This is a genomic window from Blautia ammoniilytica (assembly GCF_025566965.1).
Classification (GTDB): domain Bacteria; phylum Bacillota; class Clostridia; order Lachnospirales; family Lachnospiraceae; genus Blautia_A; species Blautia_A ammoniilytica.
On sequence record NZ_JAOQJL010000004.1, the window covers coordinates 1 to 115,343 of the forward strand.

General features: G+C 44.0%; 117 protein-coding genes, 1 tRNA gene and 1 pseudogene (1 of these 119 running past the window's edge). 104 read left to right on the forward strand and 15 right to left on the reverse strand.

The window, feature by feature from the left end; all coding sequences use genetic code 11:
- Positions 1 to 181 precede the first annotated feature (181 nt).
- The 34 genes from OCV61_RS02610 (at position 182) to OCV61_RS02775 (ending at position 24,190) form a co-directional block, all read left to right on the forward strand.
- Positions 182 to 343 carry a hypothetical protein gene (locus OCV61_RS02610; protein WP_262582626.1) on the forward strand — a complete coding sequence of 54 codons (162 nt, stop codon included), beginning with the start codon at positions 182 to 184 and terminating at the stop codon, positions 341 to 343.
- Complete coding sequence (locus tag OCV61_RS02615) at positions 343 to 498, forward strand: hypothetical protein (protein ID WP_262582627.1); 156 nt, start codon at positions 343 to 345, stop codon at positions 496 to 498. The genes OCV61_RS02610 and OCV61_RS02615 overlap by 1 nt, the downstream gene beginning before the upstream one ends.
- A 43-nt stretch (positions 499 to 541) precedes the next feature.
- Positions 542 to 961, forward strand: a complete 420-nt coding sequence (locus OCV61_RS02620; RefSeq protein ID WP_158420540.1) for a hypothetical protein — start codon at positions 542 to 544, stop codon at positions 959 to 961.
- Complete coding sequence (locus OCV61_RS02625; protein WP_262582628.1) at positions 948 to 1,121, forward strand: hypothetical protein; 174 nt, start codon at positions 948 to 950, stop codon at positions 1,119 to 1,121. Before OCV61_RS02620 ends, OCV61_RS02625 begins: the two co-directional genes overlap by 14 nt.
- A 10-nt stretch (positions 1,122 to 1,131) precedes the next feature.
- A complete protein-coding gene (locus OCV61_RS02630; RefSeq protein WP_262582629.1) occupies positions 1,132 to 1,299 on the forward strand; it encodes a hypothetical protein in 168 nt (55 codons plus the stop codon).
- A gap of 100 nt (positions 1,300 to 1,399) precedes the next feature.
- Positions 1,400 to 1,891, forward strand: coding sequence for a hypothetical protein (locus OCV61_RS02635; RefSeq protein ID WP_158420541.1), 492 nt, complete (start codon positions 1,400 to 1,402; stop codon positions 1,889 to 1,891).
- Positions 1,881 to 2,516, forward strand: coding sequence for an ASCH domain-containing protein (locus OCV61_RS02640; protein ID WP_158420542.1), 636 nt, complete (start codon positions 1,881 to 1,883; stop codon positions 2,514 to 2,516). Before OCV61_RS02635 ends, OCV61_RS02640 begins: the two co-directional genes overlap by 11 nt.
- A 1-nt stretch (position 2,517) precedes the next feature.
- Positions 2,518 to 2,925, forward strand: coding sequence for a YopX family protein (locus tag OCV61_RS02645; RefSeq protein WP_158420543.1), 408 nt, complete (start codon positions 2,518 to 2,520; stop codon positions 2,923 to 2,925).
- The gene (locus OCV61_RS02650; RefSeq protein WP_158420544.1) at positions 2,922 to 3,119 is read left to right on the forward strand and encodes a hypothetical protein; all 198 of its coding nucleotides are present in this window, start codon (positions 2,922 to 2,924) and stop codon (positions 3,117 to 3,119) included. Before OCV61_RS02645 ends, OCV61_RS02650 begins: the two co-directional genes overlap by 4 nt.
- Entirely contained in the window at positions 3,116 to 3,484 is a 369-nt protein-coding gene (locus OCV61_RS02655; protein WP_158420545.1) for a DUF551 domain-containing protein, read from the forward strand. The genes OCV61_RS02650 and OCV61_RS02655 overlap by 4 nt, the downstream gene beginning before the upstream one ends.
- Positions 3,481 to 3,837 carry a hypothetical protein gene (locus OCV61_RS02660; protein ID WP_158420546.1) on the forward strand — a complete coding sequence of 119 codons (357 nt, stop codon included), beginning with the start codon at positions 3,481 to 3,483 and terminating at the stop codon, positions 3,835 to 3,837. Before OCV61_RS02655 ends, OCV61_RS02660 begins: the two co-directional genes overlap by 4 nt.
- Positions 3,767 to 4,180, forward strand: a complete 414-nt coding sequence (locus OCV61_RS02665) for a hypothetical protein (protein ID WP_158420547.1) — start codon at positions 3,767 to 3,769, stop codon at positions 4,178 to 4,180. Before OCV61_RS02660 ends, OCV61_RS02665 begins: the two co-directional genes overlap by 71 nt.
- Positions 4,181 to 4,306: 126 nt before the next feature.
- Positions 4,307 to 4,378 (forward strand) — tRNA-Ile (locus OCV61_RS02670).
- 111 nt (positions 4,379 to 4,489) lie between these two features.
- The gene (locus OCV61_RS02675; RefSeq protein WP_158420548.1) at positions 4,490 to 4,897 is read left to right on the forward strand and encodes a DUF6680 family protein; all 408 of its coding nucleotides are present in this window, start codon (positions 4,490 to 4,492) and stop codon (positions 4,895 to 4,897) included.
- 86 nt (positions 4,898 to 4,983) lie between these two features.
- Positions 4,984 to 5,838, forward strand: coding sequence for a terminase small subunit (locus tag OCV61_RS02680; RefSeq protein WP_158420549.1), 855 nt, complete (start codon positions 4,984 to 4,986; stop codon positions 5,836 to 5,838).
- Entirely contained in the window at positions 5,822 to 7,201 is a 1,380-nt protein-coding gene (locus OCV61_RS02685; RefSeq protein WP_158420550.1) for a PBSX family phage terminase large subunit, read from the forward strand. The genes OCV61_RS02680 and OCV61_RS02685 overlap by 17 nt, the downstream gene beginning before the upstream one ends.
- 5 nt (positions 7,202 to 7,206) lie before the next feature.
- Complete coding sequence (locus tag OCV61_RS02690; RefSeq protein WP_158420551.1) at positions 7,207 to 8,571, forward strand: phage portal protein; 1,365 nt, start codon at positions 7,207 to 7,209, stop codon at positions 8,569 to 8,571.
- Positions 8,568 to 10,118 carry a phage minor capsid protein gene (locus OCV61_RS02695; protein ID WP_158420552.1) on the forward strand — a complete coding sequence of 517 codons (1,551 nt, stop codon included), beginning with the start codon at positions 8,568 to 8,570 and terminating at the stop codon, positions 10,116 to 10,118. The genes OCV61_RS02690 and OCV61_RS02695 overlap by 4 nt, the downstream gene beginning before the upstream one ends.
- On the forward strand, positions 10,099 to 10,278 hold the full coding sequence (locus OCV61_RS02700; RefSeq protein WP_158420553.1) for a hypothetical protein: 180 nt from the start codon (positions 10,099 to 10,101) through the stop codon (positions 10,276 to 10,278). The genes OCV61_RS02695 and OCV61_RS02700 overlap by 20 nt, the downstream gene beginning before the upstream one ends.
- A gap of 66 nt (positions 10,279 to 10,344) precedes the next feature.
- Positions 10,345 to 10,644, forward strand: coding sequence for a DUF4406 domain-containing protein (locus tag OCV61_RS02705; RefSeq protein WP_158420554.1), 300 nt, complete (start codon positions 10,345 to 10,347; stop codon positions 10,642 to 10,644).
- Positions 10,645 to 10,675: 31 nt separating this feature from the next.
- Complete coding sequence (locus OCV61_RS02710) at positions 10,676 to 10,954, forward strand: hypothetical protein (RefSeq protein WP_158420555.1); 279 nt, start codon at positions 10,676 to 10,678, stop codon at positions 10,952 to 10,954.
- Between the two features lie 167 nt (positions 10,955 to 11,121).
- Positions 11,122 to 11,658 (forward strand): phage scaffolding protein, encoded by a 537-nt coding sequence (locus OCV61_RS02715; RefSeq protein ID WP_158420556.1) that lies wholly within the window; start codon positions 11,122 to 11,124, stop codon positions 11,656 to 11,658.
- 3 nt (positions 11,659 to 11,661) lie between these two features.
- The gene (locus tag OCV61_RS02720) at positions 11,662 to 12,858 is read left to right on the forward strand and encodes a phage major capsid protein (protein WP_158420557.1); all 1,197 of its coding nucleotides are present in this window, start codon (positions 11,662 to 11,664) and stop codon (positions 12,856 to 12,858) included.
- 17 nt (positions 12,859 to 12,875) lie between these two features.
- Positions 12,876 to 13,265: a head-tail connector protein gene (locus tag OCV61_RS02725; RefSeq protein WP_158420558.1), complete on the forward strand. Its 390-nt coding sequence runs from the start codon at positions 12,876 to 12,878 to the stop codon at positions 13,263 to 13,265.
- 2 nt (positions 13,266 to 13,267) lie between these two features.
- Positions 13,268 to 13,684 (forward strand): DUF6751 family protein, encoded by a 417-nt coding sequence (locus OCV61_RS02730; protein ID WP_158420559.1) that lies wholly within the window; start codon positions 13,268 to 13,270, stop codon positions 13,682 to 13,684.
- A 9-nt stretch (positions 13,685 to 13,693) separates the two neighbouring features.
- Positions 13,694 to 14,134 carry a minor capsid protein gene (locus OCV61_RS02735; RefSeq protein ID WP_262582658.1) on the forward strand — a complete coding sequence of 147 codons (441 nt, stop codon included), beginning with the start codon at positions 13,694 to 13,696 and terminating at the stop codon, positions 14,132 to 14,134.
- Positions 14,121 to 14,564, forward strand: a complete 444-nt coding sequence (locus OCV61_RS02740) for a hypothetical protein (RefSeq protein ID WP_158420561.1) — start codon at positions 14,121 to 14,123, stop codon at positions 14,562 to 14,564. The genes OCV61_RS02735 and OCV61_RS02740 overlap by 14 nt, the downstream gene beginning before the upstream one ends.
- A gap of 29 nt (positions 14,565 to 14,593) precedes the next feature.
- On the forward strand, positions 14,594 to 15,091 hold the full coding sequence (locus OCV61_RS02745) for a hypothetical protein (protein ID WP_158420562.1): 498 nt from the start codon (positions 14,594 to 14,596) through the stop codon (positions 15,089 to 15,091).
- Between the two features lie 20 nt (positions 15,092 to 15,111).
- Positions 15,112 to 15,522 carry a hypothetical protein gene (locus tag OCV61_RS02750; protein WP_158420563.1) on the forward strand — a complete coding sequence of 137 codons (411 nt, stop codon included), beginning with the start codon at positions 15,112 to 15,114 and terminating at the stop codon, positions 15,520 to 15,522.
- A complete protein-coding gene (locus OCV61_RS02755) occupies positions 15,522 to 16,106 on the forward strand; it encodes a Gp15 family bacteriophage protein (RefSeq protein ID WP_158420564.1) in 585 nt (194 codons plus the stop codon). Before OCV61_RS02750 ends, OCV61_RS02755 begins: the two co-directional genes overlap by 1 nt.
- Before the next feature lie 16 nt (positions 16,107 to 16,122).
- Positions 16,123 to 20,112, forward strand: a complete 3,990-nt coding sequence (locus OCV61_RS02760; RefSeq protein WP_158420565.1) for a coiled-coil domain-containing protein — start codon at positions 16,123 to 16,125, stop codon at positions 20,110 to 20,112.
- A 13-nt stretch (positions 20,113 to 20,125) separates the two neighbouring features.
- Positions 20,126 to 20,506 carry a hypothetical protein gene (locus OCV61_RS02765; RefSeq protein WP_158420566.1) on the forward strand — a complete coding sequence of 127 codons (381 nt, stop codon included), beginning with the start codon at positions 20,126 to 20,128 and terminating at the stop codon, positions 20,504 to 20,506.
- Positions 20,503 to 23,685, forward strand: a complete 3,183-nt coding sequence (locus OCV61_RS02770; protein WP_158420567.1) for a tail fiber domain-containing protein — start codon at positions 20,503 to 20,505, stop codon at positions 23,683 to 23,685. Before OCV61_RS02765 ends, OCV61_RS02770 begins: the two co-directional genes overlap by 4 nt.
- Positions 23,669 to 24,190 carry a hypothetical protein gene (locus OCV61_RS02775; RefSeq protein WP_158420568.1) on the forward strand — a complete coding sequence of 174 codons (522 nt, stop codon included), beginning with the start codon at positions 23,669 to 23,671 and terminating at the stop codon, positions 24,188 to 24,190. Before OCV61_RS02770 ends, OCV61_RS02775 begins: the two co-directional genes overlap by 17 nt.
- Positions 24,191 to 24,602: 412 nt before the next feature.
- On the opposite strand, the gene OCV61_RS02780 is transcribed toward OCV61_RS02775, so the two are convergent.
- Positions 24,603 to 25,601, reverse strand: coding sequence for a tyrosine-type recombinase/integrase (locus OCV61_RS02780; protein WP_158420569.1), 999 nt, complete (start codon positions 25,599 to 25,601; stop codon positions 24,603 to 24,605).
- 804 nt (positions 25,602 to 26,405) lie between these two features.
- Here OCV61_RS02780 and OCV61_RS02785 point away from each other — a divergent pair.
- Positions 26,406 to 26,864 (forward strand): phage holin family protein, encoded by a 459-nt coding sequence (locus tag OCV61_RS02785; protein ID WP_158420570.1) that lies wholly within the window; start codon positions 26,406 to 26,408, stop codon positions 26,862 to 26,864.
- Positions 26,865 to 26,896: 32 nt separating this feature from the next.
- The gene (locus OCV61_RS02790) at positions 26,897 to 27,856 is read left to right on the forward strand and encodes an N-acetylmuramoyl-L-alanine amidase (protein ID WP_158420571.1); all 960 of its coding nucleotides are present in this window, start codon (positions 26,897 to 26,899) and stop codon (positions 27,854 to 27,856) included.
- Positions 27,857 to 27,939: 83 nt separating this feature from the next.
- On the opposite strand, the pseudogene OCV61_RS18745 reads toward OCV61_RS02790, so the two are convergent.
- The 5 genes and pseudogenes from OCV61_RS18745 to OCV61_RS02815 all read right to left on the reverse strand — a co-directional run.
- Positions 27,940 to 28,038, reverse strand: a pseudogene (locus OCV61_RS18745) (manganese catalase family protein); the annotation flags it as partial.
- A 6-nt stretch (positions 28,039 to 28,044) separates the two neighbouring features.
- Positions 28,045 to 28,320, reverse strand: a complete 276-nt coding sequence (locus tag OCV61_RS02800; RefSeq protein ID WP_158420572.1) for a spore coat protein CotJB — start codon at positions 28,318 to 28,320, stop codon at positions 28,045 to 28,047.
- On the reverse strand, positions 28,317 to 28,649 hold the full coding sequence (locus tag OCV61_RS18520; RefSeq protein WP_317258452.1) for a spore coat associated protein CotJA: 333 nt from the start codon (positions 28,647 to 28,649) through the stop codon (positions 28,317 to 28,319). The genes OCV61_RS02800 and OCV61_RS18520 overlap by 4 nt, the downstream gene beginning before the upstream one ends.
- Before the next feature lie 202 nt (positions 28,650 to 28,851).
- Positions 28,852 to 29,601: a nitroreductase family protein gene (locus OCV61_RS02810; RefSeq protein ID WP_158420573.1), complete on the reverse strand. Its 750-nt coding sequence runs from the start codon at positions 29,599 to 29,601 to the stop codon at positions 28,852 to 28,854.
- Positions 29,598 to 30,224, reverse strand: coding sequence for a TetR/AcrR family transcriptional regulator (locus OCV61_RS02815; RefSeq protein WP_158420574.1), 627 nt, complete (start codon positions 30,222 to 30,224; stop codon positions 29,598 to 29,600). Before OCV61_RS02815 ends, OCV61_RS02810 begins: the two co-directional genes overlap by 4 nt.
- Positions 30,225 to 30,552: 328 nt before the next feature.
- Between OCV61_RS02815 and OCV61_RS02820 the strand changes: the two genes are divergently transcribed.
- The 33 genes from OCV61_RS02820 (at position 30,553) to xerD (ending at position 64,419) form a co-directional block, all read left to right on the forward strand.
- Positions 30,553 to 33,594: a methyl-accepting chemotaxis protein gene (locus OCV61_RS02820; protein ID WP_158420575.1), complete on the forward strand. Its 3,042-nt coding sequence runs from the start codon at positions 30,553 to 30,555 to the stop codon at positions 33,592 to 33,594.
- 122 nt (positions 33,595 to 33,716) lie between these two features.
- Positions 33,717 to 34,919, forward strand: coding sequence for an FtsW/RodA/SpoVE family cell cycle protein (locus OCV61_RS02825; RefSeq protein WP_158420576.1), 1,203 nt, complete (start codon positions 33,717 to 33,719; stop codon positions 34,917 to 34,919).
- A gap of 73 nt (positions 34,920 to 34,992) precedes the next feature.
- Positions 34,993 to 35,226: an acyl carrier protein gene (acpP, locus tag OCV61_RS02830; protein ID WP_158420577.1), complete on the forward strand. Its 234-nt coding sequence runs from the start codon at positions 34,993 to 34,995 to the stop codon at positions 35,224 to 35,226.
- A 229-nt stretch (positions 35,227 to 35,455) separates the two neighbouring features.
- Positions 35,456 to 36,199, forward strand: a complete 744-nt coding sequence (locus OCV61_RS02835) for an SIR2 family NAD-dependent protein deacylase (protein ID WP_158420578.1) — start codon at positions 35,456 to 35,458, stop codon at positions 36,197 to 36,199.
- A 109-nt stretch (positions 36,200 to 36,308) separates the two neighbouring features.
- The gene (gene gltX / locus OCV61_RS02840; RefSeq protein ID WP_158420579.1) at positions 36,309 to 37,775 is read left to right on the forward strand and encodes a glutamate--tRNA ligase; all 1,467 of its coding nucleotides are present in this window, start codon (positions 36,309 to 36,311) and stop codon (positions 37,773 to 37,775) included.
- Between the two features lie 15 nt (positions 37,776 to 37,790).
- Positions 37,791 to 39,638, forward strand: coding sequence for an ATP-dependent helicase (locus OCV61_RS02845; protein WP_158420580.1), 1,848 nt, complete (start codon positions 37,791 to 37,793; stop codon positions 39,636 to 39,638).
- Positions 39,639 to 39,685: 47 nt separating this feature from the next.
- The gene (spoIIIAA, locus tag OCV61_RS02850) at positions 39,686 to 40,606 is read left to right on the forward strand and encodes a stage III sporulation protein AA (RefSeq protein ID WP_158420581.1); all 921 of its coding nucleotides are present in this window, start codon (positions 39,686 to 39,688) and stop codon (positions 40,604 to 40,606) included.
- Positions 40,600 to 41,118: a stage III sporulation protein AB gene (locus OCV61_RS02855; protein WP_158420582.1), complete on the forward strand. Its 519-nt coding sequence runs from the start codon at positions 40,600 to 40,602 to the stop codon at positions 41,116 to 41,118. Before spoIIIAA ends, OCV61_RS02855 begins: the two co-directional genes overlap by 7 nt.
- A 21-nt stretch (positions 41,119 to 41,139) precedes the next feature.
- The gene (spoIIIAC, locus tag OCV61_RS02860; RefSeq protein ID WP_158420583.1) at positions 41,140 to 41,334 is read left to right on the forward strand and encodes a stage III sporulation protein AC; all 195 of its coding nucleotides are present in this window, start codon (positions 41,140 to 41,142) and stop codon (positions 41,332 to 41,334) included.
- Positions 41,335 to 41,409: 75 nt separating this feature from the next.
- Positions 41,410 to 41,796 (forward strand): SpoIIIAC/SpoIIIAD family protein, encoded by a 387-nt coding sequence (locus OCV61_RS02865; protein WP_158420584.1) that lies wholly within the window; start codon positions 41,410 to 41,412, stop codon positions 41,794 to 41,796.
- Positions 41,793 to 42,947, forward strand: a complete 1,155-nt coding sequence (locus OCV61_RS02870; protein WP_158420585.1) for a stage III sporulation protein AE — start codon at positions 41,793 to 41,795, stop codon at positions 42,945 to 42,947. Before OCV61_RS02865 ends, OCV61_RS02870 begins: the two co-directional genes overlap by 4 nt.
- Positions 42,944 to 43,504: a stage III sporulation protein AF gene (locus OCV61_RS02875; protein WP_158420586.1), complete on the forward strand. Its 561-nt coding sequence runs from the start codon at positions 42,944 to 42,946 to the stop codon at positions 43,502 to 43,504. The genes OCV61_RS02870 and OCV61_RS02875 overlap by 4 nt, the downstream gene beginning before the upstream one ends.
- Positions 43,485 to 43,826 (forward strand): hypothetical protein, encoded by a 342-nt coding sequence (locus tag OCV61_RS02880; protein ID WP_173726410.1) that lies wholly within the window; start codon positions 43,485 to 43,487, stop codon positions 43,824 to 43,826. The genes OCV61_RS02875 and OCV61_RS02880 overlap by 20 nt, the downstream gene beginning before the upstream one ends.
- 11 nt (positions 43,827 to 43,837) lie before the next feature.
- On the forward strand, positions 43,838 to 44,560 hold the full coding sequence (locus OCV61_RS02885; protein WP_158420588.1) for a SpoIIIAH-like family protein: 723 nt from the start codon (positions 43,838 to 43,840) through the stop codon (positions 44,558 to 44,560).
- A 120-nt stretch (positions 44,561 to 44,680) separates the two neighbouring features.
- Positions 44,681 to 46,270 (forward strand): peptide chain release factor 3, encoded by a 1,590-nt coding sequence (locus OCV61_RS02890; RefSeq protein WP_158420589.1) that lies wholly within the window; start codon positions 44,681 to 44,683, stop codon positions 46,268 to 46,270.
- 71 nt (positions 46,271 to 46,341) lie between these two features.
- Positions 46,342 to 46,728 (forward strand): Asp23/Gls24 family envelope stress response protein, encoded by a 387-nt coding sequence (locus OCV61_RS02895; RefSeq protein WP_158420590.1) that lies wholly within the window; start codon positions 46,342 to 46,344, stop codon positions 46,726 to 46,728.
- Between the two features lie 32 nt (positions 46,729 to 46,760).
- Entirely contained in the window at positions 46,761 to 47,162 is a 402-nt protein-coding gene (gene nusB / locus OCV61_RS02900) for a transcription antitermination factor NusB (protein ID WP_158420591.1), read from the forward strand.
- Positions 47,155 to 48,369, forward strand: coding sequence for an exodeoxyribonuclease VII large subunit (gene xseA, locus OCV61_RS02905; RefSeq protein ID WP_158420592.1), 1,215 nt, complete (start codon positions 47,155 to 47,157; stop codon positions 48,367 to 48,369). Before nusB ends, xseA begins: the two co-directional genes overlap by 8 nt.
- Complete coding sequence (xseB, locus tag OCV61_RS02910) at positions 48,357 to 48,587, forward strand: exodeoxyribonuclease VII small subunit (protein WP_158420593.1); 231 nt, start codon at positions 48,357 to 48,359, stop codon at positions 48,585 to 48,587. The genes xseA and xseB overlap by 13 nt, the downstream gene beginning before the upstream one ends.
- Positions 48,571 to 49,458: a polyprenyl synthetase family protein gene (locus tag OCV61_RS02915; protein WP_158420688.1), complete on the forward strand. Its 888-nt coding sequence runs from the start codon at positions 48,571 to 48,573 to the stop codon at positions 49,456 to 49,458. The genes xseB and OCV61_RS02915 overlap by 17 nt, the downstream gene beginning before the upstream one ends.
- A 13-nt stretch (positions 49,459 to 49,471) precedes the next feature.
- On the forward strand, positions 49,472 to 51,331 hold the full coding sequence (gene dxs / locus OCV61_RS02920; protein WP_158420594.1) for a 1-deoxy-D-xylulose-5-phosphate synthase: 1,860 nt from the start codon (positions 49,472 to 49,474) through the stop codon (positions 51,329 to 51,331).
- A gap of 1 nt (position 51,332) precedes the next feature.
- Positions 51,333 to 52,148 carry a TlyA family RNA methyltransferase gene (locus OCV61_RS02925; RefSeq protein WP_158420595.1) on the forward strand — a complete coding sequence of 272 codons (816 nt, stop codon included), beginning with the start codon at positions 51,333 to 51,335 and terminating at the stop codon, positions 52,146 to 52,148.
- Between the two features lie 9 nt (positions 52,149 to 52,157).
- Positions 52,158 to 53,018: an NAD(+)/NADH kinase gene (locus tag OCV61_RS02930; protein WP_158420596.1), complete on the forward strand. Its 861-nt coding sequence runs from the start codon at positions 52,158 to 52,160 to the stop codon at positions 53,016 to 53,018.
- A 97-nt stretch (positions 53,019 to 53,115) separates the two neighbouring features.
- Positions 53,116 to 53,568, forward strand: coding sequence for an arginine repressor (gene argR, locus OCV61_RS02935; RefSeq protein WP_158420597.1), 453 nt, complete (start codon positions 53,116 to 53,118; stop codon positions 53,566 to 53,568).
- Between the two features lie 35 nt (positions 53,569 to 53,603).
- The gene (gene recN / locus OCV61_RS02940; RefSeq protein ID WP_158420598.1) at positions 53,604 to 55,292 is read left to right on the forward strand and encodes a DNA repair protein RecN; all 1,689 of its coding nucleotides are present in this window, start codon (positions 53,604 to 53,606) and stop codon (positions 55,290 to 55,292) included.
- Positions 55,293 to 55,396: 104 nt separating this feature from the next.
- On the forward strand, positions 55,397 to 56,605 hold the full coding sequence (gene spoIVB / locus OCV61_RS02945; RefSeq protein ID WP_158420689.1) for a SpoIVB peptidase: 1,209 nt from the start codon (positions 55,397 to 55,399) through the stop codon (positions 56,603 to 56,605).
- Positions 56,606 to 56,760: 155 nt separating this feature from the next.
- A complete protein-coding gene (spo0A, locus tag OCV61_RS02950) occupies positions 56,761 to 57,567 on the forward strand; it encodes a sporulation transcription factor Spo0A (protein ID WP_158420599.1) in 807 nt (268 codons plus the stop codon).
- A 91-nt stretch (positions 57,568 to 57,658) separates the two neighbouring features.
- Entirely contained in the window at positions 57,659 to 59,101 is a 1,443-nt protein-coding gene (gene glgA, locus OCV61_RS02955) for a glycogen synthase GlgA (protein ID WP_158420600.1), read from the forward strand.
- 145 nt (positions 59,102 to 59,246) lie between these two features.
- Entirely contained in the window at positions 59,247 to 60,317 is a 1,071-nt protein-coding gene (gene recA, locus OCV61_RS02960) for a recombinase RecA (protein ID WP_158420601.1), read from the forward strand.
- 3 nt (positions 60,318 to 60,320) lie between these two features.
- Positions 60,321 to 60,821, forward strand: coding sequence for a regulatory protein RecX (locus OCV61_RS02965; RefSeq protein ID WP_158420602.1), 501 nt, complete (start codon positions 60,321 to 60,323; stop codon positions 60,819 to 60,821).
- Between the two features lie 160 nt (positions 60,822 to 60,981).
- Positions 60,982 to 62,508 carry a ribonuclease Y gene (gene rny, locus OCV61_RS02970; protein ID WP_416796970.1) on the forward strand — a complete coding sequence of 509 codons (1,527 nt, stop codon included), beginning with the start codon at positions 60,982 to 60,984 and terminating at the stop codon, positions 62,506 to 62,508.
- Positions 62,509 to 62,725: 217 nt separating this feature from the next.
- Positions 62,726 to 63,328, forward strand: a complete 603-nt coding sequence (locus tag OCV61_RS02975; protein ID WP_262582634.1) for a stage II sporulation protein M — start codon at positions 62,726 to 62,728, stop codon at positions 63,326 to 63,328.
- A 206-nt stretch (positions 63,329 to 63,534) separates the two neighbouring features.
- A complete protein-coding gene (gene xerD / locus OCV61_RS02980) occupies positions 63,535 to 64,419 on the forward strand; it encodes a site-specific tyrosine recombinase XerD (protein WP_158420605.1) in 885 nt (294 codons plus the stop codon).
- A 25-nt stretch (positions 64,420 to 64,444) separates the two neighbouring features.
- Here the strand turns inward: xerD and OCV61_RS02985 are convergent, their stop codons facing one another.
- Together OCV61_RS02985 and OCV61_RS02990 are read right to left on the reverse strand one after the other, a co-directional pair.
- Positions 64,445 to 65,479 (reverse strand): 3-deoxy-7-phosphoheptulonate synthase, encoded by a 1,035-nt coding sequence (locus tag OCV61_RS02985; protein WP_158420606.1) that lies wholly within the window; start codon positions 65,477 to 65,479, stop codon positions 64,445 to 64,447.
- 94 nt (positions 65,480 to 65,573) lie between these two features.
- Positions 65,574 to 66,920 (reverse strand): oligosaccharide flippase family protein, encoded by a 1,347-nt coding sequence (locus OCV61_RS02990; protein WP_158420607.1) that lies wholly within the window; start codon positions 66,918 to 66,920, stop codon positions 65,574 to 65,576.
- Positions 66,921 to 67,047: 127 nt separating this feature from the next.
- Between OCV61_RS02990 and OCV61_RS02995 the strand changes: the two genes are divergently transcribed.
- From OCV61_RS02995 to OCV61_RS03010, 4 genes are all read left to right on the forward strand, one after another.
- Positions 67,048 to 67,539, forward strand: coding sequence for an RrF2 family transcriptional regulator (locus OCV61_RS02995; RefSeq protein ID WP_158420608.1), 492 nt, complete (start codon positions 67,048 to 67,050; stop codon positions 67,537 to 67,539).
- An 82-nt stretch (positions 67,540 to 67,621) separates the two neighbouring features.
- Positions 67,622 to 68,809, forward strand: coding sequence for a cysteine desulfurase NifS (gene nifS / locus OCV61_RS03000; RefSeq protein ID WP_158420609.1), 1,188 nt, complete (start codon positions 67,622 to 67,624; stop codon positions 68,807 to 68,809).
- 51 nt (positions 68,810 to 68,860) lie between these two features.
- Positions 68,861 to 69,307 carry a Fe-S cluster assembly scaffold protein NifU gene (gene nifU / locus OCV61_RS03005; protein ID WP_158420610.1) on the forward strand — a complete coding sequence of 149 codons (447 nt, stop codon included), beginning with the start codon at positions 68,861 to 68,863 and terminating at the stop codon, positions 69,305 to 69,307.
- 252 nt (positions 69,308 to 69,559) lie between these two features.
- Positions 69,560 to 72,118: an HAD-IC family P-type ATPase gene (locus OCV61_RS03010; RefSeq protein ID WP_158420611.1), complete on the forward strand. Its 2,559-nt coding sequence runs from the start codon at positions 69,560 to 69,562 to the stop codon at positions 72,116 to 72,118.
- Positions 72,119 to 72,135: 17 nt separating this feature from the next.
- Here OCV61_RS03010 and OCV61_RS03015 read toward each other — a convergent pair whose 3' ends face one another.
- A complete protein-coding gene (locus tag OCV61_RS03015) occupies positions 72,136 to 72,954 on the reverse strand; it encodes a histidinol-phosphatase HisJ family protein (protein WP_262582635.1) in 819 nt (272 codons plus the stop codon).
- Positions 72,955 to 73,150: 196 nt separating this feature from the next.
- Here OCV61_RS03015 and gap point away from each other — a divergent pair, with 196 nt between their 5' ends.
- From gap to tpiA, 3 genes are all read left to right on the forward strand, one after another.
- Positions 73,151 to 74,170, forward strand: coding sequence for a type I glyceraldehyde-3-phosphate dehydrogenase (gap, locus tag OCV61_RS03020; protein ID WP_158420612.1), 1,020 nt, complete (start codon positions 73,151 to 73,153; stop codon positions 74,168 to 74,170).
- A 117-nt stretch (positions 74,171 to 74,287) separates the two neighbouring features.
- Positions 74,288 to 75,481, forward strand: coding sequence for a phosphoglycerate kinase (locus OCV61_RS03025; RefSeq protein ID WP_158420613.1), 1,194 nt, complete (start codon positions 74,288 to 74,290; stop codon positions 75,479 to 75,481).
- 164 nt (positions 75,482 to 75,645) lie between these two features.
- On the forward strand, positions 75,646 to 76,398 hold the full coding sequence (tpiA, locus tag OCV61_RS03030; RefSeq protein WP_158420614.1) for a triose-phosphate isomerase: 753 nt from the start codon (positions 75,646 to 75,648) through the stop codon (positions 76,396 to 76,398).
- Between the two features lie 150 nt (positions 76,399 to 76,548).
- On the opposite strand, the gene sdaAA is transcribed toward tpiA, so the two are convergent.
- The 3 genes from sdaAA to OCV61_RS03045 form a co-directional block, all read right to left on the reverse strand.
- Entirely contained in the window at positions 76,549 to 77,430 is an 882-nt protein-coding gene (sdaAA, locus tag OCV61_RS03035) for an L-serine ammonia-lyase, iron-sulfur-dependent, subunit alpha (RefSeq protein ID WP_158420615.1), read from the reverse strand.
- A 74-nt stretch (positions 77,431 to 77,504) separates the two neighbouring features.
- On the reverse strand, positions 77,505 to 78,164 hold the full coding sequence (gene sdaAB, locus OCV61_RS03040) for an L-serine ammonia-lyase, iron-sulfur-dependent subunit beta (protein WP_158420616.1): 660 nt from the start codon (positions 78,162 to 78,164) through the stop codon (positions 77,505 to 77,507).
- A gap of 341 nt (positions 78,165 to 78,505) precedes the next feature.
- Positions 78,506 to 78,724, reverse strand: coding sequence for a helix-turn-helix domain-containing protein (locus OCV61_RS03045; RefSeq protein ID WP_158420617.1), 219 nt, complete (start codon positions 78,722 to 78,724; stop codon positions 78,506 to 78,508).
- Positions 78,725 to 78,835: 111 nt separating this feature from the next.
- Here OCV61_RS03045 and OCV61_RS03050 point away from each other — a divergent pair, with 111 nt between their 5' ends.
- The 7 genes from OCV61_RS03050 (at position 78,836) to OCV61_RS03080 (ending at position 86,924) form a co-directional block, all read left to right on the forward strand.
- Entirely contained in the window at positions 78,836 to 79,066 is a 231-nt protein-coding gene (locus tag OCV61_RS03050; RefSeq protein WP_158420618.1) for a hypothetical protein, read from the forward strand.
- A gap of 158 nt (positions 79,067 to 79,224) precedes the next feature.
- Positions 79,225 to 80,520: a homoserine dehydrogenase gene (locus tag OCV61_RS03055; protein WP_158420619.1), complete on the forward strand. Its 1,296-nt coding sequence runs from the start codon at positions 79,225 to 79,227 to the stop codon at positions 80,518 to 80,520.
- Positions 80,521 to 80,538: 18 nt separating this feature from the next.
- Complete coding sequence (gene gpmI / locus OCV61_RS03060) at positions 80,539 to 82,080, forward strand: 2,3-bisphosphoglycerate-independent phosphoglycerate mutase (RefSeq protein ID WP_158420620.1); 1,542 nt, start codon at positions 80,539 to 80,541, stop codon at positions 82,078 to 82,080.
- A gap of 172 nt (positions 82,081 to 82,252) precedes the next feature.
- Positions 82,253 to 83,605, forward strand: a complete 1,353-nt coding sequence (locus tag OCV61_RS03065) for an MATE family efflux transporter (RefSeq protein WP_158420621.1) — start codon at positions 82,253 to 82,255, stop codon at positions 83,603 to 83,605.
- Complete coding sequence (locus OCV61_RS03070; protein WP_158420622.1) at positions 83,598 to 84,551, forward strand: dipeptidase; 954 nt, start codon at positions 83,598 to 83,600, stop codon at positions 84,549 to 84,551. Before OCV61_RS03065 ends, OCV61_RS03070 begins: the two co-directional genes overlap by 8 nt.
- A gap of 161 nt (positions 84,552 to 84,712) precedes the next feature.
- On the forward strand, positions 84,713 to 86,590 hold the full coding sequence (locus tag OCV61_RS03075; protein ID WP_262582636.1) for a L,D-transpeptidase family protein: 1,878 nt from the start codon (positions 84,713 to 84,715) through the stop codon (positions 86,588 to 86,590).
- Between the two features lie 40 nt (positions 86,591 to 86,630).
- Positions 86,631 to 86,924, forward strand: a complete 294-nt coding sequence (locus tag OCV61_RS03080; protein ID WP_158420623.1) for a DUF3784 domain-containing protein — start codon at positions 86,631 to 86,633, stop codon at positions 86,922 to 86,924.
- Positions 86,925 to 86,942: 18 nt separating this feature from the next.
- Here OCV61_RS03080 and OCV61_RS03085 read toward each other — a convergent pair whose 3' ends face one another.
- The gene (locus tag OCV61_RS03085; protein ID WP_158420624.1) at positions 86,943 to 87,563 is read right to left on the reverse strand and encodes an HAD family hydrolase; all 621 of its coding nucleotides are present in this window, start codon (positions 87,561 to 87,563) and stop codon (positions 86,943 to 86,945) included.
- A gap of 332 nt (positions 87,564 to 87,895) precedes the next feature.
- Here OCV61_RS03085 and sfsA point away from each other — a divergent pair, with 332 nt between their 5' ends.
- From sfsA to OCV61_RS03100, 3 genes are all read left to right on the forward strand, one after another.
- Complete coding sequence (sfsA, locus tag OCV61_RS03090; RefSeq protein WP_158420625.1) at positions 87,896 to 88,591, forward strand: DNA/RNA nuclease SfsA; 696 nt, start codon at positions 87,896 to 87,898, stop codon at positions 88,589 to 88,591.
- Complete coding sequence (mutY, locus tag OCV61_RS03095; RefSeq protein ID WP_262582637.1) at positions 88,584 to 89,648, forward strand: A/G-specific adenine glycosylase; 1,065 nt, start codon at positions 88,584 to 88,586, stop codon at positions 89,646 to 89,648. Before sfsA ends, mutY begins: the two co-directional genes overlap by 8 nt.
- A gap of 88 nt (positions 89,649 to 89,736) precedes the next feature.
- Complete coding sequence (locus OCV61_RS03100) at positions 89,737 to 90,753, forward strand: glycosyltransferase family 2 protein (RefSeq protein ID WP_158420626.1); 1,017 nt, start codon at positions 89,737 to 89,739, stop codon at positions 90,751 to 90,753.
- A 134-nt stretch (positions 90,754 to 90,887) separates the two neighbouring features.
- Here OCV61_RS03100 and OCV61_RS03105 read toward each other — a convergent pair whose 3' ends face one another.
- Together OCV61_RS03105 and OCV61_RS03110 are read right to left on the reverse strand one after the other, a co-directional pair.
- On the reverse strand, positions 90,888 to 91,583 hold the full coding sequence (locus tag OCV61_RS03105) for a phosphatase PAP2 family protein (RefSeq protein ID WP_158420627.1): 696 nt from the start codon (positions 91,581 to 91,583) through the stop codon (positions 90,888 to 90,890).
- Between the two features lie 32 nt (positions 91,584 to 91,615).
- Entirely contained in the window at positions 91,616 to 92,548 is a 933-nt protein-coding gene (locus tag OCV61_RS03110; RefSeq protein WP_158420628.1) for a diacylglycerol/lipid kinase family protein, read from the reverse strand.
- Positions 92,549 to 92,837: 289 nt separating this feature from the next.
- Between OCV61_RS03110 and OCV61_RS03115 the strand changes: the two genes are divergently transcribed.
- The 18 genes from OCV61_RS03115 to ispF form a co-directional block, all read left to right on the forward strand.
- Positions 92,838 to 95,030: a DNA topoisomerase III gene (locus OCV61_RS03115; RefSeq protein ID WP_158420629.1), complete on the forward strand. Its 2,193-nt coding sequence runs from the start codon at positions 92,838 to 92,840 to the stop codon at positions 95,028 to 95,030.
- Positions 95,031 to 95,051: 21 nt separating this feature from the next.
- Entirely contained in the window at positions 95,052 to 95,726 is a 675-nt protein-coding gene (locus tag OCV61_RS03120; protein ID WP_158420630.1) for a YkgJ family cysteine cluster protein, read from the forward strand.
- Positions 95,727 to 95,766: 40 nt separating this feature from the next.
- Entirely contained in the window at positions 95,767 to 96,762 is a 996-nt protein-coding gene (locus tag OCV61_RS03125; RefSeq protein ID WP_262582638.1) for a Gfo/Idh/MocA family protein, read from the forward strand.
- A gap of 73 nt (positions 96,763 to 96,835) precedes the next feature.
- Positions 96,836 to 97,438 (forward strand): glycerol-3-phosphate acyltransferase, encoded by a 603-nt coding sequence (locus OCV61_RS03130; protein WP_262582639.1) that lies wholly within the window; start codon positions 96,836 to 96,838, stop codon positions 97,436 to 97,438.
- A gap of 22 nt (positions 97,439 to 97,460) precedes the next feature.
- A complete protein-coding gene (locus OCV61_RS03135; RefSeq protein WP_158420632.1) occupies positions 97,461 to 98,588 on the forward strand; it encodes an MGDG synthase family glycosyltransferase in 1,128 nt (375 codons plus the stop codon).
- Positions 98,589 to 98,720: 132 nt separating this feature from the next.
- Positions 98,721 to 100,508: a leucine-rich repeat domain-containing protein gene (locus tag OCV61_RS03140; RefSeq protein WP_158420633.1), complete on the forward strand. Its 1,788-nt coding sequence runs from the start codon at positions 98,721 to 98,723 to the stop codon at positions 100,506 to 100,508.
- Positions 100,509 to 100,697: 189 nt separating this feature from the next.
- A complete protein-coding gene (locus tag OCV61_RS03145) occupies positions 100,698 to 101,549 on the forward strand; it encodes a purine-nucleoside phosphorylase (protein ID WP_158420634.1) in 852 nt (283 codons plus the stop codon).
- Between the two features lie 58 nt (positions 101,550 to 101,607).
- Complete coding sequence (gene mtnA / locus OCV61_RS03150) at positions 101,608 to 102,693, forward strand: S-methyl-5-thioribose-1-phosphate isomerase (RefSeq protein WP_262582640.1); 1,086 nt, start codon at positions 101,608 to 101,610, stop codon at positions 102,691 to 102,693.
- A complete protein-coding gene (locus tag OCV61_RS03155) occupies positions 102,693 to 103,970 on the forward strand; it encodes an amidohydrolase (protein ID WP_158420635.1) in 1,278 nt (425 codons plus the stop codon). The genes mtnA and OCV61_RS03155 overlap by 1 nt, the downstream gene beginning before the upstream one ends.
- Positions 103,967 to 104,662: a tRNA (N6-threonylcarbamoyladenosine(37)-N6)-methyltransferase TrmO gene (tsaA, locus tag OCV61_RS03160; protein WP_158420636.1), complete on the forward strand. Its 696-nt coding sequence runs from the start codon at positions 103,967 to 103,969 to the stop codon at positions 104,660 to 104,662. The genes OCV61_RS03155 and tsaA overlap by 4 nt, the downstream gene beginning before the upstream one ends.
- A 134-nt stretch (positions 104,663 to 104,796) precedes the next feature.
- Positions 104,797 to 106,116, forward strand: coding sequence for an aspartate kinase (locus OCV61_RS03165; protein ID WP_158420637.1), 1,320 nt, complete (start codon positions 104,797 to 104,799; stop codon positions 106,114 to 106,116).
- A gap of 150 nt (positions 106,117 to 106,266) precedes the next feature.
- Positions 106,267 to 107,577 carry a putative DNA modification/repair radical SAM protein gene (locus tag OCV61_RS03170; RefSeq protein ID WP_158420638.1) on the forward strand — a complete coding sequence of 437 codons (1,311 nt, stop codon included), beginning with the start codon at positions 106,267 to 106,269 and terminating at the stop codon, positions 107,575 to 107,577.
- Complete coding sequence (locus tag OCV61_RS03175; RefSeq protein ID WP_158420639.1) at positions 107,574 to 108,341, forward strand: TIGR03915 family putative DNA repair protein; 768 nt, start codon at positions 107,574 to 107,576, stop codon at positions 108,339 to 108,341. The genes OCV61_RS03170 and OCV61_RS03175 overlap by 4 nt, the downstream gene beginning before the upstream one ends.
- Before the next feature lie 83 nt (positions 108,342 to 108,424).
- A complete protein-coding gene (locus tag OCV61_RS03180; protein ID WP_262582642.1) occupies positions 108,425 to 110,791 on the forward strand; it encodes an ATP-dependent DNA helicase in 2,367 nt (788 codons plus the stop codon).
- Between the two features lie 100 nt (positions 110,792 to 110,891).
- Positions 110,892 to 112,718, forward strand: coding sequence for a glutamine--fructose-6-phosphate transaminase (isomerizing) (gene glmS / locus OCV61_RS03185; protein WP_158420641.1), 1,827 nt, complete (start codon positions 110,892 to 110,894; stop codon positions 112,716 to 112,718).
- Between the two features lie 159 nt (positions 112,719 to 112,877).
- Complete coding sequence (locus OCV61_RS03190; protein WP_158420642.1) at positions 112,878 to 114,323, forward strand: serine hydrolase; 1,446 nt, start codon at positions 112,878 to 112,880, stop codon at positions 114,321 to 114,323.
- Positions 114,324 to 114,465: 142 nt separating this feature from the next.
- Complete coding sequence (locus OCV61_RS03195; protein ID WP_158420643.1) at positions 114,466 to 114,843, forward strand: RidA family protein; 378 nt, start codon at positions 114,466 to 114,468, stop codon at positions 114,841 to 114,843.
- A 148-nt stretch (positions 114,844 to 114,991) separates the two neighbouring features.
- Positions 114,992 to 115,343, forward strand: partial view of a 2-C-methyl-D-erythritol 2,4-cyclodiphosphate synthase gene (gene ispF, locus OCV61_RS03200; protein ID WP_158420644.1) — the 5' portion only. Its footprint extends 140 nt past the window's final position; only the first 352 of its 492 coding nucleotides appear in the window; the start codon lies at positions 114,992 to 114,994; its stop codon lies beyond the right edge, outside the window.

Below are 115,343 nucleotides of genomic sequence, written 5' to 3' on the forward strand. Positions count from 1 at the left end.
AAGACGGAGTTAAAGGATTTAAAACTGGCATTTATCAACTGTGAATGCGGCAGCTGGCTAAGATATTTTACGAATGAGACTGCGGATCTGATCGAACTGAACTGTATAAACTGCGGTATGCCTGTTGCACTGAAATACAACGCCAAGAAGAAACTGTATGAAACGATAAGGAGCTGAGGCTATGGAGGAAAAATATAAAACCTGTAAACACAGTACAGGAGAATATGGACAGACAGCAGTATATGTACATCCAAGCTGTCCAAGGCTGTCAATGATCAAAGGAAAACTGGTGAGCAGCAAAAGAAGGTGTAATGAGTGTAAGAACTGGGAGGAGAAGGATTAATGGCATGCGCAAAGAAATGTGACAGATGTGAAAAACTGTACGAGGAGTACAATTTTGAGGATGACGAAAAGAATCCTAATGGGATTATGGTATTAAATTTGGACTATCAAAGACATTTTTATTCACATACCGCTATGGATTTATGCCCCGATTGATTGTATGAAAGAATTTCAGGATTGGATGAAAGAGGTGAAGTAGATGATTGATCTGGCAAATAAATGCGTATTAGTCAGAACACATGAAGAGTATAAAAATATTCTGAAAGTAGCAAAGGAACAAGGATATAGATGGTACGGCGGAAAAGAAGTGTATCCATATCTCTTTGAAAAACAGCAGATCCCGGATATATTAAAGTTCTATAGCAATAAAGAACTAACAAGAAATGCCAGCCTTACACCGGGATATGAATTAGTAGAAGCATCAGACGTAACTGAAGATGAGAAGAAACTCAAAGATGCTATAAGACTTGTTAGAACATTTGCTAAAAACCTAAGCAGAACAGCATTGACGGACTCATTTATTAAGTCCTTGAATTTACTTGCAGATACTGTAGAAAGTTTTCTCACCCACGAGGAAGCTGAGAAGAAGTTGGAGGAAATGAAGAATGACAAAAGGTGAAAAAGAGTATATCTATGATGAAATAGACAATGTTACTGTATTACCATCCAGACCTATGAACTTGGAAGAACTAGAGGCATATGTCGAGGGCTATAAAGATGCAAGAAATGCGTTTCTTGATAAGTTTGAGGAATGCTATTTTAACGTAAAAACAGACTGAGAGGCGACTTATGGAAGCAAACAAAACCTGTAAGACCTGCAAAGATAATGACAACGGTTTATGCGACCGCACAGGACAGCTGATTGACGATGATGATCATTGTGATAGCTGGCACAGTGACTGGCGGGATGCGATGATGAGGACGTTCCTGGGACGGCCAGGAGGGAGCGCAAAATGAGAGAAATTCTTTTTAAAGCAAAGCAGATTGATAATGGCGATTGGTATACAGCCCAATGTCTGAATGAAGCAGTTGATATCGTAAAAGGTGGTGGAGTTGAATGTTAGTGCCTGCAATATTATGTAAAGAACAAATCGAAAAGAAATTTCAGAAATTATATTATACAAAAGATATGTTTTATTATACTGGCTGTTTGGCACAATGGTATCCTAATATTAAGGATATTCCTGGCGATGGTGATTTTGATTATGCGATCGTAAATAATGCTGGTGAACTCATTGGTTATCTTTCGTATAAAGCAGATTATTATTGCTCAAAAGTCTATAATTTTGGATTAGTTTCTTTTGATAGAGGAAATCCAATTATAGGTAATGACTTATATAAAAAGTTAGAAGAACTTATTCCACGTTTTCGCCGTATTGAATGGAGAATGGTTGGTGGAAATCCTGTTGAAAAACATTATGATAAGTTTTGCAAATTGCATAATGGTAAAAAGCATATATTAAAAGACTCAATAAGAGATAAAAACGGAAATTATCACGATGATATTATTTATGAAATCGTGAAAGGTGGTGGAGTAGATGGCAATTAAACCTATTTTATTCAATACCGAGATGGTTCGGGCAATCATGGACGGAAGAAAGATCTGTACCAGAAGGATTGTTAAAGATGACATTCCGGATGATGCGATGTGGGGATATACAGCATTTACTTCTAAAGGATATATATCTTGTAGAGGGGTGTATGCCGATGGATACGGCGAAGGATTTTACAAATTGCCGTATCAGCCAGGTGACCTCCTGTATGTTCGAGAAACATGGCAGTATCTATATGAATTGGATGGAAATGAACAGGTCATTGAGGATACGGGGAAATATTATTATGCAGCAACAGATACAATCCCGTTCGATACATATGTTGATGAAAATGGAGTGAAACACGATCATGCGCCGTGGCGACCATCCATCCACATGCCGAAAGAAGCGGCGAGAATCTGGCTGAAGGTTACGGATGTACGGGTGGAGCGGTTGCAGGATATCACAGACGATGATGCAGAAGCAGAGGGATGTTTCGATTATACATCAACAGCACTTGGTTTTCCCGATGTATGGGATTCCACCATCAAGAAATCCGACCTTGACCGCTACGGATGGGATACGAACCCGTGGGTCTGGGTGATTGAGTTTGAGCGGTGTGAAAAACCGAAGGAGGTGTGATATGAGAGAAATTCTTTTTAAAGCAAAACGGATTGATAATGGCGAATGGGTTGAGGGATATGTAGTTCGCAAACATGGATTATACTTTATTTATAGTATTGTAAATTCAGAATCATGCAGACAAAACAATTATGAAATTGTTCCAGAAACGCTCTGCCAGTTCACGGGACTTTGCGACAAAAACGGCAATAAAATCTGGGAAAATGATATTTGTGATCGCAAAGAGATATATCCGGAAGTTGTGAAAATGAACACAGGAGATTGGACTTTAGATTATAGTTACGTGTTCGGAAAAGAATATGGAACCGATTTCTGCAATCTTGGATTCTATGTTGTGAGAAGAAAATGCGTTGAGGTGATTGGTAACATTTTTGACAATCCAGAATTATTACAGGAGGATACAGAATGATTGAGATCATCAGTACAGAGCAGCAGAAGATCACGGATCAGGAAGTAACAGAAGCCCTGCAAACACTAAAACAGTATTGCAAGGAACATGAAGATACAGGCCCTGAATGCCAGGGATGCTGTGCACATGTAGTATGTGGCAATTTAGCCCCGATGGATTGGGACTTGCCAGGAGATAAGGAGGCAGAAGCATGAGCGATAAACGTAAAATATACGATTACATAAAAAGGACAATAAATCCTTATGGAAGACCTTTCGATGGAACAGCTTATGAACTTGGAGTTAAAATCATAGATTTCATCGAAAATATAGATGGCGAGAAAGAAAATGGTTGGATTCCGGTCACAGAAAGACTTCCAGAGGAAGACGGAAGGTATCTGGTGACGTTTAAGAATGGAATAAAAGTTTGTATGGTAGGATATGGCTCTTGCAAGAGAACTGTACTAGGATATCCAATTGGACATGGCTGGTATAGCTTGGAAGAAGCGCAATATTATGCGAAGGACAGTATTATTGCCTGGATGCACTTGCCGGAACCATACAAGGAGGACGAAACATGAAAGCCTACAAAGACCCCACAGCTGATCAGGCAATCTCTGAAGTGGACAAGTGGAAACGAAAGCAGCGTGATCTGGAAGAGCAGCACAAGATCCACAGAGGGGACATCATTACAATCCGGATAGCCAAAAGAGAGGGTGTAGACGGGGCACTGGTGATCCGAGATGTGAAGACCGTTGTCAAAGCATTGTATCCTCATGTGGTGGAGTTAAGACTTCCCGGAGGAATAACCAGATCGCCAACATATTGGGAACTTGCAAAAATGCGCGTGGGAGGTGGCATCAGTGGAAGTCAGGATAACCAGGGAGCTCCTGGACAACTACCGAAAAATAAAAAGGGAGATCCCCATTCTTGAGTATGAGTTGAATGAGCTGTGGCTGACAGACAAAGGCATGGGGAACAGTGTGATCCTGAATGGGAAAAACGGATCCAAGAAGCCGGAGACGGTAGTTGGGTTCGATCAGGAGAAATACAACCGCCGGAAGAGGACGCTGAATCTGAAAAAGGTGCAGGCCGAAGCTGTGGAGAAATGGATTGACGATATCCCAGATGGCCAGACCAGATGTGTGTTCAAGATGTTTTACCGGGATGGGATGACTTGGCCGAAAATAGCGCACAAAATAGGAATGCCACAGAATGAGGACTATCCAAGAGTGTGTATAAGGGATGCGTATTTAAAAAAGATGGACATAAAATAATTTTTTTTTCGGTAATTTCGGTTTTTTCGGTTTATAATAACAATGAAGCCGAAGGCTCATAAGGCCGGAAGCACACTCTTCACGTAAAGACGGCCGCCGGGTGCTACAGCCTGGCGGTTGATTTGCCGGAACATAGCTCAATGGTAGAGCAGCTGGCTTATATCCAGCGTGGTGGTAGTTCGATTCTATCTGTTCCGATTGGCTTCAAGAGAAGCTATCCCAACTACATACATTTTTTGCTAACGCCCTGTAGAAATACGGGGCGTCTTGTAGTATGATGGAAGAAAATGTATGTGGGAGGACTTTTTTATGCCAGAAGAACAAATTGCAATAACATTGGTTGGAGCGATTATTTCAGGGGTATTGGCGACTATCATAACTCTTGTTATAAATGCAAAAGCCGAGAAAAAGAGACGAAAACAACAGCTTGTAGATGATATATTTGGCTATAAGTATCAAATGACGGGCTCTACATTAAATGCATTAGATATTAATTGTCAAGGACTTACAAGGGCTTTAAACAGAGTTATTATAGTTTTTCATGATGACCCAGAGGTTATGAAAGCTCTTGACAATTTATGGTTGGCTATAAATGGTAAAAATACAAAAATAACTGATGATTTGCTAATTACTTTGTTAAGGACAATGAGTAAAAGTGCAGGCATAAAATGTAACGATTGGAATGATAGTAGATTCACACGAGTTTTTAAAGTTTGAGTCATTAAAATAATAACACAACACAGGCAGCTCTTCGGGGCTGCTTTTGTTATACCGACAAAACGACAAACACGAGGTGATGAGACATGGCCAGGGCGCCGGACAAGAGAATAGAGCAGGCAAAAGAAATGTACCTGCAGGGGCAGAAATTGGTTGAGATTGCAAGTCAACTGAATCTGCCAGAGGGCACTGTCCGGAGATGGAAGTGTACTCATAAGTGGGAAAACGAACGTTCGGATAAGAAAAGCGAACGTTCGGAAAAGAAAAAAGTAAAAAAGAAGAAAGCTGCTGAGAGTGAAGTTGAGCGGGTAATTGAAAATTCTGATCTGACTGACAAACAGCGGCTTTTTTGTATTTGTTATATTCGGAGTTTTAACGCTACAAAAGCATATCAGAAAGCATATGAAGTTGATTACTTAACGGCAGCGGCGAATGGTTCGAGGATGCTAGGAAATGCTAGAGTAAAAAAAGAAATCTTACGTTTGAAGAAGGAGCGCTTAAATCGAGAATTTTTTTCTGAATCAGATATCTTCCAGAAGTATATGGACATAGCTTTTGCCGATATTACAGATTATCTTAAGTTTGGAACTGAGGAAGTTCCTGTAATGGCTATATATGGCCCCGTTAAAATAAAGGATCCGGAAACAGGAGAAGAAAAACAGTTAACCAAAACGGTAAATACTGTTCATTTTAAGGAATCTTCTGGAGTCGATGGAACCATTCTTGCGGAAGTACGACGAGGAAAGGACGGAGCCAGCATTAAACTTTCAGATCGGATGAAAGCCCTTCAATGGCTGTCAGATCATATGGATATGGGAACTGAAGAACAGAAAGCTAAAATCGCTCAGATGAAAGCTCAAACAGAAAAGATTACTGGTAATAACCAGGAGATTGAGGACCTGGATGAGATAGAGGGGGAGATCTATGGCGGTGATAAGTAACTTTGTCAGGAAGAAGACAATCCCTTATCGGTTCTCTGAAAAGCATAAGGATTATATCCGAAGATGCAAGAAGTGCTCTTATAACGTGGCAGAAGGTGCTGTACGTGCCGGCAAGACTGTTGATAACGTGTTTGCTTTTGCACATGAGCTGAAGACCACACCGGACAGGATCCATCTGGCAACAGGGTCTACTATGGCAAACGCCAAAATGAACATAGGGGACTGCAATGGGATGGGACTTGAATGGATCTTCCGCGGCCAGAGCCACTGGGGAAAGTACAAGGACAATGAAGCACTGTTCGTCAAGGGGCCGGCAACGCATTACAAACAGAAGATCGTGATCTTTGCAGGCGGTGCCAAAGAAGACAGTTACAAGAAAATCCGTGGTAACTCCTACGGAATGTGGATCGCAACAGAAATCAACCTGCATCACGATAATACGATTAAAGAGGCTTTCAACCGTCAGCTTGCAGCGAAACGCCTGAAAGTGTTCTGGGACCTGAACCCGGATAACCCAAGGGCTGCCATTTATTCAGAGTACATTGACAGATACCAGAAGCAGGAGGAAGAGGGCAACTTCCCAGGCGGTTATAATTACATGCACTGCACCATCTATGACAACATCAATATCACAGAAGAACGTCTTCATGAGATTGAGAGCCGGTATGATGTAAATTCTATCTGGTACATGCGTGATATCAAGGGGATGCGTGTGGTTGCCAACGGTCTGATCTTCCGCAGGTTTGCGGATGATATCAGCACGAAGAAGTTCAGCTTTGCCATAAAGGATAAGCCGAAGGATATCATGGAGATCAATCTTGGCATTGACTTTGGTGGATCCGGTTCCGGTCATTCCTTTACAGCCACAGCGATCACAAGAGGCTTCCAGATGGTAATCCCATTAGCTTCTGAGCGGATCAGCTGCAAGGATGAAAGCGGTAATGCCATAGAGATTGATCCGGACATGCTTGGCAGGATGTTCTGCAATTTTGTGCAGAGGATTCTGAGCCGTTACGGATATGTAACAGTGGTCTATGCAGACAGCGCAGAACAGACCTTGATCGCCGGGATCCGCAGCAGCCTTAGGAAGAATGGCCTTGGCTGGGTCAGAGTTGAGAACGCATTGAAAACAGAGATCAATGACCGTATCAATGCAACATCTATCCTGATGGCGCAGGGACGCTTCGCATACATGGATGGGGAGTGTGACAGCCTTGTAAATGCCCTGTGCACTGCAGTGTGGGATCCCAAGGAGCTGACAAGGAATGTAAGACTTGATGACGGAACCAGTGACATTGACTCATTAGACAGTTTTGAATATACGATCGAGCGGCAGATCAGCCAGCTCATCAGGTACGGGTGATGAATATGAATTATACAAATATGTATCAGGCATTGCGGAAGATCCTGGATAAGGATGAGCAGATTGATTATGCAATGAGCGGCAGGACTGCAGCACACATAGAACTGTGGTCAAAGATGTATGAAGGCAGACCTCCGTGGGTCAACGAAACAACGCAGAGCGCAGGGATTGCGGCTGCTGTATCAGGAGAGCTCGCCAGACTGACGGTCCTGGAAGTAAAAAGTGAAGTATCTGGAAGCGCAAAGGCTTCATACATGGACGAGGTTTACCAGAAAGTCATAGAGAAGCTGCGGATCCAGGTGGAATATGCAGATGCAAAAGGCGGACTGGTCTTTAAGCCGTATGTAAATGCAGACGGCATATCTATCCAGTACATCCAGGCAGACAACTTTTTCCCTCTGGAATTTGATACGGAAAAAATTACAAAGTGTGCATTCCTGGACCAGTTCCGGAAAAACAATGAGATATACAGCAGGATAGAGGTACATACCCTAAAAGAAGGTACCTTGAATATCCGGAACCGGGCATTTGTTTCCAAGACAGAGGGTATGCTTGGAACAGAGGTGCCTGTGGAATCCGTTGCCCGCTGGTCAGACCTGGCGCAGGAGATCACGATTGCAGGAACTGATAAGTTGCCTTTTGGTTATTTTAGGGTTCCGCTTGGAAACAATCAGGATTCTGAAAGCCCGCTAGGTGCAGCTGTGTTTTCGAGAGCCGTAGAACATCTGCAGGAGGCAGACCGGCGGTATTCGCAGATCAACTGGGAGTACGAAAGTAAGGAGACGGCCGTACACATTGCACAGAGCCTGTTGAAGTACAGGAAGGACACGGACAGCTTTGAGTATCCTGCAGGCAAGAAAAGGCTGTACCGGGCAGTGGAGTATAATACCGGCGCAACAGATAAACCGTTTATGGATACCTTCTCGCCGGATATCCGGGATACATCTTACTTCAATGGTTGGAATCATCTTATGAGGATGATCGAATTTGACTGCAATCTGGCATATGGGACGATTTCAGACCCGAACAATACGGACAAGACTGCAGAGGAGATAAAAGCCAGTAAACAGCGGTCGTATTCTTTCGTGCAGAGCTGCCAGACGGCACTGCAGCACGCCCTGGAAGATCTGGTGGATGCAATTGCTTTCTGGTGTGATCTGTATCATCTGTGCCCTTCCGGGACATACCAGACTTCTTTTGACTGGGACGATTCCATCGTAACGGATGTGGAGTCAGAACGGCAGTCTGACAGGCTGGACGTTTCCATGGGAGCAATGTCCCTGTGGGAGTACCGTGCTAAGTGGTACGGGGAAACAAAAGAACAGGCAAAGGCAGCCATACAGCTGCCAGAGGATACGGTGGTTGAATGACACAGGGGGAGATCGAAAAGCTGGCGGTGAAGACTGGCAATATATTTTCAAGCCTGGAAATTCGGATCATGATGGACATTGTGCGCCGGATCCGTGAAGCAGGCTTTGCAACAGCTTCTGCCTACTGGCAGATCAGCAGACTGCAGAGGCTTGGGCTGGCTGAGAAAGATATCCGTGAATGGATCCAAGAGGCACTGAAAGCATCCAATGAGGAAATGGAAAAGGTTTTTTCAGATGAAGTGTATGAGCAGTATTATAGTCACGAGAGGGCATATAAGCTGGCAGGCATGCAGCAGATCCCATTTGATGAGAATGTGCCTTTGCAACAGATGGTAAAGGCTGTAAAAGCGCAATTGCAGGGGGAATACAAGAATATTTCTGGCTCTATGGGCTTTGCAATCCGTGATCCAGCATCAGGGAAGCTCCAGTATTCACCGTTGATGGACTATTACAGATCCACAATGGATCAGGCTGTGATTGACATCCGGTCAGGGGCATTTGACTATAACACGGTGCTAAAACGAACAGTGGGCCAGATGACCGCTTCAGGCATCCGGTATATAGATTATGATTCCGGACACCATGACAGGGTGGATGTGGCAGCCAGAAGGGCGATCCTGACGGGCTTTAGGCAGGTACAGGCGAAGATCAATGAGCAGGTAGCTTCACAGCTTGGTACAGATATGTACGAGGTAAGTTATCACAGGGGCGCAAGACCTACCCATCAGCCATGGCAGGGGCGGGTGTACACAAAGCAACAGCTGACTGATATCTGTGGTCTTGGTACCGGTCCAGGTCTTCTTGGGTGGAACTGCTACCATGATTACCGGCCATTTATCCCCGGGGTTTCTGTACGGCGCTATACAGATGAACAGCTGGATCGGATGAACCGGGAAGAAAACACACCAAAGACATATAACGGAAAGCAGTACACCGTGTATGAAGCTCTCCAACAGCAGAGGAAGATGGAGCGCGTCATGCGTGCACAGCGCCAGAAGATAAAGCTGTTGGAAGAAGGCGGGGCTGATGAACAGGAAATCATTGCCGCAAAGGCCAGGTATCAGGGGCAGATGCAGACTTACAAGGATTTTTCTGAAAAGATGGATCTTCCGGGACAGAAAAAGAGGATCATGCAGGACGGTCTGAGTGGGAAGTTCATGCCAACGAAGGTGGAACAGAAAATTCTTGAAGAATCTGAAATAAATGATAAAATAAAGACAGAGTTATCAGAAGCGAAGATAAAAGGTGTACCGAAGATAAACCCAGAGAAAGTGGATGTTTCAGAATTTACATTTGATACAGCTCACATTAATACAGAAAGAGAACACGGAGTTACCAGAGTTGAGGCAGAGAAGTTCATTAAAGAAGCAGACATTTCTCTGACACGTTGGAACGGCAGATTCATAAACTATTATGGACCTAACGGTGCAACATACGTGGATATGGAAAATAATAATATCCGAACAGCCTTTAAGAAAGAACAATTTGACGAACCGACGTTGAAGATTAGGGAGGTGGCAGAAAAATATGGAACCAATAAAGGTTAATTGTCCATTAATGGGGATGGAAATCGAAGATGGAATATGTTTTGATATTCACATGAATGTCGAAGGTTTGGCACCTGACTGGACCATTCCAGATAAAGTGTTGAAGAAGAGTGATTATAAGCAAGTTTGTTTAAAGTGCCCGAATCATAGAGAGGATTAATGCCACCAGTCAGAAATGGCCGGTGGTATTTTTATACCCATTTTTAAGAAAGAGAGGATATGAGAGATGAAAAAATTATTTATCAGTCAGCCAATGAAAGGAAAGACAGATGAGGAAATTCTTGCAGAACGTAGGAAAGCGGTCAGAAGCGCAGAAAGAGTGTTAGGAGAAACCGTAGAGGTTATTGATTCTTTCTTCCAGTCAGCGCCAGTGGATGCAAAACCGCTTTGGTATCTGGGTGAATCTTTGAAGCTATTAGCTACAGCAGACGTTGCATATTTTGTAACAGGTTGGAGTAAGGCTAGAGGGTGTAAGATTGAACATACTTGTGCTGTAGAATATAATATTGACCGACTGGAGGAATAATTGCGCCGGCGCAAGTGAGGAGGTGAGAACGATGAAATACCGAAAGAAACCTGTAGTCGTGGAAGCCTTTCAGCTGACGGATGATCCAGAATATGAATCTCCTCCCTGGTTCACCCAGGCGGTGGCAGATGAAAAGGTCTGGATTGACCGGAGCCTAAATGACGGACATATCTCCGTATACGGCTGTACGATCCAGACACTGGAAGGCAGGATGCACGCACGCCTGGGGGATTATATCATCCAGGGTGTGAACGGGGAGCTGTATCCTTGCAAGCCGGATATCTTTCTGAAGACTTACGAAGAAGCCTAGGAAGGAGGTGATCCTGAATATCTCGGAGCTGTCCGTTAAACAGTGGTAAAGCACGCAGCGTTATGCTGGGTGTTATTTTTATGCTTTCGTCAGCTGATCAGACGTAAAACAGTCGGTGATCCGTGGCTCACACACGTAAACCAAGAGTAAAAGAAAGGAAAAGGAAAATGAAAAGAGAAGATTTAACAGCACAGGGACTGACAGCAGAACAGGTTGAGTTTGTTATGTCAGAGTACGGGAAAGAAGTAAATCCTTTGAAAGCAGAAAGGGATTCCTATAAGACCCAGCTGGATACAACACAGGCATCCCTGAAAGCTATAGAGGGAATCGATGCAGCCGGACTACAGACAAAAGTATCCGATCTGACAAAGCAGCTTCAGGGCAAGGACGCAGAGATTGAGAAGATCAAGTCCGATTATGCCTTTGATGCTTCTGTTAAAGACGCTATCCGGAAAGCGTCCGGAAGGAATGAAAAGGCGATTATGGCTCTTTTAGATGTGGATACTTTAAAAGCATCCAAGAATCAGGCGCAGGACATTGAAGCAGCGCTTACAGCCCTGAAGAAAGACAATGATTACCTGTTCCAGTCAAATGTGCAGGTTCCCAGGGTGGTTTCATCCACTTCCGGGATTAACAATGATGTTCAGACTAAAAAAGAGCAGGCGAATGAAGCACTGAGATCCCTGCTCGGAAAAGGAGAGTAAAGAATGCCAGTAAATATTACAAACAGAGCCGATGCGGAGGCGATTATCCGCGAACAGATTGTATCCAGTATTTTTCAGGATGCGCCGAAAAATTCTGTATTTATGGGGATGGCAAGAAAGCTTCCCAACATGACCAGCAATCAGACCAGGATCCGTGTACTTGATTTCCTGCCAACTGCTTACTGGGTAGACGGCGATACAGGCATGAAGCAGACCACCAGACAGGCATGGGATAACGTATATCTGAATGCCGGTGAGCTGGCTGTAATCGTGCCGATCCCGGATGCAGTACTTTCTGACACAGAATTTGACATCTTTGGCGAGATCACCCCACGTATCATGGAGGCCATTGGCCAGAAGGTGGATGCAGCTGTTATTTTTGGGGATAACCGCCCAAGGGAGTGGCAGGCAGATATCATTACCCTGGCAAGGCAGGCAGGAAACAATGTGGCTGCTGCCACCGGAAAAGATTATTATGACCTGATCCTTGGAGATGGCGGCGTATTTGCCAAAGTAGAAACAGACGGCTTCGGCGTATCTGGAGCTGTGGCACCGATGAACTTTAAGGCAAAGCTCCGTGGCCTTCGTGACACAACAGGACAGCCAATCTTCAAGAGCAACATGCAGGATGTGGCAAGGTATACCCTGGACGGTGCGCCCATCACATTCCCGGAGAATGGAGGCTTCTATCCGGAAATCGCTCAGCTTGTGGTTGGTGATTTCGGTCAGGCTGTGTACTCCATTCGTCAGGACGTAACCGTGAAGATTCTGGATCAGGGTGTTATCCAGGATCCGGTAACAAAGGAAATCGTGTACAACCTGGCACAGCAGGATATGACCGCACTTCGTGTTGTATTCCGTATGGGCTGGGCACTTCCGAATCCGGCTACACGGATGAACGAAGACCGTACCGGCTGTGCATTTGCATACCTGGAGCCGGGTACTCCTGCTACTACCCAGAAAGTTACCTTTACTGTAACGGATGGCGCAGAATCCAGCCCGAAAGCGTATGCAGGTGCACGAATTAACGTAGACGGTGCAATCCTTGTGACCGGAGCTGATGGAAAAGCAGAGTTTAACCTGCGTGCAGGTACATACACTGCGAAGATCAGCAAGAAAGGCTTCATCACAGTGACTGAAACCTTCACGGTAGCATCCACTGCGGTAACAAAGGCGATCACCCTTACAGCACAGTCCTGATAAAGGAGGGAACGTCCATGTACGCTGATTATGGTTATTATACTGACGGCTATCTGCTGGGGCGTTCCCCGGCAGTGCCAGAAGCAGTATATCCATACTGGGAAAAACAGGCAGAACGTGTGCTGAACCAGTACACCTTTAGTCGTCTGGCTTCCAATTTCGGGCTTATTACGGACGAAGTGAAAGATTGTACCTGTGAGCTTGCAGAACTGCTGTATCAGGCGGACAGGGTCTCACAGCAGGCATCTGAACAGGGCGGCATCCTTACATCATTTTCCAATGACGGGGAATCCGGAACCTTTGACCTGTCCCAGTCAAACTTCACAGAGGAAGGGAAAGCCAGGAAGACGAAGGAGATCATTTGCCGGTATCTGGGGAACACCGGACTTTTGTATCAGGGGGTGTAAGTATGAACCAGAATTATACCCGCACCATTACCCTGTACAACCGGATCCGTGCCGGCGACAGCACGGATAAAAAGGAACACTGGAACCGGACGGTGCTCCATAACTGCTTCTGGAAATCACAGGTAAATACAGGCTTTAACGGTACCCAGGCAAGCGTCCAGAATACCTATGTGGTGCGGATCCCAAAGGATGAACGGTATCTTTCCTATGCAGAATATGTAAAGGATCCGGAGGGGCACTTTACAGCTTCCCAGGATGATCTTGTTGTCCTTGGGGAGTGCAGCGAAGAGATCAATGGAACTGCAGGGCACACAGCTGCGCAGGTGCTGAACAGATGCAAGCCGGATGCATTTAAAGTGACAGCCTTTTCAGATAATACGGCATTTCCGCTGGCAAAGCATTACAGACTGGGGGGATGATCTTTGGACGTGAAGGTTGAATGGAACGGTACGCCGGAAGAGATTGTAAAGAAGAAGCTTGGCGGCAGACAGGGAATGTTGTTTCTTGCCAACCAGGCGGCTGCTTTAATGGATCCATATGTGCCGGCCGATAACCTGGTACTTGCCCAGAACGTGGACATTACGGCCGATGAAGATACAGGATATATCACTTATAACAGCCCTTATGCACACTATCAGTATATGGGTGAGATATACGGTCCCAATATTCCAATCTATGACGGTGGGGAACTTATGGGGTTCTGGTCACCACCCCATAAGACACCCACAGGCAGGAAGTTGAAATACAGCACATTCCGGCACCCTCTTGCAACGGACCACTGGGATCAGGCCATGATGACGGCAAGGAAGGACGAACTGACAGCTGCATATACAAGGTATCTGAAGGAGGGCGGTCATGACAAAACATGATGCTGTTAAGGCATTTTTCGAACCAAAGGTTGAGGAATTGTGCGGGGACATCCTTAACTTTAACTTTTCCCCAGAATCCCCTGACAGCTTCTCCCTGGTGACACAGTATTCAGATAAGGTTCTGAAGAGATACGTGTGTGGGGATGAACAAAAAGCCTATGGATTTTCCATTATCATTGTAAAGGCCTATTCTTCCGGGCAGGACGACCTGAACCTGGAAGCAATGAATTTTGCACAGGCTTTTATGGACTGGCTGGAAGACCAGGACAGGCAGAAGAATTACCCGGACTTTGGGGAAAAATGCAGGATCCAGAAAATGGAAAACCTGCAGAATATGCCTAACCTGTCCGGGGTGAATTACCAGGAAGGACTGGCGCGGTACATGATCCAGGCACGGATCGTTTACCGGACCATTGCAAATGATTTTTAAAGCCCTGATGGGCAGAAAGGAAGAAAAATATGATTGAAAGAAAATATCTGGCGCATTATCTGGATTCCAGTTTTGGAGGAGAAACAGCTGCTTATGTGCGGATCGGCAAAGACCTGGAAGAATACAACGAAGAACTGAATCCGGACGTTGAACTGAAGAAAAATATCCTGGGTGAGCAGTCCGTGCACCATTCCGGATATGAAGCCCAGGCAGATGTGGATCCGTTCTATTATGAGGATTACGATGATGCTCTGTCCAATAAGATCCTTGAGCTGGCCAACACCAGGGCTACCGGTGATAAGTGCAAAACCACAATGGTGGATGTGCTGCTGAAACCGGGAGCCACAGAGGATGCAGCTCCAACCAGCGTTTGGGCTTATAAGGAAGATGTTTACATCATTCCTAATTCTGTGGGCGGCGATACATCCGGTATCCAGACACCGTTTACTGTGTATAAGGCAGGAAACAGGGTAAAGGGAACCTGGAATGTGACTACAAAAACGTTCACACCGGACGCAACTGCGTGATCATAAGGAGGGCATAGACCATGGCAAAACAGATAAAAACCAATATTTCCATTGAGGAATATGAGTTTCTTGACGCAAAAGGGAACCATCTGTTTACCATCTCCTTTAATCCGGCGGACATTGATATTGCCCGCCGGTATGACAAGGTGGTGGAATATTTGAATGAGGCGGCGAAGAAGAAACTGGAAACCCAGGAGGCACTGTTTGAGCTTGGGGACGGCTTGAAGGAGAAGCTGGATGGGCTGTTTAACGCCGACATTTCTACCGCTATTTTTTCCGTGATGAATCCGTTTACGCCGCTTGCAAACGGGAAGCTGTATGTGGAGGAGATTGTGGAACAGCTGGGTAAGGTGATCGAAGCGGAGATGAACATCCGGCTTAAAAAGGTACAGAGCCGCCAGAACAAATATACGGCAAAGTACCATAAGTAATGGATGCGTGGAAGCTACCCACTTCCCTGTGTGTAAGTGGTACCGATTATAAGATACGGACAGATTTCCGGGTAGTTCTGGATATTTTGGAAGCCATGAACGACCCGGATCTTTTTCTGCCAGATGCTTCAGAAGAGGAGATTGCCTTGGTGAGGAGTGACACCATGGTACAGATCCTTTATGAGGACTACCGGACAATACCACCGGAAGACTTCGCAGAAGCCTGTGAAAAGGCACTGGACTTCATTGATATGGGAATGAAGGATGATGGGAAGAAAAAGCCCCATTCCATGGACTGGCAGCAGGATGCCCAGATCATCATTCCTGCTATCAACCGGGTTCAGGGGTGTGAGATCCGTGCGCTTCCCTATCTTCATTGGTGGACATTCCTGGGGGCTTATATGGAGATTGGTGACTGCCTGTTTTCACAGGTGGTCAATATCCGACAGAAGAAGGCAAAACATAAAAAGCTGGAAAAGTGGGAAAAGGAATTTTTGAATGCAAATAAGGATCTGATCACCTTGCAGAAGAAGATCAGTGTGGAACAGAAAAAAGAAATGGACAATCTGGAAAAATGGCTGTAGGAGGTGAGGTGTAAATATGGCTGATGGAAAACTTGTAATCGATGTAACCGTGAATCAGGTGGGGGCAAAGGCCGGTATGCAAAAGCTGGAAGCATCTCTGCGAAAAATGGCCGAAAGCGTAAAAGGAATTGGGGAGACTGCCGAGTTGGCTATCCGAAAGCAGATAGATTCTTTTTCCAGATTAGGTTCCCAGTATGATAGACAAACACAGAAAGTAGAAAGCCTGAAACAGAAGCTGACGCAGCTGTCCGAGGTGAAGGTTGAGACAGATGAGTATAAAAAACTAAGTTCCGAACTGGAAACATTGGCGGATAAGGGGGCTGAGGTAGAAAGCAAGCTGTCTGAGTGGAAGGAACTGGGTGTTCCCGAAAATGAATCAGGTAGTTTTAAGGCGCTTGAGAAAGAACTGGATCAGCTTGAAGAAAAAATGGATGTTATCCAAAACAAGCGGGCAGAAATGAAACAGAATGGAACCGCTTATAATAACCCTGAAAGTTCACAGGAGTACAAGGATACAGCTGACCAATTAGTGGCAGAACAGGAAAAACTGGATCAGATGAACTCACGCCTGGGGACCTCATACGATGCCATCAAGCTTAAGATTGATGAATATAGGGAAGCGTTAAATGGGCTGGATAGTTCTGTCCGGAAAAACGCACGAAGCACCGGTATCCTGTCGGCTACCCTTAACAGTTTAAAGAAAACATTTTCCTTTATACTGAAAAAGGCACAGGCTCTTGCATCTGCATTTGGTGGAACGGTGGTGCGGGGGCTGAAAAAAGTGTCTGCGGGTATCTTTGGAATCCATAAGTCTGCAAACAAAACGACTTTGTCGCTAAAGAACCTGTTGAAGTACGGCCTGGGAATCCGCTCCCTGTTTGTGCTTTTCAATAAGCTGCGTTCAGCGATCGTTGACGGGTTCAAGAACCTTGCACAGTATAGCGGAACTACCAACAACAGTATATCAGCACTGACAACGGCGCTCACCCAGCTGAAAAACAGCTTTGCTACAGCGTTTAATCCGATCCTGTCCGTGGTGTCACCGATCCTGGTTACATTTATCAACCAGATTTCCAAGGCCTTGACCTATGTAGGAATGTTCATAGCAGCACTTTCAGGGCAGAGCACTTTTACCAAGGCCGTGGCTGCACAGGAAGATTACGCTGCCAGTCTGGACAAAACCTCACAAAATGCGAAAAAGGCTAAGAAATCCCTGACCGGTTATCTTAGTGGTCTTGATGAGATCCAAAGGTATGACGATAAGAAAACGGATGATACTGGCTCCACAAAGTATAAAGGGCCGTCTCCAAGTGAGATGTTCGAGGAGGTACCCATCAATTCTACCATCAAAGATCTGGCAGATAAGATCAAAAAGCTTGTGGAAGAACAGGACTGGGAGGGCCTTGGAAAATATATCGCAGATGGTATCAATACCGGACTGCAGTATGTGTATAACGTGATCAGCTGGGATAATGTGGGACCGAAAATCACGGCGTTCACAACCGCATTCACGACTGCATTTAACAGCCTTGTAGCAAATATTGACTGGCCACTTTTAGGGCGGACACTGGGAGCCGGACTGAATACTGCTGTATATACCCTTAATCAGCTGATCGGAACAGGCGGAATTGACTTTGCACAGATCGGGCGAGGCCTGGCAAAGGCTCTGAGAGTGATGATCGGAGAGATTGACTGGAAAGCCCTTGGAACCCTGTTAGGAAATAAGTTTATGATTCCATGGCGGATGCTTTCCAGATTTGTGATGGAAATGGGGCAGAAAGACGGTGCGGGGATCACCGGATGGAGGGCTCTTGGAAATGGTATCGGGAAAGCCATGACGGCCATGTTTCAGACCATCAGCATGTCTGATATTGCAGATGCTATTGTTGGTGTGGTCAACGGGGCGTTCAATATCCTTGCGGGCTTTAATGAGGAATTTGACTGGGATGGCTTTAAGGAAAACCTGAAAACCGGATTTGAAAAGCTGATCAATGGGATCAAGTGGGAAGATAACGGAAAAGTTTTTGGCGATTTCTTAAATAACCTTTGTGACTGCATAGAGGCCGGCCTTGATGATAACACGTTCTATGATCTGGGGGAGGGTATTGGTACCTTTATTGCACAGCTCCCATGGCTGAGGCTTTTGAAAGATGTAGGCCGTGCGATCATTGATGGTATTGGTGGTGCGTTATCAGGGCTTTGGAATGGTGAAGATGGGCTTTCTGGGAAGATCCTGGCGGGGCTTATTGTTGCTTTTGGGGCGGTAAAGATCAACAGCATTACCGGCATCGGTACCCTGGCAGGTAAGCTTATAAGCGCTTTGGCATCCAAGTTTATCATGGAAAAGAATACACAGGCGTTAGCCACAGCAGTGGAAAGTGCTGTGTCAACCGGCCTTTCAGGGGCAACAGAGGCCGTTGGTGATCTAGGCGAAGCAGCAGCTACTGCAGCAGGAAGTGAAGGCATTGGAGCTCTTGCGACCAGCTTAGGATCCTTCATTGGAACCGCCGGCATTCTTGCCCTGATTGCTGCAGGAATGGGCGAAGGAACAAGAAAGCTTGCCGCGTGGGGAGATGAACTGCAGGGTGGAGATGGAAAAGTGTCCCACTATGGCACAACCATGCAGGAACTGGCAAAGAACCTGCAGGATGCAGGAACAATCTCCGGTGATACCAGGCAGGATCTGTTTTTCCTCAACGAGCAGCTGGAGGATACATCAACCCCGGAAGAATATGGGAAGAAGCTTGGTGACGCTCTGTACAATGCTGGTGTTAATGCTTCTGAACTTGAGGGGGCATTTGGTACGTTACAGACCCAGACAAGCCTGACGGATGATGAAATTGATGCTATTACAGCTGCTATCGGGTATCTGAAAGATAAGACGACAGAAGCTAAGGATGTTACAAAGCTGTCTGCCGATCAGTATCAGGGGATGCATGACAAGTTACAGGAGCTTGGTATTGAACTTGGACTGACAACGGATCAGCTCAACGGTATCGATACAGCCCTAAATACGCAGAAAGCTTCCGGAGCAACTGCGGAAAAGGCATATAAAGCTGTGAAAACTGCCATTGAAAATGTGGGTACTTCTACAGAGAATGTGGATAAGATCCTTGATACTCTTTTCCCGCAGTCCTTAATGACAGCATCCGATTCAGCGAAAGAGCATTCCAAGGATATCAGTGAATCTGCAGATGGAGCCATTAAGAAAGTAAATGATTCTGTAGAAACAGCTTCTGAAGGGATTGGCACAGCGGCAAAGAAAACAGAAGAGGCAGCTGAAACAATCGGTACCTCTGCTGAGAACATCAAGAAAGATACAGATGACGCATTTGCGGATGTGGAAACGACTTCCTCTGAAAAGTGGGGTGGAGCATATAAGTCCGTATCTGACAACGTGGGTTCCATGTCTTCCGACACCAAAAGGGAAATGGACAGCGTAAAGTCCACCGTCCAGAGAAGCTGGGGCGATATATCCAGGAATACCGGAACCTATTGGGATAGGATTGCCAAAAAAGTTACAGATCATCTGGAGGACATGGCAGAGGCTGCAGGGACAGCAGCAGACCGGATTGCCCGAGAATTGAACGGTGTGGTTGACCGGATCAATGGCACAGTTGGAAACATCAACCGTGCATTAGCTGGTGTGGAAAACGCTTTTACATTCACCTACAATTACGAAAATCCGGTAACAAAACAGAGCCAGAGGTATAGATCCTGGCTGAATCTGCCAAGGATCAACACGATCCCATACCTTGCTACCGGTGCAGTTATCCCGCCAAGGTCAGAGTTTCTTGCGGTCCTGGGTGATCAGAAGCAGGGAAATAATATTGAGGCACCGGAAGGATTGCTCCGTAAAATCATTCGGGAGGAATCTGGTGGGAACCAGGGCGGCGGTAATATGCATTTTACAGCCCAGATCAATCGCAGGACATTATTTGATGAAATGATCAGTGAAGCAAAACTGCGCCAGATGAACAGTGGCAGCAACCCATTTGATCTTTAGGAAGGAGGTACACATGGCGGCAAAAGAAAGGTTTACGCTTAATAGTCAGACCATATGGCAGCCTGACAAAGATCTGGGGTATTCCCTGGAAACCACGTATACAAAAGACAGTACCCGGTCCCAAGGTGGGACTGGGCATTTTACGCCTATGTTTACGGTGGAGCAGTTTGCTTATACGGCATCCAATGTTCCCGTTGCAGAAGTCACAAAGATCCTGCAGATTATAGGAAAGGGAAAATCATTTACCCTGCATGCATTCAGTCCTTATTACGGAGAGTGGAGAAATGCACTTTTCTACGTTGGAAAGGGAAACCTATCCATTGGGGTTTTATCGGAGGATCAGAAAACAATAAGCAGTCTGACATTTAACATGCAGGGGGTAAAACCGTTATGATCAACGTAACCAATGAATTTAAAGAGCTGATGAAGACCAGGACAGACTTCAAGGAGAATGCCCAGATTATGTTTGCGGATGGGAGTACGCTGAATCTGTCTGAAGATGACTTCTCCATGTCAAATAACGGTGTGGTGGACAGTGCAGGGGCAAATTCTATTCCCCTGGGCTGTGCGATCTGCCGGAATATCCAGATAGAACTTCTGAATGATGACGATCATCTGAAAGAGTATGACTTCTACGGGGCAAAGATCCGGCTGTACCTTACCTTTGAACTGTCCGAAACTACAGAGAAAATTGAATACGGCACTTATACAGTGATTACACCGGAAACTTATGGGACGACTGTCTTGGTGACAGCAGTTGATGATATGTATAAGGCGGATAAAGCATATACAACAGCACTTCCTTTTCCGGCAACGGCTGCAAACGTGCTGGCAGATGCCTGTACGATCTGTGGGATTACTTTAGGGAGTACAAGCTTTCTGCACAGTGATTACGTCATCCAGGAAAAGCCATCTGATAAATACACCTACAGGCAGATCATTGGCTATATTGCAATGATCGCCTGCGGAAACGCAAGGATAGACCGGACCGGTCACCTGCAGGTCATGACATACAGCTTTGACTGGACGAATGCCCATAAGCTTACTGAATGGTCAAATCTGACTGTTGATACCAGTGATATAACCGTCACAGGCATACAGATGGAGCGCACAGCAAAGCGGACGATTGACGGAAAGGAACAGGAATTAAAAGAAACAGTACTTGTAGGAACGAAGAGGTACGTACTGACTGTTGTAAATCCCCTTGTTACAGGCAATGAGGGGACTTTGATCTCATGGATTTATGCAGTTTTTAAAGATGTGTCTTTCCGTAAGTTTGAAGGGGACAGCTTCGGGTATCCAATCGCTGAATTTATGGATATGGCGAAAATCACAGACTGGAAAGGGAATGAATACAATACTTTCCTGACAGATGTAAATTTCAACTTCTTTGGGTTTACAACCATGAAGAACAGTGCAGAATCCGGACTGAGGCTTGCCAGTCAGTACAGTAACGGGGAAACCAGGGCGGATATCAAAGCAGCTGATCTGGTGAGCAGAGAGAGATCAGCGAGAGAAACAGCTGTGCAAAAACTTCAGGATGCAGCTGCCAATGCCAGTGGTATGTATGAGACACGGGTGGAACTGGAAGACAAAAGCGTGATCACTTACCTGCACGACAAACCGACTCTGAAAGAATCACTGGTTGTTATCAAGATCACTGCAGAAGCGGTAGCAGTATCCAATGACGGAGGGAAGACATATCCATACGGTATGATCCTGACAGGTGATCTTATCACCAAGATGCTGTATGCAGAAGGAATTAATGCAGATTATATCGATACAGGCACTCTTGTAGTCAGGGATAAAGATGGAAATGTAAAATTTCTGGTAGATCTGACAACAGGACAGGTGGTCATAAATGCTGATTCCATCAAGATCGGTGGTCAGACCGTGGGCGATCTCATCGATGAGAAAACTAAAAGCCTTACAAGTAATCTGACCATGAGCCTGACTAACGATTACAGGGCTATTTCCGTGGACAGCAATGGGGATTATAGTACTTTTCCAAATGATATCATTACAGCGCCTACGGTAATGTATGGATCGGAAGATGTTACAGGGCAGTGTACGTATACTGTTGCCAAGTCTGACACCTTAACTGGTGCTTGGGATTCTTCTAAAAGACAGTATACAGTTACAGGATTGACTGATGATACCGGATGGGTGGATATCACGGCTGTATATCTGGACAACTTAAGGATCACAAAACGTTTTTCAGTGTCTAAGGTGTACAATGGGCAGAGCGGTGTAACATACGGCCTAATCACTTCAAGCCCAATTATCAAAAAAACGTCACAATCAGAACTAACACCAACATATGTTGATTTTACTGCGTATTACACAGTTGGAAAAGACATGACAAAATACGCTCTGAATGTTCGGTTTGTTATCGAGGAAGTGTTGAATGATGATGGTGTATGGAGAACGGTTTACACCAGTACACAGGATGAATCAGAAGTGCGCCGGTCGCTATATACGGTTCTTACTACCAAGGATGGAAAAGTGCCTGTATCAAAAGACGGAAAATATGCCTTCGGATACCCAAGGAATGTTACCTCTATCAGATGCAGGTTCTATGCAGCAGGCGGAACTACTCAGCTTTTGGGTGAACAGACATGTGCTGTTGTGGCAGATGCAACCGCTCAGCTGTCGCAGTCAGATATCGTGGAGATATTAAGTGATGGCGGTAGATGGAATGGACTGTATTACAAAAACGGTAAGCTGTATACATCATTCAGTGCTGCACTTGGCGGTGAACTTACTCTTGGCGGAAAGGGGAACGGCAACGGCAAGCTGGCGATCCGCAATGACACAGGAAAGCAGATAGGGTATGTTGACAATACAGGGGTACACTTTAACCAGGGTGAGTTTTCGGGTTTATTTGCCGGTGAGCTAAGTTCGCCATTGGGAAATATCGGTGGATGGAAGATAAGCAATAATCCTAAATGCATCTATTCAGGGGATGCTCCAGGAGATGCGGGTATAACTCTGTACAGTTCTGGAAGAATGAAGATACAATATATTGACGAGACAGCAGGGGTTATTGAAGCTGAGACTACTCTCGATGTAATAGACGGTCGAATACACACGTATCAGCAAACTCTGGTTTCTGCAACATTGACCGATTGTGATCTGTCAAACCCAACAAGGCTTTTAAATCCTCCAACTGTATCATCAGGTGGACATATTGTTTTTGCAGCAGATGGAATGACACTGGCATATTTGGGCAGTTCATCCAAACGATACAAAAATCATGTAAAAGATATATCGGATGAGGATGTGCAGAAGCTGTTTGAAATTCCGGTTGTCTACTTCAAGTACAAGGACGGGTACTTGGATGCAAGTGACAAAAAGAACGGGATACCAATCCCCGGATTTTACGCAGAGGACATGGAACAGGCTTTCCCAGATGCTGTCATGTACGAGGATGGAAAGGTTGAGGACTGGAATTACAGGACATTAATCCCTGCAATGGAAAAGCAGATCCAGATTTTATATAAGCAGAACCAGGAGCTTATGAAATCCATAAAAGAGCTAAAGGAGGCACAGAACAATGGCAACAAGCTTTGAACCAATTAAATTTGCGAACTTAACAGAAAAAACAACTGCACCGTCAGATGCAGACATTATCGTAATTGAGGATTCCACGGCAACCAAGAAAGCAAAATGGAGTAACCTGATAAGCTGGATTAAATCCAAGCTGAATATCGGGTCTGCTGATATTTCCGGTATTGGTAACGGAACAGTGACAGGAGCAATAAATACGCTAAACACGAAGATAGATAATAAATATGTGTATTACCGATTTTTAGCTGATATAGGTATTACAGATACTGCAAGTGTCACATGGGACAATATCGTGTCGGCTCTTCCAGAAAGATCCGGGATTAAAATGGCGGCGTGGAAGCCAGACAACCCTGGTTTAACCTCCCCCGCTGCGGGCCCGGCAACTGTAATTACTATCGACAAATATCTCTCTGGTTATGTGGCTATACAAGTTTGTGACCTTGCAACCAACACTATCTATTGCGTAACACATAATGGTGTTAATTATTCCGCCTGGAAGACACTGTGATAATCAACTATCAACTAACATTGTATGTTACCAACCACATCCGGTTAGGGTGCAAGGTGCCAAAGATGTATCCTGCGACAGCTGTATCATTAGTTATCAGATAAAAGGCGTCTTTAGTTTTCATCACAGTGAAAAGCCCTGAAGAAACTGCACTGTTTACATCAGCCGATGGGTTTTTAACATTGTCTGCCAGTGCAATAGTCCTTTTGTCTGCCTGGTCGCAGGGGATTGGACTACTGATCCAATAATTGTCACCGTACAACGTAAATGATACATATAACATCTGGCCATCGCCAACATTATTCGTGTTTTGTGGATTTCTAACGCTTAAACTATCTCCTTATGATTTTATATTTCGAGGCATGGTGACAGCTCCGGAGCGCTCCCCGGAGTAAAAATTGCAATCTGTATATTATGCTGCGTACTTATTGTACGATGCTCTCACGTTGCTCTGACTGATATAGCAATATACTTGAGTAGTCTTTAGATCTGCATGGCCAAGGACTGCTGCCACATCTTGTATGTTGGCTCCCCGGTCTAACAGATTGGTTGCCAGTGTCCTCCTGTACCTGTGAGGATGTACGTTTGTAACTCTGGCACGCTCCCCTAATTGTTTTAGCGCCCTCTCTATCCCTGCTTTTGATAGGCGCTTATACGGTGCTCTCAGGCTTGCAAATAGGCACGGATCCGTATCCGTCCGTGTATTCAGATAATCTTGCAGATGCATAAGTGCTACAGGAGTGAGATAGATTTTCCTCTCTTTGTTTCCTTTGCCCAAAACTACTGCATCTTGCGTCTGGAAATTAATATCTGTCCTGTTAAGTCGCACTACCTCTGATACCCTGCATCCGGAAGCATACAGAAAATCTATCAGTGCAAGATCTCTGATGGATGTACATGCCTGTTTCAGACGCTCCATTTCCGTAGCCGTGTAGGGCTTTTTCACTACTTTCGCAAATTTGATTTGAGATAATGCAGCACAGGGATTTCTCACAATCAATCCCTCAACAGACAACCATGAGAAAAAGCTACTGAAGCATCTTCTGATTCCATCAAGAGTGCGGTTGCTTACTTTTCTGTGCTCCTTATAGACTGCCAAATAATATCTAAGGTCATATGTCGTAATCTCATGTAATGGCTTGCATATGGCATGTATCATCATATAGCAGATATCACGATACCGTTTGATAGTAGATTCCGCCTTGCCCTCTATCCGTTTTGTAGCAACATATCTGGCCAGCATTGCATCTGGCGTATTGTCTGCTACTGCTACTTCCGTACTCCTCTCTTGGATCTCATAATCATTCAGCTGGATGCAGAGTGCGTCCTGTACAGCCTGTAATTGCTGACTGTCTAGCAATGGCTGTACCGCCTGTAGCACATTATTGATTATTGTATCTCTTATATCCATAAAGACCACCTCCCACAAATATTTTAAAATGCAGGAAGTGATCCGTTAATCCACAAAACACGAAGATAAATGCGTCTATGGTACAGTTAGTTGCCACAACTACTGCTGGCGCATGGATGAATTTTAATGTTCCATCATTAACGCAGTACAGATACATTATATTCTGCATCAATGACGGAAATATGTCTCAATTCCCACCCGCGATCTATCCGATCAGCATTTTTAAAACTTGTAATAGTACAAACCGCACTGCAATGTTAAGTGAGTACGATACAATCAAATGTTATGCTTGTTATAATAGCGACATACAGGTCGGATTATATATCGGTGGTTCTGGGCGGCAGATAACTGTATATGGGGTTCAATAACACTATGATATCTTAATTGTTAATGTCCAAAAACAATTCGGATGCGTTGTACCAAAATAGAACGCAGCATCAGAATTGTTTGTTTCAATTCCAATCCCTAATTTACTTTTGGAGATATTCCAACCGAAATGTGGTTTATCAGCACCGCCGAATATAGCGATTTCCGTGATCTCAATATTATATAAATTGGCGTTAGGAATTGAAATAAATGGAAATCCCACAAAGTTTCCTGCAACAACGGCAGGCACATTTGCCCGATAAGTTCCTTTTAGGTCTATCTTCGTGTTTTATCAATCAATTTCATCTGAGCCCCTGAAAATCAGGTGTTGAGCTGACATTGATTGCGAAAGGAGAAAATATATGAACGAACCCAGAGCAAGACCGTAGCAGGTCTTATTTTTGTGCCATAAAATATAAGAAAAGGAGAACATAAATTATGAAGGTGATTGATACGTATAATGCTATTGTTGGGAGCATCGTAGCAGTGCTGTCCTATATCTTTGGAGAGCATTGGATCTTGTTTGCACTGTTCCTGGCGTTTAACCTGGCGGACTGGATCACCGGCTGGATGAAGAGCCGGATCGCACACAAAGAAAACTCCAAGGCAGGGTGGAAAGGTGCGCTTAAGAAGCTGGGCTACTGGATCATGATTGCGGTTGCTTTTGGTGCATCTGCGGTATTTGTAGAGATTGGCAAGACAATTGGCGTTGACCTGGGAATTACAACTTTGCTAGGCTGGTTTGTCCTTGCTTCCCTACTGGTCAATGAGATCCGGTCTATCTGTGAAAATTTCGTAGAAGCTGGGTATAATGTGCCACAGATCCTGATCAGAGGACTGGAAGTAGCCGACAAGGCAATTAATAAAGATGCAGATACAGATTCGGGGGACGAGTGATCGTCCTCTTTTTTAATTGGAGGAAAAATATTATGAAGATAATTAAATCTATCCTTACAAAGAATCCTTGCTATACAGCAGGACGAAAAATTACGGTCAAGGGTCTGATGCTCCATTCCGTTGGGTGTAGTCAGCCGTCTGCACAGGTCTTTATACGGATGTGGAACAGTCCATCCTATAGCGCCGCCTGTGTCCACGGGTTCATTGACGGAAATTCCGGAACTATCTATCAGACACTCCCTTGGAATCACCGGGGCTGGCACTGCGGATCCGGCCGGAACGGATCTGGAAACAATACACATATCGGCGTGGAAATGTGTGAGCCTGCAACGATCCGGTATACAGGCGGCGGTACATTTACATGCTCCAATCTGGCAGATGCAAGAGCCTGTGCAAGACGTACATATAACGCTGCTGTGGAGCTGTTCGCCTACTTGTGCAAAGAGTATGGCCTTAACCCAATGAAAGACGGCGTGATCCTGTCCCATGCAGAGGGCAATGCAAGAGGGATCGCAACAAACCATGGCGATCCGGAGCACCTGTGGAGAGGGTTGGCACTGCCCTACACCATGAACACCTTCCGAAAAGCGGTCAAACTGAAAATGGAAGGGAAAACCGGAACCGTGCAGGAACCTGCAAAAGCCGATACGGATCAGAAAACTGACACCCAGAAACCGACTGCAAAGAAATTTTACCGGGTGCGGAAATCCTGGGGAGATGCTGCAAGTCAGTTAGGTGCGTTTGAAAACCTGGAGTTGGCCAAGAAACGGGCGGATCAGTCCAAGGGCTATAAGGTTTTTGATTCCAACGGTAAGCAGGTATACCCAAAGACAGAAACCACAAGCACCACTAAAAAGAAATCTGTAACCGCACTGGCCAAAGAGGTGATTGCCGGCAAGTGGGGAGCGGGCGAAGACCGGAAAAAGAGGCTGACGGCAGCAGGATATGACTATGCGGCTGTACAGAAAAAAGTGAATGAAATGCTGAAATAAAAAGCCCCGGCAGGTACCCAACTGCCGGGAATATTGTATCATCTTTGAAAAAATGTCAATTTTTTACTCTATAGGGTACCGTAGTCTGGGCCACCATATTGACTCATGATATACTGCGCAGCCTTAGCATTTGGTGTGGTAATGTTTACAGGGTACTGTAGTCTTTTTTCATAATTCCACATACTTGCTCACACTCCTTCCTTTTCCCATGGGAATGGCTGAACCATCCAGTTCCAGACAGTGCTGGTGTCCATAGAAGCATCATCTACTGTGAGGGGGCCGTAGGTCCGAGCATATTCTGCCATTAAATTTTTACGACATGAAACTGCCTCTTGGTAATAAGAAAGAGCTTTCTGGTCATGAGGATGGGTATCCAGATAAAGAAGAATATCGTTTACAGTAAAACTGTTTTCGTTAATTTTGTTTAAAAGCCTGGATCTGTCCTGATTTTTAGAACAATTCATCTGCAGCCACCTCTCTTTCCGCAAAATGGTTTGCAAAGTTGTGGGAAAATGGTACCTGCTTGTAAAGCATACCCTGGTTCATAAACAGAAGACATTTGTTGATCAGGAACATAAGCCATTGTAACTGGAAGATGTTGAAGATGCTGAAACATTTCACAAATGTTTTCTGAAGGTTTGGGCATAGGGCAGGATTTTTTGAATGAAGGTGTATTTGAACAGAAATTATTGTTGGAATCATCTGAGTGAATGGGCATAGGCGTCTGGTTCATCATTCCGCAGGTTCGCTGGTAGGGACGACAGCAGGGACGCATAGAAGAATTTCGTTCCATATAGATGTCCTTTCTGAATAATAACAACGGTTACCATATAGCTTATGAGAAAACATGAAAAATGGTTATTAAGCAACAGAATGGTCATACTTCAGAAAAGACAGATATGGAACGAAAAAAGATGGTAGTGAACAGCTTCTTCTGGCACAGCTGCATTGGCTGATTGCTGATGAATATGATGAGATGAATATGATTAATAATTTTAATTGCTTTCTTTCAAAGACTGATCCATAAAATCTTTCAGGTAAATTTTAGCAGAACGGTTCATTTCCCTGGAAAAATCGGATTCATATTTACGTGTGCAAAAAGCAGACATCCAGTCCTGATAATTTTTGGCACCGGTATGACCAGTGAACATATCCTGAATTTCTTCACTTGTTTTATCCTGATATCCGTTTTCGCACACCATATGGGAAAGGGAAAAACGATCAGGCTTTGGCCTGGTCTGCTGCTGTGCAGTTGGATAACCAAGAACAAGCATGCATGCAGGATATACATATTCTGGGATATTAAGCAGGGCTTTTACATCCTCGGCATTTTCCATAATATCACCAATATAACAGGAGCCAAGGCCCAGGCTTTGGGAAGCAGTTACTGTATTTTGAGCAGCAATGAGCACATCCTCAATAGAAAGGAAAAGATCTCCAGGTCCTGGATCTCTTGGGATAAGTCCGGCTTCTCTATAGAAAGACAGCCATTTGCGGCAATCTGCACAAAAAATCAGAACAACAGGTGCATTGGCAATAAATGTCTGATGATCGCAAAGAAAGGAAAGCCGTTCTTTTTTTGCTTGATCTGTGATATCCAGGATGGTGTACAAAAGCTGGCAACCTGCAGAGGGAGCCTGCAGAGCTGCATTTAAGATCAGCTCTTTTTCCTTTTGGGAAACTGGCTGATCTGTAAATACACGAACAGATTTCCGGGAATAAAGAGCTTTTATGATTTCGTTCATGGACAGACATCTCCTTTTTCTGAAAAAGTATTAAGAAGAGCATCAATTGAATCATGAAGATATGGCTTATATTCCTCCAGAGTAACTGGCTGAGAATACAGGATACAGCTATAGCAGGTAGATCCTACCAGTTCGATGATCGTAAAGAGGACAAGCTCCGGAGAGCGAAATGTCCTGCCGCTTAAAGCAAGCAGATCAAGAAAAGACTGATAAAAATGATAGTCTTCATCGGTTTCGGTTGTTATTTTTTCTTCAAAGGCTCCTTTAAAAATTCCCCATGCCAGATTTTTGGAAATGAAAACAAGAAGGTTATGATCCTTTTCAAGCTGTGTAAGGATATAATCTACAATAAAATGAATCTGGTCATTAAAATCTGTAAGGTGTGCCTGAAGAAGTGCTTCATGTGCATCGTAAAAAAGCTCTCCGGTTTTGTGAGAGATCAGTTTGTTGCGGATATCATATTTATCTTTAAAATAAAGATAGAAGGTACCTTTCGCAACACCAGCGCTTTCTACGATATCTGAAATCGTAGTCTTTGCAATTCCTTTTGTGGTGAAAAGATCAAAAGCTGTGGTATACAATGCGTTTTTCTTTTTTTTCTTATTTGATTCCAGTTTACCCATAAAAAAACCTCCTGGATCGGCAGATATGGAGGGAACAAAGTATATTAGGTTTGAGATGAATTCCACCTGTACAGGTAGTAAGCGGCAAAATACTATCAGTTGTTATGAATTTAAGCTGTTAGCAAGTGCCCTTATCCTTATTTTAAACAATAATGACTAAAAGTCAATAAACATAAGGGAAAATATTGGAGAAAAAGATATTGACTATTGGTCATTTTTGTTATATAACATTCCATAGATTAAAACATGACCGTTGGTCATAAAGATAAAAAGGCAGATAAAGACAAAGTGATTAGCAGAAACAAAACAGAAAGGAAGTTGTAGAATCATGAATCGTAATAGAAGAATTGCAACAGTAACCGTAGCAGCAGGAATGGCAGCTGTACTTACTGCAGGAACTGTAATGGCTGCACAGGAAACAGGTGATCAGATTAGCAAAGAAGAAACAGTATATGTAAATGCAGGTGCAGATGGAGCAGTTACGGATGTAACCGTATCTGACTGGCTGAAGAATTCAGGAACGACAAAGGGCGAACTTACAGATACTTCTGATCTGTCAGATATTAAAAATGTAAAGGGTGATGAGACTTTCCAGCAGGATGGAGAGAATGTGACCTGGAATACAGATGGCGATGATATTTATTATCAGGGTAAATCAGATAAAGATCTGCCGGTTTCCGTGTCTATTAAATACTATTTGGATGGCACAGAAATTAAGCCTGAAGAACTGGCTGGCAAGACAGGACATCTTCGTATGGAAGTAACTTATACTAATAATGCAAAACAGACAAAAAAGATTGATGATAAAGATGTTGATATTTATTCACCTTTTGTTATGATGACCGGCATGATCCTTCCTGGTGATAATTATACTAATATAACTGTAGATAATGGAAAGGTTATCTCTGATGGAGATAAAGAAATGGTTGTAGGTGTGGCAATTCCTGGATTAAAGGAAAGCCTGGATCTGTCCAGTGATCTGTCTGACAAGATTAATATTCCGGAAAGCTTTACAATGGAAGCAGACGTAACAAATTGTCCGGTAAAATCTACTTATACCGTTGCGCTTACTGATCTTCTTAAGGATTTTGATTTCAGTGACAATGAAGATCTGGATGAATTAAAGGATAACCTGAACGATCTTGATGAAGCAGCATTGAAGCTGGTAGATGGAACAAGTGATCTGTTCGATGGAGTTGATACACTGGATGAGAAATACAAAGAGTTTGCAGATGGTATTTCTACTTTGCAGGATGGAGTAGGAGAACTGTCAGAGGGGGCTGGTACACTTTCTGATGGCATTAGTTCTTATACATCTGGTGCAGATACACTGGCAAGCGGTGTACAGCAGTATACCAAGGGAACGAACACTTTGGCAAGCGGTGTACAGAAGTATACAAAAGGTGTGGATACTGTAAATGACAATATGGGAGATTATGCAAAAGGCATAAAAACACTTACAAAAGGGGTAAATGCTTATGTGAAGGGTGGTAATCAGCTGGCTTCAGGTGTAACTGCTTATGTTAATGGAGCACAGACACTTACAAAAGGGGTTTCACAATATACAGAAGGCGTGGATACCCTTGCAAATGGAACAAAGGCTTATGTAGGCGGTATCAAACAGCTGGTACAGGGAATCGGACAGCTGGTACCTGGAATTAATACAGCAGTACAGGGCATTACGAATGCAGCACAGCTGTTAAACAGTGTTGCAGAGGATGTGGCAAAGCTTGAAAATCCACAGGCAATGATCCAGGGATTGGAAACTTATGTATCTGGTGCAGCTGGGGTTGCAGCAGGAACTACAAACTACATGAATAATGCAGGTGCTGTTGCAGATAATCTGGCGAATCTGCAGCAACAGAGTGCAGGACTTGGCACCACTGCAGATACTGCAAAAAAAGCAATTGGAACTGTACAAAGCACATTGACAGACGTAATGACAGAAAGCGGTAAAGCTGCCAAGGTAATGGCTGATGCAGCAAGCCAGCTTTCCGCATCTGGTGCAGCAGGCCAGTCTGCCGCTACTGTAGATACACAATCAGTAACGGCCAGCACAGCAGCTGTCAGCCAGGATCTGGGAAATGCACAGACGCAGATTGCTAGTCTGCAAAGTGCTCTTGCTGGAGCTGAGATGGACGAGGCGACTAAGGCCAATCTGAATGCTATCTTAAGTGGAATTAGTGGCAGTGTTGGAAGTGCCCAGACCAATCTTGGCGCTGTAGATCAAAATGCCCAGGCAGTAGCTGCAAGTGCAAATGAAGCTGTTAATTCTGCCAATGCCCAGACCACATCTGCCAATGCGGCTGCATCTACAGTAGCAGAACTGGCAGGTCAGCTGAGTACAGAAGCAGGTAATCTGAACAAGAAGATATCTGATGCCAAGACAACTATTTCAGGACTTGGTCTTGAGAACATGACATCACAGCTGGATAAGCTGAAAACTCTGGAGACAGGTATTGATACACTTGCAACAGAGGCACAGGGCCTGAAGAATAGTACAGATGCTGCTAAATTAAGTGCCGGAGCAGCAGGCATTACGGCACAGGCATCGGCTGTAGAGTCAGGCGTCAGTGCACTGGGTGGTCTTCTTACCAAAGCAGGAGATCTTTCTTCTGTATCGGCAGATGTAGCAAAATTAAATGCTGGTGTGAAAGACCTTACAGAAGGCAATACGAACCTGCAAACAGGCTATGATACTCTTGTAAAGGCTGACACAGAAAAGCTTCTTGCAGGAGCAGACACATTGCTGCAGAAAAGCCAGGAAGTAAATGCAGGTATCACACAGCTTCAGGGGAAAGATGATGCAAATGCAACACAGCTTCTTAAGGGAGCAAAAGCATTACAGGATGCAAAGAAGACCCTGACTGACGGAACAAAACAGATTAATAAGGCAACCGGAAAGCTTCAAAGTGGTGTAAGCCTTCTTGCATCTAATAGTGGAGCACTGTACAGCGGAGCAGGACAGCTTCTTGCTAACAGTGGTACTTTAAGCAGTGGAGCAGGACAGCTTAGTGCAAACAGCAGCAAGCTGAACAGTGGAGCCCAGGAGCTTACAAGCGGTATCGGTACCTTATCTGAGGGCGCTGCTGATCTGAAGGATGGAAGTGATCAGGTTCAGGATGGTATTGGTGAACTGAAGGACGGTGCAGAAGAACTGAAAGATGGACAGAAGGAATTTTATGATGAGGGTATCACTAAGCTGAAAGATATGGTGGATAAAGATCTGCAGGATATCCTGGATCGTCTGGAAGCAATCCAGTCGGATGAGGTTTCTTATGATTCCTATTCAGGAAAGGATTCTTCCATGAACGGAAATGTTAAATTCATTATCGAAACCGCATCCATTGATGCACCAGATGTTAAATAATCTAGTTGTTAATTGCATTGCCTAAAAAAAAAGATTCTGCTATAATAAAGGAAATTTAAAGAAGAGGCTGCCGCAGGATGCGTTCTGCGACAGCCCCCGTTTTGTATGTAAAGGGTGATCTTATGGAACAATCAAAAGCAGGTACAAAGGCAGGCAGGCGCAGCAGGTCTTCTGTGCGGCGAAAAAAAAGAGCGGATTATTATGATTACAGTCTGGTTGCAGTGATCATTCTTCTGATCTGTTTTGGACTGATCATGCTGTATAGCACCAGTTCTTATATAGCACAAATGAATTATAATGATGACATGTTTTATTTTAAGAAGCAGGCATTGATCAGTGTGGGCTGTATTGTGATGGCTATCGGGATTTCTATGCTGGATTATCATCTGCTTATCAAATTGACCATGCCTCTTTATGGAGCTGCCATCGTTTTGATGGGGCTTGTTAAGACGTCTCTTGGGCATGAATCACATGGTGCTAAAAGATGGATCCAGATTGGCTCTCTTCCGCAGTTCCAGCCGGCAGAAGTAGCCAAGATCGCAGTGATCGTGTGCCTGTCCTATATGATCGTACAGATGGGCAAAACTGTTAAAACTTTAAAGGCCTGTATGGTTCTGGCAGGACTTGGAGGTCTGCAGGGCCTGGCTGCCTATGTACTCACCAGTAACTTAAGTACAGCCATTATTATTTTTTGTATTACAGCAGGTCTGATTTTTGTTGCACATCCCAAGACACGGCCGTTTATGATCGGCCTTGCCCTTATTGCTGCACTTGCAGTGATTGGTGTAATGATCCTTTCAAAAACATTGGAGACCAGTTCAAGCTTCCGTATCCGACGTATTCTTGTATGGCTGCATCCTGAGGATTATGCCAGCGGTGATGGGTATCAAACACTTCAGGCACTTTATGCCATTGGATCTGGTGGGATTTTCGGACGTGGCCTTGGTAACAGTATTCAGAAGCTGGGGAGTGTACCTGAGGCTCAGAATGATATGATTTTTTCCATTATCTGTGAGGAACTGGGGCTTTTTGGGGCTTTACTGGTATTGGTCCTGTTCGGATATCTTCTGTATCGTCTGTTTTTCATTGCACAGAATGCACCGGATCTTTTCGGAAGTCTTCTTGTAACAGGCATTTTTATACATATTGCATTGCAGGTTATCTTTAATATTGCAGTTGTGCTGAATCTGATGCCGAATACAGGAGTTACGCTGCCTTTTATCAGCTATGGGGGAACTTCCATTATGTTCCTTATGATAGAGATGGGACTGGCCCTTGGCGTGGCCAGAAAGATCAGGTTTCTGGAACCGGAATTTATCATGTAAAAAGTCTTGACATATACTATCACAGATTATATACTCCATGCTAAAGGCAATATCTTTTAAAGGAGACAAAGAAATGTTAGAAAGAATGAGAGAAATGATCGCTGAGCAGCTGAACTGCGAGGCAGAGACAATTACTGCTGATACCTCTTTTAAGGATGATCTGGGAGCAGATTCACTGGATCTGTTTGAACTGGTGATGGCACTGGAAGATGAATACAATCTTGAGATTCCTGCAGAAGAGCTGAATGATCTGAATACTGTAGGCGATGTGATAGAATATCTTAAAGACAGAGGCGTGGATGCGTAATTTATTTAATCTCCCCGAGGCGTAAGGCTTCAGGGAGAATTTTTGTGTAACAGGCAATTACTCTATAATGCTCCTATTACACAGTAATGATCATATTACACAAAGCATAAAAAAAGCCTGGTGACAGGAAACTTTTTTGCAGGTTCGCTAATTGAAAAATGATACTTCTCTGGTTATAATAAGGACGCAGCAATGAGAAGACAGATCCTGGAAGCAGGGAGGTAATTTTATGAATGGTTCATACGAAGAAAAGATTGGTTTCCTGAGAAATGTAGTTGACAGGAGCAAATACATGGTATGCCTATTTGGTGTTGGTATCGGCTCTGGCTGTGGCTGCACAAATTACCGTAATGAGGAGGATGCTTATGATATTGAGGCAAAATACGGGTATTCTCCTGATGAGATGTTCAATGTGACTTTTTTCAATACAAGGGTAGAACAGTTTTACCAGTTCTATAAGAAGGATATGATCAGTAATCTGGGTACTATGGATGAAGGACTGTACTGTCTGAAAAGACTGGAGGATGCAGGGAAGCTGAAGTGTATCATCACGAGAGATATTTTTTCGCTTGCCAGACGGGCAGGATGCCAGAATGTATATGAACTCCATGGTAGTGTATATAAGAATACATGTCCCCATTGCGGCAAGGAGTATCCGCTGGAGTATATCCGTGATTCCAAAGGGGTTCCGGTATGCGAAGACTGCGGATCTGTGATACGCCCGGGAGTGTCTATGGTAGGAGAGATCGTTGATAATGGGCTGATCTCACTGGCAGCAGAGGAAGTGCGTAAGGCAGATACGCTGCTGGTATTGGGCTGTAATCTGAAAGCATCCCTTACAAATACGTTCCTTCGGTATTTCCAGGGAAATGAACTTGTTCTGGTGAATGACCGTGAGCACTTTGCAGATAATCGGGCAGACCTTGTGATTCACGGAAATCCTATGGACATTCTGAAGCATTTGGGAGTATAATTTAAGATGCCGGAAGGGCATTTTCGGAATATTGTGTAACTGTTTGGCGTGCATAAATAGCCACAGTGTCAGGCGGTTACAATATCATTAAGAAAACAGGAGAAAAAACATGAGTAAGATTCGTACCAGATTTGCACCAAGCCCTACAGGAAGGATGCATGTGGGTAATTTAAGAACCGCATTATATGCATACCTGATCGCAAAACATGAGGGTGGTGACTTTATTTTAAGAATAGAGGATACAGACCAGGAAAGATATGTGGAGGGAGCTGTAGATATTATTTACCGCACCTTGAAAAAGACAGGGCTTCTTCATGATGAAGGACCTGATAAGGATGGGGGTGTAGGCCCTTATGTACAAAGTGAGCGACAGGCATCAGGACTGTATTTAAAATATGCACAGCAGCTGGTAGAACAGGGCGATGCATATTATTGTTTCTGCAAAAAAGAAGAACTGGAAAACATGAAACGTGTAGTAGCCGGTAAGGAGATTTCCATTTATGACAAACGTTGTCTCCGGCTTTCAAAAGAAGAGGTGGAGCGCCGTCTGGCAGCAGGAGAGCCTCATGTGATCCGTTTCAATATGCCTACAGAAGGCACCACCACGTTTCACGATGTAATCTATGGAGATATTACTGTAAATAATGAAGAACTGGAGGATTTGATCCTGATCAAGTCTGACGGATATCCTACCTACAATTTTGCAAATGTAGTAGATGATCATCTAATGGGGATCACCCATGTGGTAAGAGGAAATGAATACCTTTCTTCAGCACCAAAGTACAACAGGATTTATGAAGCCTTTGGCTGGGAGATTCCGGTTTATGTACACTGTCCGCTGATCACAGACGAAACACATGCGAAGCTTTCCAAGCGTTCAGGGCATTCCTCTTATGAGGATCTTCTGGATGCAGGCTTTGTATCAGAGGCAATTGTGAATTATGTGGCACTTCTTGGATGGAGTCCTCAGGATAACGAAGAGATCTTCTCCTTACAGGAGCTGATCGAGAAGTTTGATTATCATCATATTAACAAATCTCCGGCAGTATTTGATATGGGCAAGCTTCGCTGGATGAACGGAGAGTATATCAAGAAAATGGATCCGGAAGTATTCTATGAGAAAGCACTTCCTTATATGAAACAGGTGCTGACCAAAGATTTTGATTTCCACAGGATCGCAGGAATGGTACAGACAAGGATCGAAGTATTCCCGGATATTCCGGAACTGATCGATTTCTTTGAGAACGTGCCGGAGTATGATGCTTCCATGTACCGTCACAAAAAAATGAAAACAACAGAAGAATCTTCACTTTTGGTATTACAGGAGGTTCTGCCAGTACTGGAGGCACAGGAGGAATATACCAACGATCCTCTGTATGAAGCTTTAAGTGCATTCGTAAAAGAAAAAGGCTATAAGAATGGTTATGTGATGTGGCCGCTGCGTACTGCTGTTTCTGGAAAGCAGATGACACCAGCCGGAGCTACCGAGATCATGGAGATCATCGGCAAGGAAGAAACCTTGAAAAGAGTAAAGGCTGCCATTGAAAAGCTTAGCAGCGTTACAGCACAGGTATGATCTTCTGAAAAAAGAATGAAAAGAAATCTATCTCAACAACGGGCGATCGCCCACCTGTCAGGACCTATGATGGTTCTGGCAGGCCCCGGTTCGGGGAAAACCTCAGTGATTGTAGAACGAACAGCGTATATGGTCAGGGAGAAGGGGATATCTCCATCTTCCATACTTGTTGTGACCTTTTCCAGGGCTGCTGCAAAAGAAATGCAGGAACGCTTTCTGGAATTTATGGGCATTACAAAAAGCCAGGTTACTTTTGGCACTTTTCACGGGGTGTTTTACGGCATTTTAAAGCAGGCATATGGGCTTGGTCCGGGAAATATACTTACAGAAGAAGAAAAATACGGAATCTTAAAAGAACTGGTTCTGGAATACGGAGAAGATATGTCTGGAGAGGGGGACTTTCTGGAGGATATTGCAAAGGAGATCAGTGTGATTAAGGGAAACCGGATTTCTCCGGAGCATTACTATTCTTCCAGCTGTCCAGATGAAGTATTCCGACAGATCTATCAGGGGTATAAGAAAAAACTTCAGGCAAAACGAAAACTGGATTTTGATGATATGCTTCTGTACTGCTATGAATTGTTTATACAAAGGCAGGATATTCTTAAGGCATGGCAGAAGAAATTTCGTTACATTATGGTTGATGAGTTTCAGGATATTAACCATCTTCAATACGATATTGTACGGATGCTGGCAAGGCCAGAAGACAATCTTTTTATTGTAGGAGATGATGACCAGTCAATTTATCACTTCCGTGGTGCTAGGCCTGAGATCATCCTAAATTTTAAGAAGGATTATCCAAAGGCTGACCAGGTGCTTCTTGATGTAAATTACCGGTGCAGCGGCAATATTCTTTCTGCTGCAATGCAGTTGATCGGAAATAACCGGAAACGGTTTGCAAAAAAGCTGACAACACCAAATGAATCCGGCAGACCGGTAGGAATCAGGGAATTTCAAAATCCAAGAGAAGCTTATCTTACTTTAGCTGCAGAACTGAAGAAACGGTTGGAAAAAGGAGAAAATCTGGAAGACACAGCAGTACTTTTCAGGACAAATCAGGAAGCAGAGATGCTTGTAGGGATTCTGATGGAATATCAGATCCCATTTACCATGAAAGAACAGCTTCCTAACCTGTTCAGACACTGGATCTGCCGTGATTTTCTTACTTATCAGGAAATGGCAAAAGGAGATCTTAGCCGTAAAAACTTTCTGCAGGTCATGAACAGGCCTAACCGGTATATTGCAAGGGATGCGCTGGAAGCCCCTGATATAGATTTTCAAAAGCTGAAGGCATATTATAAAGATAAAGACTGGATGTGTGACAGGATCACAACTCTGGAAACCCATCTTCGCATACTGAAAACCTTGCCTCCTTATGCAGCTGTGAATTTTATCAGAAAAGGGATGAAGTATGATGAATATCTGCAGGATTTTGCGGCATTTCGAAAGCTCCGGCCGGAAGAATTCATGGAAGCGGCAGACCGGATCCAGGAAACTGCCATGCAGATGAAAAACCTGGACGAGTGGAAAGAGTATATGGAAGCATACACGGAAAAGCTGAGGGAGCAGGCAAGAAAACAGGATCGGAAAAAAGAAGGTGTTACATTATCCACCCTTCACAGGGTAAAGGGACTTGAGTATGACCGTGTATTAATTATGAACGTGAATGAGGACAGTATGCCTTATAAAAAAGCAGTGTTGGAAGAAGCTGTAGAAGAGGAAAGGCGGCTTTTTTATGTAGGGCTTACCAGAGCGAGAAAGGAACTGACTTTGTGTTATGTACGAAGGCAGTTTGAAAAAGAAAGACAGCCATCCAGATTCCTGGCCGAGGCAGGATTTTTGGAGGAGAAAAGCAGGTACTAAAAGCAAAAGACCTGCATATATTGTTATTGTTAAAGAGGTGATAGAAAATAGACGCAAATCAGATACAGAACCTGTTTCCTGGAAATATCCGAAGGCTGCTTGTAGATGCCAGACTGGATTATGAAAAATTGTATGAGATCCGGCTGCGTGTGGGAAGACCCTTATTTGTTTCCTATGACGGTGGAGAATGTTTCCTGCGAAAACAGGGAGAAGAACAGTACCTGGTTACCCGTGAGGATCTTAAAGAAACTATGGAGCACGTCAGCGGATATTCGCTGTATGCTTATGAGGATGAGATCCGGCAGGGATTTTTAAGTGTACAGGGTGGACACAGGGTAGGAGTAACAGGAAAAGTGATCCTGGACGGAAATCAGATCCGTGGGATGAAATATATTTCCTGTATTAATGTACGGCTGGCACACCAGGTACTTGGGTGTGCTGATCCGGTCATGCCTTATATCCAGAAGAATACCTGGGTGGCACATACATTGATCGTTTCGCCGCCAAGATGCGGAAAAACAACTTTGTTAAGAGATATTATACGACAGTTAAGTAATGGCAGGGAAGGTATACCTGGACTGACCGTTGGTGTGGTGGATGAACGAAGTGAACTGGCAGGCTGTTATCAGGGGATTCCTCAGAATGATCTGGGACCAAGAACTGATATCCTGGACGGATGTCCCAAAGTAGAGGGAATGCAGATGCTGATCCGCTCTATGTCACCTTCTGTTGTAGCAGTGGACGAGCTGGGAAAAGAAGACGATTATAAGGCAGTTGAGTCTGTGATCCATTGTGGCTGTAAACTGATCGCCACTGCTCACGGCGATTCCATGGAGGATGTGCTGGAGCAGCCTTTATTCCGGAAATTGTGGAAAGACCGGGTTTTTCAGAGATATATTCTTCTTGGCACAGGGGAACATGCAGGCATGATCCAGGGAATATATGACAGGAATGGAAATTTATGCTGAAAGATGCAGGATTGATTCTGATGGTTCTGGCAGGTGTAGGATTGGGCTTTTCCGGTTCCTGCCGTCTTACTCAAAGACTGGAAGCACTGAATATGTGTATGCAGATGACGGTTTATCTAAAGGGTGAGATACGCTACGGAAGATTGTCTCTAAAAGAGGCTTTTGCAGATGGAGCGAATAAGCTTTCCGGGGAATACAGGGGCTTTTTTCTGGCAGTAAGCAGGGAACTGGCGCAAAATACTGAAAAGACATTTGCACAGATTTTTGCAGAATGTGGGGAACAGTATCTGGGAAGACTGGAACTGACCCGGGAAGAGCAGGAAGAATTTCTGATTCTTGGCAGCAGGCTGGGATATCTGGATGTGGAAATGCAATGCAGGCAGCTTGAATTGTATGAAAGCAATCTGATACAGCACATTCAGGAAGTGCGGGCACAGATTCCTGCAAAAAAGAAAGTGTATCAGAGTCTTGGACTGCTTGGAGGGCTTCTGGCAGCAGTGCTGGTCTGGTAGAGGGAATGAAAGGAGGAGACCTTGGAGGTCAGTATTATTTTTAAAATTGCTGCAGTTGGGATCCTGGTCTCCGTGCTGTCCCAGGTGCTGAAGCACAGCGGCAGGGATGAACAGGCATTTCTGGTTAGCCTGGCAGGACTTCTGGTTGTTTTATTCTGGATCGTACCTTATATATATGAACTGTTTGACAGTATCCGGCAATTGTTTGAACTTTAGTAACTGTCCAGCAGTTTGTTTCTGGAAAAATACTGAACAGTTACAGACTATAAAGTCAGCAGGAGGCAGATATCCATGGATATTATCAAGATTTCTCTTCTTGGAGTATGTGGTGTAATACTGGGATTTCTTATGAAGGGCACAAGGCCGGAATATACCTGCTTTATCACCCTTGGTATTGGGCTTACGATCCTTGGCCTGGCTGTAGGAAAAATTGCCTATCTGTTTCAGGCACTGGATCAGATCAGTGAAAGTCTGCCTGTGGATGGAAGCTATTTTCTGACCCTGATAAAAATGATGGGGATCACCTACATTGGACAGTTTTCGTCCGGGATCTGTAAGGATGCAGGATATCAGGCAACCGGTGTGCAGATTGAATTATTTTGCAGACTGTCTGTGCTGGTTTTGTGTATTCCTGTACTTATGGCTTTGCTGGAAACAGTTGAGAGTTTTCTGATATGAAAAAAAAGATGATAAAATGGCTGGCTATATGCTTTGTCTTTTTGGCCTGGACAGACTGCGCCCAGGGAGAGACAATGGCTTCAGGTGATGATTTTGTACAGGAGCAGCTTATTGGTCAGATGGACTTTGAAGGGATTCAGAAGATGCTGGATCAGGCACTGGGCAAAGGGGAATTTTCTTTTGCAGATGCAGTAAAAAAAATACTAAGCGGGAACCAGGAAGTTTCAAAAGAGGTGTTGCAGGGATTTCTGCAGGGCCTTTTTTTTAACCTTGTAAAAGGAGAAAAAGACACTTTGCTCAGAATCCTGCTTCTGATCCTTGGAACAGCGTTTCTTACAAATCTGTCAGCAGTATTTGAAGACGGACAGGCTGTAGAAATCACATTTTATATGCTATATCTTCTGCTGTTTATTATGATCATGAATTCCTTTGCACAGTTGTCCTGTAATCTTTCCGGAAGCCTTGGGTGGATCTGTGATTTTATGAAGGTTCTTACACCAGCTTATTTTATGACAGTAGCGGCCTCCACCGGAGCTGCCACAGCAGCTGTTTTTTATCAGGGAATCCTTATGCTGACCTGGATGATCCAGTGGATCCTGACTGCATTTTTACTGCCAGGTGTAAATCTGTACATTCTGTTATGTTTGGTAAATCATCTGACAAAAGAAAGCATGCTCAGCAAGCTGGCAGATCTTCTGGAAAGTCTGATCCGATGGGGAATGAAAAGCCTGCTTGGAATCGTAACAGGACTGCAGATTGTAAAAGGAATGGTGGCACCGGTGATGGATTCACTGAAACGGACCGCTCTTGGAAAAACTGCTAGTGCGATACCTGGTATAGGAAATGCGGTAAATACAGTTACAGAACTGGTGGTTACAACGGGTGTACTGGTAAGAAACTGTGTAGGTGTGGCAGCTCTTCTGGCTCTTTTGGTCACAGCTGCTGCACCTGTATTGCATTATGGCTTTTTAAGTCTTGCATATCGTTTCCTGGCAGCCCTTGCCCAGCCTGTAGCTGATAAAAGGATCGTAGGTGCGTTGACTACTATGGGAGAAGGCTGCGGATTGCTTCTTAGGATCCTCCTTACAGCTGAAGTGTTGTGTATGCTTATGTTTATTATCCTTACATTAAGCTTTGGAGGAGGCGGATGAAAGAAAATCTGTATGCCTGGATCAAAAACCTGGCTGTTTTTTATCTCCTTTTTACAATGGTGCTTCATCTGGTGCCAGCAGGAAAATATGAAAAATATGTACGTTTTTTTATGGGACTGCTGCTGATCCTGATACTTCTGATTCCTGTATTCACTTTGTTTGGAAAGGCAGAAGAATTAGGAGAAAGCTTTCAGATTTTGTATGACAAGAAAGAAGAGGAGCGAAAAGTACAGGAAGGGGAAAATCTGCAGAAAATGTTTATATGGAAAAGCCTTGAACAACAGCTGGAAGAAGAGATAGCAGAAGATTTAATGAAAAAGAACATGAAAGTTGAAAAGGTGGAAGTACTAATAGAGGGAGAAAACATAAAAGCCGTGCTGTATCTGCAATCAGAACCGGATCAGGAACTGGAGAGGAGGCTGAAGGATGAGCTTTTGGGACAATGGGGGATCCTTGCTGGAAACTGCCAGATCCAGGTTAAAAAAAATAAACCGGACACAGTGGATCACACTTTTTCTGGTGGGACTTCTTCTGGGGGTGATAGCAGTTCCTACTGAAAAAAAGACTGGATCGGATAATCGTGTGGGAAATGCTGCCAGGGAAGAGATACAGGAGCAGGGGAATGCCTCTGCTCTGGAACAAAGGCTTCAGCAGGTGCTTTCCGGCGTGGAAGGCGTGGGAAAGGTACAAGTCATGCTTATGACAGGAAATGAAAAAAGCACCTTTGGCTTTGGCAATGATAACAGCGAATTGATCACAGGAGTGCTGATCGCTGCCCAGGGAGCTGATGATCCGGTGACAGTACGAGAGATTCAGCAGGCTGTGATGGCATTATTTCAGGTGGAAGCCCATAGAATTAAAGTAATAAAAATGATATAAGGAGAGGCAAAGTGAAAAAAGGTTTAAAAAAGAATCAGGTGATCATCACCTCCCTGGCAATTCTGATCGCAGCAGCAGGCTATCTTAATTTTGCGGATGTGGATCTGGGCTTTAAGGATCAGGAGGCCAGCAGCAGTATCCTTGAAGATGTGGATTATGACCTGACAGATGAAACAGCCCTTCTGGATGAGAACGGGGCAGATGGCACCGGAGATACGGAGGATGTGACTGCTCCGGGAGAAGCCGTACTTACAGGGGCATCCGGTTTTGCTGCCCAGGCAAAGCTTTCCAGAGAGCAGATCCGTTCCCAGAATAAAGCAGATCTTCAGGATATTATCAACAACCAGGACATTGGAGAGGAGCAGAAGCAGGAAGCTATTAATACCATGGTATCTGTCACTGAACTGACGGAAAAAGAGGCGGCAGCAGAACTGCTTCTTTCAGCCAAAGGCTTTGAGAATGTGATTGTAAATCTTACAGGAGAAACTGCGGATATCGTAGTGCCGGATACAGATCTGGATGATGCCAGAAGAGCGCAGATCGAGGATATTGTAAAACGAAAGACAGGGATCGCACCGGAAAATATTGTGATCACTCCTTTAAGCCAGAGCGCTGAGGAAAGCGGCAATAAGGATGCGGGAATCAGCCAGATACCAGACCAGGAGGCAGAAGAAACATCAGCAGGGAATGCAAAAAGCGATGATCTGGTTGAAACGGATGGAATCTATGACTAACATAGCCCCTTACTGAGGAAATTCCCTTGACAGGAAAGCTTTCTGTATACTAGAATAGGAATGTTTATGAGTTATTATGGGAAACCTATTTATGACAGAACATTTTGCAGGAGGCATACTGTGTCAAAATATACGAAAGAAATAGAAAAAAGAAGGACCTTTGCTATTATTTCACATCCGGATGCTGGTAAGACCACGCTGACGGAGAAGTTTTTGCTGTATGGCGGAGCCATTAATCTGGCCGGAAGTGTTAAAGGCAAGGCAACGGCCCGTCATGCAGTTTCAGACTGGATGGAGATCGAAAAGGAACGAGGTATTTCTGTTACATCTTCTGTACTTCAGTTTCATTATGATGGATATTGTATTAACATTCTGGATACGCCGGGACATCAGGATTTCTCTGAGGATACTTACAGAACATTAATGGCCGCAGATTCTGCAGTTATGGTCATTGATGGTTCCAAAGGTGTGGAGGCACAGACCAGAAAGCTGTTTAAGGTATGTGTTATGAGACACATTCCTATTTTTACTTTTATCAATAAGATGGACAGGGATGCCAATGATACATTTGATCTTCTGGATGAGATCGAGAAGGAACTGGGGATTGCAACCTGTCCCATCAACTGGCCCATTGGTTCCGGTAAAAAATTCCGTGGTGTTTATGACCGGAATACAGAGAAGATCCTTACGTTTTCTGATACTCAGAAAGGAACAAAGGAAGGCCATATTGAGGAGATACCGCTTCAGGATCCAAGAGCAGATCAGGTAATGGATCCGGAACAGAAAGAGCAGCTTCTTGAAGAAATTGAACTTCTTGATGGTGCAAGTGCTGATTTTGATCAGGAGCTTGTAAGCAAGGGAGAATTAACCCCTGTATTTTTCGGATCTGCACTTACCAACTTTGGTGTGGAAACATTTCTGGAGCATTTCCTGGCGATGACCACTTCTCCTCTTCCAAGAATGTCAGATGCAGGACTGGTGGATCCTATGTCAGATGATTTTTCTGCCTTTGTATTTAAGATCCAGGCAAATATGAATAAAGCGCACAGAGACAGAATCGCTTTTATGAGGATCTGTTCCGGTAAGTTTGATGCCTCCCAGGAGGTATATCATGTACAGGGAGAAAAGAAGATGCGTCTTCTTCAGCCACAGCAAATGATGGCAGAGTCAAGACATGTGGTGGATGAAGCTTATGCAGGAGATATTATCGGTGTGTTTGATCCTGGTATTTTTTCTATCGGAGATACTATTTGTGTGCCTGGCAAGAAATTTGCTTTTGAAGGGATTCCTACCTTTGCACCGGAGCATTTTGCGAGAGTGCGCCTTTTGGACACCATGAAGAGAAAGCAGTTTGTAAAGGGGATTACACAGATTGCCCATGAAGGAGCGATCCAGATTTTCCAGGAGTTGTTTGGAAACATGGAAGAGATTATTGTGGGAGTTGTTGGTGTGCTTCAGTTTGATGTGCTGAAATTCCGCCTGGAGAATGAGTATAATGTGGAGATTCGTCTGGAGAATCTTCCTTATGAGCATATCCGGTGGATCGCCAATAAAGACAAAGTAGATGTGGACAGTATTACCGGTACTTCAGATATGAAGAAAGTAACAGATCTTAAGGGAAATCCGCTTCTTCTCTTTGTAAATCCGTGGAGTGTGGGAATGACACAGGACAGAAATCCGGATTTAATATTGACGGAATTCAGCAAATAACCCTTTTCATTTATTGGGTGATTTGATATAATTACAGGTAACTGAATATAACACCTTAGGAGGGTTATCATATGGCTGAAAAGAGAACAACATATAAAATACAGGATCTTGGCGGCATTGGTGAAGTGAATATTGCAGACGAAGTAGTTGCGATCATTGCCGGTCTGGCAGCTACAGAGGTTGACGGAGTTGCTTCCATGGCCGGGAATATTACGAATGAGCTGGTAAGCAAGCTTGGGATGAAGAGTCTTTCCAAAGGCGTAAAGGTGGAAGTACTGGATGGGATTGTACGTGTAGATCTTACCCTGAATATCCAGTATGGCAAGAATATCCTGGAGACAAGCAAGACAGTCCAGGAAAAGGTTAAGTCTTCCATCGAGAATATGACCGGGCTTGAAGTGGCAGATGTGAATATCCACATTGCCAGCGTAGATATGGAGAATGAAAAAGGAAAGTAAGGCTTTCCTTTTTTAGATTGCGGGAGGATATTATGCGAAGAAGGGAACTAAGAGAACATATTTTTAAACTTCTGTTTATGACCCAGTTTAATTCCCAGGACGAGATGGGAGAGCAGGTGCAGCTTTATTTTGAAGGCCTTGCTGAAGGAGAAGAGAAGGATCTGGAGTATATCCGGGAGAAATATAATCATGTACTGGAGCATTTGGAGGATATTGACAGACAGCTGAATGAGACAAGCCATGGATGGAAGACAAAGCGAATGAACCGTGTGGATCTTACAGCTTTAAGACTGGCTGTTTATGAGATCAAGTATGACCCGGATGTTCCTACAGGGGTTGCCATTAATGAGGCAGTGGAGCTGGCCAAGCGCTTTGGCGGGGAAGCCTCAGGTTCTTTTGTGAACGGTATCCTTGGTAAGCTGGCGAATGAATAATATATACTCTGTAGGACAGGTAAACAGCTATGTGCGTAATATGTTTACCCAGGATTACTTCCTTCAGAAGCTTCAGGTTAAGGGAGAAGTATCCAACTGTAAGTACCATACCAGCGGACATATCTATTTTTCCCTGAAGGATGAGACAGGCACCCTTTCCTGTGTGATGTTTGCAGGTCAGAGAAAAGGCCTGGCGTTCCGTATGAAGGATGGAGATCAGGTTGTGGTAGCCGGTACTATTGATGTTTATCAGCGTGATGGCAGGTATCAGATGTATGCCAGGGAGATCACTTTGGAAGGAGCAGGTGATCTGTATCGCAGATTTCTGCTTCTGAAGCAGGAACTGGAAGAGATGGGCATGTTTGCTCAGGAATACAAGCAGGAGATTCCCAGATTTGTAAAGCGCCTGGGAGTTGTGACTGCACCAACAGGGGCTGCAGTACAGGATATCCGTAACATTTCCCTGCGGCGCAATCCATATCTGCAGATCGTTTTGTACCCGGCTCTTGTGCAGGGGGAAGGAGCTCCGGAAAGTATTATGAAAGGGATCCGGATCCTGGACGGGCTGGATCTGGATGTGATCATTGTAGGCAGGGGTGGCGGATCCATAGAGGATCTGTGGGCCTTTAATGATGAAAGGGTTGCCAGAGCTATTTTTGAGTGTCAAACTCCCGTGATCTCAGCGGTAGGTCATGAGACAGATTTTACCATTGCTGATTTTGTGGCAGACCTGCGGGCACCTACTCCGTCTGCCGCTGCAGAACTGGCAGTGTTTGATTATAAGAGTATTGTGGACGCAGTCGATTCCAGCAGGGAACGGCTGCATCGTGCCATGTGGGGCAAACTGCAGCTGCTTAAGAGCAGGCTTGATCAGTATCAGGTACGGATGCAGTATTTGAATCCACAGGGAAGGCTGCGGGACAGACAGCAGTATGCAGCTGATATGGAAGAGCGGCTTTATAAAGGAATGGAGGCAAAACTCCGTGAGAAACGGAATCTTCTTGCGTTATATCTGGAGAAGTATGCAGGCCTGTCGCCCCTTCGGAAACTGAATCAGGGATATTCCTATGTAACGGATATCCAGGGACATGCAGTTACCAGCATTGAAGGTATCAGAGAAAAGGACAGGCTGTTTATCGCTGTCACAGATGGAAGGGTTGAGACAGAGGTAATAGGTACAAATAAGGAGGGGCCATGGCTGAAGTAACAGAACAACAGGATGAATTGTCTGTGGAGACTGCTTTTCAGGAACTCGACAGACTGGCAGACAGGCTGGAGGATCAGGAAACATCCCTGGAGGAATCCTTTGCCCTGTATAAAAAAGGAATGGAATTGTTAAAGTATTGCAGCGAGAAACTGGACACAGTAGAGAAAAAAATGCTGCAGATCAATGAGGATGGGACATTCAGTGAATTTTCAAAGTGAATTACAGGAAAAAACAAAAGAAGCAGAAGAGATAATCTGCAGATATCTGCCGAAGGAGGAAGGTTTTGCCGCTCATCTGGCAGAGGCTATGAATTACAGCGTATGCTCAGGGGGAAAAAGGCTTCGCCCCATACTTCTTGGTGAAACATTTCGACTGTTTAGCGGAAGCGGGCATGTGGCAGAGCCTTTTATGGCTGCGATTGAGATGATCCACACCCATTCCCTGGTACATGATGATCTTCCTGCACTGGATAATGATGATTACCGCAGGGGCCGACTTACTACCCATAAAGTGTATGGGGAAGCTATGGGAGTTTTAAGCGGAGTCGCTCTTCTGAATTATGCATATGAGACTATGCTGAAGGCATTTGCCCTTACCGAAAGACCACAGGCTGTGATCCGCGCTATGGAGATCATGACCCATAATACCGGCTTGTACGGGATGCTTGGGGGACAGAGTGTAGACGTGGAGAATGATGGCAATCCTGTTTCAAGGGAAATACTTGATTATATATATGAGAACAAAACTTCTGCGCTGATTCAGGCTTCTATGCTGACAGGAGCAGTTTTGGCAGGAGCAGATGAAAGAGAACTGGCAGTGATCGACCAGGCTGCAAAGAACATAGGCCTGGCTTTTCAGATCAGGGATGACATTCTGGATGTTACCAGTTCCCAGGAAGAACTGGGCAAACCGGTACATAGTGATGAGAAAAACAACAAGACTACATATGTAACACTTATGGGGATCAGTAAAGCCTCAGAGCGTGTAGCAGACTTATCCGGGGAGGCAGTAGCTCTTTTGGATAGCCTGGGTCGAAAAAATGAATTCCTGGATACACTGGTAAGGGAACTGGTGGGACGCAGGAAGTGAAAGAAGGATACGGATGTTTCTGGAAAAGATAAATAAGCCAAATGACATTCATAAGATTGCACTTGCTGATTTTCCGCAGCTGGCGGATGAAATCCGTCAGTTTCTTATTGAATCTGTAAGCAGAACCGGTGGCCATCTGGCATCAAACCTGGGAGCAGTAGAACTTACCCTTGCAATTCATAATGTGTTGGATTTCCCAGAGGACAAGCTGATTTGGGATGTGGGACATCAGGCTTATACCCACAAGATCCTTACAGGAAGAAAGGATGCATTTGCCACTCTTCGTAAAGAAGGCGGTTTAAGCGGGTTTCCTAAGAGAGCGGAAAGTGACTGTGATGCTTTTGATGCAGGACACAGCTCCAATTCCATATCTGCAGGACTTGGCTATGTTCGGGCCAGGGATCTTTTGGGCAGGAAGAACCATGTGGTGTCTGTGATCGGAGATGGGGCACTTACCGGCGGTATGGCTTACGAGGCATTGAATAATGCAGCGGAACTGGATACGAATTTTATTATTGTGATCAATGACAATAATATGTCCATTTCAAAGAATGTTGGTGGAATGTCTACGTATTTAAGTGCTTTGCGTACAGCAGAGGCTTATACAGGAATGAAGATAGGAGTTACAAAAGCGGTCAAAAAGATTCCTAAAGTGGGAACAGCTATGGTAGATGCTGTCCGCCGTACCAAAAGCAGTATCAAACAGCTTTTTATTCCTGGAATGTTGTTTGAAAATATGGGACTTACCTATTTGGGACCTGTGGATGGCCACAATATGCGGCAGATGATGAAGCTGTTCAATGAAGCTAAAAGGGTGGAAGGGGCAGTTGTAGTACATGTGATCACGGAAAAGGGCAGAGGATACAAGCCTGCAAGTACCTATCCGGACAGGTTCCACGGTACGGGACCTTTTGATATACAGACAGGAAAACCCCTGACTGTGAAAGAAGCACCTACCTATACAGATGTATTTGCCAAAGGAATGGTCCGGCTTGGAGAAGAAAATACAAAGCTTGCAGCTATTACGGCAGCTATGCCGGAGGGAACCGGACTGAAAGCATTTCAGCAGGCATTTCCTGACCGCTTTTTTGATGTGGGGATCGCAGAAGAGCATGCAGTCACTTTTGCAGCAGGATTGGCCCTAGGAGGGATCATTCCTGTGGTGGCGGTGTATTCTTCCTTCCTTCAAAGGGCAGTGGATCAGATCCTTCATGATGTGTGTATGCAGAAGCTTCATGTAATATTTGCCATTGACCGGGCAGGATTGGTCGGCGCAGATGGAGAGACCCATCAGGGGAATTTTGACTTTTCTTATCTGAGCATGATGCCAGGGATGACAGTAATGGCACCAAAAAATGACTGGGAGCTGGAAGCTATGCTGGAAGCAGCAGTAAATGGAGACGGACCGTATGCCATCCGTTATCCCAAAGGAACAGCATGTACAGAGTTTCAGCAGTTTCAGGCACCGATCCTCCGTGGAAAGGCAGAAATCCTTTCCAAAGGGAAAAAGGCAGCCATACTGGCAGTTGGCAGCATGGTGTCTGTTTGTCAGGATGCAGTAAAGCTTCTGAAAGAACAGGGAATAGATCCCACATTTGTAAATGCCAGGTTTATAAAGCCTTTGGATACAGCCTTATTGGATGAACTGGCAGAAGACCATCAGCTGTTTGTTACCGTAGAAGAAAATGTAAAAAGCGGAGGTTTTGGAGAGCATGTATGTGCCTATATGGAAGCATGCCATCCGGGATGCAGGGTGATACCCATTGCTATCTGGGACAGATTTGTGCCTCAGGGCAGTATTGACAGCCTTCGGTGCAAGGTCGGACTTTCTGCAGCAGAGATCGCACAGACAGTAGAAACGGGGATTTCATAATATGAAAAAAAGACTGGATATTTTATTGGTAGAGCATGGACTTGCTTCTTCCAGAGAGAAAGCAAAAGCATATATTATGTCCGGAGATGTGTATGTAGACGGACAAAAAGAAGATAAAGCCGGATCCATGTTCGGAGAAGGCGTAAAGATCGAGATGCGTAGAAATACATTACCCTATGTAAGCAGAGGCGGTTTGAAACTGGAAAAGGCCATGAAGAATTTTGACATTCATCTGGACGGAAAGGTATGTATGGATGTTGGAGCATCCACAGGAGGTTTTACAGACTGTATGCTTCAAAACGGGGCTGTCCGTGTATTTTCCATTGATGTAGGATATGGTCAGCTGGATTGGAAGCTTCGCAATGATCCAAGAGTGGTCTGCATGGAAAAAACCAATATTCGTTATGTGGTTCCAGAGGATCTGGGAGAGGCTGCTGATTTTTCTTCGATTGATGTGTCCTTTATTTCATTGACAAAGGTACTGCCGCCGGTACGGCAGCTTCTGAAAGAAGATGGAGAGATCGTATGCCTGATCAAGCCTCAGTTTGAGGCTGGCAGAGAAAAGGTAGGCAAAAAAGGAGTTGTCCGCGATCCGCAGGTTCACAGAGAAGTGATCGAAAAGGTTCGTGATTTTGCCATGGGGATTGGTTTGGAGCCATGCCATCTGTCCTTTTCACCAATCAAGGGACCGGAGGGAAATATAGAATATCTGCTTCATCTGCAAAAGCGTCCGGAAGGAGTCCTGGTCACAGATCAGCTGCAGACCACGGTAGAGTCTATAGTAGAAGAAGCCCATGGTATGCTGGACAGGAAATAGGTGGATCAAATGGATAAGTTTTATGTGATCACAAACAGTGAAAAAGATCAGGATCAGTCTTTTACAGACATGATCGTATCCTATCTGAAAAGTCATGGAAAGGCCTGTCAGGTGCAGATGGCAAAACGGAAGCAGGATGGACCCTATCATTATACTGATCCGGAGAAGATCCCTGAGGATACCCAGTGTGTGATCGTGCTGGGAGGAGACGGTACTTTGCTTCAGGCCGCCAGGGATGTGGTTCATTGCAGGATTCCCCTTCTGGGCATCAATCTAGGTACACTTGGATTTCTGGCAGAGGTAGACAGACAGTCTGTGTATCAGGCTCTTGACAAGCTGATGCGTGGAGACTATGAGGTAGAAGAACGGATGATGCTGTCCGGTACTGTATACAGAGGCAATCAGGTGATCGGCAGTGATCTGGCACTGAATGATATTGTGATCGGCAGGGAAGGGCCTTTAAGGGTTGTACGTTTCAAGAATTTCGTAAATAATGAATATCTGAATTCCTACAATGCGGATGGTATCATATTGTCCACACCTACCGGGTCTACAGGATACAGCCTGTCTGTAGGCGGCCCTATTGTATCTCCAAGCGGCACCATGATCATCATGACACCCATTGCTCCTCACACACTTAATTCAAGAAGCATTGTATTTCCAGCAGAAGATGTGATTACTGTGGAAGTTGGGAAGGGAAGGCATGAGGATCAGGAAAAGGCAGTTGCCGCTTTTGATGGTGATGCGGTGATCCATTTAGTTACTGGTGACCGGATCGTGATTCGCAGGGCAGAGGAAAAGACAAAGATCCTGAAACTAAACCATTTGAGTTTTGTGGAAGTGATCCGTCAGAAGATGCGAGACAGTTAAGAATTAAAGATGATTTTTGTTTCGTAACTGTAAGGGTATTGAACAGTTACGAAAATAGTTGGAAAGGATACAGCATCTGGATCAGGGAGGATGAAAATTGAAATTAGCAAGACATGAAAAAATTATCGAATTGATCCGGCAATATGATATAGATACTCAGGAAGAACTGGCTGCCAGGCTTAATCAGGCAGGCTTTAAAGTGACGCAGGCTACAGTATCCAGAGATATACGGGCATTGAAGCTTACAAAGGTAACGGTAAAGGATGGTAAATCCCGTTATGCGATCCTGGATCACGGTTCTTCAGAGCTTGGAGATAAGTATTCCAGAGTGCTGAAAGATGCAGTGAACTCCATGGATACTGGACAAAATCTGGTAGTGGTAAAGACAGTTACAGGTATGGCCATGGCTGTGGCTACAGCGCTGGATGCATTGAAATGGCCGGAGATCCTTGGGTGTATAGCCGGAGATGATACTATTATATGTGCCTGCAAGACATCTGAGCAGGCAGTAAGTGTGGTAAAGAAGCTGAATGAGATTGTAGGAAGTTAAGACAGCGTTTTGCATAAAATAAGGAGGTGGCTTTTGTGCTGGTTCATCTGCACGTAAAAAACCTTGCACTGATCGAAGAAATAGAAGTGGAATTTGGCCCTGGGCTGAATATCCTTACTGGTGAGACGGGCGCCGGAAAATCCATTCTTTTAGGCTCCATACAGCTGATCCTGGGAGGCAAGACTTCCAGGGGGATGATTCGTGAGAATGCATCCTACGGCCTGGTGGAGCTTTTATTCCAAGTTGAAAATACAAAAGCAAAACAGGCGTTGGAATCTATGGATATTTATCCACAGGATGGTCAGGTACTTCTGTCAAGGAAGATTATGGAAGGCCGGAGCATCAGCAAGATTAATGGGGAAGTTTGCACAGTATCCCAGATGAAGGCAGCAGCAGCCTGCCTGATCGACATTCATGGCCAGCATGAGCACCAGTCTCTTCTGTATCCGGATAAACAGCTGGAGATCCTGGACATCTATGGAAAAGAAAAAATACAGCCAGTAAAAGAAAAAGTAGAAAAGGCTTATAAAGAATATCGTAAATGCGAGAAAGAGCTTCAGGCCTTTAACATGGATGAGGAACAGAGAAACAGAGAGTCTGCTTTTCTTGAATTTGAAGTCCGGGAAATCGAAAAGGCCGTTCTTAGGGAGGGAGAAGACGAGGAACTGGAAAAGACATACCGCAAATTGTCCAATGGACGAAAGATCGTGGATGCTCTGCAGGCTGTGAGAGGCTTTACCGGATATGAAGGAAGCAGTGCAGGAGATCTGGTAGGAGAAGCACTCAGGGAATTGTCCAGAGTCTCAGAATATGATGAAGAACTGGCTGGACTGGAAAGTTCGCTGGGAGAAGTAGACAGTCTGCTGAACGATTTTAACCGGGAGCTGTCTTCTTATATGGAGGATATGGTCTTTGACCAGGAAACCTTTGAACAGACAGAACGCAGACTGGATCAGATCAATGGGCTGAAAGCAAAATATGGTCAAAGCATAGGAAAGATCCTGGAATATCAGAAGCAGCAAATGGAAAAACTGGAAAAAATACAACAATATGACCAGCTTTATCAGGAAGCAAAAGAAAAACTTTGTCAGTGTGAAAAAGTTCTCCAAAAAAATGGGGATGAATTATCAAAAATCAGGAAAGAATATAGCAGACAGCTGGAAGCAAAAGTGATCCAGGGATTGCAGGATCTTAATTTTGCCAATGTGGATTTTGCCATTTCCTTCAAACAAGCCAGAAGCTGTACAGCTGCAGGATATGATGTTATTGAATATGAAATATCTACCAATCCGGGAGAAAGCAGGAAACCGCTTGGCAAGATCGTATCCGGTGGTGAATTGTCAAGGATCATGCTTGCACTGAAAGCGATCCTGGCAGATAAAGATCAGATTGAGACTCTTATTTTTGACGAGATCGATACTGGTATCAGCGGAAGGACTGCTCAGAAAGTATCCGAAAAAATGGCAGTGATCGGCAGACATCATCAGGTGATCTGCATTACTCATCTTCCTCAGATCGCTGCAATGGCAGATACCCATTTTGAAATCGAAAAACATGTGGAAAATAATGAAATGATCACCCAGATCCATACGCTAGAAGGTGAAGATTCTATCCGGGAGCTTGCAAGGCTTCTGGGCGGTGCAAGGATCACAGATGCAGTGCTGGAAAATGCAAGGGAAATGAAAGAATTGGCACTGGTACATAAAAATACAAGACTGAAATAAAAGATTCATCACATACTAAGAGAGGAATGACCGGAGCAGGTATCCGGCTTTTCTCTCTTTTTTGATAGAAGATGATAAATACAAAGGAAAAGGATGTGACAAAAATGAATCCAAAGAAAAGATACAGACGTTTCCTTTTATGGTGTCTTGGGCTGGATCTGCTGGTGATAGGAATCCTGGGTATAAGATACCTGAACCTGAAAATACCGGATGAGATCCATGTGGAAAAAGGGAAGGATCAGGACGTGTCTGCAATGCTGGCCCGTCCCTTTGTTACATTTGAAGACACAGTGCCTGTTTCCGGGGATGGGGCTTATTTTTTGCCCTGTCGTTTATTTGGCCTGATCCCTTTTAAGGATGTGAAGGTAATACCAGCAGAAAGCACCAGCCTTTTGGTAAGCGGAAGTACAGTAGGTATGTATATGAAAACAGAAGGGGTACTGATCATTGATACAGGGGAAATTCTTTCCAGGGACGGAAAACAGATAACGCCTGCTGAGGATCTTGTAAAGCCGGGAGATTATATTGTTGCTTTTAATCAACAAAAAGTATCCTGCAAAAAGGAACTGATAAAGGATCTGAAAAAAACTGACGGGAAGGAAGTGAGCCTTACCCTGAACAGACAGGGGAAAAAGATAAAGGTATCTTTGATGCCTGTGGAAGATCAGACAGGAGATTACAAGCTTGGAATCTGGGTAAGAGATGACACTCAGGGTATTGGTACTCTGACCTATGTGGACGCAGCAGGAAATTACGGAGCACTGGGACATGGAATCAGTGATGTGGATACTGGAGAGCTATTGTCTATTACAGGCGGTTCTTTATACAAAACCCAGATACTGGGCATTCAGAAGGGAAGTAAAGGCAATCCTGGTGAATTGTCTGGATTAATTCGCTATAATGTGGGAAATGTGCTGGGCTCTATTACAAAAAATACGGCAAATGGGATTTACGGAAAATATCAAAGCTTAGGTGGGGACGGAATTGCTTTAAAAGAAATGAAAATTGGCTACAAACAGGAAATGGAAACAGGTCCGGCATCTGTTTTATGCAGTGTAAACGGACAGGTAAAAGAATATGCAGCAGAAATTACAAAAATAGACATGAATCATCAGGACAGTAATAAGAGTTTTGTGATCCATGTGACAGATCCAAAGCTTCTTGCGGCAACCGGAGGGATCGTGCAGGGGATGAGTGGCAGTCCGGTGATCCAGAACAAAAAGATCGTGGGGGCTGTAACTCATGTGTTTGTACAGGATGCGGCCAGCGGATACGGCATTTTTATTGAAAATATGCTGGCGGAAAAAGGGTAAAAAATGGTTGGATATGGCGGATAAAAGTCGAAAGTTATCGAACGAAAATCCAGTGAAACCGACACTTTCGGCTTGATTTCCCCATTTGGATTCCACTATAATAGCAACTGTTAATCTAGTAAAAAGAGGTAACAGGTTAGGAGGAGAGATGCCTCATGGAAAAGTTAAATGTGGCTATTGCGGATGATAACGAGAAAATGACAGAAGTACTGGGACGTATGATTGAGGAAGACAAAGAGCTTTCACTGGTAGGAAAAGCACACAATGGAGAAGAAATCTGTAACATTATCAGAGAGAAGCAGCCGGATGTGGTGATCCTGGACATTATTATGCCTAAGATGGACGGACTTTCCGTAATGGAAAGATGTGTACATAGCAGTGTGCTGAAAAAGATTCCTGCGTTTATTGTAGTTTCGGCAGTAGGGCAGGAACGGATCACAGAGGATGCTTTTAATCTTGGGGCTGAATATTATATGTTAAAGCCTTTTGACAATCAGATGCTGCTGAATAGGATCAAGCATGCAAGGCATCTGGGTGACAGAAGAAGAAAAGAAATTTCAAGACAGGGAAAAAGTGAAGAGGGTGGCTGCTTTTCACAGGGTGATCTGGAACGGGATGTAACAAATGTGATTCATGAGATCGGTGTACCGGCACACATCAAAGGATATCAGTATCTAAGAGATGCCATCATCCTGTCTGTGAATGATATGGAAATGCTGAATTCCATTACAAAGATCCTGTATCCTACTATAGCAAAAAGACACCAGACCACTCCAAGCAGAGTAGAAAGAGCAATCCGCCACGCTATTGAAGTAGCATGGAGTAGAGGAAAAATGGATACCATAGATGCACTGTTTGGATATACGGTAAGTACAGGAAAAGGAAAGCCTACCAATTCAGAATTTATTGCTCTGATCGCAGACAAAATAAGACTTGAATATAAAAATCGCTCTTTCCATTAGAAAGGATATAGAGTATAATAAAGGCAGTAATACGGTTCTCCGGACATAGAAGGAGAATGCAGTGAATCCATACCAAGGAGGGAATTTACGGATGAAGAATATACTTTTTGCAGCGTCTGAGGCAGTGCCTTTTATTAAAACAGGAGGACTGGCAGATGTAGTCGGATCTCTGCCGAAGTGCTTTGATAAGAGATATTTTGACATTCGGGTAATATTGCCGAAATATGCCTGCATGCGGCAGGAATGGAAAGATAAAATGGAATATGTTACCCATTTTTATATGGATCTGGGATATAAGAACTGTTATGTTGGAATTCTCAGGATGGAATATGACGGGATTCAGTTCTATTTCATTGACAATGAATATTACTTCAGTGGTCCGAAGCCTTATGATACTGTACCATGGGATTTGGAGAAGTTCGCATTCTTTTCCAAGGCAGTACTTTCTGTTCTTCCTGTGATCGGATTCAGACCGGATGTGATCCACTGTCATGACTGGCAGACAGGCCTGGTGCCGGTTTATCTGCATGACAGCTTCCAGCAGAATGAATTTTTCTGGGGAATCAAGACAGTTATGACTATACACAATCTGAAATTCCAGGGTGTGTATGATGTAAAGACCATCAAAGAAATTACCGGGCTGTCTGATTACTATTTTGTTCCGGACAAGCTGGAAGCATATAAAGATGCTAATTTCCTGAAGGGTGGTATTGTATTTGCAGATGCAGTGACTACTGTTAGCCGTACTTATGCTGAGGAGATCAAGACTCCGTTTTACGGGGAGGGTCTGGATGGGCTGCTGCGTGCACGTTCCGAAAGCCTTCGGGGCATTGTAAATGGTATCGACTACAATGATTTCAATCCGGATACAGATATTTTCCTTTCTTCCAAGTACAATGCAACTACATTCCGTAAAGAGAAGATCAAGAATAAGATCCAGCTGCAGAAGGATCTGGGACTGGATCAGGATCCGAAAACTATGATGATCGGTATTGTTTCAAGACTGACAGACCAGAAGGGCTTCGACCTGATCGCATATATTATGGATGAACTTTGCCAGGATGCAGTACAGATCGTTGCGCTTGGTACAGGTGAGGAACGTTATGAGAATATGTTCCGTCATTTTGACTGGAAATATCATGGCAAGGTATCTGCACAGATTTATTATGATGAGGGTATGTCCCACCGCATTTACGGAGCAGCTGATGCATTTTTGATGCCGTCCCTGTTTGAACCATGCGGATTGAGTCAGCTGATGAGCCTTCGTTATGGTACTCTTCCTATCGTCAGGGAGACAGGGGGACTGAAGGACACGGTAGAGCCTTATAATGAGTTTGAAGGCACTGGTACAGGATTTTCGTTCTGTAATTACAATGCACACGAGATGCTTAGTACCATTCGTTATGCAGAGCGTATCTACTATGATAAGAAGCGTGAATGGAATAAGATGATCGACAGAGCTATGGCACAGGATTTCTCCTGGGGTAATTCTGCACGGCAATATGAAGAGATGTACAATTGGCTGATTGGCTGATCCTGTCATATTTTGTCGAAAGATAATCCATTCTTATTTGCAGGAAAGACTTGACAGAAACACAGATTTATTATACTATGGTAGCAGAAAACACGAACATAGGTTCGCATTATGAAAAATACAAGAATAAGGAGACTGCCATAGAATGATAAATGAAGAAAAGCAAAAAGCCCTGGAGGCTGCTCTGGGGCAGATAGAGAAGCAATATGGAAAAGGATCTGTGATGAAGCTTGGCGAGTCAGGTGCCAGTATGCAGGTGGAGGCGGTTCCTACAGGATCCCTTAGTCTGGATATTGCATTGGGAGTAGGCGGCGTACCCAAGGGACGTATCATAGAGATTTATGGACCTGAGTCCAGTGGTAAGACTACCGTAGCATTACATATGGTAGCAGAGGTTCAGAAGCGTGGCGGGATTGCCGGCTTTATTGATGCAGAGCATGCACTGGATCCTGTTTATGCGAAGAATATAGGTGTTGATATTGACAATCTTTATATTTCACAGCCAGATAATGGTGAGCAGGCATTGGAGATCACTGAGACGATGGTACGCTCCGGAGCTGTGGATATTGTGATCGTAGACTCTGTTGCTGCACTGGTACCTAAGGCTGAGATTGATGGAGATATGGGTGACAGTCATGTGGGGCTTCAGGCGAGACTGATGTCCCAGGCTCTGAGGAAGCTTACAGCTATTATTAGTAAGTCCAACTGCGTAGTGATCTTTATCAACCAGCTTCGTGAGAAGGTAGGTGTTATGTTCGGTAATCCGGAGACTACCACCGGTGGCCGTGCGCTGAAGTTTTATTCTTCTGTACGTCTGGATGTACGTCGTGTAGAGACTCTGAAGCAGGGCGGAGAGATGGTTGGCAATCACACCAAGATCAAGGTGGTGAAGAACAAGGTTGCACCGCCATTTAAGCAGGCAGAGTTTGATATCATGTTTGGTACAGGTATTTCCAGAGAGGCAGACATCCTGGATCTGGCAGCAGACTGTTCCATTGTTAATAAGAGTGGTGCTTGGTATGCTTATAATGGCAATAAGATCGGACAGGGCCGGGAGAATGCCAAAGCCTATCTGAAAGAGCATACAGATATTCGTGATGAGATTGAGAAGAAGGTAAGGATCCATTACCATCTGCTCCCTGAGGAAGAAGAGACAGTATCTGCCCAGGACAATGCGCAGGCAGATGCAGCAGCTTCCCCAGAGGATGAGGCCTGATCCATGGGACTTACAAGAGAAGAACAACAGGCGGCCCGCAGGAAGGCTTTGCTCCTTCTTGAGCATATGGACCGTACAGAGAAAGGCCTGTCTGACCGTTTGCGTCAGGCAGGCTTTTGTGCAGAGGCAGTGGAGGATGCAGTGGCTTATGTAAGCTCTTTTGGATATGTGGATGATGGCAGGTATGCGGAGAATTATATTGCATACAGAATCCAGTCTAAGAGCAGGCGCAAGATCCTTCAGGAACTGCTTCAAAAGGGTGTGGACAAGGAGACTGCTCAGACTGCCTGGGAGCAGGTATCAGAGTATACCCAGCCGGATGAACAGAAGATCCTTAAGGAGGCTGTCCTTAAGAAATGCCAGCCAGGCACAGTCCTGGACGAAAAGGGGATGCGCCGCCTTCAGGGATTCCTGCTGCGAAGAGGCTTTGGCTATAGTGATATTTCCCATGTGCTGGAGGAACTGCAGATCCAGATGGAATCTAATACATCGTTCTGCAAATAACTGTGGGATTCTTCCTACCAAAATATAAATTTCATTTTTCTGTAGAAAAACTTGACATAATTATCAAAAACATATAAACTTATATTGTTGTAATTGTACAATGAAAACCGAATAAGGAGGTGCTCCTGTGACAAGCACAATTATTGTTGCATTTGTCGCTGTGGTAGTCGCGCTACTTATTGCAGTTCCTATTACTACTAAAGTTGCTGTGGCAAATAAAGTAAAAAAAGACGCAGAAACTGTTGGATCGGCAGAAGACAAAGCCAGAGGCATCATAGATGAAGCTTTGAAGACAGCAGAAACGAAAAAACGGGAAACTTTGTTGGAAGTGAAGGAAGAATCTCTCCGTACAAAAAATGAACTGGAGAAAGAAACCAAGGAACGAAGAAATGAACTGCAGAAGTATGAGAAACGTGTCTTATCAAAGGAAGAGGCCGTAGATAAGAAAGCGGATGCAGTTGAGAAGCGTGAGGCAGAGTGCACAGCGAGATATGCTGAATTACAGAAGAAAGAAAAACGGGTGGACGAACTTGAGCAGAAGGGAGTACAGGAACTGGAACGAGTTTCAGGACTGACTTCAGAACAAGCCAAGGAAGAGCTGCTCAGATCTGTGGAAGATGATGTGAAGGTTGATGTTGCAAGGCTTTACAAAGAACTGGAGAACAGGGCAAAAGAAGAAGCCGGCAAGAAAGCCAAGGAGTATGTGGTAAATGCCATTCAGAAATGTGCAGTTGACCATGTAGCAGAAGCAACGATTTCTGTTGTGCAGCTTCCAAGCGATGAGATGAAAGGGCGTATTATCGGCCGTGAAGGACGTAATATCCGTACATTGGAGACCCTTACAGGTGTAGATCTGATCATTGATGATACACCGGAAGCAGTTGTTCTTTCTGCTTTTGATCCGATCCGTCGTGAGATCGCCAGAGTTGCACTTGAGAAACTGATCGTTGATGGCAGGATCCATCCGGCCAGGATCGAGGAAATGGTTGAGAAGGCACAGAAAGAAGTGGAAGCCCAGATCCGTGAGGATGGGGAGACTGCTGCTATGGATGTGGGTGTACATGGTATTCATCCAGAACTTTTGAAGCTTCTGGGAAGGATGAAATTCCGTTCCAGCTATGGACAGAATGCATTGAAGCATTCCATTGAAGTGGCACAGTTATCCGGACTTCTGGCTGGTGAAGTTGGTGCTGATGTGCGTATTGCCAAACGTGCCGGACTTCTGCATGATATTGGTAAGTCCATTGACCATGAAGTAGAAGGCTCACATATTCAGATTGGTGTAGATCTTTGCAAGAAATATAAAGAATCTGCAATTGTTATTAATGCAGTGGCTGCTCATCACGGAGATGTAGAACCAGAGTCATTGATCGCCTGCATTGTACAGGCAGCAGATGCTATTTCTGCAGCCCGTCCTGGTGCTCGTAGAGAGACACTGGAAACATATACCAACCGTCTGAAACAGCTGGAGGATATTACCAACCAGTTTAAAGGGGTGGAGAAATCCTTTGCAATTCAGGCAGGTCGTGAGATCCGTGTTATGGTTGTTCCAGATCATGTTACAGATGCTGATATGGTTCTCCTGGCAAGAGATATTGCCAAGCAGATTGAGGCAGAGCTTGAATATCCAGGCCAGATAAAAGTTAATGTGATCAGAGAAAGCCGTGCTGTGGATTATGCTAAATAATCCAAGCTGTCATTCAGGAAGATAAGATACAGGAATCGTTATTCCCAAGGGAAACCAAAGGAAAACGGTTCCTGTTTTTGTGTGAAAAAATATATAAATGATTACAGTGTTTCGGTAATGAGAACTGCATAAATTCTATATGGGAAGCGTAAGATGGAAAAGAGAAAAAGATGCTGCTGTGACAGACAGTTACATCATAAAAAGACAGGAGAAGGATATGGGGAAAAAGGAAGGCAGAATAAAAGGAAAGGAATTTTTTCCCTGGTCAGCTTTATTTTTTTGTGGCTTTTTTGCAGGTACCATTCTTCCCAATATTATGTGGAAAATGAAATGGCAGCAGAAAACAGTAGCTGCTATGTACCTGCTTAGCTCTTTTTCAGGACAGGAGCTGGCTGGAACCGGACTTCTTGGAGAAATATTGAAAAGCAGGGGAAGCTTTTTTATATTATGTGCAGTGTGCGGATTTACTGTTTTCGGTGTGCCATTATCAGTTGGAACTGTGATTGCAGCAGGCTTTGGGATTGGTGCAGTGCTGACCGTATGTATCCTTCAGTTTGGTCTGGCAGGTGCGGCAGCAGGAATTGCCCTCCTTTTTCCACAGTATCTGATCTATCTGCCTGCCCTGTTTATGCTTCTGGACATGGTTTTTAAACAATCCATAAGCATGTGGAAAAATCAAGGGATTTTTCCGGACAAAGCAGCTGGATATTCCTGGAAGACAGTTTGGACAGGGGGCATTTATTTCTTCGGAATGCTGTTGGAAGCCTATGTAAATCCATGGATAACAGAAAAAATTTTGATGACTTTAAAAATATTTTGAATGTATTTACACCATATGTGGTGTAAGTTACCATAAAAAAGTCGACATTTTGTATAAAAATGCGGAAAGCCCCAACTTATCAGTATTTCAGAGAAAAAAAGGGTTTGATTTTATGTTAATTTCAAAGTATAATACAGTTACATTTTTTGTTATTCAGAATGGGGAGTATGAATGACAAGTATTGAACGTGACAGGAAGAAGAGAAAATGGAAAGAGAGATACATGATTTCATTAGTTATCTGCATGAAACAAAGAAGTCATCCAGCAATACGGAGATTTCCTATGAGCGGGATTTAAGAAAAATGGCCAGGTTTCTGGAAGACCGAGGGATCCGTGAAGCAAAGGCTGTGCGGGAACTTGATCTGGAGGGATATTTGGATTATATGGAGCGTGGAGAATTTGCGTCTTCTACCATATCCAGAAGTGTAGCGTCCATCCGTGCTTTTTTTCAGTATCAGATGAAAGTCAACGGTATGGAAAAGGATCCGTCAGATAATCTGAGGCCACCTAAAGTAGAGAAGAAAATGCCGGAGATATTATCCATTCAGGAAGTTGATCTTCTGCTTCTGCAGCCAGATCTGAATACACCTAAAGGGATCCGGGATAAAGCCATGCTGGAGTTATTGTATGCTACTGGTATGAGAGTCAGCGAACTGATTCATTTGCAGGTAGATGAGGTGAATCTCCAATTAGGATATGTGACCTGCAAGGAACATGAGAAAGAAAGGATCATTCCCATTGGCAATGTGAGTCGGGATGCCTTGATCCTGTATATGGACAAGGCAAGAGATACTTTTGTTAAGGACAGTAAAGAGAAGACTTTGTTCACCAACTGCTCCGGGAAAGCAATGAGCAGACAGGGGTTCTGGAAGGTACTGAAAGGATATGCAGACGCTGCCGGAATCAAGCGGGATATTACACCGCATACCTTGCGCCATTCTTTTGCAGTACATATGCTGCAAAATGGAGCAGATATTAAAAGCGTACAGGAAATGCTTGGACATTCGGATATTTCCACAACCCAGATATACTTAAGTATGAATATGAACCGCATGCGGGATGTATATATGAAAGCCCACCCCAGACACTGATCTGAGGCGGGCTTTTATTGTAACATCAGCACAATTCAGCAATGGTGTATAACAGTTTTTCAGATTCTTCCCATCCAAGGCATGCATCTGTAATGGATTTGCCGTAGATATGAGGTGCACAGCCAATCTTCTGGTTGCCAGGTTCAATGTAGCTTTCAATCATAAGACCTTTTACAAGCTTGTGGATATCAGAATCCACAGCGCGGCTATGAAGCACTTCTCTTGCAATACGAACTTGCTGTTCGTATTGTTTGTTGGAATTGGAGTGGTTGGTATCTACAATAGTCGCCATATTTTTCAGATCTTTTGCTGAATATTTTTCGTAGAGAAGGCGCAGATCCTCATAATGATAATTGGGAATGGCTTCTCCATGTTTATTTACAGCACCGCGAAGAATCGTATGTGCATATTCGTTCCCCGATGTTTCTACTTCCCAGCCGCGGTAGATAAAACGGTGGCTTCCCTGGGCTGCAACAACAGAATTAAGCATAACGCTGAAATCACCGCTAGTAGGATTCTTCATACCGGCAGGGATATCCATGCCGCTTACAGTAAGGCGGTGCTGCTGGTCTTCTACAGAGCGGGCACCTACGGCTACGTAAGAAAGAATATCGGAAAGATAACGCCAGTTTTCAGGATAAAGCATTTCGTCAGCACAGGTAAATCCACTTTCCTGAATGGCATGTATATGCATTTTACGGATGGCGATCAGTCCGGCAAGCATGTTTGGCTTCTTCTCAGGATCTGGCTGATGAACCATTCCTTTGTAGCCTTCGCCTGTTGTACGTGGTTTATTAGTATAAACTCTTGGAATAATTAAAACTTTATCTTCAATTTTCTCCTGAACCTTACGAAGTCTTAACAGGTAATCACATACAGCATCTTCATTGTCAGCAGAGCAGGGACCGATGATGGCAAGAAACTTATCGGATTTTCCAGTTAATATATCACGGATCTCACTGTCACGTTTCTCTTTAAGAGCTTTGATCTTTGCATCAATCGGGTATTGATTGCGGATTTCGTCTGGTGTAGGTAATTTTTTGATGAATTCAAAACCCATTTTCTTTCTCCTTTGCATTTGCTATTAGTTTTTTATTATAGAACAAGTTTTTGAGAATGTCGATAGAAAAATTATCACAGTATATAAGAAAAAGTTATTGTAGTCTTGAAGCAGATGCTTGTTGCAGATGAGTAAAATACCGGATCAGGGCAATAAGATGCAGCAGAGAAAGAAGCAGTTCACCAGACAGCATACCATAAAAATAGCCTCGGATTCCCATAGCGGGAATGGCAAAGATTACAAACAGGATCCGAAGAAGAGCTCCGGACATGTTGTGGAACAGACAGCGGGAAGCTTTTCCAAGGCCATTTAGTATACTGACCATGGCGGTATTCATATACAGAAATGGGCAGATAAAAGCCAGGGAGGTAATATAGTTTCCGGCAGTAATGCTGTTAAAAAGAAAAACACCTGCAAAGTGACCGAAAAAAAGAAAAAACAGGGCACAGATACATCCAAGAAAAAGACAGCCCATGCAGGAACTGCGGACCACATAGGAAATCCTTTTTCTGTTTCCAAGTGCCTGAAGCTGAGCAATAGAAGGCATAAGCATAACTGCTGCGGAGGTGGTAAGGGCGGAAGGAAAAAGAAGAAGCGGCAGGGTCATGCCTGTAAAGACTCCATAGACCCCAAGAGCGTCTGTACGGGACAGACCATATGCCTGTAGCTGTCCGGGGATCAGCACCACTTCAATACTGCCAAGTAAGGTGAGCAATACTTTATTCAGGGTATGAGGAACCGATTCCCAAAAAAGCCGGCAGATGGATGCAAAGGGTTTATGGATGAATCTGATTTTATAGGAAGTTTTTTGAAAATGAATCCCAAGGGTAAGAAGGGATGAAAGGCAGGCAGCAATCTCTCCGCAAAGGGCACCAATGCCGGCAAGAAGCGGTGTAACCGGCTTTTTTTCTGACAGAAGGATCAGATAGACCAGGTAAGAGCTGCCAATACGCACTGCCTGTTCAAATAACTGTATGCAGGAAGGCGTTAGGGCCTGCTTCATGGAATAATAGTAACTGCTGACACAGGTATGTAGCGCACTGAGAGGAAAACAAAAAGACATAAGACAAATCAAGGGAAGGGTGGCCGGCTCTTTCAGAATCCGGACTGCAATAAAAACTGCATTTTTATATAAAATAAATGAAATACCAACAGACAAAAACATACAGATGCCTGTTCCAAGGAGAAAGGTATCTTTTGCCTGCTGATCCTTTCCAAGAGCTTGCAGTGATGCGCAGCCCCGGGAGATTACTGCCTGCATACCAAAAGCGGTCATTGCAAGCAGCAAAGCAGAAAGAGGGAGAGAAAGCTGATAAATCCCCACACCCTGTGCACCAATGGTGTGTGAAAGGAATATTCTATAAAAGAAGCCAGCCAGCCGACAAAGAAGCCCTGTACAGGTAAGAATCAATGTTCCTTTCAGAAATTGTTCCTTTGACATAACCGTACCGCCTGAATATATAATTTTTATCAGTATATTCTAAAAAGCACCTTGACAGAACGAAATGTATCTGGTAAAGTTAGGTGAAATCCAAGGAAAACACTAGGAATTAAAAAGAGGCGATAAAATGAAATTTTCCACACGGGCAAGATATGGCCTCAGGGCGTTGATTGATTTAGGCATGTACAGTGAGGCAGAGAGCGTATCTCTCCAGAGCATTGCCGACAGACAGGGGATTTCCATGGGATATCTGGAACAGCTGATGGCACTTCTTAAGAAAGCCGGTTATGTGAAGAGCAGCCGGGGAGCCTGCGGAGGATATCGTCTGGCAATGCCGGCCGGTGAGATTTCTGTGGGAGACGTTTTAAGAGTGCTGGAAGGCAGTCTGGAGGCTGTGGAGTGTGCCGGCAACGAAGACAGCGGAGGATGCACAGGCGCTGATCTTTGCGTTGCCAAATACGTATGGAAACGTATAAACGACAGTATTACACAGGCTGTGGATACAATGACCCTGGGAGAACTGATCTGCGAAAGTATTAAAGTGCAGGAAAAGAATCAGGGACAGCAAAGAGGCAATGGAGTGATCTGCCCTAACAGCCGTACAAAAAACGAAGAGTGATAGTAACTATTCAGTAGGTAGTATCTTCATTCTGTAAAGCAGTAGCAAGGAGTCTGCTTTACTATGACAGGAGGACATAGAAATGGGAAAAATGATATATCTGGACAATGCAGCAACAACAAAGACGGCACCGGAGGTTGTGGAAGCAATGCTTCCTTATTTTACAGAAATGTATGGAAATCCCTCCAGTGTATATGATTTTGCCGGAAAAAGCAAAGATGCTGTGACAAAGGGCAGAGAGCAGATCGCAAATGTTCTTGGTGCCCAAAAAGAGGAAATTTATTTCACAGCAGGCGGTTCTGAGGCTGACAACTGGGCATTAAAAGCAACTTTTGAGGCTTACAAGTCAAAAGGCAACCATATTATTACTACTAAGATCGAGCATCATGCGATTCTTCATACCTGCGAATACCTGGAAAAAGAAAGAGGGGCAAAGATCACTTATCTTGATGTGGATGAGAATGGAGTTGTAAAGCTTGATGAGCTGGAAAAGGCCATTACACCGGAGACCATCCTGATTTCTGTTATGTTTGCAAATAATGAGATCGGTACACTGCAGCCGATCAAGGAGATCGGAATGATCGCCAAAGAGCATGGCATTCTTTTCCATACAGATGCAGTACAGGCATTTGGTCAGGTTCCCATCAATGTGGATGAGCTTGGCATTGATATGCTTAGTTCCAGCGGCCATAAGCTGAATGGACCAAAGGGCATCGGTTTCCTGTACATCCGTAAAGGCGTTAAGATCCGCAGCTTTGTACATGGCGGAGCTCAGGAGAGAAAGCGCCGTGCAGGTACTGAGAATGTGCCGGGTATTGTTGGGTTTGGTGTGGCAGCAGAGCGTGCAATGCATTCCATGGCTGACCGTACTGCAAAAGAGGTCCTGGTGAGAGATCATCTGATTAGCCGGATCACCAGTGAAATCCCATATGTAAAATTAAACGGACATCCAAAGAAGAGACTTCCAAACAATGTAAACGTAAGCTTCCAGTTTGTGGAAGGAGAGTCTATGCTTCTGATGCTGGACAGCTTTGGTATCTGTGCATCCAGCGGTTCTGCCTGTACATCCGGATCCCTGGATCCTTCCCATGTACTTCTGGCAATCGGACTGCCTCATGAGATCGCACACGGTTCCCTCCGTCTCACCTTAAGCGAAGAGACTACCATGGAAGATGCAGATTTTGTTGTGGATAAGTTAAAGGATATTGTGGCGAACTTAAGAAGCATGTCTCCATTATATGAAGATTTCATAAAAAAACAGAACAAATAAAGAAGCTAAATCTAAAAAAAGTGTAAAAGCACTTGTCAGGAGGAAAAAAACATGTATAGTGATAAAGTAATGGATCATTTTCAGCATCCCAGAAATGTGGGAGAGATTGAGAACGCAAGCGGTGTTGGTACAGTTGGCAATGCTAAATGTGGCGACATTATGAGAATCTTTCTGGACATTGATGAGAATACACATATTATAAAGGACTGCAAATTCAAGACCTTTGGCTGTGGTGCTGCAGTAGCGACCAGCAGTATGGCAACTGAGATGGTAAAAGGCAAGACCATCGAAGAAGCCATGGAAGTTACCAATAAGGCGGTTATGGAAGCACTTGACGGACTTCCGCCAGTAAAGGTACACTGTTCCCTTTTGGCTGAGGAAGCCATCCATGCTGCATTATGGGATTATTCACAGAAGCATGGCATCAAGATCGAAGGATTAAAGAAGCCAAAGAGTGATATCCATGAGGGAGAAGAGGCTGAGGAAGAGGAGTATTAATCTCTTCCCAGGCCCAAGATACAGGTGAGGCTGCAGTCGTTATAGTCTATCTCAGTCGAGAAGACTCCCACCTCTTTCAGGTGTTGAGTAACTGCTCGACTTGAAGTGAGAAGATTCATCTTAAATTCGAGGCAAAAGAGATAAAAAGAAAAAGGGTAACTGTTTTGCAGGCAGTATTCATTCAGGTGATCTGGAAAGTTTTTGCATTGCAGATGCCAGTGTGTGAAACAGTTACGAAAAAGGAAAATAACGATGACAGGACTTACAAATCAACAGGTTCAGGAACGAATCGATGCAGGCAAAGTAAATGCAAATGAGAATCCTAATACCAGGACATATAAGCAGATTATCCGGGAGAATACGCTGACATTTTTCAACTTTCTCAATCTGGTGCTTCTTGTCCTGGTTCTTTTAGTGGGATCATATAAGAATTCCATGTTCGTCGGGATCATCATTGTCAATACAGTGATCGGTATCGCTCAGGAGATCCGTGCAAAGAAGACCCTGGACAAGCTGGCAATCCTTACTGAGAGCAAAGCAGTGGTGCTGCGGGAAGGACAGAAGTGGAGTGTTCCTACAGATCAGCTTGTTCTGGATGACATTCTGTTTCTGAAGACCGGGGATCAGATCCCAGCGGATGCCAGAGTGCTTGAGGGAAGTATTGAGGTAAATGAATCTCTCCTTACAGGTGAGGCAGACAATCTGACCAAGAATCCTGGGGACGATCTTTTTTCCGGAAGCTTTGTCACAGCAGGAGAGGCTTGCTGTCAGATTGTTCATGTAGGGAAAGACAATTATGCGTCACAGATCACCAGTGAAGCAAAGGAGTTTAAAAGGCATAATTCTGAACTGCGTAATTCCCTGAATGCGATCCTGAAGGTGATCAGTATTATTATTGTACCTATGGGAATGCTGCTGTTTTACAAGCAGTATTATATAGCAGGTGATAATATCCGGGATGCAGTGGTAAATATGGCTTCTGCAGTTCTTGGGATGATCCCGGAAGGGCTTGTTCTGCTTACCAGTGTGGCATTGACTTTGGGAGCATTGAACCTTACCAGGAAGAATACATTGGTGCAGGAATTGTATTGTATTGAGACGCTTGCCAGGGTAGATACCTTGTGCTTGGATAAGACAGGCACCATCACCTCCGGTTCTATGAAGGTACAGGAAGTGGTTTCTTATAAGATGGTTTTAAAACGGACTGAAGATACCGGGAAGACAGAAGAAGTTTTGCCTGCCCTGCCTGTTGCTGTGGCAGATACAGCCAATGCAATTCCAGTTGAAATAGATACAGCTGAAACCAATATAGTTGAAGCAGATGCAGAGCAGCCTGTGGTTCAGCTGTCAAATCCAGAAACAGCTGAAGACTCAGAAGAAAGCCAGGAAGAGATCCGCCATATCATGGGTAATCTGCTTTATGTGCTGAAAGATAAAAATGCTACAGCTGAGGCCTTAAATCATTACTTTACAAAGAAGAATGATTTGAAGGTTTCCCATGTGATTCCTTTTTCCTCAGACAGGAAATATAGTGGTGCTGTATTTGAAGGAGAAGGCACATATTTGATGGGAGCAGCACAGTTTTTGTTTCCAGAAGGAAATCAGCCGCTTCTGGATGTCTGTGCAGTTTATGGTGCACAGGGTCTTAGAGTGCTGGTGCTTGCAGCCAGCAAAGAGGAAAGCACAGGTACAGAGCTTCCAAAAGATCTGAAGCCTTTGGCACTTTTTCTTCTTACAGATGTGATCCGTGAGGATGCACCAGAAACGCTGGCATTTTTTGACAGCCAGGGTGTGGATCTTAAGGTGATTTCAGGAGATGATCCGGTTACGGTTGCTGCCATTGCAAGAAAGGCAGGACTTAAGGATGCGGATCATTATATAGATGCTACTACGATCACCACACCGGAGCAGATGGAAAAGGCAGTGGCAGAGTGTTCTGTATTTGGAAGGGTAACACCCCAGCAGAAAAAAGAAATGGTGCTGGCCTTGAAGAAACAGGCGCATACAGTAGCTATGACCGGGGATGGTGTGAATGATGTACTTGCCCTGAAAGAGGCTGACTGTAGTGTAGCAATGGCAGAGGGTAGTGATGCTGCTAAGAATATTGCAAATATAGTGCTTCTGGATTCTAATTTTTCTGCTATGCCGGATATTGTGAACCAGGGAAGGCGTGTGGTAAATAATATTCGTACAGCAGCATCCATGTTTCTGATCAAGACGATTTTTTCGGTGCTGCTTTGCCTGATCACAATTTTCTGGGGGGATGCTTATCCTTTTGAACCAATTCAGATGTCTCTGATCAGCACCTGCGCCGTGGGGATCCCTACGTTCCTGCTTGCACAGGAAAATAATTTTAACAGGATCCAGCAGGGCTTTCTACGGTATGTATTTATGAATGCCTTTCCGGCAGCAGTTACGATTACAGGCTGTGTATTTACTATTATGCTTGTATGCCAGAATGTATATCATTCTAATGAGATGCTGAACACAGCCTGTGTGCTTGTTACAGGATGGAATTATATGGCAGCGCTGAAGACGGTTTATGCACCGTTGAACCGGTACCGTAAAGTGATCATTTACGGTATGCAGTTTATCTTTTTTGCAGCTGCGGTGATCCTGCAGAAGCTTCTTGCCCTGGGTGCATTGGAGTTTGGTATGATTATCCTTGTGTTTATCCTGATGACATTTTCACCGGTATTGATCGACGTGATCACAGCATGGATCCACACACTTTACGTAAAACTTGAAGAAAGAGAAGAAAGAGAAGAAAGAGGTTTTCTCTCCCTTCTCTTTGAGAAAATACAGAAATAATGGGATTGATCAATCGATCAAAGCTTCAGGAACTGAGGCTTTCGTCCGCAAAAAACAGTGTAATATGTGAAGCCGCAGTCTGCTAAAAGGTCTGCGGCTTTTTCAAAGCCGTAAGCTACTTTGGACGGATCATGTGCATCAGCTCCGATGGTAACAATCTCTCCGCCAAGCTCACGGTAGCGCCGGATCACCTGGCTGCATGGATTAGGCTCTCCAAGACCATAATGATAGCCACCAGTATTAAGCTCAAGTCCTACCTGACTGCGGATCAGCTGCTTCAGGATCTCATCCAGGATATCCTGAAAACGTCCATATGAGTAGGAGGCATTTTGCCCTGGGCCGTATCGGACAATATAGTCCAGATGGCCGTAAACATCCATCTGGTCAAATACAGAAAGATTCTCCAGGATAGATTCAAAGTATTCCATATAGCAGCGGGTAACTTTACGTCCCTTATAAAACTCCGGATAGTATGGGTCCTGACCATGTACCACATGGGAGGATCCGATCACAAAATCAAAGGGATGATCTTCTAAAAGCTGTCGGAACTGCTGGGCCAGATGAGGCTGAAGTCCGATCTCGATCCCAAAATGGATCTGCAGATCCTGGCTGTATTTCTCTTTCAGGTGATGCAGCCTGGCATGATAAGCCGGGATATCAAGGTCAAAAGTCAGGCCGTCCGGATCAGCAGGATAGTCCGGATCAAAGTGTTCTGTAAAGCAGATGCCGGAAAGATTTCTGGAAATGGCTGCCTGGATCATGTCCTCCATTGGTGTTTCTGAATCTGCAGAAAATGAAGAGTGCATATGGCAGTCCCACAGGATCTGGTTCTTCATGGCTGAAAACTCCTTTCATTTGAACATACTTCTTTATTGTAGCATAAGTTTAGGAAGTTTTTACAGATGATTGTAAGGTTTTTTCTAAAATGCTCTTGAATTTTTGTTTGGAATTAGGTACAATATGCCGTAGGTTGATGTTTCTTTAACAAAGGTACATCATAATTTACCATTTAATTCATAGGAGGAATTTATCATGGCAGTAAAAGTTGCAATTAACGGTTTTGGACGTATTGGTCGTCTTGCATTCCGTCAGATGTTCGGAGCAGAGGGATTTGAAATCGTTGCTATCAACGATTTAACATCTCCTAAGATGCTGGCTCACTTATTAAAATATGATTCCACACAGGGAAGATACGCTCTTGCAGATACAGTTAAAGCTGGCGAGGATTCCATCACTGTTGACGGAAAAGAGATTAAAATCTATGCAAAAGCTAACGCTGCTGAGCTTCCATGGGGAGAGATCGGTGTAGACGTTGTTCTTGAGTGCACAGGTTTCTATACATCCAAAGACAAAGCACAGGCTCATATCGATGCTGGTGCTAAGCATGTTATCATTTCCGCTCCGGCTGGAAACGATCTGAAGACTATCGTTTACAATGTAAACCATGAGACTCTTACAAAAGAGGATCACATCATTTCTGCAGCTTCCTGTACAACAAACTGCTTAGCTCCAATGGCTAAAGCATTAAATGACCTTGCTCCGATCAAATCCGGTATCATGTGCACAATCCACGCTTACACAGGCGATCAGATGACACTTGACGGACCGCAGAGAAAAGGCGATCTGAGAAGATCCCGTGCAGCTGCAGTTAATATCGTTCCGAACAGCACAGGTGCTGCAAAAGCTATCGGTCTGGTTATCCCAGAGCTGAACGGCAAACTGATCGGTTCCGCACAGCGTGTACCGACCCCAACAGGTTCCACTACTATCCTTACAGCAGTTGTTGAAGGAAATGTAACAAAGGATCAGATCAATGCAGCTATGAAAGCAGCTTCCAATGAGTCCTTCGGATACAACGAGGACGAGATCGTATCCAGCGATATCGTTGGTATGAGATTTGGTTCTCTGTTTGATTCTACTCAGACAATGGTTCTTCCACTTGAGAATGGCACAACAGAGGTTCAGGTTGTTTCCTGGTATGACAATGAGAACTCCTACACAAGCCAGATGGTTCGTACAATCAAACATTTTGGTAAACTGCTGAACGCTTAATTTCCGGCAGAGTAGGGTTTTAGTGCTGTAAAGCATACAAATAGACTCAGAGAAGGGTCCGGTCTGTATAGGACCGGGCCTTTTTGTCTGTATAAAGTTAAAAGGAGGCATAACAAGATGCTGAATAAGAAATCTGTTGATGATATCAACGTAAAAGGCAAGAAAGTCCTTGTAAGATGCGACTTTAATGTACCTCTTCAGGATGGTAAGATCACAGACGAGAACCGTCTGGTGGCAGCTCTTCCTACAATCAAGAAGCTGATCGCTGACGGTGGAAAGGTTATCCTTTGCTCCCACCTGGGTAAGCCGAAGGGAGAGCCGAAGCCAGAATTATCACTTGCACCGGTTGCAGTACGTCTTTCTGAGCTTCTGGGACAGGAAGTTAAATTTGCAGCAGATCCTGAAGTAGTAGGACCAAATGCAAAAGCAGCAGTAGAAGCTATGAAGGACGGAGATGTGATCCTTCTTGAGAATACACGTTATCGTGCAGAAGAGACAAAGAATGGTGACGAGTTCAGCAAGGAACTTGCATCTCTTTGCGATGTGTTTGTTAACGATGCATTTGGTACAGCTCACAGAGCACACTGCTCTAACGTAGGTGTTACCAAATATGTTGATACAGCTGTTGTTGGATATTTAATGCAGAAAGAGATTGATTTCCTTGGCAATGCAGTAAATAACCCGAACAGACCGTTTGTTGCAATCCTTGGCGGTGCTAAGGTATCCAGCAAGATTTCCGTTATCAACAACCTTCTTGACAAGGTAGATACCCTGATCATCGGCGGTGGTATGTCTTACACATTCTCTAAAGCAATGGGCGGACACATCGGAACTTCCCTTTGCGAGGATGATTATCTTCAGTATGCACTGGATATGATGAAAAAAGCAGAAGAAAAAGGCGTTAAGCTTCTTCTTCCTGTAGACAATAGAATTGGAGATGCTTTCTCTAATGACTGCAATATCAAGGTTGTGAAACGTGGCGAGATCCCGGATGGATGGGAAGGTATGGATATCGGACCGGAGACAGAGAAGCTGTTCGCAGATGCTGTAAAAGATGCTAAGACAGTTGTTTGGAACGGACCGATGGGATGCTTTGAGATGCCGAACTTTGCTCATGGTACTGAGGCTGTTGCAAAGGCTCTGGCTGATACAGATGCAACAACCATTATCGGTGGCGGTGATTCCGCAGCAGCAGTTAATATCCTTGGATATGGCGATAAGATGACACACATCTCCACAGGTGGCGGTGCATCTCTTGAGTTCCTGGAAGGCAAAGAGCTTCCTGGAGTAGCTGCAGCTAACGATAAATAGGCATTGAATACTTAATGAGGGCAAGCCGTAGGTGCAGGCCGAATTTAGTATGAAAGCCCACCTGGACACTTAATGAAAGCGAACCGAAGGTGAAGCTTGAATTTTGTGGACATGGTGATTCCAATAATACAAGCACTTAATGAGTGCAAAAGGAGATATATAAAATGTCTAGAAAGAAAATCATTGCCGGCAACTGGAAGATGAACATGACTCCAAGTGAGGCAGTTAAATTAGTAGAGACTTTAAAGCCATTAGTAGTAAATGATGAGGTAGACGTAGTATTCTGCGTACCTGCAATCGATATCCTTCCTGTAGTTGAGGCTGCAAAAGGATCCAACATCCAGGTTGGTGCTGAAAATATGTATTTTGAGGAGAAAGGTGCTTACACAGGCGAAATTTCCCCGAACATGCTGGTTGATGCCGGAGTTAAATATGTTGTTCTTGGACATTCTGAGAGAAGAGAGTATTTCGCAGAGACAAGCGAAACTGTAAACAAGAAAATGCTGAAAGCATTCGAGCACGGTATCACTCCGATCATGTGCTGCGGCGAGACTCTTACACAGAGAGAGCAGGGTGTGACTATGGACTTTATCCGTCAGCAGGTAAAGGTTGGATTCCAGGGTGTGACTGCGGAGCAGGCTAAGACTGCTGTGATCGCTTATGAGCCGATCTGGGCTATCGGGACAGGTAAGACAGCTACTACAGAGCAGGCACAGGAAGTATGCGCTGGCATCCGTGCATGCATCGCTGAGATTTATGATGAGGCTACTGCAGCTGAGATCCGTATCCAGTATGGCGGTTCTGTAAATGCAAAGACAGCTCCTGAACTGTTTGCACAGGCTGACATTGATGGTGGTCTTGTTGGCGGTGCTTCTCTGAAACCAGAGTTTGGCGATATCGTAAACTACAAGAAATAAGAATCAGCGGTTTGTGATCGCTGTATCTGAATAAGAAATAATGAAATGCCCCTATATACGGTGGCAATCAGTAGATTTTACTGATTGGACTGTTATAGGGGCGTTTTTGTAAAGTGTTATATTCGTAAAGAAAGCGAAGAAACTCCGGAGCTATTCTCCGAAAACCTGTGTATGCAGTTTACGGCCTGTGGGTGTGGCTGCAAGACCACCATCAGCAGTTTCTTTTAAGGCGGCAGGCATAACGTCGCCAATCTTTTTCATACTCCAGATCACTTCGTCTGCAGGAATAGCACTTTTGATCCCTGCAAGAGCCAGTTCCGCAGCTGTAAAAGCACCGGTAACTCCGGAAGCATTCCGTTTGATACAGGGGATTTCTACAAGACCGGCTACAGGGTCACATACAAGGCCCAGAATGTTTTTCAGGGCAATGGCGACAGCAGAACCTACCATTTCCGGTGTTCCCCCGGCAAGTTCTACAATAGCGGCAGCGGCCATGGCAGATGCAGAACCACACTCCGCCTGGCAGCCACCTCTGGCTCCTGCCAGAGAAGCATTGTTGGCAATTACCATTCCTATGGCAGAAGCAGTGAAAAGGGACATAACGCACTGCTTTTCAGACAGGTGTTTTTCTTCTTCCATAGTCAGGACAGCAGCTGGAAGAATCCCACAACTTCCGGCTGTAGGGGCCGCCACGATCCGGCCCATGGAAGCATTCAGTTCAGAAACAGCCAGTGCACGGTAAAGTGCACCGCCAATCAGAGAACCGGTAAGGTTCTCTTTTTTTTCTACAGATCGTTTCATTTTCCAGGCGTCGCCTCCTGTAAGACCACTGGTACTTCTCAGGTCTTTGGCACAGCCAGGTGTGATACAGGATTTCATTACCTGGTAATTATTCAGCATTTTCTTATAAAGTTTCTGCTGGGAAAGTTCCATTTGTTGTGCCTGCTGGTTTAATACCAGGGAAGAAATGGTGACTTTATTTTTGATGGCTTCCTGTATCAGCTGGGACACAGAAGAATAGTTAAGCTCCATGAGAAAGAAAACCTCCTGTTACAATTTTCAATAGATGCCCATGCCTGAGCACACAACTTTTGATGTGGCAATCATTAAATTGGCTGCAGCATAATGCTGGAATAAATATTGGGAAGCCCCTGGATCTTTTCGTTGATGGCAGTCCCAAGATTGCCGTCCACTTCAATGGTCATGACGGCCTGTCCGCCTCTGGATTCCCTGGAAAGCCGGAAATTACAGATATTGACTCCATAGCCTGCCACCAGTTCAGTAACAGCGGCAATCGTACCGGGAGCGTCTTTGTGTAGAATGATCAGTGTAGTCTTTTCACCGGTAAGGGAAACTTCCATTCCATTAATCCGTGTAACAAGAATATTTCCACCACCTGTACTGCTTCCAAGCAGGGATACCTGCTTTCCGTCTTTCCCGATCAGAGTGATCTGTGCAGTGTTAGGATGAGCACCATCGATTTCTCCTGTTGTGATGGTAACGGCAAGTCCCTGTTTCCTGGCTTCATCCAGAGAAAAACGGATTCGTTCATCATCTGTCTGCATACCCAGGATGCCTGCCACCAGTGCTTTGTCTGTACCATGGCCTTTGTATGTTTTTGCAAAAGATCCATGGAGAAGTATGTTGGCAGATACCGGTTCCTGGCCAAGAAGAGCACGGGTGACAAGACCGATCCTGGCGGCTCCGGCTGTGTGAGAACTGGAAGGGCCGATCATAACAGGTCCTAAAATGTCAAATACATTCATAAGATAACCTCTCAATTCATATTGCAGCGGTTTCAGAGTATATATTCCCTAAACGAACGGAACAGCTGCAGTTTTTTATTCAGTTCAGTCCTGCTTTCATTATATCCACAAATTGAGAAATAAAAAAGGATTATTTTCAGAAAAAAGAAAGAATTTCAAGATTTTTCGTAGATGAAATCAGACTATTTTAGATGATAAAGTCACGTGACATAGGAAACTTATAAAATGCAGTGGGAATTACAGTGAATGAAATAGACCATATTGCTCTAATGACAGGTGCAAAACAAAAAAGGAATAGGATACGGAAATGCAAACAAAAATACAGATAGAGAACTGTAGTATTAATGCTTTTGCAAAGGTGGATCCGGAACATGCTCTACAATGTCTTCAATGTTGCAGTCCAGGATAGTGCATATACGATCCAGAGTATAGATTTCTATGTTTTTATTCTTACGGAAACGATCCAGCAGTGAGCGGTCGATCCCGTAGTAAGTATAAAGTGCGTACTGGGAAATGCCACGCTTTTTCATTGTTTCCCATAAGCGGTCATATTTTATCATATAGACATACCGTCCAATTTGTTCTTGATATAAGGTAATTATCAATGTAAAATTGTATTAATCATAGTGTGTATATAACTACCCTATTAGCAGGAAAAGGAGAAGATGTTTATGAAGATATGTAAAAGAATTGTGGCTGTGGCTATTACTATGTTTTTTTCTTTTTTGTTGTTTTCTCTTTTGACAGTGGGTATTCCGGAAGAGTGCATAGAATCGGGATACAGGATCAAAGCCGGATTTCTGTCTTTTGGGATATGTTTTCTGGTGTATGGATGTTTTTGCTATATTGGTTTTCTACAGCGTCAGTTGGAGGAAGAAGTAAAGAAAAATGAACATGTTTGAACTGAACAGTGCCTGTTTTCAAGGCTCTCATGCTTGACAAATCCCTGTTTCTGCCATACTATTAAAGGCGCAGCAGATCCATCTGTGTTTTTACAGACAGCGCAGCGGATCTTAAGTAGAACGCTGTGTACAGTAAGAATACAAAAAGGGGGACTCCGATGGAAGAAAGAGTCATAAAAGCAGCCCTTTTGGGGCTGGGCACTGTTGGAACAGGTGTATATAAAGTATTGAAAAACCAGGAAGAAGAGATGACAGCAAAGCTTGGATGCAAGGTGAAGATTTCCCGGATCCTTGTGCGAAATCTTGAAAAAGCTGCCAGGAAGCTGGGAGATGATTCTCTTCTTACCAATGACTGGAAGGAGATCGTTGCCGATCCTTCCATAGAGATCGTCATCGAGGTAATGGGCGGCATCCATCCTGCAAAAGAGTACATTCTGGATGCGCTTAAGGCTGGTAAGCATGTGGTGACTGCTAATAAAGACCTGATCGCAGTACATGGACGGGAGCTTCTGGAAGCTGCTGGGGAGACGAAAGCAGACTTTATGTTTGAAGCAGCGGTAGCAGGAGGCATTCCCATCATTGGGCCGCTGAAGCAGAGTCTTGCCGGCAATCATATGACAGAGGTTATGGGTATTGTAAATGGTACTACCAACTTTATACTCACCAGGATGACCCAGGATGGTATGGAATTTAAGGATGCTCTTGCCCTTGCTACAGAGCTTGGGTATGCAGAGGCAGATCCTACCGCAGATATTGACGGACTGGACGCAGGGCGGAAGGTGGCAATTCTTGCTTCTGTTGCATTTAATTCCAGAGTTGTGTTTGATGATGTGTATATTGAAGGAATTACCAAGATTTCTGCAAAGGATATCCGTTATGCAAAAGAGATGGGATGCGATATAAAGCTTCTTGGTGTGGCAAGGAATACAGAAGAAGGGGTAGAGGCATATGTGTGCCCTATGTTGATCCCAAGTACTCATCCGCTGGCTACAGTAAATGATTCCTATAATGCAGTATTTGTTCATGGAGATGCTGTGGAGGATGCCATGTTCTTTGGACGAGGTGCAGGAGAAATGCCTACAGCAAGTGCTGTTGTGGGGGATATTTTTGAGATCGTACGCAATATCCTGGCAGGATGCTGCGGACGGATCGGATGTACCTGCTATAAGCAGCTTCCAGTGAAAAAAATGGAAAGCACCTATAATCGGTATTTCCTCAGACTCCATGTGGAAGACAAGTGTGGTGTGCTGGCTGAGATGACAGAGGTTTTTGCAAAATATCATGTAAGTGTTGCACAGATCATTCAGAAAGAGCGCAAGGATGATGACTGTGCAGAAGTAGTTGTGATCACTGCAAAAGTACGGGAGGGCGATTTCAAGACAGCTATCCAGGAATTATCTAACCGTGCTTCTGTGAAACGGATTTCAAAGACAATCCGTGTATATGGAAATTGACATGCGAAAGGAGAAATTATGAGTAAAAAACCAACCGTATTAATGATTCTTGATGGTTATGGATTAAATGAAAGACATGACGGAAATGCAGTATATGAGGCTGCTACTCCTGTGATGGATAAGTTGATGGCTCAGTATCCATTTGTCAAAGGAAACGCCAGTGGACTGGCAGTAGGTCTTCCGGAAGGCCAGATGGGTAACTCCGAGGTTGGACATATGAATATGGGCGCAGGCCGTATTGTATATCAGGAACTTACAAGGATCACAAAAGAGATCCAGGATGGTGACTTCTTTAAGAATGAAGCACTTCTTACAGCTATGAAAAATGCAAGAGACAACGATTCTGCCATTCATTTCATGGGACTTCTTTCTGATGGCGGTGTGCATAGCCATATCACGCATCTGTTCGGACTTCTGGAAATGGCCAAAAGAGAAGGCCTGAAAAAGGTTTATGTACATTGCTTCCTTGATGGCCGTGATACACCGCCTGCATCAGGAAAAGGATATATTGAAGAACTTCAGAAGAAGATGGATGAGATCGGTGTAGGACAGATCGGTGTTGTATCCGGACGTTATTATGCAATGGACCGTGATAATCGCTGGGATCGTGTGGAGCTGGCTTACAAGGCTCTTACAAAGGGTGAAGGCGTAGAAGGCACAGATGCTGCACAGGCAGTACAGGCTTCCTATGACAATGGAAAAACAGATGAGTTTGTTCTTCCTACAGTGATTAAGAAAAATGGACAGCCGGTAGCCGTTGTTTCTGATAAAGATTCCGTAGTATTCTTTAACTTCCGTCCAGACCGTGCACGTGAGATCACAAGAGCTTTCTGTTCAGATGATTTTACAGGCTTTGAACGTGAGAAGAGATTGGATCTTACTTATGTATGCTTTACAGATTATGATGATACCATTCCAAACAAGCTGGTAGCTTTCCATAAGGTGGCACTTCATAATACCTTTGGTGAATATCTTGCAGCTCATAATATGACCCAGGCCCGTATTGCTGAGACTGAGAAGTATGCACACGTAACCTTTTTCTTTAACGGAGGTGTGGAAGAGCCGAATAAAGGTGAGGACAGGATCCTTGTAAAATCACCTAAGGTTCCTACTTATGATATGCAGCCTGAGATGAGCGCACCTGAGGTATGTGACAAACTGGTAGATGCCATCCGTTCACAGAAGTATGATGTGATCATTATCAACTTTGCTAATCCGGATATGGTAGGTCATACAGGTGTTGAGGCAGCTGCAATCAAGGCTGTGGAGACAGTAGATGCCTGCGTTGGAAAAGCAGTGGAAGCAGTGAAGGAAGTTGGCGGTCAGATGTTTATCTGTGCTGACCATGGTAATGCAGAGCAGTTGATCGACTATGAGACAGGTGAGCCATTTACCGCTCATACAACCAATCCGGTTCCGTTTATCCTGGTTAATGCTGATCCTAAATATACATTAAGAGAGAATGGATGCCTGGCAGATATTGTACCGACTTTGATTCAGCTGATGGGTATGGAACAGCCGGAAGAAATGACAGGAAAATCTCTTCTGGTCCAGAAATAATCCAGGATTTTATTATACACACAATTCACAAAAATTACGAAAAGATCATACTGAAAATACGCGAAAAAGCCCTTGCGGAAGCAGGGGCTTTTTGCTATAATCTCTCTGCTATTATGGATACACAGCAAAAATATACGGTTTTGGACAAATGTCTGTATAAGGAGGAATAAACATGCGGACAGATATGACTGCAGGAAAGCCGATGAAAATCTTACTGGATTTTACCATTCCAGTGTTTATCGGAAATGTATTTCAGCAGTTTTACAACATGGTAGATGCTATCATTGTAGGAAAGTTTGTGGGCACGAAGGCATTGGCAGCGGTTGGTTCCACAGGGACTATCATGTTTTTAATCCTTGGATTTCTGACTGGCCTTACCGCTGGCTTTACGGTTCTTACAGCACAGAAATTCGGTGCAGGGAAAATGGATGAAATGCGTCAGACAGTAGGAAATGCTGCGCTTTTGTCTATTGTTGTATCTGTAGTCATGACGGCTGTAAGTATGGCTGGAATGCACAGTCTTTTAAAGTTTATGAATACGCCGGCAGATATTTTCAAAGATGCCTATGCGTATATCATGATCATTTGCGGTGGGATTTTTGCGCAGGTGTTGTACAATCTTCTGGCAAGTATTCTGAGAGCACTAGGCAATAGTAAAACACCTTTATATTTCCTGATCCTGGCAGCACTTTTAAATATTGTTCTGGATCTTGTTTTTATTGTGATATTTCATATGGGGGCAGCAGGAGCAGCCTGGGCTACGGTGGTGTCACAGGGCGTTTCTGGTTTTCTGTGTCTGCTTTATATTATAAAGGCAGTGCCGGAACTGCATCTTTCCAGGGATGATTGGAAATACCGTCCCTATCTGGCAAAGAATCAGATCAGCGTAGGGATTCCCATGGGGCTTCAGTATTCCATTACAGCCATTGGGGCAATGATGGTGCAAAGTGCATTGAATATCTTGGGAGCCTATGCAGTTGCTGCATTTACAGCCGGGCAGAAAGTGGAAAATATATTTTCACAGGCATATGTGGCCCTGGGCACAGCAATGGCTACTTATAATGCACAGAATGTAGGAGCAGGAAATGTGCAAAGAGTGCGGGAAGGTTTTCGCAGTGCCAATATCATAGGAGTGTCCTATGCCATTATTACCGGTGCAATATTGATCTTCTGGGGGAAATATTATGCATATCTTTTCATTTCAGATAATATCGATTCTGTACTGCCTATGGTGGATACATATGTAAAATGTGTGGGATTTTTCACGATTCCTCTGCATTTTGTAAATGTGCTTCGAAACGGGATCCAGGGTATGGGATATGGCCTTCTGCCTATGATGTCCGGTGTGGCAGAGCTTGTGGGCAGAGGTGTGACAGCTGTGGTGGCTGCGCATAAGAAGAGCTACGCAGGAGCCTGTCTTGCAAGCCCGGCAGCCTGGATAGTGGCAACTATACTTCTGATCACTATGTATTTTTATGTGATCAAAGATACAGAAAGAAAACTTGGGAGAACAACAAATGATTGATTTACATTGTGATACAGTATCAAAACTGGCATCGGTTTTTCACAGGGGAGATCTGATGCATAATCCATACAGTGTGGATGTGGAACGGCTTGAGAAGGCAGGAGCACTGATACAGTGTTTTTCTACTTTTTTTGATGTAGGTAAATATGGAACCACCAGGCGGGATGAAAAGGCATATGTAACTGCTAATCATATGATCGATGTGTTTGAGAAAAATTTCAGACTGTGCCATGATAAAGTTATTTTTGTAAAAAAATGTGAGGATATCCGGCAGTGTATGGACACCGGCAAAACAGGGGCACTTTTAACAATGGAGGATGGGACTCCTGTAGGAAACAGTCTGGAAAAACTGCAGCATTTTTACAACAGAGGGATTCGCCTGATCACACTGACCTGGAATTATGAGAATGAGATCGGATATCCTAATTCCAATGATCCAGGAGTGATGGCCAGCGGTCTGAAAAGCTTTGGATTTCAGGCACTGGAAGAAATGAACCGCTTAGGCATCATTGTGGATGTTTCGCATTTGTCTGATGGTGGATTCTGGGATGTGGCAAAGCATACTCAGAAGCCTTTTATTGCATCTCACAGTAATGCAAGATCCATTACTGTTCATCCACGTAATCTTACAGATAGTATGATCACAGCGATTGCTGAAAAAGGTGGCGTGATCGGCCTGAACTTTTGCCCGGATTTTCTGGGAACAGACGGGAAAAGCAGTATAGCCCATATGCTTCAGCATATCCGACATATTTATCAGGTAGGTGGCGAAGATGTGCTGGCTTTGGGAACGGATTTTGATGGCATAGAGGGAAAGCTGCAGATCAAAAGCTGTGATGAATTGTACAAGCTTCGAGAAGCTCTTCTCCAGCACAAAATGCCAGAGCGGGTGATTGATAAAATGTGGCAGGGAAATGCATTGCGTGTTATGAAAGATATTCTGTAAAGCGGTAAAGAGAGATTACAAAAACGAACTGACTAAAGGATAAAATGGATAGGTAAGGATAAAATAAAGTTATAGTTTAAGTCACATAAAAAGAGAAAGTGTGTTATAATAACAGCACGTGACATTTTATGAGAGAGTGATTGCCATTGAGGAGAGTATAGATGAGCAATAAAAAGAGAAGAAGCGGGGAAAGCCAGCCATCCATTGAAGACAGGATTAATGAAGCAATGGATCCGATCACAACAGACGAAGATGAGTATGAGGAGGAAGATTCGGAGTACGAGGACGAGTATGAAGAGGGAGACCCGGAGTACGAGGACGAGTATGAAGAGGGAGACCCGGAGTACGAGGACGAGTATGAAGAGGAAGACCCGGAGTACGAGGACGAGCATGAAGAGGAAGACCCGGAGTACGAGGACGAGCATGAAGAGGAAGACCCGGAGTACGAGGATGAGTATGAAGAGGATGTTCCTGGGCATAAGGAAGAAAAGAAGCAGCTTTCCCGGAAGCGTGTGCAGGAATCTTCATCCAGAAGGTCTGCCCGTCCAAAGAAAATCGCATATGTGCCCATCACAGATGAGGATTTGGATTCAGCAATAGTTCCCCGTAAGCATAAGAAAAAGCATAAAGGTCTGAAGGTTACAGGGATAGTAGCTGCAATGATGATCGTGTCTGCAGGCTGTGCTTATGCAGCTGTATCATACTACTATTCTAACCATTTTTTTCGTGGAACACAGATCAATGGTTTGGATTGCTCAGGCAAGACAGCCTATGAGGTGGAGCAGGCCATTGCAGGGCAGGTAGAGAACTATTCTATTCAGGTCCTGGCGAGAGACCAGGAGCCTGAGAGTATTTCAGGAAGCAGTATTAATTATCAGTATGCATCAGATGGTGAGATACTGGTGCTTTTAAAAAGCCAGAAGCCGTATGAGTGGATCCGTGGTTTTTTTGAAACCAGAAGCTACACCACCAAAGAAAATGCCACCTATGATAAGACTTTGCTGCAGAATCAGGTGAAGGCATTAAGCTGTGCAAAAGAAGAGAATCAAGTAAAGCCAGAAAATGCATATGTTGCTTTAAACGGCAGTGAATTTCAGATCGTTCCTGAGACACAGGGTAGTGAACTGAAAGTAAAGGAAGCTTACAAGGTACTTGATGCGGCAGTGGCAGGCAGCCAGACTACTGTGGATCTGGGAAGTGATCCGGAGGTGTATGTTCAGGCAGCAGTTACCAGTGACAGTCCGGATCTGCAGGCTGCCAGAGATGCATATAATAATTATACAAAGGCAAGCATTACCTATACTTTTGGCGACCAGCAGGTTACGCTGGACGGAGGCACCCTGAAGGACTGGCTGGAAGTAGATGAGAAAGGTCAGCTGATCGGCGGAGATGATTCATCCTTTAAGCAGCATATTACAGATTTTGTGGCGCAGCTGGCAAAGGATCATGATACAGTTGGAACTACCAGAGAATTTCATACTACCAGCGGCCGGACAGTGTATGTATATAGCTCTGTTTATGGATGGAAGATCGACCAGGCACAGGAAGTAGAGCAGCTGACCCAGGAGATCAGCAGTGGTACTCAGACAGTCCGTGAGCCTGCATATTCAAAAAGAGCAGAATCTCACGGCTATAATGACCTGGGCAATACCTATATTGAGGTTGACCTGTCTGGACAGCATATGTATTATTATCAGGACGGAAGCATTATTTTTGATTCAGATATTGTTTCAGGGGATATGCAGTATGAGGATCGGAAGACTCCGGAAGGTATTTATACTTTGTACTGGAAGAAGAGCCCAGATGTATTAAGAGGCAAGCAGAAGCCAGACGGCACCTATGAATATGAGACACAGGTTACTTACTGGATGCCTTTTAACGGTGGCATAGGATTTCATGATGCATCCTGGCAGCCTTACTTTGGCGGTGACAGATATCTTTATGGAGGATCACACGGATGTATCAACATGCCTCCTGCCAATGCAGCGATCCTGTATAATATTATTCAATATGATGTACCGATCATTTGCTTTTATTAAGCAGGAATGGATGCATATTTAAAAAGATTGGAGAAGAACGATGGGGGAAACACTGGACATTTTTATTACTGTTGTGTCGCTGGTAGTGGGAGTTATGCTGCTTACAGGACATGGGGATTTTTTTATGAAGGGCGGAAATGCAGATTTACGGAAGAAGCTTTATGATGAAGAAAAATTACAGAGAGCTTCTGGGATCGGACTGCTTTGCTATGGTGCTGTTACAGGGATAAATATGCTTTTTCAGGGATTTACAGCATCCATTATTTATTTTGTAGTCATTCTTGTTATTTCAGCAGTTCTGATCTGGTACATTCGTACCAGATGCAGGAAATAATAACTGCCGCCAGCGGATCTACCTGCAGATCGTAAGCAGGTCCGCTGGTTTTTTTATGATATAGTCTGGATTTTCTACTGTTCCATAGCCGTAAGAGGCAAAGATAAAATCTACACCGGCCTTTTGGCATGCTTCAAAATCCCCTTTGGTATCGCCTACGTATACAGGGGCATGGAGATGATGCTTTTTTACAAGTGCCATAATGTTTTCTGCCTTGGCCTGTCCGGAGATACCTGGGCAGAGATAGTCTGTGATCATTGGGGCAAAGCCTGTCTTTTCCATAACAAGCTCAATATAGCCTGCCTGGCAGTTGCTTACAATAAAAAGAGGAAAACGACCGGACAGTTCTTTCAGTACTTCCTCCATGTTTTCGTAAACAGGTGCACCTTCCTTTTTAAGGGCTTCGTGCTCCTTTTTACACAGAATATTGATCAGCTTAAGCTGGTCTTCCTGGGAAAGCGAAGGAAAAAGCTGTCTTGAAATATCGGGAAGAAGCTGACCGAATAAGGACTTCAACATAGGGGCTGTGATCACAGTATTCAGCTGCGTATGTTCTTTCACATAATGGGTCCATGTCCTTGCTACCACTTCAGTAGCATCCCAGATAGTTCCGTCTACATCAAAAATGATTCCATCCATGAATATGTAACCTCACTTGTTTTTTGATAGCGTGTCCCAAGGTTATTCTCCCACCCTAGTGCAAGCACAGGTGGGATCAGACCTTTTGACATTGTAATCATTTTATTAGAGACAGAAGAAAAAAGCAACTACCTTTTAGGAAAAGGCATATCAGCTGGGAGTCAATCCCCCAGCTGATATAGCCTCCGGCAGGATTGCAGAGGTGCGCAGGAGAAGTATGTCATGCAATTGCATGACGCGCACCTCGCAGCAAGAATGCCGAGGCATTCTTGAATATGACTTTTATAACTTTCACATTAGGAAAAATATAACAACAAGAAGATAGGAGAAAAATGAAATACGCACATATAGTAAGAGCAATATTTCTGGAAAGACCCAATCGTTTTATTGCAATTGTGGATATCCAGGGACAAAGAGAAACTGTTCATGTAAAGAATACAGGCAGGTGTAAGGAACTGCTGATTCCGGGCACAGAAGTGATTCTGGAGAAAAGTGACAATCCGGCACGGAAGACAGCATATGACCTGGTCTGTGTTTATAAAGGAAACAGACTGATCAATATGGATTCAGCAGCACCGAATCAGGCAGCTGCAGAGTGGATACGGGAGGGAGGACTTTTTCCAGAAAAAGTAAGTGTGACAACTGAAAAAACTTTCGGTAATTCCCGTTTTGATATTTATGCAGAATCAGAAAAAAGAAAAGCATTTATAGAAGTAAAAGGCGTTACTCTTGAAGAAAATGGTGTGGTACGTTTTCCTGACGCACCTACCATAAGAGGGGTAAAGCATGTGGAGGAACTGATCCGATGTCTTGAAGAAGGATATGAGGCCTATCTTCTTCTGGTGATTCAGATGGAGCAGGTGCTTCGATTTGAACCAAACTGGAAAACACACCAGGCATTCGGAAGGGCGCTTGTGAAGGCACAGCAGGCAGGTGTGAAGATCCTGGCAAGAGAGTGTATTGTAACACCAGATGAGATGAAGATCAACAGTAAGGTGCCGGTTTTCTTGGAGGAGAGCAGTGAGTGAGCAGACAGTGAAAAAAGAAATTGTGGAGCCGCTTCTTACATGGTATAATGCAGTTAAGCGCAATTTACCATGGCGTGATAAAGATAATGCATATTATACCTGGGTATCTGAGATTATGCTTCAGCAGACAAGGGTTGAGGCAGTAAAGCCTTATTTTAATAGATTTATCAGCAGATTGCCAGATATCCAGAGCCTTGCCATCTGTCCGGAAGAAGAGCTTATGAAGCTGTGGGAAGGGCTTGGATATTATAGCAGGGTAAGGAATATGCAAAAGGCGGCAATTCAGATAGTGGAGCAGTATGACGGGCATTTGCCAAAGGATTTTGAGAAGCTTTTATCCTTAAAAGGGATTGGCCGGTATACAGCCGGTGCAATTGCTTCCATTGCTTACAGGATTCCTGTTCCTGCTGTGGATGGAAATGTGCTCCGGGTAGTGACAAGGCTTACAGAAAACCCACAGGATATTATGAAGACAGCAGTCCGTACAGAGATCGAGAAGCAGTTATCTGACATTATTCCGGTGCTGGCACCAGGGGATTTTAATCAGGCATTGATGGAGCTTGGAGCTATGGTCTGTGTACCATCAGGCTCACCTAAATGTAATATTTGTCCGGTAAAAGAGTTCTGCCGGGCATATATAAGCGGCCATCAGGAAGCATATCCTGTTAAAGCAAAGAAAAAATCAAGATCCATTGAAGAGAGGACAGTTCTGGTTATCCAGGATGGCTGCTGCACAGTACTGCGGAAGCGACCAGGGAAAGGGTTACTGGCCGGGCTTTATGAATTTCCCAATAGGCTGGGATACTATAGCAGAACACAGGTCCTGTCCTATGTGAGAGACTTGGGGTTGGATCCCTTATATATTCGTGAACTTCCTGATTCCAAGCATATCTTTTCTCATATTGAGTGGAGAATGAAAGCTTATCAGATCAAGGTGGCTTCATTGGACGGAGAACTGACACAGGATTTTTTCTTTGCAGGACGAGAGGAAACACAGCAACATTATGCCATACCGTCTGCATTCGGGGCATATTTAAAATATTTGAGAGAAGCGTAATGATCTGGCAGACAGTATTTTGCACATAATTGCCAGGACGCTGAACAGTTATCTTAAAATATCATAAGTTACAGGTGAGGAGAATTTTATGAAGTTATTAAGTATTGCTATTCCGTGCTACAATTCAGAGGCTTATATGGAGAAATGTATCAATTCTCTCCTTCTGGGGGGAGAGGAAGTGGAGATCCTGGTCGTGGATGATGGTTCTAGTGACAGGACTGCACAGATCGCAGATGAGTATGCAGAAAAGTATCCTACTATTGTACGTGCCCTTCATCAGGAGAACGGCGGCCATGGCGCAGCGGTAAATACCGGACTTAAGAATGCTACAGGGCTTTATTTTAAGGTGGTTGACAGTGATGACTGGGTGAATCGTGAATCCTATGAGAAGATTCTCTATACTCTGGAAGAATTGGTCAAGGGATCCCACACAGTAGATCTTCTGATCAGTAACTTCGTTTATGAGAAGCAGGGAGCTGTCAAGAAAAGAGTGATGCATTATAGACATTGCTTTCCTACAGAAGAAGTTTTTACTTGGGATCAGGTAAAGCATATGCCAAAAGGCAAGTACCTGCTGATGCATTCACTGATCTACAGGACAAAGCTTCTGGTTGACTGTGGATTAGAGCTTCCCAGACATACCTTCTATGTGGATAACATTTTTGCATTTGATCCTCTTCCCTATGTGAAGACCATGTATTATGTGGATACTAATTTCTACAGATACTTTATAGGCCGGGATGACCAGTCTGTTAATGAAACAGTAATGATCCGCAGGATTGACCAGCAGATCAGAGTAAATAAGCTGATGGTGGATTCTTATACAAAGCATACGTCCATGAACAAAAGAACCAGAAAGTATATGATCAGTTATCTGGATATTATTACCACTGTTTCTTCTATTATGCTGATCCGTTCAGGCACAGCAGAGGCACTGGAAAAGAAGAAAGAGCTTTTAACATATATCAAGGATACCAACAGATCACTGTATTCAAGGCTGCGTTTTGGCCTGATGGGGAATTTCATGAACCTGCCTGGAAGAGGCGGAAGAAAGATCTCTGTAGCAGCTTACAAACTGTGTCAGAAATTCTACGGATTTAACTAAGAGATGCATTACAGACATGACAGAGTCTGTACCTGCATAAGATAAGGCAATAAGAGAGATAATGAAAGGGCTGCAACCCGGAGTGCAAAGGCATTCTTGATCCGGTGTTGCAGCCCTTATAACATACTGTGGAATCAGAATTTCCTGTGTTTTTCTTTGCTGATGCTTTCAAAAACAACTTTCTTGTGTGCATGTACAGTAGTCTTTTGCGGATAGAAAAACAGATATCCGAAAAGCGCAAGAGTGGAACCAAGGCACACATCGATTACAGAATGCTGCTTCAAAAACATGGTAGACATAATGATCAGTATAGTAAGGGTCAGAGAACCGATCCGGACACCTTTACGATCTTTTAGTGACTGACAATTGGAAAGGGACATGTGAATCGCTAGAGAATTAAACACATGGATACTGGGAAGCACATTAGTAGGTGTATCTGTTCTGTAAATAAACTTTACAAGGTCTGTAAAAATATTATCTCTGGGAAATTCATGAGGTCTTAAGTGAAGTACATTGGGATACACATAAGATACGATCAGAAAAATAGTCATTCCCATCATTAGATTAAAAATCAGCTGATAATATTCTTTTTTGTTGTTGTTCTTAAAGATGAAGTACCATATGGTCATAATCATATATGGAAACCATAACAAGTATGGAACGATAAAGTACTCACAAAATGGTATGTAACTATCAAATACAGTATCGATCACATGATATTGATAACTGAATACAGTGCGGTTCTCCAGATAATTGAACGTGATCAGATATAGAAGCGCATAAATGGCGATCACAAGGCCATGCCTGTATTTTTTAATGAATTTTATCATGTAAATTTATTCACTCCTTTTAAACGAAGAGATTATACCATAGGCATAATCACTTTTAAAGAATTGTTTTCAAGGAAAATGGAGATTTTATCGGAAATGCCACCGGATTCTCCGTCTTTGTGCACAGAAACCGGGGCACTGGTATTAATATCTATGCTTTTACAACGGAAAATATGTATGCCCTTGACGTGAACATGTTTACCGAAAAAGGCAGTAGGGAGCATCAGAAGAAGCTTCAGCTTGCTCATGCCTTCAGCTGTGATCACATCCAGCATACCATCCTGGGGACTGGCATCCGGACAGAATTTAAAACCGCCTCCTTCATATTTCTGGTTCATAACTGCAGTAAAATATACATTGTCATAGTGGTATATCCTGTCTCCATCCATATGTAACGTCATGGAGAAAAGATGAAGGAACATCAGCTTTTTTAAAGCTATAAAAAGATAGATCAGCTTGCCAAGGTGCAGACGGTTGAAAATCTTTTTGAAGGGAGTAGAAAGCACCTCCTGACATACTGCTGCGTCATACCCCATCCCGGCACTGATACCAAATCGGTATTTACTGCCCTCTGAAGAAATACAGGGAACATCCATCTCCATGATCCGATCCTGGCGGATAATGGAAGTAAGGGCCGCATCCGGATCCTTGGGAAGGGCCATGCCTCTACAGAAATCATTTCCTGAACCGGTGGGAATATAGCCGAAGATCACACTGCGAAGATCACTGATCCCGGTAAGTACCTCATAAATGGTACCGTCTCCGCCTACTGTCACCAGTGTTACAGGAGCATCTGGAGTACCAAGACTGCTGATTTGTCTGGAAAGAGTGGTGGCATGTCCTACGTGCTCTGTAAGATAACTGCGAAATTCAATATTCTGCTGAAGCAGCCGCGCCCGCAGGTTGTTCCAGATACACTTGCCCATGCCAGATCTGGATTTGGGGTTCACTATAAAGTAATACATTTTTCTCTCCCTGTGTTTACTGCTTTTTTATTATCCACTGATAGGTAAAATCATATGGATGCAGATCTTTTGATCCTGGCATCATAATAACATTGTAACATCTGATTTACAAATGGTTTTTTCTTTAGATTTATGAAAAAAGTGTAAAGTACAGAGTATACCCGGTGACTGCAGAGGCTGATAAGTTAGACGGCAAAAATCACAGGAAACGTTCTTTTAAGCCTTGCTGGAATTATAGCTGCGGATATGGTATACTGCAAAAAAGAGAGCTTGATCAGGGAGTGAGAGAATGAAGTCTTTAGTAATTGCAGAGAAACCCTCTGTAGCCAGAGATATTGCCAGAGTTTTGCACTGCGGCAAGAAGGGCAATGGGATGCTGGAGGGAGACCGATATATTGTTACATGGGCACTTGGACATCTTGTGACGCTGGCAGATCCGGAGGAATATGACCGCAAGTATGAAAAGTGGGAGATGGGCACCCTGCCTATGCTTCCGGAGTATATGCGTCTGGTGGTGATCCGGCAGACTGCCAAGCAGTTCGGGGCTGTGAAGACCCAGCTTTACCGAAAAGATGTAGACCAGGTGATCATTGCCACAGATGCAGGCCGTGAGGGGGAACTTGTAGCCAGGTGGATTCTTGATAAGACAGGGTGTACCAAGCCTATCCGCAGGCTGTGGATCTCATCCGTAACAGACAAAGCGATCAAAGAGGGATTTTCCAGCCTGAAGGATGGACATGATTACGATTATCTGTATCAGGCTGCAGCAGCCAGAGCAGAGGCAGACTGGCTGGTGGGCATCAATGGTACTAGGGCACTGACCTGCAAGTATAATGCCCAGCTGTCCTGTGGACGGGTTCAGACTCCTACGCTTGCCATGATTGCACAAAGGGAAGAAGAAATTAAAGAATTTGTACCAAAAGAATATTATGGACTGACCCTGACGGCAGGTAATATCCGATGGACTTGGAAAGATTCCAAAAGTGGCAGCTTTCGTTCTTTTCAACAGGAAAGACTTGTAAAGCTGGCAAAGGAAGTTGCAAATACATCCCTTCAGGTGGTGTCTGTAGAGAAAAAGGCGAAAAAAACAATGGCGCCAGGTCTGTATGACTTAACAACCCTTCAAAGGGAAGCCAATCAGAAGTTTGGTTTTTCTGCGAAAGAAACGTTAAATATCATGCAGCGCCTTTATGAGAATCATAAGGTACTTACATATCCAAGAACAGATTCCAGGTATATAGGAAAGGATATCGTGCCTACTTTAAAGGAAAGACTGAAGGCCTGTGGTACAGGTCCTTACCGAAAATTGGCAGGTGCTTTGCTTACACGGCCTATTCAGGCAAGTACCAGTTTTGTGGATGACAAAAAAGTAAGTGACCATCATGCCATTATACCTACAGAGCAGTTTGTACAGCTGGATCATATGACCAATGAAGAACGTAAGATTTATGATCTGGTGGTCCGGCGTTTTCTGGCAGTTTTATATCCTGCAAGCCTGTATGAGCAGGTGACTATGGAAGGGAAGGCAGCAGGTGAGATTTTTACAGCAGGCGGCAGGATCATAAGAAGCTTGGGCTGGAAGGAAATCTATCAGGAGGGTTTTTCTGAAGAGGAAGATACGGATGATACTGCTCCCAGGGATCAAAAGCTTCCGGAGGTAAAGCAAGGGACTGTATTTGAGGCAGGACAGGTGACGATCACATCAGGAAAGACAAAGCCTCCGGCGAGATTTACAGAAGCCACTCTACTGGCCGCCATGGAGAATCCGGTAAGGTTTATGCAGACAAAAGACAAAGCTGCTGTGAAAACCATTGGTGAGACCGGAGGGCTGGGCACAGTAGCTACCAGGGCAGATATCATTGAGAAGCTTTTTCATGCGTTCCTTATGGAAAAGAAAGGAAATGAGATTTATCTTACATCCAAAGCAAAGCAGCTGCTTAAGCTTGTTCCAGAAGATCTGAAAAAACCGGAACTGACAGCCAGCTGGGAGATGAAGCTGTCAAGGATTGCAAAGGGGCAGATGAAGCAGCACACATTTATGAAAGAAATCAGGGAGTATACCTGTGAGATTGTGGACGAGATCAAAGAAGGACAGGGAACCTTCAGACATGATAATCTGACAAATAAAAACTGTCCACGTTGTGGGAAGAAGCTTCTGGCAGTTACCGGAAAGAATGGAAAGCTGTTGGTCTGCCAGGACAGGGAATGCGGTTACAAAGAAACAGTTTCAAGAAATACAAATGCCCGTTGTCCTAAATGCCATAAGCGTATGGAAATGCTGGTAAAAGGAAAAGAAGAAACATTTGTATGTGTGTGCGGCTATAAAGAGAAGCTGTCTGCTTTTCAGGCAAGGAGGGCAAAGGAAGGTGCAGGCGTAAACAAAAAAGATGTACAGAAATACATGCGCCAGCAGCAAAAAGAAAGCCAGGAGCCTGTAAATAACAGTTTTGCACAGGCTTTGGCCGGACTGAAACTGGATTAAGGATAAAGGATAGGGATTAAGATGCGCCGAGATGTATCACTGGAAGAGATTTCTGACGGAAAATTATATGGAGCAAATGACATGGTAAAGGCAGACTGTCAGGATTGCACAGGCTGCAGTGACTGCTGCCAGGGAATGGGGGATACACTGGTACTGGATCCTCTGGATGTGTACCGGCTTGGCTGCGGTCTTGGGAAAAGCTGTGAGGAACTGGCTGCCATATGTATGGATTTTGATGTGGCAGACGGGAATATCCTGCCTCACCTTCGAATGACAGGAAGGGATGAGCAATGTGTTTTCCTGAACAAAGAAGGCAGATGCAGTATTCATCCTATACGGCCAGGGTTTTGCAGGCTGTTTCCTCTGGGACGATATTACCAGGATGGTGGTTTTCAGTATTTTCTTCAGATTCATGAATGTAAAAAGACTAATAGAAGCAAAATAAAAGTAAAAAAATGGATCGATACTCCTGATCTGAAGCAATACGAAAAATTTGTAGCAGACTGGCATTACTTTCTTCTGGATGTACAGAAGGTTTTGTATGATGCACAGGATCCGGATCTGATTCGTAATCTGAATCTGTATGTGGTGAACAGTTTTTATCAGAAACCATATGATCCGCAGATGGATTTCTACAGTCAATTTTATCAGCGTCTGGAAAAGGGCAGGGAACTTTTAAAACTGGCAGATGATTAAATTGAAGAAAGAAACATAAAGAAAAGGGGAAGAAATGGGTGTGAATGGTAAGATAAGGATTGGAACCATCGGGACAGGTAAGATCGTAAGAAGATTTCTGGCAGGGATTGCCAAGTGTCCGCTGATTGAATATCAGGCTGTTTATTCAAGAAGCGAAGAAAAAGCAAAGGATTTTGCGGCAGAATACGGGGTGGAGAAGTATTATACAACTCTGGAGGGGCTGGCTCAGGATCCTGATATTGATGGAGTATATATTGCAAGTCCCAACTTTCTTCATTGTGAGCAGGCTGTGTTTCTGATGGAGCATGGTAAGCATGTACTTGTCGAAAAACCTGTGGCAAGTAATGAAAGGGAATTGGAAAGGATGCAGCAGGCTGCCCAAAGAAACCATGTGGTATTTCTGGAAGCCATGCGTTCGATTTTTGCACCTGGCTATCAGGTAATACAGGAAAATCTGCCCAAACTGGGACAGATCCGCAGAGTAACACTTCAGTATTGTCAATATTCTTCCAGGTATGATAATTTCAAAAAAGGGATCATTGAAAATGCGTTTAAACCGGAATTGTCAAATGGGGCATTAATGGACATAGGAGTATACTGCGTGTATGCTCTTGTCATGCTGTTCGGAATGCCTGATAAGATCCAGGCACAGGGTGTCTTCCTTGAAAATGGTGTGGACGGAGCAGGTACTATTATCGGTATATATCCGGATAAACAGGCAGAACTGATTTATTCCAAGATTACGGACAGCAGTTCTCCCAGTCAGATCCAGGGAGAAAAAGCCAATATGCTGATCAGTGAGGTTGGTCGTGTGCAGGAGCTTACAATCTGCTACAGGAATGGAGAAACAGAACAGATTTCCATTGATCTGGATCCGGATGATATGGTCTATGAGGCAGGCATATGGGCAGATTGTATTCTTAATCATAAAGAAACAAAGGCTTATGATCAGTATTCCAGAATGGAAATGAAGCTAATGGATGAGGCACGTAAGCTGATGGGGATCTGTTTTCCGGCAGATAAAGGTACTTTGTAAAGACGATCAATCATAATTCAGCAGACAGTATTTTATAGAAACACTGAACCGCTGAAAATCAGGAGTTTTGACAGTGGATCATAGATATATTTTTTATATGGCTGTGGGGTATCTGGCAGGAAGCATGCTTTTTGCACTGGAGTATCCCAAAATTTTTAAAGGAGTAGATGTAAGGCGCCTTTCAGAAGATGGCAATCCGGGAACCTATAATGCATTTGTATATGGAGGGATCGGCTGTGGGATCCTTACCTTGTTAAGTGAATTAGCAAAAGGCTTTCTGCCTGTATTTTTGTGCGGCAGACAGCTTGGCATGGATTCCCTTTGGTTTGCAGGGGTGATGGCGGCACCAGTGGCAGGACATGCGTTTTCGATTTTCCACCGTGGTAAGGGTGGAAAGGCTATAGCTGTAAGCTTTGGTGTGTTGGCTGGGCTGTTTCCAGTGTATCGTCCATTTATCAGCCTTGTGATCTTTTACCTTCTTTTTTCTCTGGTACTGCCTGTCAGATCTCATAGGAAAAGAAGCCTGATCACCTTTGCATGTGTAGGCTTGTCCTGCTTTTTTACCGCAGAACCGCCTGCTGTGCTGACAGGTGTGCTGCTCCTGTCCGGTATTGTGGTGTATAAGCACTGCATCTGTACAGAAGAGGAATCCAGGGAAGAGAAAGCTGCAGTATGAATAAAAAGAAAGGGATCGCAGGATGAAAGCGTTGATTTTATCATGTAATACAGGTGGAGGCCATAATTCGGCAGGACGGGCTGTTGCAGAGGAATTTGTTTCCAGGGGGGACGAGGCGTATGTGCTGGATTATCTTACCCTTGCAGGACAGGGAGTATCCAGGATCGTAGGGAACGGATATGTTCAGATCGTAAAGAAAACTCCAAAGCTTTTCGGAGTGGCGTACCATTTGGGAATGCTGGTCAGCAGGTTGATGAAAAAGTCGCCGGTTTATTACCTGAACGGCAGGATGGCCAGATATCTGGATGAATATCTTCAGGAAAATCCTGTAGATGTGATCATAATGCCACATCTGTATCCAGCAGAAACCATCACATACATGAAGCGTAAAGGAATGAAGCTGCCCCTTACCGTTGCGATTATGACAGATTATACCTGTATTCCATTCTGGGAAGAAACAGATTGTGATTATTATACGGTTCCACATAAAAGGCTGATTCCATCCTGTATCCGCAGAGGACTTCCAAAGGAAAAGCTGCTCCCTGCGGGGATTCCGGTGGCAGCTGCCTGTAGAAAGGATATCTCAAAAAAAGATGCCAGAAATAAACTGGGCTTATTAAGTGATGGCAGATATATTCTTGTGGCAGGAGGAAGTATGGGAGCCGGAGATCTGGCAAGGATCGTAAAGCTTCTTTTGGAAGAAACAAAAGAAGCACAGATTTTTGTGGTCTGTGGAAGCAATCGTAAGATTGAGACTGGTATGAAAAAAGAATTTCTAAAGGAAGAAAGAGTCCATGTTATCGGGTATACCAGTCAGATGGCGCTTTACATGAAGGCCTGTGATGTATTGTTTACAAAGCCAGGAGGTCTTACGTCTACAGAGGCTGCAGCTGTCCGGGTGCCTATGGTGCATACGGACCCTATCCCAGGCTGTGAAAGTGCAAACAGGAAGTTTTTCGTAAAGCTTGGCATGAGTGTTTCTGCGAAAACAGTGAAAGGGCAGGTTAAGCAGGGACTCTGCCTTTTAAATGACCAGAATATGGCATCAAATATGATGGAAAAACAGAAAGAAAACGTAGATCCTGACACTGCGTCAGGAATATGCGATTTTATTTACAAGAAGATCCAGCATGATCTCTCGGAATGCTGATTGATCATGCCTGCGAAACGCTGGCATTGAACTTTAAAAACTCATGGGTGTAAATCCTAAAGATGGATCTGAAAGCCTGATTTTACTGGGCTGAAGATTCCGAGAGATTATTTTTTATATTGGGGGGATAAAATGAAAATCAAACGATTTCTCATAGGGGCTTTTGTTGTTGTATGTATGATGTTTATGAGTAATTTTGTTGTCAGTGCTGCATCAAGTGGAAATTGCGGGAAAACCTGTACGTGGATATTGGATGATGAGGGAACACTGACAATCAGTGGAAGCGGCAGAATGACAGATTATTCAAAAGACATGTATCATGATATTCCATGGTACAGTCATATAACAGAGATTAAGAAAGCTGTGATAAATGGACCTGAAACTATTGGGGATCGTGCATTTTTCTATGCCGGAAATATGAAAGAAGTAATAATTGGCAGTTCAGTAAAGTCAATTGGAGAAGCCGCATTTACGGGCTGCACATCTCTGTCAAATATAGATATTCCATCTAATGTTACGAAGATATTTTCTTCTGCATTCAGTGGATGCAGGGGAATTACGAAACTTACGATTCCTGATACAGTTACATTATTGGGTTCAAAGGTTTTTGAAGATATGAATTCTCTACAGGAACTTACAGTGCCTTTTATAGGAACCGCAGCAGACAACCTTGGACATCTTGGCTGGTGGTTTCAGTCTACAACAACAAAAGTGCCTGGTTACACATGGACGAGGTATGATGGAAAATATTATCTGATTCCCACAACTCTGACCAAAATAACCGTAACAAGCTGTCGTGTAAGACCATACGCTTTTAACAATTGTGACTTTGTAACAGACATAAGTAAAAAGAATCACACTGGCTGCAGGGCAACCTGTACATCACCGGCAGTCTGTGAAGTCTGTCGTCAGACATATGGTGAGAAAGATGCATCAAACCATACAGGAGAAACTGAAATAAAAAATAAAAAGATTGCAACGTGTTTGGAAGCAGGGTACACAGGGGATATTTATTGTAAAGGATGTAAGGAACTGCTTGAAGCCGGAACAGAGACAGAAGCCCTCGGTCATGATATGACAAGAATAGTTTCAGAGAAAGTTGAGCCGACCTGTGAGGTGGATGGAAAAGAAGCGGTGATCGGTTGTTCAAGGTGTAATTATACAGAGGGTGGAATAATCCTCAAGGCATTTGGTCATATCTGGGATGTGGGTAAAATAACAAAAGAACCTGATGAGGATTCAGAAGGTATAAAAATATACACCTGTGAGAAATGTAATAAGACAAGAACGGAGTCTATTCCTAAAAAAGAGTCAACGCAGAGGCCGCAGCCATCACAGCCGGTGCAGCCAACACAGCCGGTGCAGAAACCACAGCCAACACCACAGCCAACACAGAAACCACAGCAGTCACAGTCAAATGTTGGAAGAGTTGACGATAAGAAGACCGGAAAATATATAATTACAAATGCAGTGAAAAAAGAAGTGGCTTTCATTACTCCGATGAGTAAAAACAGGAAAACATTTATAATCCCGAATACTGTAAAAATAAACGGTATGACATATAAAATTACGCAGATTGCGAATAATGCGTTCAGAAACAATAAGAAAATAACAAAAGTAACAATCGGAAACAACATCAGGTCAATTGGAAATAATGCTTTCAGAGGCACAGCCAGATTGAAAACAGTTGTTATCGGCAAGAATGTATCAAAGATTGGTTCTTATGCATTCAGTGGCTGCAAGAAACTGAAAACAATTATAATCAAAACCAGAAAGCTGACTGCAAAAACAGTTTCCCAAAAAGCATTTAAAGGTACACCTAAGATAACTACGGCAAAAGTACCTGGAAATAAAATGAAGACATACAAAAAACTTTTGAAAGAGAAAGGCCTTAACAGCAAAAGAATTGTAAAAGGTTAAGAAATATATAACAATATAAAAATTCTCTTGATTTAAAATCAATAGACAGAAACTAAGAATGCTGCATGCAGGATGGAGTCCTCGAAGCAGGTCCAAACTTGGAATATTTTGGTAGTCGGCATGGCTGCCGCAATTCTTAATTTGGACTGAAGATTTCGAGAAATTATCAGCAGAAAAAGGAGGAAACAAATGAATCCAGTATATGAAAAATTATTAAGATGCTATGAAAGTGTAAAGGAAAAAGTAGATTTTAAACCAAAAGCAGCCCTTATACTGGGCTCTGGACTTGGTGAGTACATTCAGGAAATGAAAGTGGTACAGACATTGGATTACAGCCAGATCCAGGGTTTTCCCGTATCAACAGTGCCTGGTCATAAGGGACGCTTTGTTTTCGGATATGTGGGGGATGTGCCTGTAGTGGCAATGCAGGGAAGGGTTCACTATTATGAAGGCTATTCTATTTCCGATGTGGTTCTGCCTACAAGGCTGATGAAGCTGATGGGTGCGGAAGTACTGTTCCTTACGAATGCGGCAGGTGGCGTAAACTTTGATTTTAAAGCAGGGGATTTGATGATGATCACAGATCAGATAGGATCTTTTGTGCCATCTCCTTTGATCGGGCCGAATATTGATGAACTAGGGCTTCGCTTCTGTGATATGAGTCATGTGTATGATCTTGATCTGCAGCAGGTGATCCGAAATGCTGCCGGTAAGCTGGGAATTGATCTTAAAGAGGGCGTTTATATCCAGCTGACAGGTCCTGCATTTGAAACACCGGCAGAAGTACGTATGTGCCGTACCCTGGGAGCAGATGCGGTTGGTATGAGTACTGCCTGTGAGGCCATCGCAGCGAACCATATGGGCATGAAGATCTGTGGGATTTCCTGTATTTCCAATCTTGGCTGTGGCATGACAGAGAATCCGCTTACCCATGAAGAGGTACAAGAAACAGCAGACAGGGTTGCACCGCTGTTTCGCAGCCTTGTTACAGAAAGCATTAAGGCTATGGGAGAAATCCTGCTCGACTTGAATATTATATGATTATTGATAAATGCCGGGAGGCAGTGTAAAGCGGTTAATTAAAGGAGGAATAGTATTAATGGAACAGACAAGTCAGAAAGTGGATATGGATCATGTACGACTGTCAGAAGACGGCAGGTATGTAGTGATCCTGGATCAGTCAAAGCTTCCCAATCTTGCTGAGTATCTTACATTAGAGACAGCGGAAGATATTTATGAAGCAATCTTTCATCTGCGGGTGAGAGGTGCTCCGGCTATTGGAATCTGTGCAGGATATGGGATGTACTGTCTGGCCCAGACGATTGATACAGACAGCTTTGACGCTTTTTATCAAAAACTGAGAGAGTATGGAGAGTATCTGAACAGCTCCCGTCCTACGGCTGTGAATCTTAGCTGGGCGATCAACAGGATGGAACAGACTGCATATAAGCATAAAAAACTTCCTGTTAAGGAGATCGTAAAGCTTCTTGGAGAAGAATGCAGAAAGATTCATCAGGAAGATATTGCCATGTGTAAGAAGATCTCCCAGTATGGGCTAAGTCTTATTAAAGATGGTGATGGGATCCTTACCCACTGTAATGCAGGGCCGCTTGCAACATCCAGGTACGGTACTGCCCTTGGTCCATTGATCCTTGGGAAAGAACAGGGCATGAACTTCCATGTATTTGCAGATGAGACCCGTCCGTTGCTTCAGGGAGCCAGACTGACCAGCTATGAACTGGATAAAGCTGGGATCGATGTTACACTGATCTGTGATAACATGGCGAGTATGGTGATGAAAAATGGCTGGGTACAGGCCTGCTTTGTAGGCTGCGACCGTGTAGCTGCCAATGGAGATACTGCCAATAAGATCGGTACCAGCGGTGTGGCAATCCTGGCAAAGTATTATAACATTCCATTTTATGTGCTTGGACCTACTTCAACGATTGACATGAACTGTCCTACAGGAGAACAGATCAAGATCGAGGAAAGAAATCCGGACGAGATCAAGAAGATGTTTTATAAGCAGCCTATGGCTCCGGAATCTGTAAAATGTTTCAACCCTGCTTTTGATGTAACAGATCATACGCTGATCGCCGGAATCGTTACAGAAAAAGGAATCTGCAGAGCACCTTACGAAGAAAGCCTGGCTGCACTTTTTGGAGAGGAAAAGGAGGATGACTGATGAATACCCGTTTTTATAATGCCAGGATCCTGGATAAGGATTTTCAGATCATCCAGGGAGAACTTCATGTGGTAGGCAACAGGATTGCTTATATAGGTCCTGAAAAAACACAGGATGCTTATGGGGAAAATGCCTGGGACAGAGAGATTGATGTAAAAGAGAACCTGCTGATCCCTGGGTTTAAGGATGCACATACCCATTCAGCCATGACCTTTCTTAGGTCTTTTGCAGATGACCTGCCTTTGCTGGATTGGCTGAATAAGCAGATTTTTCCCATGGAAGCTAAGTTAGTGCCTGAGGATGTGTATCATCTGTCAAAGCTGGCGATCCTGGAGTATCTTACCAGTGGGATCACTTCTAACTTTGATATGTATTTTTATCCTGAGCAGATCGCAAAGGCAAGTGTAGACTGTGGATTCCGTACAGTTCTGGTATCTCCTATGAATGACTTTTCATCCAGTCCAAGGGAGATGGAAGAGGACTACATAAAGTATAATGCGTATGATCCGCTGATCCGCTATTGTCTGGGCTTTCATGCAGAATATACCACAAGCCAGGACCGGCTGAAAGAAGTGGCTAGACTTGCACAGAAATATCAGGCACCTGTGTTCACCCATAATTCTGAGACAGAAGCAGAGGTACGTCAGTGTATCGAAAGAAATGGTGTTACACCAACCCAGTATCTTGACAAACTGGGTGTGTGGGAGTATGGCGGAGGTGGTTATCACTGCGTATATATGACCCAGGAAGATCTGGACATATTTAAGAGAAGAAAGCTGTATGTGGTGACAAATCCTGGCTCAAATACCAAGCTTGCCAGTGGAATCGCTCCTGTACAGAAAATGCTGGATCTGGGCATTCCTGTGGCTGTTGGTACAGACGGACCGGCTAGCAACAATTGCCTGGATATGTTCAGGGAAATGTTCCTTGTCACCGGACTTGCGAAGCTGCGTGAAAAAGATGCTTCCGCTGTAGGGGCAGATCAGGTTCTTAAAATGGCTGTATCAGAGGGAGCCAGATGCTGCGGTCTGGACGATTGTGACTGCCTTGCAGAAGGAAAACTGGCAGATCTTGTTATGATCGATCTTCACAGGCCGAATATGCAGCCTGAGAATAACCTGGTAAAGAATCTTGTATACAGTGGAAGTAAGGAAAATGTAAAGCTTACTATGGTTAATGGAAGTATTCTTTATGAAGATGGGTTATTCAGCATAGGAGAGGATCCGGAAGAAATTTATGCAAAGGCAAATGAGATTATCCGGAAATACAGAGCATGAAGGTAATTGCACACATCCAGAATGATTTCCCATCAAAGTTCGGGATTCCTCATCAAAGTGGAAGGATCAGGGAACTGAAGGCGAAGATTGTATTTGAACCGGAATACAGAAAGCCAGAGGCATTTCGCGGATTGGAAGAATACACATATATCTGGCTGATCTGGGAATTCTCACAGGCTGTGCGGGATGACTGGTCTCCTACGGTCCGGCCTCCAAGGCTTGGTGGAAATATACGAAAAGGAGTTTTTGCCACAAGATCCCCTTATCGGCCCAATCCGGTAGGCCTTTCGGCTGTAAAACTGGAAAAGGTGGAATATACAAAGGAACTTGGGCCTGTACTGTATGTTTCAGGAGCAGATCTGATGAATGATACTCCCATTTATGACATAAAGCCCTATCTTCCAGAGGCAGACAGCCATCCGGAGGGCAGGGCCGGCTTTACAGAAAGAATACAGGATCATAAGCTGGAAGTGGATTTCCCGGAGGGGCTGTTAAGAAGAGTTCCAGAAGAATTGCGAAAAGCGCTGGTGGCTGTGCTGGCAGATGATCCACGACCAGGCTACCAGAAAGACCCTGACAGGGAATATGGCATGGCATTCGGCAGACAAGATATCCATTTTAAAGTTGTGGGAAATATTCTGACAGTGCTGGATGTGACAGAGAGCATAAACAAGAAGCCCAAGGAAAAGTAAAAACAGCTGGTTTGTGTGACTTTAAATCTTGGAAACTGTGATTTTAATCTTAAAAGAAGTACTTGCAAATTTTGTTGCTTTTTTTTACAATAGCGTCAGTGCATTATAAAAAGCAGCGAGGAGTAATTACTATTATGAAAAAAGTTGTAAAATTTGGAGGAAGCTCTCTTGCCAATGCGGAACAGTTCCAAAAGGTAGGGGAGATCATCAGAAGCGAGGAAAGCCGCAGATACGTTGTACCTTCTGCACCGGGAAAGCGTTTTGACGGAGATACAAAGGTAACAGACATGCTGTATTCCTGCTATGAAGCTGCTGAAGCAGGCCAAGAATTTGACGGAAAGCTTCAGGCGATCAAGGAGCGTTTCCAGGAGATCATCCGGGGACTTTCTCTTGAACTTTCCTTGGATAGTGAATTTGAGCAGATTGCGGCTGATTTTTCAGCACATGCAGGGAAAGAGTATGCTGCATCAAGAGGAGAATTCCTCAATGGTAAAGTAATGGCAGCCTATCTTGGTTATGAGTTTGTGGATGCTGCAGAAGTGATCCGTTTTGATAAGAACGGGGTTCTTGAGGCTGAAAAGACGAATAAGCTTCTTGGCAAAAGACTGGCAAAATGTGAAAAAGCAGTTATTCCAGGGTTCTACGGGGCTGAGGATGGCGGGAAGGTACGGACCTTTTCAAGAGGTGGTTCAGATGTGACAGGATCTCTTGTTGCAAAGGCGATCATGGCGGATATGTACGAGAACTGGACAGATGTATCCGGATTTCTGGTAACAGACCCAAGGATCGTGGATAATCCGGCAGTGATCGAGACGATTACCTATCGTGAACTTCGTGAGTTATCTTATATGGGAGCAACGGTTCTTCATGAGGATGCCATCTTTCCCGTAAGAAAAGAAGGGATTCCCATTAATATCCGTAATACCAACCACCCGGAGGACAAGGGCACATTCATTGTAGAAAGTACCTGCAGAAAGCCTAAGTATACCATTACCGGTATTGCAGGAAAGAAAGGCTTCTGTTCTATCAACATTGAAAAATCCATGATGAACAGTGAGATCGGATTCGGACGTAAAGTGCTTCAGGTATTTGAAGACCAGGGCATCAGCTTTGAGCATATTCCGTCAGGCATTGATACGCTCACCGTTTATGTGCATCAGGATGAATTTGAGGAAAAGGAACAGCAGGTGATCGCAGGGATTCACCGGGCTGTATCTCCGGATTTTGTGGAAATGGAGTCAGATCTGGCATTGATCGCCGTAGTAGGACGGGGAATGAAGTCCACCAGAGGAACTGCCGGAAGGATTTTTTCAGCATTAGCACATGCTAATGTAAATGTTAAGATGATCGATCAGGGTTCCAGTGAGCTGAATATTATCATTGGTGTGGAAAATAGAGATTTTGAGACTGCAATAAAAGCAATTTATGATATTTTTGTTCTTACTCAGATGTAAAAAAAGAGGGCTGCCGTAACAGGCAGTTCTTTTTTTGTCTTTTTATGTTCGTCCCGTTTTATAGCCTTGACTGTAAAGAACATTTGTTCTATTATAGCGATACGAACAAATGTTTGCTGCAATCAATGGAGGAAAGGTACGGGACAGGTTATGGTAATTCAGGAATCAATGGGACTGATGGAGAAGCTGAGGATACTGGCAGACGGAGCCAAGTATGATGTTGCCTGCACTTCCAGCGGTGTTGACAGGAGTGGCAGCTTTGACGGGATGGGCAACAGCATTGCTGCCGGGATCTGCCACAGCTTTTCAGCTGATGGGAGATGTATCAGCCTTTTAAAGATCTTATATACCAATGAATGTGTATATGATTGTAAATACTGTGTGAACAGAGCTTCTAATGATGTGGTCAGGACCAGCTTTACTCCGGAAGAAGTATGCAGCCTAACTATGGAGTTTTACAGACGTAATTATATTGAGGGATTATTTTTAAGCTCCGGAGTCAAGGGAAGTCCTGATCATACCATGGAAGAGCTTTGCAGGACTGTACAGCTTTTAAGAACAAAGTACCATTTTCATGGCTATATTCACCTGAAGGCTATTCCGGGGGCATCGCCGGATCTGATCCGGCAGGCAGGATATCTGGCAGACAGGATGAGTGTGAATCTGGAACTGCCTACAGCAGATGGCCTGAGACGGTTAGCTCCCCACAAAAGCAGACAGACTATTTTAAGACCTATGCGGCAGATACAGATCCAACGGGATGCCAGTAAGGAAGAACTGATCCTATTTAAGCATGCACCACAGTTTGTGCCTGCTGGACAGAGTACTCAGATGATCATAGGGGCATCTGGGGAGAATGATTACCAGATTCTGTCTGTGGCAGAGTCTCTTTATCAGAAATACTCATTAAAAAGAGTATTTTATTCAGCTTTTGTTGCAGTGAATAAAGACAAAGCCCTTCCGGCAGTGTCTACCAAGCCCCCTCTTTTAAGAGAACACAGGCTATATCAGGCAGACTGGCTGCTGCGGTTTTACGGATTTAAGGCTTCTGAACTTTTATCTGAATCCAGACCTGATTTTGATCTTCAGCTGGATCCAAAGTGCAACTGGGCAATACGCCATCTGGAATATTTTCCGGTGGAGATCAACACAGCCGGGTATTATCAGCTCCTTCGGGTTCCTGGGATCGGTGACAGATCTGCCAGGAGGATTGTAGGCGCAAGAAAGACGCATTCTCTGGATTTTACCGATTTACAGAAGATCGGAGTAGTTCTGAAGCGTGCATTATATTTTATTACCTGCAATGGCAGGATGATGTACAGGACTAAGCTGGAAGAAGATTATATTATCCGGAATATAACAGATGCCAGGAGACCAGAGCAGCTTCTTTACAGTACCTGCCGGCAGCTTTCTTTTTTTGACCGAGAAGAGGATGGGATTGAGAGGAGGTATGCTTTGTGAATCAGGAGAAGACAGTGTTTATCTGCGAGGATAGTACAGAGGGGATTTTTACGGCTGTATATGACGGATGGATGGAAGCCAAAAAGGTGCAGATTCAGATCCGTACCTGTGAGCCGGAGAATATGGAACTTTTTACCAGATTACATCATGTACAGTCAGACAGCGAGAAAGCCGGGCGGGTAACGAGAACTATTCTGAAGAATCTGGGATCTGCCGTCTGCCAGGATTTGTGGTATGCAGCAGCCTCTTCGGATCCGGATCGTGGAACTGCGGTTTTTTATACTCTTTATAAGTCTTTTTTCCATGGAAAGTGGGATCCCCGCATCATGGAAGATGTAGCAGATGCTTATGTGGGACAGGTATCACGATTAAGAACCAGAGTCTGGAGAGAACTGCATCATTACTATGGATTTTTAAGGTTCAGGGAAATCGGCGGTCAGGTACTTTTTTCTGAAATAGAGCCTGTTAATGATATCCTGGAAATGCTGGGCACACATTTTCAAGACCGTTTTCAAGGCGAGAACTGGATGATTTATGATAAGAAAAGAAAAAAGGCAATGATACATCCTGTGCAGTCTGCCTGCACTGTGATTCAGAACGTACAGCCTAAGGTGACAGACCAGACGCCGGGAAATCCGGAGATTTATGAAGATTTGTGGAGGGTATTCTGCAGTGCCATTACTATTCCGGAAAGGAAGAATACAGCACTTCAGCAGCAGCTTCTGCCTTTGAAATACAGAAGGAACATGGTGGAATTTACATAATGTATGTGTTACAATATCCATCAGCAAAGCGGATATAACTATCCGGCTTGACTATGTGAGAGGGCAAGAGATACTGTATCAGAATGAAAATGGCTAAACCTGTATTTCGAATTTCAGTAAGGAACCTGGTAGAATTTATTTTAAGAAGCGGTGACATTGATAACCGGCACAGTGTATCGGATAAGGAAGCCATGCAGAAAGGAAGCCGCATCCATCGCAAGATACAGAAAAGAATGGGGGCCGGCTATCAGGCTGAGGTCAGCCTGAAATGGAAAACAGAATATGAAGATCTGATCATTCTTGTAGAAGGGCGGGCTGACGGGATTTTTACGAAGGATGATATTACAGTTATTGATGAGATAAAAGGGATCGCATCAGATCCGGAGCAGATGGAAGCACCGGTTTTGGTTCATAAGGCCCAGGCAATGTGTTATGCCAGGATGTATGGGGAGATGGAATCTCTGGATCAGATTGATATCCAGATGACTTATGTGAACCTTGACACAGAACAGATACATAGATTTGGTGAGTCATTTATGCTGGAGGAACTAAAAGACTGGTATCAGCAGCTTCTTGACCGTTACCACAAATGGGTTTCTTATCAGCTTCAATGGAAAGAGCTGCGGAATCACTCCATGCAGGATCTTGAATTTCCATTTCCGTACAGAGATGGGCAGAGGCAGATGGTCAGTAGTGTCTACCATGCCATATCTGCGGAAAAGCAGATCTTTATCCAGGCACCTACAGGTGTGGGGAAGACCATATCCACCATTTTTCCAGCAGTGCGGGCAGTGGGGGAAGGACATGGTGAGCAGATATTTTATCTTACTGCCAAGACGATTGCCAGAACCGTAGCAGAAGAGACTTTTTCATTTTTGAAGGAAAAAGGTCTGAAGTTTAAGGTGATCACTTTGACTGCCAAGGAAAAAATCTGTTTTCAGGAAGAAACAGAGTGTAATCCAAAGGCCTGCCCATATGCTAAAGGTCACTTTGACCGGATCAATGAATGTGTTTATGAGTTATGGACCTCCGGACACAGCTATGACAGAGATTCGCTCCAGGATCAGGCAAGAAAATGGCAGGTGTGCCCTTTTGAGATGAGCCTGGATCTGGCTTTATGGGCAGATGGCGTGATCTGTGATTACAATTATGTATTTGATCCCAATGCCAGATTGAAACGGTTTTTCGGGGAAGGTGTTTCAGGCGAGTATATATTTCTTATAGATGAAGCACACAATCTGGTGGAGAGAGGGAGAGAAATGTACAGTGCTTCTGTCTGCAAGGAAGAAGTGCTGGAAGTACGAAAGAAAGTAAGGGAAAAGGCTCCGACTTTGGCAAGAAGCCTAGACAAGGTAAATCGTCAGTTGTTATCCATGCAAAAAGAATGTGAAGGCTATCAAATACTGGAGAATGCAGGAATGATACCACTTGCTATGTTGAGAGTTTTCGGTGAACTGGAGAAGTTTATGGAAGAATCGGAAAATCAGGAACTGTCAGATCAGATTCTGGAATTCTATTTTTCAGTAAGGGATTTTCTTAATATTTCCGAATTAGTAGATGATAACTATGTGGTTTATACAGAGAACAGTGAGGATGGGAAGTTCCGCCTTCATTTGTACTGTGTAAATCCTGCAGGGAATCTGAATGCTTCCCTTGAAAAAGGAATAAGCACGGTTTTCTTTTCCGCAACGCTTCTTCCTATGATTTATTACAGAAAGCTGTTAAGTGTACGTTCGGATGATTATGGAATCTATGTCAGATCGCCTTTTAGTAAAGAACAAAGGTGTATCCTTACAGGTGTGGATGTGAGCAGCCGGTATACTAGGAGAAATTACAGTGAATACAGACGGATTGCAGAGTACATAGCCAGAACAGTATGGAAGAAAAAAGGTAATTATATGATCTTTTTTCCGTCATACCGGCTTTTGCAGGACGTATATAATGTTTACGAAGAAGAATTTTCTGTGGATTGGGTTAGAACAGTATGCCAGAATCCTGGCATGGGTGAAAGGGAGAGAGAAGCCTTTCTTCAGAATTTTGATATACATGACTATACGTTCGCTGCTTTTTGCATTATGGGAGGCATTTTTTCTGAGGGAATCGATCTGATTGGAGATAAGTTGATCGGTGCAGTGATCATTGGTACAGGACTGCCCCAGGTTAGTATCAGAAGGGAGATCCTGAGAGAATATTATACAGATAAAGGGGAGAACGGGTTTGATTATGCATATCGCTTTCCTGGTATGAATAAGGTACTTCAGGCAGCAGGCAGAGTGATCAGGACCAGGGAGGATACAGGTGTGATACTGCTTTTAGATGAACGTTTCGCAGACAGAAAATATGGTGAATTGTTCCCAAGGGAATGGGATGACAGACAAAGCTGCAGCCTGGCTACACTGGAGGGCAAGCTGGAGGGATTTTGGAAAGCACTTGACAGACCGAAAAATTAGGGTATACTTTTGTTATATTTTTAGCATGGGAAAGTTTATGAGTTTATAGGTTTTTCGGTGAAAAAAGTGATTATACACATACAAAACAGGAGGTAATCTCATGTGCGGAATAGTTGGATATATTGGTGACAAGCAGGCAGCACCTATTTTGCTGGATGGTCTTTCAAAGCTGGAATACAGAGGATATGATTCTGCAGGGATCGCTGTCTTTGACGGACAGGAGATCCAGATCAAGAAAACCATGGGCAGACTGAAAGTTCTGGAGGAACTTACGCATGGCGGCGAAACTATGAAGGGTTGCTGTGGGATTGGTCATACCAGATGGGCAACCCACGGCTGTCCTTCAGATGTGAATGCACATCCTCATTTTAATAAGGACCATTCCATTGCAGTAGTACATAATGGCATTATTGAGAACTATGCCAAATTAAAGAAAAAACTGGAAAATAAAGGCTATGAATTCCAGTCTGAAACAGATACAGAGGTACTGGTACATCTGCTTACAGATTATTACAAGGGAGATCCGATAGAGGCAATCGAGAGAGTGATGCATAGAGTAGAAGGCTCCTATGGACTGGGGATCATGTTTAAGGATCATCCCCATCATATTTATGCAGCACGTAAAGACAGTCCATTGATCGTAGGTGCAAGCAGCATGGGCAATCTGATCGCATCAGATGTGCCGGCTATCCTGAAATACACCAGAAGTGTATATTATATGGAGAATGAAGAGATTGCATGTCTTTCCGGAGAGAATATACATTTTTATAATATTGATGGCGAAGAGATCGAGAAAACACCTACAACCATTAACTGGGATATTAATGCAGCTGAAAAGGGTGGTTATGAGCACTTTATGCTGAAAGAGATATACGAAGAGCCTAAGGCAGTGAGAGATACCATCAGCCCCAGATTAAAGGACGATGATGTAGTGATCGAGGAGCTTGGGATGACAGACGAGGAGATACGCAGCATCCGTAAGATTGATATTGTTGCCTGCGGTTCTGCCAGCCATGTAGGTATGACTGCTAAATATGTGATTGAAAGCATGGCCAGGATTCCGGTAGAAGTAGATGTGGCAAGTGAGTTCCGTTATCGTGAGCCTATCTATGAAGATAATATGCTAGTGATCATTATCAGCCAGTCAGGGGAAACAGCTGATTCGCTGGCAGCACTGCGTGACGCAAAGAATCATGGAGTAAGAACACTGGGTATCGTCAATGTAGTAGGAAGCTCTATTGCTAGAGAAGCAGATAATGTAATGTATACATGGGCAGGCCCGGAAATTTCCGTTGCCACTACCAAAGCGTACAGTGCACAGCTTGCAGCTATGTATCTGCTTTCCATGAAATTTGCCAAAGTAAGAGGCATGCTCACAGATGAAGAATTTGCACAGCTGAGAAGTGACCTGATTCAGCTTCCAGATCAGATTGAATCCCTGTTTGGCATGAAAGAGAAGATTCAAAAATTTGCCAACCGTTATCTGGCTGCTGGTCATATGTTCTTTATTGGCCGTGGGATCGATTATGCCATTGCAATGGAAGGATCCCTGAAGCTGAAAGAGATCTCTTACATTCATTCAGAGGCATATGCGGCAGGAGAATTAAAGCATGGAACGATTTCCCTGATCGAGGACGGTACCCTTGTTGTTGCAGTAGCCACACAGGAGAAGCTGTATCCGAAAACAATCAGTAATATTGTGGAAGTAAAGACTAGAGGCGCTTTTGTAATGGCTCTTACCAATTTGGGACATACAGATATTGAGAAAAATGCAGATTATGTAATTTATATTCCAAAGACCAGTCAGTATTTTACCAACTCACTGGCCATCATTCCACTTCAACTGTTCGGATACTACGTTTCCGTAGGCAGAGGACTGGATGTGGATAAGCCCAGAAATCTGGCAAAATCCGTAACTGTGGAGTAGGGATACTTACTTATGTAATCGGCAATTACTCTGTAATGTTCCTGTTACATAAAACGCTCCGCAAGGATGAGACTAGTGCAGTGAAAATTAAGGCAAGTCAATATGGTGGTTACTTAATATTCACTGTATTAGATGCATAAGGAATATAAGGAGCAGTATATGAAAAGATACGCAAAAGTGATAGCCGTGGCTGTGGCAGTACTGGGGATCGTTATTTTTACAGTTAAGCCTCAGGCTGCTGGTGGCAGTCTTTTGTCTGTTACAGAGGAAGCACAGGTGCGTCCTATCCAGGACGGAAGCGGGATGTATCTTCTGAAAAGCGATGGATTTTATTGTCTGAAAGAAGATGGATCCAGAGATAATCGTCCAGCAGTTCATTATTTCAAGAATTTTACTATCGATGGGACTGTTTTTGAAGGATACTATTATCATGATGAAAGTGGGAAATTTCAGGCTCATGTGCCATATTTGGCTTATCTGAAAAACCTTTCTGTTTCATCTGAGGAAGACGGATATACAGCAGATGGATGTTATATGATCAATAATCTGGGCAGGATTTCTGCTGCACCTCAGATCAGGTATATCCAGCAGCTGACTCTAAATGGAAAAACCTATGATTCCTATTATTATTTCGATGAAAACGGCAAGATGAATACAGATCCTGGGATTTTTTATATTTCAATGGATTCAAATGGCAGAAGCTTTGATGGATATTATTATTTTGGAGAGAACGGGGTACTGGCTTCAGAGGCAGGGACCACTTCCCAGGGTTATGTATATGATGCAGATGGCAGGATTCAGAATATGGATGAGGGCGGCATACAAAGGCTGAAGCTATCTTTGCAGGAAATGGTAACAGACTTTGAAGGGGAATGGAGCATCTATGTAAAAGATCTTGGAACAGATGACAAGCTGGTGATCAACAACCAGAGGATGGCATCCGCCAGCCTGATCAAGGCCTTTGTAATGGCCGAGACCTATGATAATATGGATGTGGTTACACAGAGCGAAGAAAGCATCCTCAAGAAAGACGCTGGCAGTAAGGAGATATCAAAGAAGATAGGAGCCCTTCTTAGTAATATGATCACAGTCAGTGATAATGAATCATTTAATGAACTGGTTCGTCTTCAGACCAAGAAATATGATTTTGCAGCTGGTGCCAGAAAAATCAATCAATATCTTAAAGCAGAGGGTTATCAGGATACACAGGTGCTTCATACGCTTGCTCCCTCATCTACAACACCGGTTGGAATCGGAGAGAATAATACCACTTCTGTGAAGGATTGCGGACTTTTGCTGGAGAGGATCTACAGGGAAGAGTGCGAAAGCCGTAAGGATTCACAGGCAATGCTGGAACTGCTGCTTGGGCAGAAGAATCGTACCAAGATTCCGCAGGTGCTGGATGCATCTGTAACGATTGCAAATAAGACTGGGGAAACAGACACTACCCAGCATGATATAGCCATTGTTTATGGAAATCATACAGATTATATTTTATGTGTGATGTCAGAGAAGTGTCCTAAGGAAGAGGATGCCATAGATGATATACGGAAGATTTCTGCTATGGTTTATGAATATTTGGAAAATGTGCCGGAGGGAAGCTGACTCTTTCTCCTCAGGAAAATAGCTTGACCAGACTTGCTATATGATATATTATGATGAATAAAGGTAACTATTCAGCAGGCAGTATCCTGTGAGGTGCTGAATAGTTATAAAAAAGAGAAATCATTTGAAAGGAGAATGACAAATGAAAGTAGTTTATACAGATAAGGCACCGGCAGCGATCGGACCATATTCCCAGGCAATTATTCTGAATGATATACTGTTTACATCCGGACAGATTCCGGTTGATCCTGCTACAGGAGAGCTTGCAGGAGATACGATTCAGATTCAGGCTGAGCAGGTAATGAAGAATCTGGACGCTGTTCTTAAAGAGGCAGGGACATCTTTTGAGAATGCAGTTAAGACTACTTGTTTTCTTGCTGACATGGGTGATTTTGCACAGTTCAATGAAATATATGCAAAATATTTCGTGAATAAGCCAGCCCGTTCCTGTGTTGCAGTAAAAACACTTCCAAAGAATGTTCTCTGCGAAGTAGAAGTGATCGCAGCCATCGAGAAATAATCAGGCACATAAATAAATGATAAAAGCCGGGATACATCCGATTAGCTGATAGGATATTCCCGGCTTTTCAGCTTAAAAAGAAAGAGTGTAACTATTCAGCAGGGGAATGCATTTTGTACTGAATCGTTACGAAAGAGGAATACTGACAATGAGAATCGGAATGGGATATGATGTTCACAGGCTGACGGCTAACCGTGACCTGATTCTTGGAGGAGTGAAGATCCCATGGGAACTGGGATTGCTTGGGCATTCAGATGCGGATGTGCTGCTTCATGCTATTATGGATGCACTGCTTGGTGCGGCTGCACTTGGGGATATAGGTAAGCACTTTCCTGATTCAGATCCGGCCTATTCCGGTATTTCCAGTCTTGTGCTGCTTTCCCATGTGAAGAAACTAATAGATTCCAGCGGATATGAGGTTGGGAATATTGATGCGACGATTATTGCCCAGAAGCCCAAAATGGCACCCCATATTCCGGAGATGATCAGGAATGTGGCAG

Excerpts from the sequence above, each read along its gene's own strand:
- nusB (WP_158420591.1), top strand. The coding sequence starts at position 46,761 with ATGCGAAGAAGGGAACTAAGAGAACATATTTTTAAACTTCTGTTTATG.
- OCV61_RS02780 (WP_158420569.1), bottom strand. The coding sequence starts at position 25,601 with ATGGATATAAGAGATACAATAATCAATAATGTGCTACAGGCGGTACAG.
- OCV61_RS03170 (WP_158420638.1), top strand. The coding sequence starts at position 106,267 with ATGGTAATTCAGGAATCAATGGGACTGATGGAGAAGCTGAGGATACTG.
- OCV61_RS03100 (WP_158420626.1), top strand. The coding sequence starts at position 89,737 with ATGAAGTTATTAAGTATTGCTATTCCGTGCTACAATTCAGAGGCTTAT.
- OCV61_RS02710 (WP_158420555.1), top strand. The coding sequence starts at position 10,676 with ATGAAATACCGAAAGAAACCTGTAGTCGTGGAAGCCTTTCAGCTGACG.
- OCV61_RS02990 (WP_158420607.1), bottom strand. The coding sequence starts at position 66,920 with ATGTCAAAGGAACAATTTCTGAAAGGAACATTGATTCTTACCTGTACA.
- xerD (WP_158420605.1), top strand. The coding sequence starts at position 63,535 with ATGGAAAGAGAGATACATGATTTCATTAGTTATCTGCATGAAACAAAG.
- OCV61_RS03015 (WP_262582635.1), bottom strand. The coding sequence starts at position 72,954 with ATGAAGAACCAGATCCTGTGGGACTGCCATATGCACTCTTCATTTTCT.
- OCV61_RS02770 (WP_158420567.1), top strand. The coding sequence starts at position 20,503 with ATGATCAACGTAACCAATGAATTTAAAGAGCTGATGAAGACCAGGACA.
- OCV61_RS03055 (WP_158420619.1), top strand. The coding sequence starts at position 79,225 with ATGGAAGAAAGAGTCATAAAAGCAGCCCTTTTGGGGCTGGGCACTGTT.
- acpP (WP_158420577.1), top strand. The coding sequence starts at position 34,993 with ATGTTAGAAAGAATGAGAGAAATGATCGCTGAGCAGCTGAACTGCGAG.
- OCV61_RS02870 (WP_158420585.1), top strand. The coding sequence starts at position 41,793 with ATGAAAAAAAAGATGATAAAATGGCTGGCTATATGCTTTGTCTTTTTG.
- OCV61_RS02635 (WP_158420541.1), top strand. The coding sequence starts at position 1,400 with ATGTTAGTGCCTGCAATATTATGTAAAGAACAAATCGAAAAGAAATTT.
- OCV61_RS02690 (WP_158420551.1), top strand. The coding sequence starts at position 7,207 with ATGAATTATACAAATATGTATCAGGCATTGCGGAAGATCCTGGATAAG.
- OCV61_RS03135 (WP_158420632.1), top strand. The coding sequence starts at position 97,461 with ATGAAAGCGTTGATTTTATCATGTAATACAGGTGGAGGCCATAATTCG.
- OCV61_RS02625 (WP_262582628.1), top strand. The coding sequence starts at position 948 with ATGACAAAAGGTGAAAAAGAGTATATCTATGATGAAATAGACAATGTT.
- OCV61_RS03105 (WP_158420627.1), bottom strand. The coding sequence starts at position 91,583 with ATGATAAAATTCATTAAAAAATACAGGCATGGCCTTGTGATCGCCATT.
- sfsA (WP_158420625.1), top strand. The coding sequence starts at position 87,896 with ATGAAATACGCACATATAGTAAGAGCAATATTTCTGGAAAGACCCAAT.
- OCV61_RS02680 (WP_158420549.1), top strand. The coding sequence starts at position 4,984 with ATGGCCAGGGCGCCGGACAAGAGAATAGAGCAGGCAAAAGAAATGTAC.
- OCV61_RS02650 (WP_158420544.1), top strand. The coding sequence starts at position 2,922 with ATGATTGAGATCATCAGTACAGAGCAGCAGAAGATCACGGATCAGGAA.
- OCV61_RS03155 (WP_158420635.1), top strand. The coding sequence starts at position 102,693 with ATGAATACCCGTTTTTATAATGCCAGGATCCTGGATAAGGATTTTCAG.
- tpiA (WP_158420614.1), top strand. The coding sequence starts at position 75,646 with ATGTCTAGAAAGAAAATCATTGCCGGCAACTGGAAGATGAACATGACT.
- nifU (WP_158420610.1), top strand. The coding sequence starts at position 68,861 with ATGTATAGTGATAAAGTAATGGATCATTTTCAGCATCCCAGAAATGTG.
- OCV61_RS02975 (WP_262582634.1), top strand. The coding sequence starts at position 62,726 with ATGGGGAAAAAGGAAGGCAGAATAAAAGGAAAGGAATTTTTTCCCTGG.
- OCV61_RS02760 (WP_158420565.1), top strand. The coding sequence starts at position 16,123 with ATGGCTGATGGAAAACTTGTAATCGATGTAACCGTGAATCAGGTGGGG.
- OCV61_RS03140 (WP_158420633.1), top strand. The coding sequence starts at position 98,721 with ATGAAAATCAAACGATTTCTCATAGGGGCTTTTGTTGTTGTATGTATG.
- OCV61_RS02630 (WP_262582629.1), top strand. The coding sequence starts at position 1,132 with ATGGAAGCAAACAAAACCTGTAAGACCTGCAAAGATAATGACAACGGT.
- OCV61_RS02655 (WP_158420545.1), top strand. The coding sequence starts at position 3,116 with ATGAGCGATAAACGTAAAATATACGATTACATAAAAAGGACAATAAAT.
- OCV61_RS02660 (WP_158420546.1), top strand. The coding sequence starts at position 3,481 with ATGAAAGCCTACAAAGACCCCACAGCTGATCAGGCAATCTCTGAAGTG.
- glmS (WP_158420641.1), top strand. The coding sequence starts at position 110,892 with ATGTGCGGAATAGTTGGATATATTGGTGACAAGCAGGCAGCACCTATT.
- OCV61_RS02615 (WP_262582627.1), top strand. The coding sequence starts at position 343 with ATGGCATGCGCAAAGAAATGTGACAGATGTGAAAAACTGTACGAGGAG.
- mtnA (WP_262582640.1), top strand. The coding sequence starts at position 101,608 with ATGGAACAGACAAGTCAGAAAGTGGATATGGATCATGTACGACTGTCA.
- OCV61_RS03190 (WP_158420642.1), top strand. The coding sequence starts at position 112,878 with ATGAAAAGATACGCAAAAGTGATAGCCGTGGCTGTGGCAGTACTGGGG.
- OCV61_RS02725 (WP_158420558.1), top strand. The coding sequence starts at position 12,876 with ATGTACGCTGATTATGGTTATTATACTGACGGCTATCTGCTGGGGCGT.
- OCV61_RS02835 (WP_158420578.1), top strand. The coding sequence starts at position 35,456 with ATGAATGGTTCATACGAAGAAAAGATTGGTTTCCTGAGAAATGTAGTT.
- OCV61_RS03115 (WP_158420629.1), top strand. The coding sequence starts at position 92,838 with ATGAAGTCTTTAGTAATTGCAGAGAAACCCTCTGTAGCCAGAGATATT.
- OCV61_RS02745 (WP_158420562.1), top strand. The coding sequence starts at position 14,594 with ATGATTGAAAGAAAATATCTGGCGCATTATCTGGATTCCAGTTTTGGA.
- OCV61_RS02825 (WP_158420576.1), top strand. The coding sequence starts at position 33,717 with ATGGAACAATCAAAAGCAGGTACAAAGGCAGGCAGGCGCAGCAGGTCT.
- OCV61_RS02705 (WP_158420554.1), top strand. The coding sequence starts at position 10,345 with ATGAAAAAATTATTTATCAGTCAGCCAATGAAAGGAAAGACAGATGAG.
- OCV61_RS02775 (WP_158420568.1), top strand. The coding sequence starts at position 23,669 with ATGGCAACAAGCTTTGAACCAATTAAATTTGCGAACTTAACAGAAAAA.
- OCV61_RS02610 (WP_262582626.1), top strand. The coding sequence starts at position 182 with ATGGAGGAAAAATATAAAACCTGTAAACACAGTACAGGAGAATATGGA.
- OCV61_RS03085 (WP_158420624.1), bottom strand. The coding sequence starts at position 87,563 with ATGGATGGAATCATTTTTGATGTAGACGGAACTATCTGGGATGCTACT.
- OCV61_RS02790 (WP_158420571.1), top strand. The coding sequence starts at position 26,897 with ATGAAGATAATTAAATCTATCCTTACAAAGAATCCTTGCTATACAGCA.
- recA (WP_158420601.1), top strand. The coding sequence starts at position 59,247 with ATGATAAATGAAGAAAAGCAAAAAGCCCTGGAGGCTGCTCTGGGGCAG.
- OCV61_RS03075 (WP_262582636.1), top strand. The coding sequence starts at position 84,713 with ATGAGCAATAAAAAGAGAAGAAGCGGGGAAAGCCAGCCATCCATTGAA.
- OCV61_RS02640 (WP_158420542.1), top strand. The coding sequence starts at position 1,881 with ATGGCAATTAAACCTATTTTATTCAATACCGAGATGGTTCGGGCAATC.
- OCV61_RS02730 (WP_158420559.1), top strand. The coding sequence starts at position 13,268 with ATGAACCAGAATTATACCCGCACCATTACCCTGTACAACCGGATCCGT.
- OCV61_RS03165 (WP_158420637.1), top strand. The coding sequence starts at position 104,797 with ATGAAAAAAGTTGTAAAATTTGGAGGAAGCTCTCTTGCCAATGCGGAA.
- OCV61_RS02620 (WP_158420540.1), top strand. The coding sequence starts at position 542 with ATGATTGATCTGGCAAATAAATGCGTATTAGTCAGAACACATGAAGAG.
- OCV61_RS02895 (WP_158420590.1), top strand. The coding sequence starts at position 46,342 with ATGGCTGAAAAGAGAACAACATATAAAATACAGGATCTTGGCGGCATT.
- OCV61_RS02965 (WP_158420602.1), top strand. The coding sequence starts at position 60,321 with ATGGGACTTACAAGAGAAGAACAACAGGCGGCCCGCAGGAAGGCTTTG.
- OCV61_RS02675 (WP_158420548.1), top strand. The coding sequence starts at position 4,490 with ATGCCAGAAGAACAAATTGCAATAACATTGGTTGGAGCGATTATTTCA.
- OCV61_RS02700 (WP_158420553.1), top strand. The coding sequence starts at position 10,099 with ATGGAACCAATAAAGGTTAATTGTCCATTAATGGGGATGGAAATCGAA.
- sdaAA (WP_158420615.1), bottom strand. The coding sequence starts at position 77,430 with ATGGAGCTTAACTATTCTTCTGTGTCCCAGCTGATACAGGAAGCCATC.
- gpmI (WP_158420620.1), top strand. The coding sequence starts at position 80,539 with ATGAGTAAAAAACCAACCGTATTAATGATTCTTGATGGTTATGGATTA.
- sdaAB (WP_158420616.1), bottom strand. The coding sequence starts at position 78,164 with ATGAATGTATTTGACATTTTAGGACCTGTTATGATCGGCCCTTCCAGT.
- tsaA (WP_158420636.1), top strand. The coding sequence starts at position 103,967 with ATGAAGGTAATTGCACACATCCAGAATGATTTCCCATCAAAGTTCGGG.
- OCV61_RS03010 (WP_158420611.1), top strand. The coding sequence starts at position 69,560 with ATGACAGGACTTACAAATCAACAGGTTCAGGAACGAATCGATGCAGGC.
- gltX (WP_158420579.1), top strand. The coding sequence starts at position 36,309 with ATGAGTAAGATTCGTACCAGATTTGCACCAAGCCCTACAGGAAGGATG.
- OCV61_RS02930 (WP_158420596.1), top strand. The coding sequence starts at position 52,158 with ATGGATAAGTTTTATGTGATCACAAACAGTGAAAAAGATCAGGATCAG.
- OCV61_RS02875 (WP_158420586.1), top strand. The coding sequence starts at position 42,944 with ATGAAAGAAAATCTGTATGCCTGGATCAAAAACCTGGCTGTTTTTTAT.
- dxs (WP_158420594.1), top strand. The coding sequence starts at position 49,472 with ATGTTTCTGGAAAAGATAAATAAGCCAAATGACATTCATAAGATTGCA.
- OCV61_RS02855 (WP_158420582.1), top strand. The coding sequence starts at position 40,600 with ATGCTGAAAGATGCAGGATTGATTCTGATGGTTCTGGCAGGTGTAGGA.
- spoIVB (WP_158420689.1), top strand. The coding sequence starts at position 55,397 with ATGAATCCAAAGAAAAGATACAGACGTTTCCTTTTATGGTGTCTTGGG.
- OCV61_RS03195 (WP_158420643.1), top strand. The coding sequence starts at position 114,466 with ATGAAAGTAGTTTATACAGATAAGGCACCGGCAGCGATCGGACCATAT.
- OCV61_RS02645 (WP_158420543.1), top strand. The coding sequence starts at position 2,518 with ATGAGAGAAATTCTTTTTAAAGCAAAACGGATTGATAATGGCGAATGG.
- OCV61_RS02740 (WP_158420561.1), top strand. The coding sequence starts at position 14,121 with ATGACAAAACATGATGCTGTTAAGGCATTTTTCGAACCAAAGGTTGAG.
- OCV61_RS03110 (WP_158420628.1), bottom strand. The coding sequence starts at position 92,548 with ATGTATTACTTTATAGTGAACCCCAAATCCAGATCTGGCATGGGCAAG.
- OCV61_RS03070 (WP_158420622.1), top strand. The coding sequence starts at position 83,598 with ATGATTGATTTACATTGTGATACAGTATCAAAACTGGCATCGGTTTTT.
- xseA (WP_158420592.1), top strand. The coding sequence starts at position 47,155 with ATGAATAATATATACTCTGTAGGACAGGTAAACAGCTATGTGCGTAAT.
- OCV61_RS02750 (WP_158420563.1), top strand. The coding sequence starts at position 15,112 with ATGGCAAAACAGATAAAAACCAATATTTCCATTGAGGAATATGAGTTT.
- OCV61_RS02985 (WP_158420606.1), bottom strand. The coding sequence starts at position 65,479 with ATGGGTTTTGAATTCATCAAAAAATTACCTACACCAGACGAAATCCGC.
- OCV61_RS03120 (WP_158420630.1), top strand. The coding sequence starts at position 95,052 with ATGCGCCGAGATGTATCACTGGAAGAGATTTCTGACGGAAAATTATAT.
- OCV61_RS02800 (WP_158420572.1), bottom strand. The coding sequence starts at position 28,320 with ATGAATTGTTCTAAAAATCAGGACAGATCCAGGCTTTTAAACAAAATT.
- OCV61_RS02755 (WP_158420564.1), top strand. The coding sequence starts at position 15,522 with ATGGATGCGTGGAAGCTACCCACTTCCCTGTGTGTAAGTGGTACCGAT.
- OCV61_RS02785 (WP_158420570.1), top strand. The coding sequence starts at position 26,406 with ATGAAGGTGATTGATACGTATAATGCTATTGTTGGGAGCATCGTAGCA.
- OCV61_RS03025 (WP_158420613.1), top strand. The coding sequence starts at position 74,288 with ATGCTGAATAAGAAATCTGTTGATGATATCAACGTAAAAGGCAAGAAA.
- OCV61_RS02695 (WP_158420552.1), top strand. The coding sequence starts at position 8,568 with ATGACACAGGGGGAGATCGAAAAGCTGGCGGTGAAGACTGGCAATATA.
- nifS (WP_158420609.1), top strand. The coding sequence starts at position 67,622 with ATGGGAAAAATGATATATCTGGACAATGCAGCAACAACAAAGACGGCA.
- OCV61_RS02720 (WP_158420557.1), top strand. The coding sequence starts at position 11,662 with ATGCCAGTAAATATTACAAACAGAGCCGATGCGGAGGCGATTATCCGC.
- OCV61_RS02715 (WP_158420556.1), top strand. The coding sequence starts at position 11,122 with ATGAAAAGAGAAGATTTAACAGCACAGGGACTGACAGCAGAACAGGTT.
- OCV61_RS02925 (WP_158420595.1), top strand. The coding sequence starts at position 51,333 with ATGAAAAAAAGACTGGATATTTTATTGGTAGAGCATGGACTTGCTTCT.
- OCV61_RS03045 (WP_158420617.1), bottom strand. The coding sequence starts at position 78,724 with ATGATAAAATATGACCGCTTATGGGAAACAATGAAAAAGCGTGGCATT.
- OCV61_RS02865 (WP_158420584.1), top strand. The coding sequence starts at position 41,410 with ATGGATATTATCAAGATTTCTCTTCTTGGAGTATGTGGTGTAATACTG.
- spo0A (WP_158420599.1), top strand. The coding sequence starts at position 56,761 with ATGGAAAAGTTAAATGTGGCTATTGCGGATGATAACGAGAAAATGACA.
- OCV61_RS18520 (WP_317258452.1), bottom strand. The coding sequence starts at position 28,649 with ATGGAACGAAATTCTTCTATGCGTCCCTGCTGTCGTCCCTACCAGCGA.
- OCV61_RS02995 (WP_158420608.1), top strand. The coding sequence starts at position 67,048 with ATGAAATTTTCCACACGGGCAAGATATGGCCTCAGGGCGTTGATTGAT.
- OCV61_RS02765 (WP_158420566.1), top strand. The coding sequence starts at position 20,126 with ATGGCGGCAAAAGAAAGGTTTACGCTTAATAGTCAGACCATATGGCAG.
- OCV61_RS03050 (WP_158420618.1), top strand. The coding sequence starts at position 78,836 with ATGAAGATATGTAAAAGAATTGTGGCTGTGGCTATTACTATGTTTTTT.
- OCV61_RS02815 (WP_158420574.1), bottom strand. The coding sequence starts at position 30,224 with ATGGGTAAACTGGAATCAAATAAGAAAAAAAAGAAAAACGCATTGTAT.
- OCV61_RS03145 (WP_158420634.1), top strand. The coding sequence starts at position 100,698 with ATGAATCCAGTATATGAAAAATTATTAAGATGCTATGAAAGTGTAAAG.
- OCV61_RS02810 (WP_158420573.1), bottom strand. The coding sequence starts at position 29,601 with ATGAACGAAATCATAAAAGCTCTTTATTCCCGGAAATCTGTTCGTGTA.
- OCV61_RS02845 (WP_158420580.1), top strand. The coding sequence starts at position 37,791 with ATGAAAAGAAATCTATCTCAACAACGGGCGATCGCCCACCTGTCAGGA.
- OCV61_RS02685 (WP_158420550.1), top strand. The coding sequence starts at position 5,822 with ATGGCGGTGATAAGTAACTTTGTCAGGAAGAAGACAATCCCTTATCGG.
- OCV61_RS03080 (WP_158420623.1), top strand. The coding sequence starts at position 86,631 with ATGGGGGAAACACTGGACATTTTTATTACTGTTGTGTCGCTGGTAGTG.
- gap (WP_158420612.1), top strand. The coding sequence starts at position 73,151 with ATGGCAGTAAAAGTTGCAATTAACGGTTTTGGACGTATTGGTCGTCTT.
- OCV61_RS03065 (WP_158420621.1), top strand. The coding sequence starts at position 82,253 with ATGCGGACAGATATGACTGCAGGAAAGCCGATGAAAATCTTACTGGAT.
- glgA (WP_158420600.1), top strand. The coding sequence starts at position 57,659 with ATGAAGAATATACTTTTTGCAGCGTCTGAGGCAGTGCCTTTTATTAAA.
- OCV61_RS03180 (WP_262582642.1), top strand. The coding sequence starts at position 108,425 with ATGAAAATGGCTAAACCTGTATTTCGAATTTCAGTAAGGAACCTGGTA.
- OCV61_RS02820 (WP_158420575.1), top strand. The coding sequence starts at position 30,553 with ATGAATCGTAATAGAAGAATTGCAACAGTAACCGTAGCAGCAGGAATG.
- xseB (WP_158420593.1), top strand. The coding sequence starts at position 48,357 with ATGGCTGAAGTAACAGAACAACAGGATGAATTGTCTGTGGAGACTGCT.